This is a genomic window from Kocuria sp. CPCC 205231 (assembly GCF_040980965.1).
Lineage (GTDB): Bacteria > Actinomycetota > Actinomycetes > Actinomycetales > Micrococcaceae > Kocuria > Kocuria rosea.
In genome coordinates this window covers 173,015-285,930 of the sequence record NZ_JAVKPP010000004.1, presented here as the reverse complement: position 1 = coordinate 285,930, position 112,916 = coordinate 173,015, and the positions used below count along the sequence as shown (strand labels likewise).

Below are 112,916 nucleotides of genomic sequence, written 5' to 3'. Positions count from 1 at the left end.
CGGTCCGGCCAGGAGATCCCGCAGGAGACGGTCAGCGCTGTCGACGAGCAGATGCGCGACATCGCGGAGGTCCCCGCCATCGAGGTCATCACGACCGCGGCCGTGCACCTCATGAGCGCCGCCGCCGTGAAGTGCGGTCTCGCCGCCGGCGAGGACGCGGAGGAGCTCAAGGACCTCGACGAGGCGCGCAAGCTCATCACCGCGCTGGCCGGCTTCGTCACCGCCGCCGCCCCGGAGATCGGCTCGCAGCACGCCGCTCCGCTGCGCGACGGCCTGCGCACCCTGCAGCTCGCGTTCCGGGAGGCCTCGCGCTACCCGGACGCCCCCGGCCAGGGGCCCGGCGAGCGGTTCACGGGTCCCGTCAACTGAGGACCGTCACCACGCGTGCCGCGGGCTGATCCGGGTTCCCCGGGTCAGCCCGCCGTCGTGAGACGCAGCTGCATCGAGTCCACGTCCTCCGCGAGGGCCGGCTCGACGCTCAGCCGGGCCTGGAAGCGGGCGACGACGTCGTCCAGCTGCGCCCGGTCGAGCCCGGCGCGCAGGGACAGCACCACGGCCAGCTCGGGGCCCGCCCCACCGCCCCGGACGACCGCCCCGTCCGCGGCGCGCACGGCCACCCCGTCGCCGGGGGTCGTCCCCACGCCGAGCACCCCGGGCAGGTCCTCGGCGCAGCGCCGCACGGCCGCCTCGACCGCCGGGCTGCGATAGGAGGGCGTCCAGGTCCTGCCCTGGGCCAGCGCCCAGAGGGCCGGGCGGCGCACGACGAACGGGAGCTCCGTGCCCGGGTCGAGCACGAGCAGCTGGGTGCCGTCCTTGACCGCGGCCACGGCCGCCCGGCGGACGTCCGTGGCCACCGGCCGCGCCCGGTCGTGCCAGTGCGCGAGCGCCGCGGTGGACGTGAAGACCGGCAGCACCTGCCGGCCGTCCGCCGCCCGCAGGGACACGAGGGCCATGTCGGCCTCCTTGTCGGCCACCAGACCGGCCTCGGTCACGGTCGAGGCCGAGACCTCGGCCACGACGGGCACGAACACCCGGGTCCCGGCCAGCGCGGCGACCACCGCGGACTCGTCCCCCCTCCCCGCGCGCAGGTCCTCGAGGGCCTGCAGCACGGCCGGGGCGGCGGCGCCGTCGTCGTCGGGGAAGCGGTGGGTGTGGCTGGTGCCCTCCCCCAGGTCGCGCCCGGCCCAGGCCTGGCCGCCGGTGTCCTCCGTGCCGCCCGCGCCCGCGAGCTGGGCGGCGATGTGCGCCGGCAGGGGCCGCTCGGTCACCGCGCTCCCGGCCGGCCCGCCACGTCGAGGGCCTCCTCGAGGGTGAAGCGGCCCGCGTAGAGGGCCTTGCCCACGATCGCGCCCTCGACGCCGGAGGGCACCAGGGTGCGCAGGGCGGCGAGGTCCTCGAGGGAGGAGATCCCCCCGGAGGCGACCACGGGCTTGTCGGTGCGGGTCGCGACCTCCTGCAGCAGCTCCAGGTTGGGGCCCTTGAGGGTGCCGTCCTTGGTGACGTCGGTGACCACGTAGCGGGCGCAGCCGTGCTCCTCGAGGCGGTCCAGGACCTCCCAGAGGTCCCCGCCCTCCTCGGTCCAGCCGCGGGCGGCGAGCACGGTGCCCCGCACGTCGAGGCCCACCGCAATGACGTCGCCGTGCTCGGCGATGACCTTCTGCGTCCACTCGGGGTTCTCGAGGGCCGCGGTGCCCAGGTTGATCCGCGCGGGGTCCAGGGACAGCGCCCGCTCCAGCGAGGCGTCGTCGCGGATGCCGCCGGACATCTCGACCTTCAGCTCCAGCTCGGCGGCCACGCGGCGGAGGACGTCGATGTTGTCGCCGCGGCCGAAGGCGGCGTCGAGGTCCACGAGATGGATCCACTCGGCGCCGGCCTCCTGCCACGCGAGGGCGGCCTCGAGCGGGTCGCCGTAGCCGGTCTCGGAGCCGGCCTCGCCCTGGACCAGGCGCACGGCCTGGCCGTCCGCGACGTCGACGGCGGGCAGCAGCTGGAGGCGGGGGGTCTCGCTCAGGGACATGGGTTCTCTTCTCTCGGTGCTCGGGTGCGGGTGTGCGGGCGTTCGGGGTGGGCCCGGGGCTCAGCGGCCCTGGAACCAGGCGTACCAGCCGTAGCCGACGAGGGCCGCCGCGACGGCGGCCAGGAGGACGACCGTCCACAGCGGCTTGCGCTGCTGGTGGAACGAGATGGCGCCGCCGGCGACGAACGCCCCGAGCACCATGACGACGACGGCCGCGCTCACGCGGCGCCGTCCTGGCTCTCCAGGGTCGGCCGGCCGGCCAGGGTGTCCCCGCCGAGGGGGTCGCCGGCCTTGAGGTGGTCGAGGCGTCCCGTGCGCGGCAGGGTGCCGAGCCAGTTGCGCAGCAGCTGGATGCCCGCCTCGGAGGACTTCTCGGGGTGGAACTGCGTGGCGCACAGGGCCCCGTTCTCCACAGCGGCGATGAAGCGCCCGCCGTGGTCGGACCAGGTGACCTGCGGCGGCCGCATCTTCTGGATGCTCTGCGGGAAGTCCCACTCCTGCACCCCGTAGGAGTGCACGAAGTAGAAGCGCTGGTCCTCGATGCCCCGGAACAGGACGCTGCCCTCGGGCGGGTCGACCGTGTTCCAGCCCATGTGCGGGACGACGTCGGCCTTCAGCCGTTCGACGACGCCGGGCCACTCGCCCATGCCCTCGGTCTCCTGGCCGTGCTCCACCCCGGAGTCGAAGAGGACCTGCAGGCCCACGCAGATGCCCAGCACGGGCCGTCCGCCGGCGAGGCGGCGGCCGATCAGGCGCAGCGCGTCCACGGAGCGCAGACCGTCCATGACGGCGGCGAACGCGCCGACGCCGGGGACCACGAGGCCGTCGGCGTCGAGCACCGCCTCGGGGTCGGCGCTGAGCACCACGTCCGCGCCGGCGGCCTCGAGGGCGCGCACGGCCGAGCGCACGTTGCCGGCGCCGTAGTCGAGGACCGTGACGGTGGGCCGGCCGGCGCCGTCGGTCGCGGTAGTGCCGTCGGTGCTCACAGGGCCCCCTTCGTGGACGGGATGCCGCGGACCCGGGGATCGGGCTCCACGGCCTGGCGCAGCGCGCGGGCCAGGGCCTTGAACTGGGCCTCGGCGATGTGGTGCGGGTCCCGGCCGGCCAGCAGCGTGACGTGCAGGCAGATCCCGGCGTGGTGGGCCAGGGACTCGAAGACGTGCTGGACCATGGAGCCGGTGAAGTGCCCGCCGATGAGGTGGTACTGCTGGCCCTCCGGCTCGCCGGTGTGCACCGCGTAGGGCCGGCCGGAGATGTCGACCACGGCGTTGGCCAGGGCCTCGTCCAGCGGGACGGTGGCCTCGCCGAACCGGCGGATCCCGGCCTTCTCGCCCAGCGCCTGGCGCAGGGCGTCCCCGAGGACGATCGCGGTGTCCTCGACGGTGTGGTGGACGTCGATGTGGGTGTCCCCGGTCGCCCGGATCCGCATGTCGATCAGGGAGTGCTTCGACAGCGCGGTGAGCATGTGGTCGTAGAAGGGCACCGAGGTGTCGATGTCGTTCTCGCCGGTGCCGTCGAGGTCGATCTCGACGGACACCGTGGACTCGCTCGTGCGCCGCTCCAGGGCGGCGCGGCGGGGCGCACGGGTGCCGGTGGTGGTCTGGTCGCTCATTCGGTGGGAACTCCTCGCGGGCGCGGCACGGCCGTCGGTGGGCCGCGGGTGGTCCGGGCCGGGACGCACGGCGGCGCCCCGGGCCCGGTGGTGGTGGTCTGCCTCCATGCTATCCGGGTCGGGAGGACCCGGCCCCGGGGCCCCTCAGCCGCCGGAGACGATCCGCTCCATGCTGGTCAGGAACGCGGTGGTCTCCTCCTCGGTGCCGGCGGTGACGCGCAGGTGGCCGGGGATCCCGACGTCCCGCACGAGCACCCCGTCCTCGAGCAGCTCCCCCCACACGGCCCGGGAGTCCTCCATGCCGCCGAAGAACACGAAGTTGGAGTCCGACTCGGCCGGCTCCAGCCCGATCCGCTTGAGCTCGTCGACGATCCGGTCGCGCTGGACCTTGATGTCCTCCACGTTGGCCAGCAGCGACTCCGAGTGGCGCAGGGCCGCCAGGGCCGTGGCCTGGGTGACGGCGGAGAGGTGGTACGGCAGCCGGACCAGGCGCACGGCGTCGGCGACCTCCGGCGCCGCCGCGAAGTAGCCGAGGCGGGCGCCGGCGAGCGCGAACGCCTTGCTCATGGTGCGGGAGACGATCAGCCGGGGCCGGCCCTCGAGCAGCGTGAGCGCGGTGGGGGTGCCGCCGTGGGAGAACTCCGCGTACGCCTCGTCGATCACCACGACGGTGCGGAACTCCTCCCCCGCCTCGTACACGGCGGTGACCACGTCCGAGCCCAGCGCGGTGCCGGTCGGGTTGTTGGGCGAGCAGAGGAAGACCACGTCGGGGCGGTGCCGGCGCACCTGCTCGGCCGCGGACTCCGCGGACAGGCCGAAGTCCGCCGCCCGCTCCCCGGCGACGAAGCCGGTGTGCGTGCCGGAGGCCAGCAGCGGGTACATCGAGTAGGTGGGGACGAAGCTGAGCAGGGTGCGGCCCGGGCCGCCGAAGGCCTGCAGGATCTGCTGCAGGATCTCGTTGGACCCGTTGGCCGCCCACAGGTTCCCGGGCCCGAGCCCGTGGCCGAGGTACGCGGCGAGCTCCTCGCGCAGGGCGGTGAACTCGCGGTCCGGGTACCGGTTGAGGGTCCAGGCCGCCTCGGTGACCTCCCGGACGATCGCCGCGTGCACGTCCGCCGGGACCGGATGGGTGTTCTCGTTGGTGTTGAGCGCCACGGCGACGTCGAGCTGCGGGGCGCCGTACGGCGTCTTGCCGCGCAGGTCGTCGCGGAGCGGGAGGGCGTTGAGTCGGTCCAGGTTCTGCGTCACCCGGACAGTTTAGTGCTCCGCCCGGGGCGTACAGATCGGGGTGTACAGAGCGGGGCGTACAGAGCGGGGCGTGCTGATCGGGCGGGCGGCTCAGGCGGCCGGGACCTCGAGGAGCTGGCCGGCCACGAGCACGGAGCTGTCCAGGTCGTTGAGCTCCACGATCTCGTCCATGACCTCCCGCGGGTCCCGGTCCGGATCGGCCGCCACGGCGAGCTCCCACAGGCTCTGCCCGGGGAACACGGTGGTCTGCTCGGTCCCGGAGCCCGGGACGGGTGCGCTCGTGGCCGTGGCCGTCGAGGGGACGAGGAAGATCACGGCGAGCACCACCAGGGCGGCGGAGCCGGCCAGGACGGGCAGCCCCAGGAACACCAGGCGGCCGCGGCGGGTCAGGGTCAGCGGGGTGCGGGACGCGGAGCGGGCGGGACGGGCCCGCCGGAGCGCACGGCCGAGCCCCCGGGCGGATCCTGCGGACTCGCGGCGGCGGGCGACGACGGCGGTGAGGGTGGCACTGGCACTCATGACATGAACTCCTTGACGTTCCCGCACGGAGCGGGCGATCTCGAACACCGGTCCGGTCGACGACCCTCGCGGGCCTCCATTCGATCGAACATACTTTCGAATACCGATGACCCATGTCTAGCACGTGTCTGCGAATGCTGTCGACAGCGGGTCGTACATATGTTTGAACACACACGGCGTGTCGCCTAGGCTGAGGACAGGTCCGGGCCCCCGGCCGGCGCGCGCTGCGGATCCCCTGCGCCTGCCGACCGGGACCCATCGAACCACCCGGGTCCGACATCGGAACCGGGACCGCGCAGACCGGCTGCGGCACCTGCAGCCGGACGGGAAAGGACGACGCTCCCATGGCCCAGCCCCCCACCCCCGAGGAGCCCCGCGCCCGGGGCGCCCGCCCCGGGGCACGCTCGCGCAGCCGCGGGCTCACCGTGCGCCAGCGCACCATCCTCGAGGCCATCCAGCGCTCCATCGCCGAGCACGGCTATCCGCCGTCCATGCGGGAGATCGGGGACCTCGTGGGCCTGGCCTCGCTCTCCAGCGTCACCCACCAGCTCGCCCAGCTCGAGAAGCTGGGCTATCTGCGCCGCGACCCCAAGCGCCCGCGGGCCATGGAGGTGCTCACTCCCCTGCAGCTGCGCGGGACCGCCGGGGCGGAGTCCGCCGAGCCGTCGCAGGAGGCCCCGGCGGCACCGGCGAGCCGGACCGCTCGTCCCGCCGCCCAGAACGCCGTGGCCGAGCTGTCCACCTCGGCGGACGTGACGATGGTCCCCCTGGTGGGCCACATCGCCGCCGGCGGGCCGATCACGGCCGAGCAGTCCGTGGAGGACGTCCTCGCGCTGCCCCGCCAGCTGGTCGGGCACGGCGAGCTGTTCATGCTGCGCGTCAAGGGCGACTCGATGATCGACGCCGCGATCTGCGACGGCGACTGGGTGGTGGTGCGCCGGCAGAGCGCCGCCGACAACGGTGACATCGTGGCCGCCCTGCTCGACGACGAGGCCACGGTCAAGACCTTCCGCCAGCGGGACGGCCACACCTGGCTGCTGCCGCAGAACACGCGCTACGAGCCGATCCTCGGCGACCACGCCACCGTGATGGGCAAGGTCGTCTCGGTGCTGCGCAGCCTCTGAGCCGCCGCACGCCCGGGACCCGGGCCCTCCGCCGCCGGTGGGGGGGCCCGTTGCCGTCCGGGCCGGCCGCCGTCCGGACACCTCCTGCTGTCCGCACCCCGTGCGGGCCCGGCGCGGTCCGGGGAGACCCCGGGCGTCCGCCGGACGTGCTCAGCCCACGGAGAGCCGCTGCAGGGCGCCGAGCACCACCTGGCGGTCCGTGGTGGTCCACAGCGGCGGCAGGGACCCGCGGAGGAAGCCGCCGTAGCGGGCGGTCGCGATCCGGGAGTCCAGGATCGCCACGACGCCCCGGTCCCCGCCCGCGCGGATGAGCCGCCCGGCCCCCTGGGCGAGCCGCACGGCCGCGTGCGTCGCGGACACGGACATGAACCCGTTGCCGCCGGCCCGTTCCGCGGCGCGGCTGCGGGCGCTCGCCAGCGGGTCGTCCGGGCGCGGGAAGGGGATCCGGTCGATCATCACGAGCCGGCACGAGGCCCCCGGGACGTCGACGCCCTGCCACAGGCTCATCGTGCCGAACAGGCTCGTGGCCGGGTCGTCGGTGAACTCCTGGACGAGTCCCGCGAGCGAGGACTCCCCCTGGCACAGGATCGGCAGGTCGGTGCGCCCGCGGAGCGCCTCGGCCGCCTCCTCCGCCGCCCGGCGGGAGGAGAAGAGCCCGAGGGCCCCGCCCCTGGAGGCCTCCAGCAGGGCCAGCATCTCGTCCAGCTGGGCCTCCGTGAGCCGGCGGCCGGGCTTCTCCAGGTGCTTGGCGAGGTAGAGGATGCCCTGCTTCGGGTAGTCGAACGGGCTGCCGACGTCCACGCCCTCCCAGCGCGGGGCGCCCTCGCCCCGCAGGCCGAGGGCGCCGGCGGCGGAGTCGAAGGACGAGCCGACGGACAGGGTGGCGGAGGTGAGGACCACGGTGCGCCCGTCGAAGAGCCCCTCCCGCAGGGTGCCGGCCACGCTGAGCGGGGCCACGTGCAGGGTCGCCGGGTCGGTGTCCTCCGCGGGCACGTAGCCGCGGCCCGGCTCCCAGCCGCCCTGGCGCGAGATCCACAGCACCTCGCGGTGCTCCTCGGCGGCGAGGATCCGCTCGGCCAGGTCGAGGACGTCGCTCACCCGGGAGCGGGCCATCTGCCGGCCGGCGTCCCCGTCCTTCTCCCCGGGACCGGCCTTGGACTCGGTCATCACGGTGCGGGCGGCGTCCCGGATCTGGGCCACGGCCGCCGCCTGGGCGTCCCCGAGGCCGCGGTGCAGCAGCTCGGCGGGAGCGCCCATCAGGGCGGCCTCGAGGTTGGCGGCCCCGGCGGTGAGCGAGTCGGGGCTCGCGGAGGTGTGCTTGCGCGCGGACGCGGCGGCCGAGCGGACCATCGCCGCGGAGAGCTGTCCGGTGACGGCGCCCGTCACCCGGTCCTGGAGCTCGTGGGCCTCGTCGATGACCACGACGTCGTGCTCGGGCAGCACCGTGATGCCCTCGAACGCGTTGATCGCGAGCAGGGCGTGGTTGGTGATGACGATGTCGGCCTCACCGGCCCGCTGCTTGGCGAGCTCCGCGAAGCAGTCCTCGACCAGGGGACAGCTGCGGCCCAGGCACTCCTTGGCCGTGACCGACACCTGGCGCCAGGCGCGGTCGCTGACCCCGGGGAGCACCTCGTCCCGGTCGCCGGTCCCGGTCTCGCGGGCCCACTCGCGCAGGCGCTGGACCTCCTGCCCCAGCCGCCCGGGGTTCTCGGCGGCCTCGGGCTGCGGCGGGCCGGGGTGCGGGGCGGCGTCGGGCAGCGCGAAGAGCGCGCCGGGCTCGTCGTCGGACGGGTAGCCGCCCTCGATCTTGTGCAGGCACGCGTAGTTGCTGCGGCCCTTGAGCAGGGCCACGTCCACGTCCCGCTCGAGCTCGCCCTCGAGGGCGGCCAGCAGGCGCGGCACGTCCCGGCCGACGATCTGCGACTGCAGCGCGAGCGTCGCGGTGGCCACGACCACCGGCTTGTCCGCGCGCTGGGCGTGCTCCACGAGCGGGGCCAGGTACGCGAGGGACTTGCCGGTGCCGGTCCCCGCCTGGACCAGCAGGTGCCGGCCCCGGTCCAGGGCCTCGGCCACCTTGGCGGTCATCAGCCGCTGCCCGTCCCGGATCTGCCCGCCCATCGCGGTCACGGCGGTGTCCAGCAGGGCCAGGGAGTCCTTGGCCCCGGGCAGGGTCTCCGGGCGCACGCCCGAGACGTCGTGCCCGGACTCGTCCACGAATGCGGCGGCCACGCGCTCAGGCGCTCTCGGCGCCGAAGCCGGGAGCGCGCTCGGGGGCGAACTCCGCGAGCTCGGCCGCGAGGTCCTCGCGGACCTTCACGAGCAGGTGGGTGCCCTCGGGCAGGTGCTCGGTGCGCAGGATCTCCGCGTCCCAGTCGTGCAGCCGGCTGACCACGTCCCCGCGCTGGTAGGGCACGAGCAGGTCCAGCACCGTCTCGGGCCGCGGGATGGACTCGCTGATCCGCTGCCGGAGCTCCTCGATGCCCTCCCCGGTGCGGGCCGAGACCACCACCACGTTGCGCTCGCGCTGCTTGATCCGCTCGACCACGAACGGGTCGGCGGCATCCACCTTGTTCAGGGCGATGATCTCGGGGATGTTCTGCGCGTCGATGTCCGTGAAGACCTGGCGCACCGCGCGAATCTGGCCCTCGGGGTCCGGGTGGGAGGCGTCCACCACGTGCAGGATGAGGTCGGAGTCGGCGACCTCCTCCAGGGTGGAGCGGAACGCCTCGACGAGCTGCGTGGGCAGCGACCGGACGAAGCCGACCGTGTCCGAGAGCGTGTAGCCGATGCCGTCCGGTGTCTGCGCGCGGCGGACCGTGGGGTCCAGGGTGGCGAACAGGGCGTTCTCCACGAGCACGCCCGCGTCCGTGAGCCGGTTCAGCAGCGAGGACTTGCCCGCGTTGGTGTAGCCGGCGATCGCCACCGAGGGCACGGAGTGGCGGCGGCGGTTGAGCCGCTTGGTCTCGCGCGCCGGCTTCATCGCGGCGATCTCGCGCCGCAGCTTGGCCATGCGGGTGCGGATGCGCCGGCGGTCCAGCTCGATCTTGGTCTCACCGGGGCCGCGGGAGCCGATGCCCTCACCGGCGGCGGCGCGACCGCCGGCCTGGCGGGACAGGGACTCGCCCCAGCCGCGCAGGCGCGGGAGCAGGTACTCGAGCTGGGCGAGCTCGACCTGGGCCTTGCCCTCCTTGGACTTGGCGTGCTGGGCGAAGATGTCGAGGATCAGACCCGTGCGGTCGATGACCTTGACCTTCACGACGTCCTCCAGCCCGCGCCGCTGGGAGGGGGCGAGCTCGGAGTCGACGACGACGGTGTCCGCGCCGGTCGCGGCGACGATGTCCCGCAGCTCCTTGGCCTTGCCCGAGCCCAGGTACGTGGCCGGGTCCGGCTTGAGCCGGCGCTGGACGATGCCGTCCAGCACCTCGGAGCCCGCGGTCTCGGCGAGCGCGGCCAGTTCGCGCAGGGAGTTCTCGGCCTCCGCGAGCGTGCCCTCCGTCCACAGCCCGGCCAGCACCACGCGCTCCAGGCGCAGCTGGCGGTACTCGAGCTCGGTGACGTCCTCGAGCTCGGTGGACAGGCCCGCGACGCGGCGCAGCGCGCGGCGCTCCTCGAGGTCCTGCTGGTCGCCGTCGTGGACGGTGTGCCCGTCCTCGGCGTCGGCCAGCTCCCGGGCCCGGCCGGAGAACCTGCCCGGCGCGGTGGAGTCGTCCTCGGGGGCGGTGTCCTGCCCGGCGGCCTGCTCCCGGGCCCGGGCCCGGGACAGCACGCGCTCGACGACGTCCTCCAGGTCCTGCCGGCTCAGGCCGTTCTCGGGCTCCGCGGCGTCGCGGGGCTCGGCAGGGGTTTCACGGGGGTGGGTCATGGTTCCTTTCGGACGGGATGCTGATCAGTACATTCTAGTGGCGGAGCCGGACATCCCGGCGTCGGAGCCGGGCGTCCCGGCGGGGTCCGCGCCGGTTCCCGGTGCGTGCGGGGCGGGCGCTGTCGGTAGCATGGGGCGCTATGGCACCGCCTCCCGACTCCCCCGATCCCGTGGCCGGCCCGGCGACCCCCAACCCGGGGACCGAGCACTACTTCTCCGAGGACCCCTCGGTCCCCGAGGTGCGGCGGTCCGTGGCCGTGCGGCTGCGGGGGCGGGAGGTCTCGCTGCAGACCTCCAACGGGGTGTTCAGTCCGCGGGGTCTCGACAAGGGAACGTCCGTGCTGCTGGAAAATGTTCCCGACCCCGCCGGGGCGGAGCTCCTGGACATCGGTTGCGGGTGGGGCCCGATCGCGCTGAGCCTGGCCGGGGCCGCCCCGGGGGCCCGGGTCACGGCCGTGGACGTCAACGAGCGCTCGCTCGGGCTCACCCGGGACAACGCGGCGGCCCTGGGCCTGACCGGCGTGGAGGCGCTGCTGCCGGAGCAGGTGCCCGCGGAGCGGCGCTTCGACACCATCTGGTCCAATCCGCCCATCCGGATCGGCAAGCAGCAGCTGCACGAGCTGCTCCTCCAGTGGCTGCCGCGGCTGGCCGAGGGCGGCACGGCGTGGCTGGTGGTGCAGAAGAACCTCGGGGCGGACTCGCTGCAGAAGTGGCTCGGCACCGCGCTGGGCGCCGCCTTCCGGGTCTCCCGGCACACGACCGACAAGGGGTTCCGGGTCCTGCTCGTCGAACGGCGGGACTGAGCGACCGGCACCGGGCCGCCCCCACAAACCTCGGGCCTCAGGCCTCAGGCCTCAGGCCTCAGGCCTCAGACGAAGGTGCCGTCGGCCACCAGCACGGCCGGTCCGGCCAGCACCACGTGCTCGGCGCCGTCGGGCGCCGGGACGAACGTCACGGAGACGATCCCGCCGGGCACCTGCACGAGCCACTGGTCGGGGGCCGTGGCGCCGCCCCAGAAGCGCGTCGCGGCCGCCGCGGCGCACGCGCCCGTCCCGCAGGACTGCGTCTCGCCCACGCCGCGCTCGTGCACGCGCATCCGCACCCGGCCCACGCCGTCGTCGTCGCCGTCGGCGGGGACCACGAACTCGACGTTGGTCCCGTCCACGGGCTCCGGGCGCACAACGGGAGCAGTGTGCAGCCCGAGCTGGTCGAGCTTCTCCCCCTCCGCGAGCGCCACGACGGTGTGCGGGTTGCCCATGCCGATCGACAGCGCGGGGCGGGGCACCTTCAGCCCCTCGGCGGTCACGACGGCGTCCGAGCCGCGGGACCGGGCCGCGTCCCCGTCGAGGAAGGTCCACGGCCCCATGTCCACGGCGTAGCCGGAGTCGGTGCGGGCCACGGTCTTCACCCCGGCGCGGGTGCCGATGCGCAACACGTCCCCCTCGGGGACCGCGGCGAGACCCCGCTGGAGCAGGTAGTGGACGAAGACCCGCACCCCGTTGCCGCACATCTCGGCGACGGAGCCGTCGTTGTTGCGGTAGTCCATGAACCACTCGGCGTCCGGCGCCGCCTCGAGGACGGCCCGCCCCTCGGGGATCGCCTCGGAGCGCACGGCGCGGATCAGCCCGTCCCCCCCGATGCCGCGGTGGCGGTCGCACACCAGGGTCACCAGCTCGGCGTCCAGGGCCAGCTCCGCGTGCGGGTCGGTCAGCAGCACGAAGTCGTTGCCCGTGCCGTGGCCCTTGGCGAAGTCGCGGCCCCGGAGCTCCCCCCAGGGGCCGGCGCCGGGGGCGGTGTCCGGGGCGGGGCGGGTGTCCTCGTGCTGGGCGGTGGGGCTCTGGGCGGAAGTCACCCGGCCATGATACGCGGACCCGGCCGCCGGTCCGCGGCCGGGTCCGCGGTTCAGCCCCCGGCCGCGACCCGTTCGACGACGTCCGCGGCGCGCTCCGCGAGGCCGGGCGCGGACGGGTCCAGCCAGTGCACCCGGGGGTCCGCACGGAACCAGGTCCGCTGGCGGCGGGCGAAGCGGCGGGTGGCCACCACGGTGGCCTCGACCGCCTCCGCCACGGTGGCGCGGCCGTCCACCACGTCCAGGAACTGGCCGTAGCCCAGGGCCCGGGAGGCCGTGCGCCCCTCGCGCAGCCCGCGGGCCGCCAGGGCGCGCACCTCGGTCTCCAGGCCGGCCTCGACCATGGCCCCGACCCGGCGGGCGAGCCGGTCGTGCAGCGCGGCACGCTCGAGGTCCAGGCCGATCTGCACCGTGGGCTCCACGTGCTCGCGGCGGGGCATGAAGGACGTGAACGGGCGGCCGGTGAGCTCCCACACCTCCAGGGCGCGCACCAGCCGCCGCTCGTCCTGCAGCCGGGCGGCGGACGCCGGATCCACCTGGCGCAGCCGCTCCCGCAGGGCGCCGGGGCCCCGCGCCGCGAGCTCGTCCTCGATCCGGGCCCGCACCGCGGGGTCGGTGCCGGGCAGCTCGAGCACGTCCAGGGCCGCGCGCACGTAGAGCCCCGAGCCGCCCACCAGGACGGGGACCCGGCCGCGGACGCGGATTTCTGCGAATCGGGTCCGGGCGGCGCGCTGGAAGTCCGCGACCGAGGCCTCCTCGGTGACGTCGAGGACGTCGAGGAGGTGGTGGGGCACCCCGCGCCGCTCCTCCGCGGTCGCCTTGGCGGTGCCGATGTCCATCCCGCGGTAGAACTGCATGGAGTCGGCGTTGACGACCTCCCCGCCCAGCCGCAGGGCGAGCTCGACGCCCAGGGCGGTCTTGCCGGTGCCCGTGGGCCCGACGACGGCGACGACCGGCAGCTCCGAGCGGGTCACCGGACGGGGAGGCCCGGCATGCCCAGGCTCACGGGCCCGGGGCCGGCGGCGCCCGGGGCGGCGGGGACCCCGCAGGACTCGGCCTGGCGGCGGTCCCAGGCGTCCCCGGCCCGCGAGCGCCGCAGCGCGTAGTCCTGCGGGGACCGGGGGTCGGCGACGAGGTGGTAGGCGGCCGCGCCGGTGACGACGACCGTCACGAAGTCGCCGGGCCGCGGGACCTCGGCGCCCTCCGGGACGGAGAAGTGGACGAGCCGCTGGTCCCGCGCGCGGCCCGAGAGCCGGTGGGTCTGCTCGGACTTCTTGCCGGCCTCCGCGGTGACGAGCAGCTCGACCTGCCGGCCGACCACCGCCCGGTTCTCCTCCGCGGCGATCCGGTCCTGCAGCGCCACCAGCCGCTCGAAGCGCTCCTGCACCACGGCCTTCGGCACCTGGTCCGCCATCTCCCCCGCGGGGGTGCCGGGCCGGACGGAGTACTGGAACGTGTACGCCGAGGAGAAGCGGGAGGCCGCCACGACGTCGAGGGTGGCCTGGAAGTCCTCCTCGGTCTCCCCCGGGAAGCCCACGATGATGTCCGTGGTGATCGCGGCCTCGGGGATGCGCTCGCGGACCGTGTCCAGGATCCCGAGGAACCGCTTCGAGCGGTAGGAGCGGCGCATCTCCTTGAGGATCCGGTCGGAGCCGGACTGCAGGGGCATGTGCAGCTGCGGCATGACGTTGGGGGTCTCCGCCATGGCGTCGATGACGTCGTCGGTGAACGCGGCCGGGTGCGGGCTGGTGAAGCGCACGCGCTCCAGTCCCTCGATCTGCCCGCACGCCCGCAGCAGCTTGGCGAACGCCCCGCGGTCCCCGAACTCCACGCCGTAGGAGTTCACGTTCTGCCCCAGGAGCGTGACCTCGACCGCCCCGTCGTCCACGAGGGCCTGCACCTCGGCGAGGACCTCCCCGGGCCGCCGGTCCTTCTCCTTGCCGCGCAGGGACGGGACGATGCAGAACGTGCAGGTGTTGTTGCAGCCCACGGAGATCGAGACCCACCCCGAGTAGGCGCTGTCCCGCTTGGTGGGCAGCGTCGAGGGGAACACCTCGAGGGCGTCGAGGATCTCCAGCTGCGCCTCGGCGTTGTGCCGCGAGCGCTCCAGCAGGGCGGGCAGGGAGCCGATGTTGTGGGTGCCGAAGACGACGTCCACCCACGGCGCCCGCTCGAGGATGGTGTCCTGGTCCTTCTGCGCGAGGCAGCCGCCGACGGCGATCTGCAGGTCCTTGTTGCGCTTCTTGGCGGGCACGAGCTGGCCGAGGTTGCCGTAGAGCTTGTTGTCGGCGTTCTCGCGCACGGCGCACGTGTTGAACACCACGAGGTCCGGCTCGCCGCCGGCGGCGGGGACGTAGCCGGCGGCCTCGAGCAGGCCCGTGATCCGCTCGGAGTCGTGGACGTTCATCTGGCACCCGAACGTGCGCACCTCGTAGGAGCGCGGGGCGGGCGCGCCGGAGGACGCGGTCGGGTCCGGGGAAAGGGCTGCGGGGGTCGACATCACCGGACAATTGTACGGGGCGGTCCCGGTCACGGGGTCTCCGGGTGTTCCTCGCCCATCTCGTCGTCCCGGACCGCGGCACCGGAGCGCGCCTCGAGCTCCTCCTTCACCACGGCGAAGGCCAGCCCGGGCGGGTAGCCCTTGCGCCCGAGCATCCCGACCAGCCGCCGCACGGCCTTGTCCCGCTCGGCGCGGTCGGTGAGCTCGGCCCCGGCGGGGAGCTTGCGGCGCACCAGCTCGGCGGCGTCCGCCCGCTCGTCCTCGTCGGTGCGCTGCTCGAGCGCCGACTCGGCGATCTCCCCCGTGACGCCGCGGGTGGCCAGCTCCCGCCGGATCGCGGACCGGGAGAGCTTGCGGGAGCCGGCCCGGGAGCGGACGTAGAGCTCCGCGAACTGGGCGTCGTCGACGAGGTCGACCTCCTCGAACCGGTCCAGCACCTCCCGGGCAACGTCCTCGGGGACGTTGCGGTCGGCGAGCTTGTCCTCGAGCTGCTTGCGGCTCTTCGCCGAGGCGGTGAGCTGGCGCAGGACGATCGCCCGGGCCACCTCCCGGGCGTCCGGCTCGGGGTCCTGGGCCGGGGACGACGACGCTGCCGGGCCCTCCGGCCCGCGGTGGCGGGCGGAGGACCGGCGGCGCCGGCGGTCGTACGGGCTCTCGGTCACGGACCCGCTCAGAAGGCCGGGCCGGCGACCTCGGTGGGCAGCCCGGTCACGGGCTGCTCCTCCGCGGTCTCCTCGGCGGTCTCCGGCTCCTCGACGACCCCGAGCTTCACCAGGATCCGGCGCTCGATCTCCTCGGCCAGCTCCGGGTTGTCCTTGAGGAACCGGCGCGAGTTCTCCTTGCCCTGCCCCAGCTGGTCGCCCTCGTAGGTGAACCACGCCCCGGACTTCTTGACGATGCCGTGCTCCACGCCCATGTCGATGAGCCCGCCCTCGGTGGAGATGCCCTCCCCGTAGAGGATGTCGAACTCGGCCTGCTTGAAGGGCGGCGCCATCTTGTTCTTGACGATCTTGGCGCGGGTCCGGTTGCCCACCGGGTTGGCCCCGTCCTTGAGGGTCTCGATGCGGCGCACGTCCACGCGGACCGAGGCGTAGAACTTCAGCGCCTTGCCACCGGTGGTGGTCTCGGGGCTGCCGAAGAACACCCCGATCTTCTCGCGCAGCTGGTTGATGAAGATCGCGGTGGTGTTCGAGTGGGAGAGCCGGCCGGTGATCTTGCGCAGCGCCTGGCTCATCAGGCGGGCCTGCAGGCCCACGTGGCTGTCGCCCATCTCGCCCTCGATCTCGGCCTTGGGCACCAGGGCCGCCACCGAGTCGATGACGATGATGTCGATGGATCCGGAGCCGACGAGCATGTCCATGATCTCCAGGGCCTGCTCACCGGTGTCCGGCTGCGAGACCAGCAGGCTGTCGGTGTCCACGCCGAGCTTCTCGGCGTAGGAGGGGTCGAGGGCGTGCTCGGCGTCGATGAAGGCGGCGATCCCGCCGGCCTTCTGGACGTTGGCGACCGCGTGCAGGGCCACGGTCGTCTTGCCGGAGGACTCCGGGCCGTAGATCTCCACGACGCGCCCGCGCGGGAACCCACCGATGCCCAGCGCGACGTCCATCGCGATGGACCCGGTGGGGATGGTCTCGATCTTGGTCGCCGGACGGTCGCCCAGGCGCATGACCGAGCCCTTGCCGTAGTTCTTGTCGATCTGCGCGAGAACGGTCTCGAGAGCCTTCTCGCGGTCGCTGCCGAACTGCTGGTCGGCGCTCTGCTTGTTGCTGCCCTTGGCTGCCATGGTCCACCTCGTGTTCGGGGGGTTCCGCCGGTGCGGCCGGAACCGTTGCTGCTGGTCTTTTCGTGTTCCACGGTATCGCCGTGGTCGGACACCGTAAGGCTTCGCGCGGGGTCTGGGGAGGAGCGGGAACCACCGCCCCGGGACGGACCGGGCTGTGCAGTCCGCGACCCGCTGCTTCGAATATACCTTCGAAGCGGTCGCGGGTCCACGGGCGCGCCGGGAGCCCGGCGGGTGTCAGTCCCGGGGCGGGCGGTCCACGCCCCACCAGCGGGACTCGGGGACGTCCTGGGCCCGGCAGAGGGCGAACCACACGGTCCGCGGGTCGACGCCGGCCTCGATGGCCTCGGCGGCCGTGCGGTGCTCGAGCTCCCCGAGCACCAGGTCCCGGGCCAGGACCCTGCTGTAGCCCGCGCCGAACTCGTCGGCCATGAGCTGCCAGAAGCTGCTCAGCCTCATCCGCGTCCTCCTTCGTCGTGCTGCCGGCCGGGGGTCGTGCCCGTCCATCCTGCCATCCGGGCGGCGGGGCCGGCACAGGCCGGAGGGCCCGGCGGTCCTGGGACCGACGAGCCCTCCGGGACGTCGTGGGCGGGCGGCGGGCCGCCCGGGCGGATCAGCGGGCGCCGGCCGCGGCGGCCTCGCCGCCGTTGACCCGGCCGAACTCCCGCGAGTACTGCTCGGTGAGGTCGCTGGGCACGGTGTCCGGGACCAGGAGGCCCTCGGCGTAGGCCAGCCGGTCCGCGACCTCGCGCAGCATCTGGGACATCGGGATGTCGAGCGCGGCACAGATCGACGCGAGCAGCTCGGAGGAGGCCTCCTTCTGGCCGCGCTCCACCTCGCTCAGGTAGCCGAGGGAGACGCGGGCGCTGTGCGAGACCTCTCGGAGGGTGCGTCCCTGGCGCTGGCGGACGCTGCGCAGGACCTCACCGATCTCCTGGCGGAGTACACCCATCTTCATGTCCTTCGTCTCGGTGCTGTCGTCCTCGTCGAGGCCCACGTCCTTCCAACGGACGACGCCATTGACGGACACGGGTTGCTTGGTCATGTGAATCGCTCGTCTCCTCGTGTGTGCGGCAGCTTCACCGCCTGCTGCGGGCGGTGTCTCGGCGCCGGCCGGTCGACATCTTGACTTCGATCGGCTCAACTCGAGCCTGCGATCATTGCTAACCCCGCTGACGGTTCCATTCTTCCCCGCAGGAGGCGGTTTTTCACTGTGAGTTGGCTGGGAGCACCAGGGCCGCCGTGAGCCGCTCGAGGGCGGCGCGCACGGCGGCCGCCCGGATCTCCGCCCGGCCCCCCGCCGCGGCCAGCTCGTGGACGGTGGACCCGCCCGGTCCCGCGACGCCCACGTAGACCGTGCCCACCGGCTTGCCGTCGTGCGGCTCGGGGCCGGCGGCGCCCGTGGTGGAGACGGCCCAGTCCGTGCCGAGGCGGCGGCGGGCGCCCTCCGCCATGGCGACCGCGACGTCGGGGTCGACGGAGCCCCGCTCGGCGAGCAGCCGGGCCGGCACGCCGAGGACCTCGGTCTTGACCCGGTTGGAGTAGGAGACGACCGCGCCCTCGAAGCAGGCCGAGGCCCCGGGGACGTCGACGACGGCGGCGGCCAGCGCTCCCCCGGTGAGGGACTCCGCGGTCGCGACCGTCAGCGCCCGGCGGACGGCCTCCTCGACGAGCGCCCGGGCGGCCGGCTGCGGCTCCGTCACGCCGCGTTCCGCCCGGCCAGCGCCCGGCGGCGCAGCTGGACCGCCTTGACCACGTAGTCCACGCCGGTCACGACCGTGACCACGAGGGCCGCCCCCATCGCGATCCAGCCCAGCCACGGCCACCACGCGCCCACCAGGGGCACCAGCGGGAGCAGCAGGAGCAGGAGCGCCACGGTCTGCAGGACGGTCTTGAGCTTGCCGCCCTTCGAGGCGGCCATGACGCCGTAGCGGATGACGACGAAGCGCAGGAGCGTGATCCCCCACTCGCGGACGAGGATCACCACGGTCACCCACCACCACAGCTCGCCGAGCATCGAGAGCACCACGAACGCGGCGCCGGTCAGCAGCTTGTCGGCGATGGGGTCGGCGATCTTGCCGAAGCTGGTGATCAGCCCGCGGGCCCGGGCGATGTCGCCGTCGAGCTTGTCCGTGTACATGGCGACCGCGAAGACCGCCAGGGCGGCCCACCGCATGCCCAGGGAGTCCTCCCCCTGGGTGCCTCCCACCCACAGGAACCACACGAAGAAGGGCACCAGCACGATGCGCAGGGCGGTCAGCGCGTTCGGCAGGTTGAGGTTGGACGCCGGGTCCGCGGGGCTCATCTGGTGCTCGCTTCCTGGTGGGTGGGACGGGGTCGGCTCAGCGGCCGGTCAGCTGCCAGGCGTCCTCGGACTCCTCGGGGTCCTCGGCGCCGTCGCCGTGGTCGGTCGCGGTCCGGGCCAGCGAGGCCTCGACCGGGTCCTCGCCGTAGTCGACCGACCCGCCGGCGCCGGCCTGCGGCGCGGGCGGCTCCTCGCCCCGGAGCACGGCGAGGGTCGCGGCGAGGTCGTCGGGCTTGACGAGCACGTCCCGCGCCTTGGACCCCTCGGAGGGCCCGACGACGCCGCGGGACTCCAGCAGGTCCATGAGCCGGCCGGCCTTGGCGAAGCCGACGCGCAGCTTGCGCTGGAGCATGGAGGTGGACCCGAACTGCGTGGTCACCACGAGCTCGGTGGCCTGCAGGAGGACGTCGAGGTCGTCCCCGATGTCCTCGTCGATGGTCTTCTTGGGGGCCTCCTGCACCACGTCCTGGCGGTAGTGCGCCTTCATCTGGCCCTTGACGTGGTCGACGACCTCGTGGATCTCCGACTCGGTGACCCACGCGCCCTGCACGCGCATCGGCTTGGAGGCGCCCATGGGCAGGAACAGGGCGTCGCCCTGGCCGATGAGCTTCTCGGCGCCCGGCTGGTCCAGGACCACGCGGGAGTCGGTGACCGAGGACGTCGCGAACGCCATCCGGGAGGGCACGTTGGCCTTGATCAGACCGGTGACCACGTCCACGGAGGGCCGCTGGGTGGCGAGCACCAGGTGGATGCCGGCGGCACGGGCGAGCTGGGTGATCCGCACGATCGCGTCCTCGACGTCGCGCGGGGCGACCATCATCAGGTCCGCGAGCTCGTCGACGATCACGAGGAGGTACGGGTACGGCCGGATCACGCGCTTCGAGCCGGGCTCGGGCTGGACCTTGCCGTTGCGCACGGCCTTGTTGAAGTCGTCGACGTGCTTGTACCCGTAGTGCGAGAGGTCGTCGTAGCGGGCGTCCATCTCCCGCACGACCCACTGCAGCGCCTCGGCGGCCTTCTTGGGGTTCGTGATGATGGGGGTGATCAGGTGGGGCACGCCCTCGTAGGCGGTCAGCTCGACCCGCTTCGGGTCGACCATGACCATCCGCACCTCGTCCGGGGTGGCGCGCATCAGGAGCGAGACGATCATCGAGTTCACGAAGCTCGACTTGCCCGCGCCGGTGGCGCCGGCGACGAGCAGGTGCGGCATCTTCGCGAGGTTGGCCACCACGTAGCCGCCCTCGACGTCCTTGCCCACGCCCATGACCATGGGGTGCTCCGTCTTGCGGGCGTTGTGCGAGCGCAGGACGTCGCCCAGGGACACGGTCTCGCGGTCGGTGTTCGGGATCTCGATGCCGATCGCGGACCGGCCGGGGATCGGCGAGAGGATGCGCACGTCCGCGGAGGCCACGGCGTAGGCGATGTTCTTGGACAGCGCCGTGACGCGCTCGACCTTGGTGCCGGAGCCCAGCTCGATCTCGTACCGGGTGACGGTGGGCCCGCGGGAGAAGCCGGTGACCACGGCGTCCACGTTGAACTGCTCCAGCACGCTCGTCAGGGAGGCGACCACGGCGTCGTTGGCCTCGGAGCGCTCCTTGGGCGGCGGTCCCTGCACGAGCGCGCCGGCCGCGGGCAGGGAGTAGGCGATGTCGCCCTCGAGCTTGAGCTGCTCCGCGCGGGCGGGGATGGGCGACTCGGGAGTGTGGGTGCGGGCGGTGACGGACGTGGAGCCGGTGGGCTCGGCGGCCACGTCCTCCAGCGCCGGGGAGCCGGAGCCCGCGGCGGTGTCCGCGGCCGGCTCGAGGCCCTGCTCCCGGCGCAGCCGGCGGGCGGCGAGCTGCTCCTGGGTGGGCCGCTTCTGCCCCGGCCGGGGGACGTCGCCCCCCTGCTCCGCGGCGGCGGTCGGCTCGGCGGATCCCGCCGCCCCCGCCGTTCCCGCCGTTCCCGCCGTTCCCGCCGCGGCGGCCCGCTGCCGGGCGGCGCGCGCGGAGTCGACGTCGAAGACGCGGGTGGGCGCCTGGCCGTCGGCGGCCTCCTCGGCGACGACGGCGCGCTCGAAGGCCTCGTCCCCGCGGTAGCCGTCGAGGGCGCGGCGCTCGGCCTCGGCCGCCTTGCGCTCGCGGCGCTTCTCGCGGCGGGTCTTGGCCGCCTCGGCGCGCGCGGCGTGCTCGTCGAGGTAGGAGCGGTCGTGCCGGGCGGCGGACACGTCGGTCGCGGAGACGGGCCCGTCCTGGCCCATGAGCCGCCAGTAGCCCTGCCGCAGTCGCGGCAGGATGAGGTTGACGGGCGTCGCGGTGACCACGAGCACGGACAGGAACAGGGCCGCGACGAAGATCGCGCCGGCGCCGACCGGGGTGATGAGGGCGCTCAGCGGGTCGGCGGCGAGGAATCCCACGTAGCCGCCGGCGCTCCGGAGCGCCTCTTGGCCCTGGCTCGGGGACGGCTGCCCCAGGAGCACGTGCGCGAGGCCGGAGCCGGCGACGACGGCGGCGCCCAGCCCGATCGCGATGCGGTTGTTGGCCGAGGTGTCCTCGGGGTGGCGGAAGCGGCGCAGGGCGAAGCCCACGAGGGGCAGCGGCAGCACCAGGGCCGTCCAGCCGAAGGTCCCCGCGAGGACCTCGTGCACCGCCACGGCGGGGACCGCCAGCCACGGCGCGGACGCGCCGGGCAGGTTCCACCACTCGACGGCCGCGGCGAGCAGGCCCAGCAGCAGCAGGAAGAGGGCGCCGCCGTCGCGCAGCGACTCCGCGGGCACGTCCGTGCGCAGGGTGCCCATGCGGCGCACGGCGCCGCCGACCACGTGGGCGAGGGCCGTCCAGACGCCTCCGACGGCGCGGGCGCACCAGGCCAGGGCGGCGCCCGTGCCGTGCAGCACCCGCGGGGAGCTCGCGGCGGGCGCCGCGGAGCCCCGTCCGGCGGTCGACGGACGGCGGGTGGAGGTGGACCGGCTGGATCCCGACGACCGCGCAGAAGACGTGCTGTTCTTGCCACGCGACGTCGAGGCGCCCTTGCGGGCGGGGGAAGTACGAGTCGCCATGCTCCCAGGGTAGACCACGGCCTCCCCCCGTCAGCGGTGCCGCACGGGGGGAGGGACCGGGGGCTCAGGCCTCGATGACGACCGGGACGATCATGGGCTTGCGGCGCAGCCGGCGGCTGACCCAGGAGCCGATGGTGCGGCGCACCACCTGCTGGAGCTGCTGGGTGGTGTGGTTCTTGCCCGAGTGGTTGATGGCGTCCTCGAGCGCGGCGGTGATCCTCGGCTTGATCTCGTCGAACACGCTGTCGTCCTCGGCCACGCCGCGGGCGTGCACGTCCGGGCCGGTGACGACCTTGCCGGTGTCCCGGTTGACCACGGTGATGACGGAGATGAAGCCCTCCTCGGCCAGCACGAGCCGGTCCTTGAGGTCGGCGTCGGTGATGGTGCCCACGGAGGAGCCGTCCACGTAGACGTAGCCGCACTCGACCTGGCCGGTGATCCGCGCCTCGCCGTCGGCCATGTCCACCACAGTGCCGCCCTCGGCCAGGAGCACGTGGTCGGTGGGCACGCCGGTCTCCTCGGCGAGCTTGCCGTTGGCGATGAGGTGGCGGACCTCGCCGTGCACCGGCATGACGTAGCCGGGCTCCACGATGTTGTAGCAGTACAGCAGCTCGCCCGCGGCGGCGTGCCCGGAGACGTGCACCCTGGCGGTGCCCTTGTGGACCACGGTGGCGCCCAGCCGCATGAGCCCGTTGATGATCCGGAAGACCGAGTTCTCGTTGCCGGGGATGAGGGAGGACGCGAGGATCACGGTGTCGCCCTCGGTGAGCTGGACCTTGTGGTCGCCGTTGGCCATCCGGGACAGCGCGGCCATCGGCTCCCCCTGCGACCCGGTGCACATGATGACCAGCTCCGAGTCCGCGTGCTCGTCGATCCGCTTCTGGTCGATCAGGGTGTTCGGCGGGACCTCCAGGTAGCCCAGCTTCTCGGCGATGGTCATGTTGCGCACCATGGACCGGCCCATGAACGCGACCTTGCGCCCGTGCTCGGCGGCTGCGTCCAGCACCTGCTGCACGCGGTGGACGTGCGAGGAGAAGGACGCCACGACCACGCGCTTCGGGGCGCGCCCGATCACGTCCGCGAGGACGGGGCCGATGTGCTTCTCCGTGGGGGTGAACCCGGGGACCTCGGCGTTGGTGGAGTCGGTGAGGAACAGGTCCACGCCCTCCTCCCCCAGCCGGGCGAAGTGGCGCAGGTCGGTGATCCGGCCGTCGAGCGGCAGCTGGTCCATCTTGAAGTCGCCCGTGTGCAGGACGGTGCCGGCCTTCGTGCGCAGGAACACCGCGAGGGCGTCCGGGATCGAGTGGTTGACGGCCACGAACTCGCACTCGAACTCGCCGAGCCGCTCGACCTGCCCCTCCCGCACCGCCATGGTGTAGGGCTTGATCCGGTGCTCCTGGAGCTTCGCCTCGATGAGCGCGAGCGTCAGCCGGGAGCCGATCACGGGGATGTCGGGGCGGCGCTTCAGCAGGTACGGGACGGCGCCGATGTGGTCCTCGTGGCCGTGGGTCAGCACCACGGCCACGACGTCGTCGAGCCGGTCGACGATGTGGTTGAGGTCCGGGAGGATGAGGTCCACGCCCGGCTGGGTCTCCTCGGGGAAGAGCACGCCGCAGTCGACCACGAGCAGCTGCCCGTTGATCTCGAACACCGTCATGTTCCGTCCGACCTCGCCCAGCCCGCCCAGCGGGACGACGCGCAGGACGTCCTTGCCGAGGGCGGGGGGAGCCGCCAGGTCGGTGTGCCACTGGGTCATGGGACCCCTTTCGTCAGTCGATGGTCTCGAGGAGGGTGTCGGCGACGACCGAGCCCCGCAGGTCCGCGCGGATCAGGGCGGCCTCGGCCTCCGTGGGCGGGACGTGCGGGAGCCGCACGGTGTTGTGCGGCAGCCGGCCCTGCCACATGAGGATCGTCTTCGCCGCGACGGCGCCGGGGGCGCGGGTCATCGTGGCGCGGACGACGGGCTCGAGCTCGACGTTGATCCGCCGGGCCGTGGCGAGGTCCTGGGCACGGACCGCGTCGACGAGCTCGCGGTACCGGGCGGTGGCCACGTGGGTGGTGACGCCGATGAGCCCGGCGGCGCCGATGGCCATCCAGGGCAGGGTCAGGCCGTCGTCGCCCGAGTAGTAGAGCAGGTCGGTCTCGGCCAGCACCCGGGTCGCGGCGACCAGGTCCGCCTTGGCGTCCTTGACGGCCACGATGTTGGGGTGCCCGGCCAGGGAGATGAGGGTCTCGGTTGCGATCGGGATGCCGGCGCGGCCGGGGATGTCGTAGAGCATGATCGGCAGGTCCACGGAGTCCGCGAGGCTGCGGAAGTGGGCCTCGACACCGGCCTGGGAGGGCTTGTTGTAGTACGGGGTGACGATGAGCAGCCCGTCCATGCCGAGCTTCTCGGCCGCGCGGGAGAGGTAGCGGGAGTGCTCGGTGTCGTTGGAGCCGGTGCCCGCTAGCAGCGGCACGCGGGAGCCGACGGCCTCCTTGACCGCGCGGAACACGGAGAGGTTCTCCTCGTCGGTCATGGTGGAGTACTCCCCCGTGGTGCCGCACACCACGAGGCCGTCGCAGCCGTCGTCGACGAGCTGGACGGCCATGGCCGCGGTGGCGTCCAGGTCCACGGACCCGTCCGCGGCGAAGACGGTGATCATCGCGGTGAGCAGCGTCCCGAACAGGGGCTCGGACCGGGTCGCGGGGAGGTCGGCGGAGGAGGGCGAGGCGTTGGCAGTCATGGGTGCCAGGTTACCGCCTCCGCGGCGGGGGCACCGGCGGGCGGGCGGCGGGGGCTCGCCACCACGGTCAGGCCCGGCCCTCGCCCGGGGGGTCGGCGGGCTCCACGTTGTGGGGGGTGCGCCCGCGGGAGAGGGCCACGGCGTCGCGCATCGCGGAGCGGGCGCGGGTCCGGTCCCCGGCGGCCGCGTAGGCCAGGGAGAGCCGGTACCAGTTGCGCCAGTCGCCCGGGTCCGCCTCGGTCTGCGCCCGGACGGCCCCGAAGCGCTCGTCGGCGGCCTCGCGCACGATGCGCCCGCCGGGGGTGCGCGGGAGGTCGTCGGGCGGCAGCCCGCCCTCCTCGTGCAGCGTCCGGCCGAGCTGCTCGGTCCGGACCCCGAACAGGATCTCGCGCACGAGCGCCCACACGCCCACGGCCGGGAGCACCAGCATGGCGACGCCGAAGGCCTTGGCGATCCAGCCGTCCGTGCCCAGCAGCAGCACCGCGCGGTGCAGGCTCAGGCCCAGGTAGACGACGAGCAGCGTCACCATGGCCGCGGCGAGCAGCTTCGCCTTGCTCGTGGACTCCAGGAGCGTGAAGACGCCCGCGAAGACGAGCACGGCGAGGATCCACAGCTTCGAGCCGCCGGGGACGGGCAGCAGCCACAGGGTCAGCAGGGCCGCCGCGAGCAGGCCCCAGATCCAGGCCCGGATGGAGTCCATCGGCGCTACAGCCCCAGGTCGAGGTAGCCCTCGAGCCCGTGCGTGAGCCCCTGGTGGGAGCCCACCTCCCGGACGCCGAGCACCACGCCGGTCATGAAGGAGATCCGGTCGAAGGAGTCGTGCCGGATGGTGAGCTGCTCGCCGACGCCGCCCAGCAGCGTCTCCTGGTGGGCGACGAGCCCGCGCAGGCGCACGGAGTGCACCCGGACGTCCTCCACGAGCGCGCCGCGGGCCCCGCCCGGGTCCTGCTCCGTGGCGTCCGGCGACGGCGCGACCCCCGCGGCCCGCCGTGCCTGCCCGACGAGGGCGGCGGTGCGGGCTGCGGTGCCCGAGGGGGCGTCCACCTTGTCCGGGTGGTGCAGCTCGACGATCTCGACGGACTCGAAGAACCGGGCGGCCTGCGCGGAGAAGCGCATGGCCAGCACCGCGCCCACCGAGAAGTTGGGGGCGACGAGCACTCCCACCCCGGGGTGCTCGGCCAGCAGCGCCTCGAGCCGGTCCAGCCGCTCGGCGTCCCAGCCGGTGGTGCCCACGACGCAGTGCATGCCGTGCTGCACCGCGAAGCGGACGTTGGCCTCCGTGGCGGAGGGGACCGTGAGGTCGACCACGACCTCCGCGCCGGCGGCGACCAGGGCCTGGAGGGAGTCCTCCCGGCCGAGCTCGGCGACGAGCTGGAGGCCCTCGGTGCGGCGCACCGCCTGCACGGCCTCGCTGCCCATCCGCCCGCGCGCGCCGAGCACGGCGACGCGCAGCTCGGCGGGGGCGGACGGCGGGGCGTCGGTGGTCACGGGGGCGGTGCGCTCGGTCATGGCTCCAACTCTAGGTCACGGGAGGGGCGGCGCCGCCGCCGGCTCCCGGCGGCGGCGTGCGGTCAGCGGCGGGTGGGCGCCACGATGGTGGTCACGACCGGGCCCTCGGCGAGCCACCCCGCGAGCTCCCGGACCTGCTCCGGGGTCACGGAGCGGACCCGGTCCAGGGACTCGTCGATGTCGAGGAACTCCCCGGACTTCAGCTCCGCGGAGCCCAGCCGGGACATCCGGGACCCGGTGTCCTCGAGGGCGAGCACGGTGCCCCCGCCCAGCTGGCCCACGACCTTGCGCAGCTCGTCCGCCCCGATGCCGTCCCGGGCGAGCGTCTCCAGCTCGCCGGCCATGAGCGCCAGGACCTCGTCGGTGCGCGCGGGCAGGCACCCGGCGTACATCCCGAAGTAGCCGGCGTCCGAGTAGGCGCCCGAGAAGGAGAACGTGCTGTAGGCCAGGCCGCGCTTCTCGCGGATCTCCTGGAACAGGCGGGAGGACATCCCGCCGCCCAGGGCCGCGTTGAGCACGGTCATCGCGAAGCGGCGGTCGTCCCCGGCCACGAGCCCGGGCCGGCCGACGACCACGTTGGTCTGCTCCACGGGCCGCTCCAGGAAGTGCTCGCCCCAGTCCGGCTCCAGGGGCGCGGGGGTGCGCTCGCGCCGCGGGAGGGGGGCCGCCGGGGCGGCCGGGTCCCAGCCCGCGCGCTCGAGGGCCTCGGCGACGAGGGCGACGACGACGTCGTGCTCGAGGCCGCCGGCGGCCGTGACCACGAGGCCCTCGGGCCGGTAGTGGCGGCGGTAGTGCTCGACCACCGCGTCACGGGGCACCGCGAGGATCTCCTCGGGGGTCCCGCCGATGGGCCGGCCGAGGGGGTGGGCCCCCAGCACCCGCTGGGTGAACTCCTCGAAGGCGACGTCCTCGGGGTCGTCCTTGTCCATCGCGAGCTCCTCGAGGATGACCCCCCGCTCCCGCTCGAGCTCGTCCGGGTCCAGGGCGGCCGACGTCACCATGTCGGTGATGACGTCGATCGACATCGGCAGGTCCTCGGCCAGGACCCGCGCGTAGTAGCACGTGTGCTCCTTGGCCGTGGCGGCGTTGGACTCCCCGCCCACCTCGTCGAACGCCTCCGCGATCTGCAGCGCCGAGCGTCGCTCGGTGCCCTTGAACAGCAGGTGCTCGAGGAAGTGCGTGGAGCCCAGGCGGCCGGGCTGCTCGTCGCGGGAGCCGACGCCGACCCAGAAGCCGACCGTCACGGCCCGCTGGGCGGGCATCCGCTCGGTGACCACCCGGGTGCCGCACGGCAGGACCGTGCGACGGACCACGTTGCCGCCGGCGCCCTCGTGGAGGGTGTGGCTGAACCCCGCGGCGGCCGTGGTCAGGGCCGCGGCCGCGGCGGAGGGGGAACTGCGGGGAACCGCCGAGAGGCGGGCGTCCGGGCCGGGGGTGCTCCCCGGGCCGCGGTCGCCCGCCTCCAGCGGCAGATCGACTGCCGTCATCCAGCTGTGCTGCTTTCTGTGCTCGTGCGGTGCTGTGCGCGGGACGGGCCCGGCTCAGGCCTCGGTGGCGTCGTCGTCCTCGGTGGGTACGTTGGGCTCCTCGGCGACCACGGGGGCCAGGGACAGCTTGCCGCGGTCGTCGACCTTCGTGATCTCCACCTGGACCTTCTGGCCCACGCCGAGGACGTCCTCGACGTCGGTGACGCGCTTGCCCTCGTTGAGCTTGCGCAGCTCCGAGATGTGCAGCAGGCCGTCCTTGCCCGGGGTGAGGGAGACGAAGGCGCCGAAGGTCGTGGTCTTGACCACGGTGCCCAGGTAGCGCTCGCCGACCTCCGGGACCTGCGGGTTGGCGATCGCGTTGATCGCCGCGCGGGCCGCCTCGGCCGAGGGGCCGTCGGTGGCGCCGATGTAGACGGTGCCGTCGTCCTCGATCGAGATGTCGGTGCCGGTGTCCTCCTGGATCTGGTTGATCATCTTGCCCTTGGGGCCGATGACCTCGCCGATCTTGGAGACGGGGACGGTCACGGAGATCACGCGCGGGGCGAACTCGCTCATCTCGTCCGGCTGGTCGATGGCCGCGTTCAGCACGCCGAGAATGTGCAGCCGGGCCTCGCGGGCCTGGGTCAGCGCGGCGTCCAGCACCGAGGAGGGGATTCCGTCGAGCTTGGTGTCGAGCTGGATCGCGGTCACGAACTCGGAGGTGCCCGCCACCTTGAAGTCCATGTCGCCCAGCGCGTCCTCGGCGCCCAGGATGTCGGTCAGCGCGGCGTAGCGGGTCTCCCCGTCCACCTCGTCCGAGACCAGGCCCATGGCGATGCCGGCCACCGGCGCGCGCAGGGGCACGCCGGCGTTGAGCAGCGACAGGGTGGAGGCGCAGACGGAGCCCATCGACGTGGAGCCGTTGGAGCCCAGCGCCTCGGAGACCTGGCGGATGGCGTAGGGGAACTCCTCGCGGGAGGGCAGCACCGGGGTGATGGCCCGCTCGGCCAGTGCCCCGTGGCCGATCTCGCGGCGCTTCGGGGAGCCCACGCGGCCGGTCTCGCCGGTGGAGTACGGCGGGAAGTTGTAGTGGTGCACGTAGCGCTTGTGCTTGACGGGGGACAGCGAGTCGATCTGCTGCTCCATCTTGAGCATGTTCAGCGTGGTCACGCCCATGATCTGGGTCTCGCCGCGCTCGAAGATCGCGGAGCCGTGCACGCGGGGCAGGACCTCGACCTCGGCGGTGAGCTGGCGGATGTCCGTCAGGCCGCGGCCGTCGATGCGGACCTGCTCGGTGAGGATGCGCTGGCGCACGGTCTGCTTGGTGAGCGCCTGGTAGGCGCCGTTGACCTCGTCCTTGCGGTCGGCGAAGGGCCCGTCCTCGCCGGCGAGCTCGGCCAGGGTCGCCTGGTGCAGCGCGTCGGTCGCGGTCTCGCGCTCCTGCTTGTCGGCGATCGAGTACACCTCGGCGAGCCGGGTGCCGACGGAGGCCGCGACGGCCTCCTTGACGTCGTCGCCGAAGCCGCCGAAGCGGGGCAGGTCCATGTCGGGCTTGCCGGCGCGGGCCTTGAGGTCGGCCTGGGCGTCGCACAGGGCCTTGATGGCGGGCTTGGCGGCCTCGAGGCCCTGGGCCACGAGCTCCTCGGTGGGGGCCACGGCGCCGTTGTTCTTGATCAGGTTCCAGGAGTTGTCGGTGGCCTCGGCCTCGACCATCATGATCGCGACGTCCTCGGAGCCGTCCTTGCCGGTCACGACGCGGCCGGCCACGGCCATGTCGAACACGGCGTTCTCGAGCTGCGAGTGCTTCGGGAAGGCCACCCACTGGTGCTGGCCGTTCTCGCCGGCCATGAGCGCCACGCGCACGCCGCCCACGGGACCCTGGAAGGGCATCCCGGACAGGGTCGTGGCCATGGACGCGGCGTTGATCGCGACGGTGTTGTAGATCTCGTCCGGGTTCATGGACAGGATCGTGACGACGACCTGCACCTCGTTGCGGATGCCCTTGCCGAAGGCGGGGCGCAGCGGGCGGTCGATGAGCCGGCAGGTGAGGATCGCGTCCGTGGAGGGGCGGCCCTCGCGGCGGAAGAACGAGCCCGGGATGCGCCCGGCCGCGTACATCCGCTCCTCGACGTCGACCGTCAGTGGGAAGAAGTCGAAGCCCTGGCGGGGGGACTTGCCCACCGTGGTGGCGGCGAGCATGGTGGTGTCCTCGTCGATGGAGACGAGGGTGGAGCCGGCGGCCTGCTTGGCGAGGCGGCCGGTCTCGAAGCGCACGACGCGCTTTCCGTAGGAGCCGTTGTCGATGACGGCTTCGGCGTACTGGATCTCGGGACCCTCCAAGGGTCACCTCCGTTTCGTGTCGGCGGGACCGTCCGCGCGTCACCCGGTCTTCGATCGAGATCCACGGAAGGTCCGGGGCCGCGGGGGCCGTCCGGTGTCCGGAGATCACTACCGAGGACCGCGAATGATCGGCGCGGTGGCCCCGTCTGGTGTTCGATGGTGCTGTCTCTGGTGGTGCGGGGGTCCGCCCGGCTGCTGTGCCGTGCGGGCCCGGTGCTCGGCGGCGTCCTCCCGTTGCCGGGCGGACGCCGCCGGGTGCCGACTAGCGGCGCAGGCCGAGCCGCTCGATGAGCGTGCGGTAGCGCGTGATGTCGGTGTCGCGCAGGTAGGTCAGCATGCGGCGACGGCGACCGACCAGGGCCATCAGGCCGCGGCGGGTGTGGTGGTCGTGCTTGTGCTGCTTCAGGTGCTCCGTCAGATCGGCGATCCGGCGGGTCAGGACCGCGATCTGCACCTCGGGCGAACCGGTGTCGCCCTCGTGGGTGGCGAAGTCCTTGATGATCTCCTGCTTGATGGCGGCGTCGAGTGCCACGTGTAACTCCGTTCGAGTCAGTACCGTGCGGCCCGGACGACGGGCTCGTCGCCGGGTCCCGGGACTCCCCCGGGGGTCCGACAACCACGGACTGCAGTCGGACCGCCGTCCAGTCTAGCGGACCCGGGCGCGCCGCCCCACCCCCGGGCGGCGCGGCGCGCTGCGCTGGGCCTCCCCCGGCCGGTGGGCCAAGATGGGAGGGACACGACGGCGGGGTCCCGGCGCACGGCCCGTCCGGGCCGGCCAGGACCGGGCCGGCAGCACGTGGACGAGCAGGACGAGACGAGCAGGAGCAGCGCGTGAGCAAGGACGAGAAGGACGGGCGGGGCCCGGCGGTCGCCGACCGCACGCACACGATGCGGGACGGCCGGCGCATTCCCGCGATCGGGCTGGGCACCTACCCGATGGACGACGCCGGGGCCGAGGCCGACGTCGCCGAGGCCCTCATGCTGGGCTACCGGATGGTCGACACCGCGGTGAACTACGGCAACGAGACGGGCGTGGGGCGCGCGATCGCGGCGGCCGGCGTGCCGCGCGACGAGCTGTTCCTCACCACCAAGCTGCCGGGCCGGGACCACGGCACGGACTCCGTGCGCCGCTCGCTCGAGGGCTCCCTGCGGCGGCTGGGCACCGACCACGTGGACCTGTACCTCATCCACTGGCCGAACCCGTCGGTCGGCCGGTACGTCGAGACGTGGCGGACGATGCTGGAGCTGCGGCAGGAGGGGCTCGTCCGCTCGGTGGGGGTGTCCAACTTCACGCCCGCCCACATCCGGCGCCTGGTCGAGGAGACCGGCGAGACGCCGGCCGTCAACCAGGTGGAGCTGCACCCGCAGTACCAGCAGGAGCGGCTGCGGGAGTTCCACGCGGAGCACCGCATCATCACCCAGGCCTGGTCCCCGCTGGGCCGCAAGACCGATCTGCTCCAGCACGAGTGGATCGCGCGGATCGCCCGGCGCACCGGCCGCACCCCGGCCCAGGTCGTCCTCCGCTGGCACCTGCAGTCGCACACCGTGCCGATCCCGAAGAGCTCCGACCCCCGGCGCATGGCCGAGAACCTCGACGTCTTCGACTGGGAGCTGGACGAGGAGCAGATGCACCGGATGCAGATGCTGCACACGGGGATCAGCGGGTCGGGGTTCGACCCGAACGAGCACGAGGAGATGTAGGGGCCCGGCCGGCCGCCGGGGCTCAGGCCTCGGCGGCCAGGATGCCGCGGGTGCGCTCGACGTCGTCGTCCATCTGGGCCACGAGCTTGTCGACGCCCTCGTAGGCGACCATCCCGCGCAGCCGGGCGACGAACTCCACGACCACCTCCTGGCCGTAGAGGTCGAAGTCCTCGACCCGCTCCTCGGGGCGGTCGATGACGTGCGCCTCGACCTGCCGGGGCACGTTCTCGAACGTCGGGTTGGACCCCACGGAGATCGCGGTGGGCCAGCGGGTGCCGTGGGCGTCGAGCAGCCACCCGGCGTACACCCCGTCCGCGGGGACGAACCCGGCCGCGTCCGGGGACAGGTTGGCCGTGGGATAGCCGAGCTCCCGCCCGCGGGCGGCCCCGTGCACCACCTCCCCGCGCATCCGGTGGTGGCGCCCGAGCAGCCGGGCGGCCGCGCGCACGTCCCCCGCCTGCAGGCAGGCGCGGATCCACGTGGAGGAGCAGCGCCGCTCCCCCGCCGCGGTCACGGCCGGGGCGTGCTCCGGGTGCTGCTCGTGCAGGGGGTCGAGCAGGTCGTCGACCACGCGGACCTCGAACCCGTGGCGCTGCCCCAGCTCCCGGAGCGTGTCGATGTTGCCGGTGTTGTCCTTGCCCAGGCGGGTGTCCTCGCCCACCACGAGGCAGCGCGCGCCGAGCGGGCCCACCAGGGTGCCCAGCACGAACTGCTCGGTGGACTGGGCCGCGAACTCCAGGCTGTACTCCAGCACGAGGGCGGCGTCCGCGCCGGTGCGCTCGAGGGCGTCCAGCTTGTCCTCGGTGCCCATGATCAGTCCCGGGTGGCTGCCGGGGCGGTGCACCTGCGCGGGGTGCGGGTCGAACGTCACGACCACCGAGGCCCAGCCCAGCTCGCGGGCGGAGTCGACGAGCTGGGACAGCACCCGCTGGTGGCCCCGGTGGACACCGTCGAAATTGCCGATGGTGACGACCGACGGGCCGAAGCCCGGGGGGACGTCAGAGAGATCTCGCCAGCGGAACACGCTTCTCCTCGCAGGAACGGAACAGGCAGGTCAGGGTCGGGGCGGCACGGGCCGGTGCGGGCCGCCGGGCTCCTCCGCGGGGGCGGCGGCCGGGGACGGCGGGCCGTCCCACGGGGCCTGCGGGGAGCGGGGGTCCTCCGCGCCGAGGGTCAGGATCCAGGCGTCCACCGAGGCGCCGCGCTGCTCCATGAACCCGTCGATCCGCACCGGGGAGCGGAAGCCGAGCCTCCAGGCGAGCTTGCGGCTGGCCCAGTTGGGGACCTTCGCCATCCAGTAAGCATAGGTGAGGCCCAGGCGCCCGAAGGCGTGCTCGAGCAGCAGCCGGCAGGCGGCCTCGGCGGCGCCGGTGCCGCGGGCGTGGGGGCCGAAGTTGAGCCCGATGTCCGCCGTGGTCCCGCGCAGGGCGTTGAGCCCCACGGTCCCGTGCAGCCGGTCGGTCCGGGCGTCGGCGACCGCCCAGTTGTACTCGCGGCCGGCGCGCCAGGCGGCGGGGACGAACTCCTCGACGTACCAGCGCGCATCAGCCTCCGTGTAGCCCAGGGGCACGGTGGTGAACTCCGCGGCCGCGGGGTCCGCGCAGTTGCGGGCCAGCTGCGGGACGTCGCGCTCCTCGAGCCGGCGCAGCACCACGGTGCCGTCGGTGAGGACGGGGACGTCGTAGTCCTCGGCGCCGTCGGGGCGTACGGGCATCGGCGGGGGTCCTTTCGGGAGGCGTGCGGCACGGGGCGCTCCGGCCCGCGACCGAGCCTACCCGGTGCGTGCCGGTGCGCCGCGCGGGACGGACGGGCGCTCAGGCGGGTGCCCGCCCGCCCCGGGGCCGGGACCGGCGGAGCCAGGCGAGGCCGACCACCGGCAGCACGAGCGGGACGTAGCCGTAGTCCTGCCCGAAGTGGGACCACACGCTCGGCTCGGGGAACAGTTCCGGGACGAGCACCGAGAGCAGGCCCACGCCGAGCACGCCCAGCAGCTCCACGGCCACGGCGGCCGTGGCCAGCCGGTGCCAGCGGGGGCCGGGCCGGGCGAGGGCCACGGTGGCCACCACGTAGACGGCCGCGGCGAACGCGGAGAGCAGGTACGGCAGCGGCGCGGCCTGGAAGTCCGTCGCGATCTGGTAGAGCGAGCGGACACCGGCGGAGAGGGAGAAGACCGCGTAGACCACGACGACCAGCCGGCCGAAGCCCGAGGACTTGCGGTCGCCGCGCGCCGGGGCGGCGCGGGGCCCGAAGCGCCGCTGCAGCCGGGTGGGGCCGTCCTGCGGGCGGTCGTGCGTCATCGGGGCCTCTCCTGCGGGGTCGTGATGGGCCGGGAACCGGTCCGGGGTCCGGGGCTCACTGGTAGTACCAGATGTAGTTCATGCGGTAGACCATGATGGCCACCACGGGCCCCGCGGCCGCGAGCACCCAGTTGGACCAGCTCGAGCGCTCCACGAGGGACCACACGAAGGTTCCGGCCGGGATGAGCAGGGCGGTCAGCAGGTAGCCCCAGTACTCGAGGGCCGATCCGGTGGGCCCGGGCCCCCGCACGTGCATGACGACCGTGCCCACGGCGTAGACGAGCAGGAACGCCTCGAGCAGCAGCACGGAGCCCTGGGTCCAGTCGTCGGGCCGCCGCCCGCGTGCGGCCTGCACGGCGCACACCAGGAAGGAGAGGGCGCCCAGCAGGGCCGCGGCCCAGAACCAGCCGTCGTAGCCCCACAGCATCAGCGCTCCTCCCGGGTGGTCCCGGGCGGCCCGGGGAACCGCTCCCCGGGCAGGAAGACGAGCACGGGCTTGGCGGTGCGCTCGCCGCGGTGGCCGCGGTCGGACAGCAGGGCCACGAGACGCCCGTCGGGGGCGAAGCCGGCGGTGACGGCGTCGTGATCCGGCGGGGTCCCGCCGTGGTCCCCGCCGCCGTCGGCGGCGCTGGGACCGATCCGGCGGCCGTGGGCGACGTCCTGGGCCTCGGCGGCGGTCAGCCGGCGGACGGGGAACAGTCCGGCGGCGGCCTCCTCCAGGCTCGTCACGGGCAGCGGGCGGCCGGCGGCCACCTCCGCGGCGAGCTCCTCCAGGGTGGACGCGTCCTCGAGGGTCCACGCGCCCACCCGGGTGCGGCGCAGCGCGGTCAGGTGACCGCCCACCCCCAGGTCGGCGCCGAGGTCCCGGGCCAGCGCCCGGACGTAGGTGCCCGAGCTGCAGGTCACGGTGACGTCGACGTCGAGGACCTCCCGTCCGGCGTCGTCGGCGGTGCGCACGAGCCGGTGCACGGCGAACTCGGAGACGGTGACGGGGCGCGCGGCGAGCTCCACGTCCTGCCCGGCGCGGACCTGGGCGTAGGCGCGGCGGCCCTCGACCTTGATCGCGCTGACCTTCGCGGGGACCTGCTGGATGTCCCCGGTGAGCCGGGCGACGCCGGCCGCCACCGCGTCCTCGTCCACCGCCGCCACGGCCCCGGGGGCGGCGACGTCGACGACCTCCCCCTCGGCGTCGTCGGTCACGGTGGTCAGGCCGAGCCGGATCGTCGCGGCGTACGTCTTGTCCCGGCCCACCACCCAGGTCAGGAGGCGGGTGGCCCGGTCGACGCCGAGCACCAGCACGCCCGTGGCCATGGGGTCCAGGGTGCCGGCGTGGCCCACCTTGCGGGTGCCCGCGAGGCGGCGGGCGCGGGCGACGACGTCGTGGCTGGTCCAGCCGGCGGGCTTGTCCACGACCACGAGCCCGGACGGCGTCGGCAGGGACGGGTCCGGACTCGGGACGTCAGGCTTCGTGCGGGTCACTTCCCCGGTGCCCCCGCCTGCTCAGCGGTCCCGGGAGGACTCGTCGTCCTCCTCGGCCGGCTTCCGGTAGGGGTCCTCGCCGGCGGCCCAGCTGGCCCCGGCGGCCTGGGCGGCAACCTCGGCGTCCTTCTCCTTGGCCGCGCGCAGCACCTCCTCGAGGTGGGAGGCGTTGACCGGGATCTCGTCCGGGACGAAGGTCAGGGTGGGCGTCAGGCGGGCCGTGATGTTCCGTCCCACCTCGCTGCGCAGGACGCCCTTGGCGGACTCGAGGGCCGCCCGGGTGTTCTGCTGCTCCTCCGCGGTGCCGAACACCGTGTAGTACAGGGTGGCGTGCTGGAGGTCGTTGGTGACGCGGGCGTCCGTGATGGTCACGAAGCCCAGCCGGGGGTCCTTGACCCGGCGCTCGAGCGCCTGGGCCACGACGACCTTGATCCGGTCGGCGAGTCGGGCGGCGCGTGCTGCGTCAGCCATGGTGGATGCTCCTCGGGTCGGGGCGGTGCGGTGCTCGGCGCGGTGCTGGCGACGAGGCGGGGAACGGTGCTGGAACGGGGGCGGCGGCACGGGCGGGCGCTGGGCCCGCCCGTGCCGCCGCGGGTGTCCCGCGCGCGGGGCGCGGGACTCGGGACGGGTCAGGCGCGCGGCTTCTCGCGCATCTCCCACGTCTCGATGAGGTCGCCCTCGTGGATGTCGTTGAAGGAGCCGAGCCCGATACCGCACTCGTAGCCCTCGCGGACCTCGGTCGCGTCGTCCTTGAACCGGCGCAGCGAGTCGATGGTGAGGTTGTCCGCCACGACGCTGCCGTCCCGGACGAGCCGGGCCTTGGAGTTGCGTCGGATGGTGCCCTTGGTGATGTAGGCACCGGCGATGTTGCCCCACTTGGAGGAGCGGTACACCTCGCGGATCTCGGCGGTGCCGAGCTCCACCTCCTCGTACTCCGGCTTGAGCATGCCCTTGAGCGCGCTCTCGACCTCGTCGATGGCGTTGTAGATCACCGAGTAGAACTTCATCTCGACGCCCTCGCGGTCGGCCAGCTCCGTCACGCGCTCGGCGGGACGGACGTTGAAGCCGATGATGATCGCGTTGTCCACGGTCGCCAGGTTGACGTCGTTCTGGGTGATCGCGCCGACGCCGCGGTGGATGACCCGCAGCTGGACCTCCTCGCCCACGTCGATCTTGAGCAGCGAGTCCTCGAGCGCCTCCACGGCACCGGACACGTCGCCCTTGATGATGAGGTTGAGCGTGTCGATCTTGCCGGCGGCCACGGCCTCGTCGAAGGACTCGAGCGTGATCCGCTTGCGGCGCTTGGCGAGCAGGGCGTTGCGGTCCGCCGCCTGGCGCTTCTCGGCGATCTGGCGTGCGGTGCGCTCCTCCGGGGTGGAGAGGAACGTGTCGCCCGCCCGGGGCACCGAGTCGAGGCCCAGCACCTGCACGGGACGCGAGGGACCCGCCTCCTCGACGGACTGCCCGTTCTCGTCGAACATGGCGCGCACCCGGCCGTACGCGGCACCGGCGACGATCGCGTCGCCGACGTGCAGCGTGCCGGACTGGACGAGCACGGTCGAGACCGCACCGCGGCCCTTGTCCAGGTTCGCCTCGATGGCCACGCCGCGGGCGTCCTTGTTCGGGTTCGCCGAGAGCTCGAGCGCGCCGTCCGCGGTCAGCACGATCGCGTCCAGCAGGTCGTCGATGTTGAGGTTCTGGCGCGCGGAGACGTCGACGAACATGGTGTCGCCGCCGTACTCCTCGGGGACCAGGCCGTACTCGGTGAGCTGGCCGCGGATCTTCTCCGGGTTCGCGTCGGGCTTGTCGATCTTGTTCACCGCGACCACGATCGGCACGCCGGCGGCCTGGGCGTGGTTGAGCGCCTCGACCGTCTGCGGCATGACGCCGTCGTCCGCGGCGACCACGAGCACGGCGATGTCCGTCACCTGGGCACCACGGGCACGCATGGCGGTGAACGCCTCGTGGCCCGGGGTGTCGATGAACGTGATCTGCCGCTCCTGGCCGTCGACCTCGGTGTCGATCTGGTAGGCGCCGATGTGCTGGGTGATGCCACCGGCCTCCCCCTCGATCACCTTCGTGTTGCGGATCGCGTCGAGCAGGCGGGTCTTGCCGTGGTCGACGTGGCCCATGACGGTGACGACCGGCGGGCGCGCCTCCAGGACGTCCTCGCCCTCGGCCGCGGCCTCGGCCTCCAGGTCGATGTCGAAGGACTCGAAGAGCTCGCGCTCCTCGTCCTCCGGGGAGACGACCTGGATCCGGTACCCGAGCTCCGCGCCCAGCAGCTGGAAGGTCTCCTCGTCGAGGGACTGCGTCTGCGTGGCCATCTCGCCGAGGTGGATGAGCACCGTGACGAGGGAGGCCGGGTTCGCGTTGATCTTCTCGGCGAAGTCCGTGAGGGACGCGCCGCGCCGCAGGCGGACGACCGTGGTGCCGTCGCCGTGGGGCACGGAGACGCCGCCGACGGACGGGGCCTTCATCTGCTCGAGCTCCTGGCGCTTCGCCCGCTTCGACTTGCGCTGCTTGCCGCGGGCACCGCCGCGCCCGAAGGCGCCCTGGGTGCCGCCGCGGCCGCCGCGGCCGGGGCCGCCGCCGGGACGGGAGAACCCGCCCCCGCCGCCGCCGGGACCGCCGCGGCGGGGACCTGCGCCGCCGCCGGCCGGCCGGGAGCCGATCGGGGCCACGCCGGTGGTGTGCCCGGGCATCATGTTCGGGCTGGGGCGTGCGCCGCCGGGGCGGGGACCGCCCTGGGGCCGCGGGCCGCCCTGGCCCTGCGGACGGGGACCGCCCTGACCCTGGCCCTGCGGGCGGGGACCGCCCTGGCCCTGGCCCTGGGGACGCGGTCCGCCCTGGCGCTCGGGACGGCCCGAGCGCATGCCCTGCTGGGCGGCGAACGGGTTGTTGCCCGGACGCGGACCCGCCGGGCGGGGAGCACCGGGGCGCGGCGCGGCCGAGCCCGGACGGGGCGCGGTGCCACCGGGACGCGGCGCGGCCGAGCCCGGACGGGGCGCTCCGCTGCGGCCCATGCCCTGCTGGCTGGCGAACGGGTTGTTGCCCGGGCGCGGGCCCGGGGCGGGGGTCCTGGCGCCCGGGGCCGCCGGGCGCTGCGGCGCGGACCGCTCCGGGGTCGAGGACGGCTCGGCGGAGCGCTGCTCGGGCGCCTTCTCGGCCGGCCGCTGCTCGGCGGCCTTCTCGGGCGCGCGCTCCGGCGCCTTCTCGGCGGGCTTGGCGGCCGCCGGGCCCGGGGCGGGCGCGGAGGTGCCGGGCCGGGACGAGGCGCCGGGCTTGGACGCGGGCTTGCCGGCGGGCGCCGGGGCCGCCGGGGCGGACTTCTCCGCCCGGCCGGCGAGGGCGGAGCGCAGCTTCTTGGCGACGGGCGGCTCGACGGTCGAGGACGCGCCTCGGACGAACTCACCCAGGGTCTGAAGCGTGGAAATCGCTTCCTTGGACGTTATTCCGAGCTCTTTCGCGAGCTCGTGAACGCGGGGCTTGGCCACTTCTCTCCTGTCTCGGTCCGCACCGAAACAGGCACGAACCACTTATTTTCCGTTGAGGCTCCCGGAGCATCGGCCGTCGAGGACGGCGCGGGGTCGCGGGAGGCCGTTGGCAGAGCACAACGAAGCACTCATCGCTGGGCACTCATCGGTTTTCCATCGGTTCTCTGACTCGCTTTCCAGTTCTTCACCCGCGAACGGACGTGGTCACCGGTCCGGTCGGACCGCGCGGGCTGCCGTCCGGGGACGGCTGTGGTCGGCACTCGTGCGTCCGGTCGCCGGGGCTGCCCCCGTGGACAGCAGAGCGTCCAGTGCGGGGGCGACCGCCTCCGTGTCCACGACCGCCCGGAACGCGCGCCGGAAGGCGCGCCGGCGCAAGGCCGAGTCCAGGCACTCGTGGGAGGGGTGGAGCCAGGCTCCGCGACCGCCGAGGCGGCCGTCCCGGTCGACCACGGCCCGGAGGCCGCTGTCGGTCGGTTCGGTCACCACACGTACGAGCTGGTCAGGGTGTTCGGTGGTCCGGCATCCGATGCACGTGCGACGGGAGTCTGCACTCACTCGCTCGGTACTCCTCGTCTCGCGCCGGGACGTCGGGGACGTCCCGTGCGGGCCGGGAGCGGGCGCCGGACAGGGACCACCAACGATCTGACCGCTGTCCAGTCTATCCCGGGGACCGCCCTGGGCCGAAACCGGGGGCGCGCGGGATCCCGGGACCGCCCCGGGGCGGGGGCGCCGGTCCCGCCGCGGCGCGGCTCAGCGGCGCTCGGCGGCCTTCGACTCGGGCACGATGTCGATCTTCCAGCCCGTGAGCTTGGCGGCCAGGCGGGCGTTCTGGCCCTCCTTGCCGATGGCCAGGGACAGCTGGGTGTCGGGGACCACGGCGCGGGACGAGCGGGCCCGCTCGTCGAGCACGCTCACCCGGGACACCTTGGCCGGGGACAGGGCGTTGGCGATGCAGCGGGCGGGATCGTCCGACCAGTCGACGATGTCGATCTTCTCGTCGTGCAGCTCGTTCATCACGGCGCGCACGCGGGAGCCCATCTCCCCGATGCAGGCGCCCTTGGCGTTGATCCCGGACTGGGTGGCGCGCACGGCGATCTTGGTGCGGTGGCCGGCCTCGCGGGCGATCGCCATGATCTCCACGGAGCCGTCGGCGATCTCCGGCACCTCCATCTCGAACAGACGGCGCACCAGGTCCGGGTGGGACCGGGACAGCGTGATGGACGGGCCCTTCATGCCGCGCTTGACCTCCACGACGAAGGCGCGGATGCGCGCGCCGTGCGGGTACTTCTCGCCGGGGGCCTGCTCGTGCGGGGGCAGCACGCCCTCCACGGTGCCGAGGTCGACCTGGACCATGTGGGGGTTGTGCCCCTGCTGGATCTGCCCGGAGACGATCTCTCCCTCCCGGCCCTTGAAGTGGCCCAGGACGGCGTCGTCCTCGACGTCGCGCAGCCGCTGGAGGATGACCTGGCGGGCCGTGGAGGCGGCGATCCGCCCGAAGCCGGCCGGGGTGTCGTCGAACTCCCCGACCGCCTCGCCGTCCTCGTCCAGCTCGGGCGCCCAGATGGTGACGTGGCCGGTCCGGCGCTCGATCTCGGCGCGCGCTCCCGGCAGCGCGCCGGCGGTCTTGTGGTACGCCAGCAGGAGGGCCTGCTCGATGGTGGGGATGAGCAGGTCCACGGGGATGTCGCGCTCACGCTCCAGCAGTCGGAGGGTGCTCATATCGATGTCCATGTCCGGCCTTCCTCACCTGACGGCCCCGGGGACGGCGCAGCGCACCGTCGGGGATGACGGGGCGCCGCCACGGGTCGTGCTCGCGCACTCGTCGTCGCACTCGGTTGTCGTCGCACTGCGGACCGCGGCGCCGGTGGGCGCCGCGGCGTCAACGGCACATCTTACACTCGTGCCGAGTGTGGCCGGGTCCGTCAGTCCGTGAACTCGACCTCCACCCTGGCCCGGCGCACGGCTTCGAAGGCCCAGCGCTCCGGGTCGAGCAGTCGGGCCGGCATCCCCTTCTTCACCTGGTGGCTGCGCTGCAGGACCACGCCGTCCTGGCCGACCTCGAGCAGGCGGGCCGTGAACTTCTCGCCCTCCACCGGGGTGACCCGCACCAGCCGGCCGATCGAGCGGCGCCAGTGCCGCGGGGCCGCGAGCTCCCTCGTGGCCCCCGGGGAGGACACCTCCAGCTCGTAGGCCGAGCCCGGCACGGGGTCCGTGCGGTCGAGGAGCTCGGACACGGCCCGGGAGACCGCGGCGATCCGGTCGATGTCCACGCTGTCGGTGCTGTCCTCCGGCAGGTCCACGAGCACCTGCAGCACGAGCCCGGTGCCGGCGGGCTTCAGGGCGACGTGCTCCAGGACGAGCCCCGACTCCTCGACCGCGGGGCCGATCAGCTCGGCCAGCCGCTGGTCGTCGGGTCCGGGGGTGCTCTGCTCGCTCACGGGGTCTCCTCGTGCTGTCGGGACGTCGGGGTCGGTCCTGGAGATCCTATGATGAACGCGGCCCTCCGCCGTCCCCCGCCGCGTCCCCCAGGAGCCCCCGGTGACCGATCCCCGCACGCCCGTCCCCCGGGTGCTCCCGCTGGTGCTGGGGGTCCTGCTCGCCACCGGGGCGGCCGGGGCGTGGTGGCTGGACTCCGCCCGGCCGGTGCCCCCGGACGAGGTCGCGCGCGCCGAGGCGTGGCGGGGAACCGAGGCGCTGCTCGCGGCGCCCGCCCCGGCGCCCGCCGCCGCGTGGGCGGACGTGCGCGCCGACCTGGCCCGGCAGCTCGAGGCCCTCGGTCCCGCGCCCGACGACCGCACGAGCGCCGCCGCCCGGGCCGGGCGCCCCTCCCCCGCCGGCGGCACCGGCGGCGTCAGCACCGGCGATGCCGGGGACGCCGCGGAACCGGGCGCCACGGCGTCCGCCGTGCTGCGGACGACGGCGACGGCCCTCGCCGGGGACGCCCTGGCCGCCGAGGACCCCGCACTGGCGCGGGTGCTCGCCGCGGCGGCGGTCTCGCGGGCCACGGCGGCCCGGCAGCTCGCGGCCCCGCAGGGCCCGGCGCCGCAGGTCCCGGCTCCGGCCGGCGCCGACCTGTGCGACGCCGCCGGGGATCCGGCCCCCGGCCGGACGACCGCTCCCGGGGCCGTCCTGTGGTCGGCGCTGGACCGCGCCGGCTACGCCTTCGAGGCGCTGGCCGCCCGCACCGGGACGGCCCCGGACGCCGCCGCCCCTGACGTTGCCGCCCCGGCCGGTGCCGTCCCCGCCGAGCTGGCGGCCCGGGCGCGGGCGGACGTCGAGGAGCTCCTGGGGTCCCCGTCCGCCCGGCGGGTGCTCGCGGCGGACCCGGGGCTGCCGGCGGGCGCCTACGTCCTGCCCGAGGACGTGCGGGAGCACCCCGGCCGGGTCGCGGACACGGCGGCGCGGGACGTGCAGGATGCCGCCGCGCACGTGCTGGCCCGCGGGGACGCCGGCGACCGGTGCTGGGCGCTCGTGGCGCTCGAGCGCGCGACCGGGCTGCGCGCCGCGCTCACGGGGGAGGTCGACGCCCTGCCCGGCGTGGTCCGGGACGGCCCGCCGCGGTGACCTCCCGCCCGGTGGGGCGGCTCAGGCTCCCCGCAGCACGTCGACGCCCAGCTTGAGGATGAGCAGCGAGACCACGGTGAGGAACACCACCCGGATGAAGCGGCTGCCGCGGGCCACCGCGGTGCGCGCCCCGAGGTAGCCGCCCAGCATGTTGGACAGCCCCAGGACGAGACCCAGGCCCCACAGCACCGACCCGTGGCCGAAGAAGAACACGAGCGCGCCCACGTTGGTCGCGAGATTGACGATCTTCGCCTTGGCGCTGGCGGCCAGGAAGCTGTAGCCCAGCAGCGTGATCATGGCGATGACCAGGAACGAGCCGGTGCCCGGGCCCATCACGCCGTCATAGAAGCCGATGACGGTGCCGATCACCATCGCGGTGCCGTAGTGCCGCGCCCCGCTGTGGCGCAGCTCGGTGAGCTGCCCCACGGTGGGCCGGGCCACGGTGAACAGGAGCACGGCCACCAGCGCGGCGAGGATGATCGGGCGGAACACCGCCTCGGGCAGGGACGCGGCCAGCGCCGCCCCGCCGAAGCTGCCGAGAAGCGCGACGCCGGCCATGGGCAGGGCGGTGCGCAGGTCGGGGGACGTGCGCCGGTAGAAGGTCAGCGCGCTCGTCGCGGTGCCGAACACGGAGCCCATCTTGTTGGTGGCCAGGGCCTGGACGGGGCTGATCCCCGGGACCATCAGCACCACGGGCAGCTGCAGCAGGCCGCCGCCGCCGACCACGGCGTCGACGAAGCCCGCGGCGAGTCCGGCCGCCACCAGCAGGGCGACGACGCCGGGGTCCATCTGCTCCAGGCCCGAGGCCCCGAGCCAGGCGCCGAGCCCCTGCACGGGATCAGCCGCGCACGGCGGCGGCGACCACGGCGGCGACGCCGTCCCGGGGCACGTCCTCGCTGCTGCCGCTCGCGCGGTCCTTGAGCTCGAGGACGCCGTCCTTGAGGCCGCGGCCGACCACCAGCACGGTGGGCACGCCGAGCAGCTCGGCGTCGCCGAACTTCACGCCTGGGGAGACCTTGGGCCGGTCGTCGAAGAGGACCTCGAGCCCCTCCGCCTCGAGCTCGGCCACGACCTTCTCGGCCTCCTCCAGCACCTCGGGGCCCTTGCCGGTGGCGACCACGTGGACGTCCGCAGGGGCGACCTGGCGCGGCCAGAGCAGCCCCTTGTCGTCGTGGTAGGCCTCGGCGAGGGCGGCCACCGCCCGGGTGACCCCGATCCCGTAGGAGCCCATGGTCACGGTGACGAGCTTGCCGTTGCGGTCGAGCACCTTCAGCCCCAGCGCCTCCGCGTACTTGCGGCCCAGCTGGAAGATGTGCCCCATCTCGATGCCGCGGGCCGCCTCGAGCGGACCGGAGCCGTCCGGCGCGGGATCGCCGGCCCGCACCTCGGCGCACTCCAGGACGCCGTCCCAGGCGAAGTCGCGCCCGGCCGTGAGGTCGTAGACGTGCTGGCCGGCCACGTTCGCCCCGGTCACCCACCGGGTGCCGCGGACCACGCGCGGGTCCACGAAGAAGGGGATGCCGGTCGAGGACTTCTCGCCGAGCACGGCCTGGTCCGGGGACAGCCCCGGCCCGATGTAGCCCTTGACCAGCAGCGGGCAGGCGCGCAGGTCCTCGTCGCCGGCCTGCTCCACCAGCACCTCGCCGGAGACGTCCAGGGCGGCGCCGATGCCGGCCTCGATGCGCTTGAGGTCCACGGCGCGGTCGCCGGGCAGGCCGACCGCCACGAGCCGCCTGGCGCCGTCGGGCAGGACGACGGCGAGCACCACGTTCTTGAGGGTGTCGCCGGCGGTCCAGGGCCCCTCGGCGCGCGGGTGCAGCTCGTTCGAGCGCTGCACGAGCGTGTCGATCGTGGGGCTGTCCGGGGTCTCGAGCACCCGTGCCTCGGGGGACCCGGCGGGATCGGTCTCCGCGGGCACCACGGTGGTCACCGCCTCGACGTTGGCCGCGTAGCCGCCGGGCGAGCGCACGAACGTGTCCTCGCCGATGACCGTGGGGTGCAGGAACTCCTCGGAGCGGGAGCCGCCCATGGCCCCGGACTGGGCCGAGACGGCGACCACGGGCAGGCCGAGGCGCTCGAAGATCCGGACGTAGGCCTCGCGGTGCCTGGCGTAGGACTCGTCGAGACCGGCGTCGTCGACGTCGAAGGAGTAGGAGTCCTTCATGACGAACTCGCGCCCGCGCAGGAGACCGGCGCGGGGGCGGGCCTCGTCCCGGTACTTCGCCTGGATCTGGTAGAGGGTGACGGGGAGGTCCTTGTAGGAGGAGTACAGGTCCTTGACGAGCAGCGTGAACATCTCCTCGTGCGTGGGCGCGAGCAGGTAGTCGGCGTCCTTGCGGTCCTTCAGGCGGAAGAGGTTCTCCCCGTACTCCGTCCAGCGGTTCGTGACCTCGTAGGGCTCGCGCGGCAGCAGCGCCGGGAAGTGCACCTCCTGGGCGCCGATCGCATCCATCTCCTCGCGCACCACCTGCTCGACCTTCCCGAGCACCCGCAGGCCCATCGGCAGCCAGGTGTAGATGCCCGGGGCGGCCCGGCGGATGTAGCCGGCGCGGACGAGCAGCTTGTGGCTGTCCACCTCGGCGTCGACCGGGTCTTCGCGGAGGGTTCGCAGGAACAGGGAGGAGAGTCGCAGCGCCACGAGGGCTCCGTTTCTCCCGGGGAGCGCGGCGTGGTGCGGCCGGGCCCGGGCGTCGAGAGGGTGGGCGGCGCCGACGGCGCCGCTGATTCCGGTCAAATCTACACCCCCCGCCCGGGCCGGCCGCACCGGGATCGGCGGCCCCGGGCGCTCAGAGCAGGACGGTGGCGAAGGTCCCGACCCGCTCGAAGCCGACCCGCCGGTAGGTGGCGAGGGCCCGGACGTTGTAGTCGTTGACGTAGAGGCTGACCACCGGGGTGCGCCGGCGGGCGAGGCGCACGGCCGCCGCCATGCAGGGCGCTGCCAGCCCCCGGCCGCGGTGCGCCGGGTCCACCCACACGCCCTGCACCTGCGCCACGCCGCGGGCCACCGAGCCGAGGTCGGCCTTGAACACCACGCGGCCCCCCTCGTCGGTCAGCACGAGGCAGCGCCCCGCCCCGACGAGCGCGGAGACCCGGTCCCGGTACCCGCGGTCGCCGCCCGTGTACGGGGAGTACCCGACCTCCTCCTCGAACATGGCGGCGCTCGCCGGGAGCACGGCGGGCAGGTCCTCGGGGCGTGCCACGCGCACGCCGGGGTGCGGGGCGGGCGCGGGGTCCCGGTCGATGGCCAGCAGGGGCTGGACGGGGCGCAGGTCGAAGGGCCGGGGCCACGAGCGCTCCACCCGGGACCACAGCCCGAGGACCAGCTCGGCGGGCCCGAACAGCGAGGCGTGCCGGGACCCGCCCCGCCGCAGGTGCCCTCCGACGAGGTCCAGGCCCGGGCCGTCCAGGGACACGGGCACCACGTTCGTGCCCACCCAGCACGCGCCGGTCAGCTCACCGTCCGGCCCGGCGGTGCCGACCACGGGCGGGATCCGCGAGCCTTTGCTCCCGCGGTACGACTCGACGTGGGCGGCCACGAAGGCGTGGGCGACGGGGTCCGCCTCGAGCAGCCGGTCCAGCTGGGCCGGATCGACCTCCCCCGCCGGCACCAGCCGCGGCGCCGTCCTCCGCTGCGTCCTCACCCGCCCGTCACCGGCCCGTCAGCTGACGCTCACGACGGGGCTGCCCGCCGTGGTCTCCCCGTTCTCGTCCGTCTCCATCTCGGCGGCGATGCGGTTGGCCTCCTCGATCAGCGTCTCCACGATGAGGTCCTCGGGGACGGTCTTCACGACCTCGCCCTTGACGAAGATCTGGCCCTTGCCGTTGCCGGAGGCCACGCCGAGGTCGGCCTCGCGGGCCTCGCCGGGGCCGTTGACGACGCAGCCCATCACGGCCACCCGCAGCGGGACGGTGAGCCCCTCGAGGCCCGCCGTCACCTCGTCCGCGAGCGTGTAGACGTCGACCTGCGCGCGGCCGCAGGAGGGGCAGGAGACGATCTCGAGCTTGCGCGGGCGCAGGCCCAGGGACTGCAGGATCTGGTTGCCGACCTTGACCTCCTCGACCGGCGGCGCCGAGAGGGAGACCCGGATGGTGTCCCCGATGCCCTGGGACAGCAGGGCGCCGAAGGCCGTGGCGGACTTGATGGTGCCCTGGAAGGCGGGGCCCGCCTCGGTCACGCCGAGGTGCAGGGGCCAGTCGCCGCGCTCGGCGAGCAGCTGGTAGGCCCGGACCATGGTGACGGGGTCGTTGTGCTTGACGGAGATCTTGAAGTCGTGGAAGTCGTGCTCCTCGAACAGGGACGCCTCCCACACGGCGGACTCGACGAGCGCCTCGGGCGTGGCCTTGCCGTACCTGTCCATGATCCGCTGGTCGAGGGAGCCGGCGTTCACGCCGATCCGGATGGACACCCCGGCGGCCTTGGCCTCGCGGGCGATCTGGCCGACCTGGTCGTCGAACTTGCGGATGTTGCCCGGGTTGACGCGCACGGCCGCGCACCCGGCCTCGATGGCCGCGTAGACGTACTTCGGCTGGAAGTGGATGTCGGCGATCACCGGGATCGGGGACTTCATGGCGATGATCGGCAGGGCGTCGGCGTCGTCCTGGGACGGGCACGCCACCCGGACGATGTCGCACCCGGTGGCGTTGAGCTCGGCGATCTGCTGCAGGGTGGCGTTGATGTCCGTGGTGGGGGTGGTCGTCATGGACTGCACGCTCACCGGCGAGTCGGAGCCGACGCCCACGGACCCGACCCGGATCTGCCGGGTCTTCCGGCGCGGGGAGAGGACGGGCTGGGGCGCGGCGGGCATGCCGAGGCTGACCGGGGTCAAGGAGTTCCTCCGAGGAATCGAGGGCAGGAGCTGGAGCGGTGGCGCCGGGACCCGCTGGCCGGGCCCGTCACCGGTTCCCATTGTGCCCCATGCTCCGGGGCGGCCCCCGGTGCCGGGGGTGCGATTCCTCCCACGCCGAACGCCCGCCGGCCCCGGGGGCGCGCCGGCCGGCCCGGGCTCAGAACAGCCGGACCGGTTTGACGATGTCCGCGTAGATCAGCAGCACGGACATCCCGATCATCAGCACGGCCACCGCGTAGGTCACCGGCAGCAGCCGGGCGGGGTCGAACGGGCCGGGGTCGCGGCGGCCGAGCAGCCGGGCGCTCCCCCGGCGCAGCGCCTCCCACAGCGCCCCGGCGACGTGCCCGCCGTCGAGCGGCAGCAGCGGCAGCAGGTTGAAGACGAACAGGGCCAGGTTGACGGAGCCGACCAGGCCCACGAGAGAGGCGGCCTTGTCCCGCAGCGCGATCTCCTCGTGCGCGGCGATCTCCCCCGAGATCCGGCCGACCCCCACCACGGAGATCGGCCCGTCCGGGTCCCGGGGCGCGTCGGAGAACGCCGCCTCCCCCACCTCGTAGATCCGCTGCGGCAGGTGCAGGACCACCCCGGCGATCTGCTGCAGCCCGTCCAGCACCGCCCCGGGCACCGCGGTCAGCGGCTGCCGGACGGGCTCGCTGGTGGGGCTGATGCCGATGAACCCGACCTCCTCGTAGCGGGGGGCGCCGTCCTCGCCGGTCACGGCGGCGCCGGAGTCGTCCAGCACGGGCCGCGAGGAGAGGATGGGGGTCAGCGCCGCGGACACGGTCCGGCCGTCCCGCTCGACCACCACCGGGATCCGTTCGCCGGCCCGGTCCCGGATCCGGGCGGTGAGCTCGTCCCAGGAGCCGACCGGGGCGCCGTCGACGGCCGTGACGACGTCCCCGGGGCGCAGCCCGGCGGCGTTCGCGGGGGCCTGGGGGTCCTCCGGCCGGCACTCGGTCTGCCCGGCGGCCTGGCGCTCCGCGGCCACCACGCACTCGGACACCCACGCGACCGTCGTGGTGGGCGTCGCCGTCCCGAAGCCGGAGAGCAGGACGGCCAGGCACAGGGTCCCGAGCAGGAGGTTCATCACGGGGCCGCCGAGCATGATCACGATCCGCTTCCACACGGGCAGCCGGTAGAACACGCGGTCCTCGTCCCCGGGGAGGAGCTGGTCCGCGGCGCCGCCGCGGGCCTCGGCCGCCATCTGCTGGAACACGCCGGTGCTCGAGGCGCGGGCCGTCGAGCCCGCGCGCGCCGGCGGGTACATCCCCACCATGGAGATGTAGCCGCCCAGCGGGACCGCCTTGAGCCCGTACTCCGTCTCGCCGCGCCGGCGGGAGAGCACGGTGCGCCCGAAGCCGACCATGTACTGCGTGACGCGCACGCCGAAGAGCTTGGCCGGCACGAGGTGGCCGATCTCGTGGAGGGCGATGGAGACCGCGATGGCGGCGGCGGCCAGCAGCACGCCCACGAGGAACAGCACGACACCCATCCGTCGGACCTCCCGGGATCGTCGAGGGACCCCGGCGGGCGCCGGGGACGTCGGGGCCGTGCGCTCGGCACGGCGAGGACCAGTCTGCACCACGATCCTGGACGTCGGGCACCGGGCGCACCAGGGCACGACGACGGCCGGTGCCCTCCCGGGAGGGAGGCGCACCGGCCGTCGGTGGGCTGCGGGGCGGGGCGCCTCAGCGGCGCAGGATCCGGCGGGCCAGCCGGTTGCCCACCACCTGCACGAGCTGGACCAGGACCACGATGACGGCGACCGCCGCCCACGTGACCTCGTCGTTGAACCGCTGGTAGCCCAGGCGCAGGGCGAAGTCGCCCAGGCCGCCGGCGCCGATGGCCCCGGCCATCGCCGACATGTCCGTGATGCCGATGACCAGGAACGTGTAGCCGAGCACCAGGGGGCCCAGCGCCTCGGGCAGGATCACCGTGGTGATGATCCGGCCGCGGGAGACGCCCATGGAGCGGGCCGCCTCCACGACCCCGGGGTCCACGCTCATGAGGTTCTGCTCGACGATGCGCGCCACCGCGAACATGGCCCCGATGGTCATCGCGAAGATCGCGGCGTTGGGCCCCAGCCGGGTCCCGACGACCCCCTGGGTCACCGGTCCCAGCGCGGCCAGCAGGATGATGAACGGGATCGGCCGGACGAAGTTCACCACGAGGTTGAGGCCCTCGTGCACCGCCCGGTTCTCCAGGATGTTGCCCCGGCGGGTGACGTAGAGGCCGACGCCCACGAGCAGACCGAGCAGGCCGGCGAGCAGCAGCGTGACCGCCACCATGTAGAGGGTCTCCCCGAGCGCGGACAGCAGCTCAGGTCCCAGGACGGACCAGTCGTTCACGCGGCCACCTCTCTCAGGGTCGTGATGCGGGACATCTCGTCGACCACGGCCTGCACGGCCGCGTCCGCACCGGTCAGCTCGAAGGTCAGGGACCCGAACGACTGCTCCTGGAGCACGCTGATCCCGCCGTAGGCGATGGTGAAGCGGACCCCGCGGGCGGCGCCGTCCGAGAGCACCCCGCCGATGTCCACGCCGTCGCCGACGTCCACGATCACCAGGCGCCCCCGGTGGGCGCGGCGCAGCCGCTCGACCTCACGGGCGTCGGGCACCGAGTGCAGGACGGAGGAGACGAAGCGGCGGGCGGTCTCGGTGCGGGGCCGGGCGAAGATGTCCACGGTGGAGCCGTGCTCCACGACCTTCCCGTCCTGCATCACGGCCACGCGGTCGGCGATCGCGCGGACCACGTCCATCTCGTGGGTGATGATCACGATCGTGATCCCGAGCTCCCGGTTGACCCGCTGCAGCACCTGCAGCACCTCCTGCGTGGTCTCCGGGTCGAGGGCGCTCGTCGACTCGTCGGCCAGGAGCAGCTTCGGGCTGGTCGCCAGCGCGCGGGCGATGCCCACGCGCTGCTTCTGCCCCCCGGAGAGCTGCTCCGGGTAGTTGCCGGCGCGGGCGGCGAGGCCCACGAACTCGAGCAGCTCGGCCACCCGCGCCCGGCGCTTCTCCTTCGGCCAGCCGGCCCGCTTGAGCGGGTACTCGACATTGCCGGCGACGGTGCGGGAGGTGAAGAGGTTGAACTGCTGGAAGATCATCCCGATCTCCTGCCGCACGGGCGCCAGCTCGGTCTCGCGCCGGCCGGCCACCTCGAAGCCCTCCACGGTCAGGGAGCCCGAGGACACGGGCTCGAGCCCGTTGATCAGGCGCACGAGGGTGGACTTGCCCGCCCCGGAGTAGCCGATCACGCCGAAGATCTCGCCGCGGCGGACGTCGAGGGTGACGTCGTCGACCGCGAGCACCTCGCGCGCCGCCCGCCCCGAGCCGGTGCGGAAGGTCTTGGAGACGTTGCGGAAGGAGACGAGCACCTCGTCCGGGCGCCCGGGTGCGGGCGGCCCGGCGGGGACCGCCGCGCTCACTGCTCCTGGTCCTTCAGCTCCTGCTGGTAGCGCGCGGTCAGCTCCTGGAGCTCCTCCGGCTCCAGCTGCAGCGGCACGGCGGTGTCCTTGGTCTCCTCCATCTCGGCGTCGAGCACGGCCTGCTCGTGGTAGAGGTCCGCGACCTGCCGGAGGGTCTCGTCGTCGGCGAGCTCCTCCGTGGTGGTGAAGAGGTTGACGTAGGCGCGGGAGCCCTCGGACTCGGGGTCGTCCTGGGCGAGCGCGGACTGCGGGTCGATGTCGGCCCGCGAGAGGAAGTCGTTGTTGATGACCGAGCCGGCCACCGAGTCGAGCGAGAGCACCGTCTGCTCCGCGGAGACCGGGGTGACGCGCACCGTGGAGGCCTCGGTGTCGACGTCGAGCTCGGTGGGGATGAGGGTGTCGCTGGTCAGCTCCACGAGACCTGCGGCCTCGAGCACGAGCAGGGCCCGGGAGAGGTTCACGGCGTCGTTGGGCACCGCGATCTCGTCGCCCTCCTGGAACTGCTCCACGGAGTCGTACTGGTTGGAGTACAGGCCCAGCGGGTAGATCGAGGTCGAGCCGATCGGGGTGATGGAGCCGCCGGCCGCGTTGTTGTAGTCGGCGAGGAACGGGACGTGCTGGAACCAGGTCATCTCCACGTCACCGGACTCGGTGGCGGGGTTCGGCTGGTTGTAGTCGGAGAAGTCGACGTACTCGACGGTGATGCCCTGCTCCTCGGCCACCCGCTGGAGGGCGTCGTGGGTCGGGTCGGTGCCCACCACGCCGATGGTGACCTTGTCGTCGGCGAGCACGCCCTCGCCGGAGGACTCCCCGGCGGAGCCGCCGCAGGCGGTGAGGGCGAGGGTCGTGGCCAGGGCGAGGAAGGGGAGGCGCTGCGATCGCATGTGGTGCCTTTCCGTGGGTCCGGGGTGTCGGAGGTCTCCACCGGGGCCAACGGGTCCGGCGGCCACGGTCGAGGGCGCGCCGGAGGGCGCGTGCGCGGTCGGACCGTACTTGCCGCCGGCCGTCGTCGGCCGGTGCCGGATGGTTCACCTGGGGCACCCCACTACGGGAGAGGGTTGCCGCCCAGCAAGCCAGGGCTGCACGCTGGGACTCGTCATCCGCCTGACAGACTAGCACGTGCGGCGGGGCCGGGCCCGGCCCGGTCAGCGGGCGAGGACCTCGCGGGCCCGCCGGCGGGCCCAGCGCTCGGCCGCCAGCACGGCCTCGAGCTCCAGCGGGCCGTCGTCGTCGTGCTCGCCCAGCACCGCCTCGACGGTGTCCACGATGGCGGGGAACCGGATCCGGCCGTCGTGGAAGGCGTGCACCGCCTCCTCGTTGGCCGCGTTGAACACGGCGGGGAAGGTCCCGCCCCGCTCCCCCGCCGCCTTGAGGAGCTCGACGGCGGGGAACGCCACCGGGTCGAGGGGCTCGAAGGTCCACTCCGTGGCGCGCGTCCAGTCGCACGGCAGGGCGGCCCCGGGCACCCGGTGCGGCCAGGCCAGGCCGAGGGCGATGGGAAGGCGCATGTCCGGGGGCGAGGCCTGGGCGAGGGTGGAGCCGTCCACGAACTGGACCATGGAGTGCACGACCGACTGGGGGTGGACCACCACGTCGATGCGCTCGAGGGGGACGTCGAAGAGCAGGTGGGCCTCGAGCACCTCGAGGGCCTTGTTCACCATGGTCGCCGAGTTGGTCGTCACCATCAGGCCCATGTCCCACGTCGGGTGGCGCAGCGCGTCCCGGGGCGTGACCGTCTCGAGCTCCGCCCGGGACCGGCCGCGGAAGGGCCCGCCGGAGGCCGTCAGCACGAGCCGGTCCACCTCCGCGGCGGTGCCGCCGCGCAGCGCCTGCGCCAGCGCGGAGTGCTCGGAGTCCACGGGGATCAGGGCGTCCGGGTCCCCGGTGGCCGCGGCGGCGGCCTTGACCAGGGCGCCGCCGGCGATCAGGGACTCCTTGTTCGCCAGGGCGAGCCGGTGCCCGGCCCGCAGCGCCGCCAGCGTGGGGGCGAGCCCGATGGAGCCGGTGATCCCGTTGAGCACGAGGTCGGCGTCGGGGTGGGCGGCGGCCGCGGACGCGGCGTCGGGCCCGTGCACGACGTCCGGGCGGTATCCCCCGGCCCCGGCGGACGCGGCCCCGTCCGCGATGAGGCCGGCCAGCCGGGCGGCGTCCTGGGCGGTGCCGCTGGTCGCCACGAGCACGGCGCGGGTCTCGAGGGCCTGCTCGGCGAGGAGCTCGAGGTGCCGTGGTCCGGCGGCGAGGGCGATCACGGTGAACGGGTCCGCGCCCTCGAGCTCGCGGGCGGCCCGCACGACGTCGAGCGCCTGGGTGCCGATCGAGCCCGTCGAGCCGAGGACGCTGATCCGGCGGGGGCCGGCGGCGGCCAGGGCGCGCAGCTCGGGTGTCGGGCGGGTGCGGGGCGAGGTGGCGGGGGGCGTCATGGCCCCAGTATCCCCCAGCGCCACTCCTCGGTGCGGTGCCCGCAGGGGGTGCCTGCGGACGGCCCGGAACGGGCCGAGGCCCCGTCCACCGGGAGCGGTGGACGGGGCCTCGGCGACCGACGGGGGTGGGGTCAGCGCGTGGCGCGACCCTTGCGGCCGGAGACCGCGCCCCAGATGAAGAGCACGATGAGGGCTCCCACGACGGCGGTGATGATGGTGCCGATGTCGAACGCGGACTCCAGGTCCCCGATGCCGATCAGCGAGCCGAGGAAGCCTCCGAGGAGGGCCCCCACGATGCCGAGGACGATCGTGACGATGATGCCGCCACCCTGGCTGCCCGGCATGATGAGCTTGGCGAGGGCGCCGGCGATGAGGCCGAGGATGATCCAGCTGATGATTCCCATGATGGCTCCTTATCCGTCCCGGGAGGGACTTTTATTGTACGCAACCGGCGAGTATCCCTGGAATACCCTGAGGTTGCTTCTGCGCCTCACCCTAGCCGACGGTCAGCCGCCTGTCTGTTCCCGTTAGCCAATCGACGCGTTCCTCCCGGACGCGGACCGGCCCGCCGGAAGCCGGGGCTTCGGGCGGGCCGGTGGATCCTCCCAGGTGGGAGCGGGGAATCCGTCAGTGGGCGACGGGCTTCTCGGCGCCGATGCCTGTGAGGGAGCGCACCTCCATCTCGGACTGCTTGATCGGGTCCTCGAGACGGCGCTCCGTCATGGAACCGATGAAGCCGAGCAGGAAGGAGGCCGGGATCGAGACGATGCCCGGGTTCTGCAGCGGGAACCACGCGAAGTCGGCCGTCGGGATCATCGACGTCTCGGTGCCGGACATGACCGGGGAGAAGACGATGAGGCCCACCGAGATGATCAGGCCGCCGTACATGGACCAGACCGCCCCCCGGGTGGTGAAGCGCCGCCAGTACAGGGAGTACAGGATGGTCGGCAGGTTCGCCGAGGCCGCGACCGCGAAGGCGAGCGCCACGAGGAACGCGACGTTCTGGCCCTGGGCGCCGATGCCGCCCGCGATGGAGACGAGACCGATGACCACCACCGTGGTCTTCGCCACCTTCAGCTCCTTGCGGGGATCGGAGTTCCCCTTCTTGATCACGCTGGTGTAGATGTCGTGGGCGAACGAGGCCGAGGCCGTGATGGCCAGGCCGGCGACGACCGCGAGGATCGTGGCGAAGGCCACCGCCGCGATGATGCCCATCAGCAGGGACCCGCCGAGCTCGAACGCCAGCAGCGGGGCCGCGGAGTTCACGCCGCCGGGTGCCGCCTGGATCCGCTCGGCGCCGATGAGGGCCGCCGCGCCGAAGCCCAGGATGAGGGTGAAGAGGTAGAACAGGCCGATCAGCGAGATGGCCCAGACCACGGAGGTGCGCGCCTCCTTGGCCGTGGGCACCGTGTAGAAGCGCATGAGCACGTGGGGCAGGCCCGCCGCGCCGAAGACGAGGGCCAGGCCCAGGGAGATGAAGTCCAGCTTGCTGGTCTCGCTCACGCCGTACTTCAGGCCCGGCTCGAGGATGGCCGGGTTGCCGGAGACGGCGACCGCGTCACCGAGCAGGGAGGAGAAGTTGAAGCCGTAGAGCGCCAGGATCCAGACGGTCATGACCGCCACGCCGGAGACCAGGAGCACCGCCTTGATGATCTGCACGTAGGTGGTGCCCTTCATCCCGCCCACGAGGACGTAGACGATCATGAGCACGCCCACGACCACGATGACCAGCGACTGCCCGACCCGCGAGCTGATGCCCAGCAGCAGCGACACCAAGGCGCCCGCCCCGGCCATCTGGGCCAGCAGGTAGAACGCGGACACGGCGAGGGTGGAGATGGACGCCGCGACGCGCACGGGGCGCTGGCGCAGGCGGAAGGACAGGACGTCCGCCATCGTGAACTTGCCGGTGTTGCGCAGCAGCTCGGCGATCAGCAGGAGCGCCACGAGCCAGGCCACGAGGAAGCCGATGGAGTAGAGGAACCCGTCGTAGCCCTGGAGGGCGATCGCGCCCACGATGCCCAGGAAGGACGCCGCCGAGAGGTAGTCGCCCGCGATGGCCAGGCCGTTCTGGGTGCCGCTGAAGCCACGGCCGCCGGCGTAGTAGTCGGCCGCCGTGGACGTGGACTTCGAGGCGCGGAGGACGATGACCATCGTGACGACGACGAACGCGCCGAAGATGGAGATGTTGATCCAGGGCGTGCCGACCGTCTCCGTGGTGGCGGCCGTCATGGGCGCGAGCGCGGTGTGCAGCTGGTGCATCGGTCAGTTCTCCTGTCCGTGGACGCCGCCGGTGGTGCCGAGGCTGGGCTCGAGACGCTCCCGGATGGCCGTGGCCTTCGGGTCCAGCTTGCGGTTGGCGAAGGACACGTAGGCCCCTGTGATGGCAAAGGTCGTGACGAACTGGAGCAGTCCCAGGACGACGCCGAGGTTGACGTTGCCGATGACCTGGATGGCGAACAGCTGCGGCGCGTACATGGCGAGCACCACGTACAGCAGGTACCAGACCAGGAAGGCGACGGCGAGCGGGAAGACGAAGCCGCGATGGGTCTTCCGCAGCTCCTGGAACTCTGGCGACCGCTGGGCCGCGGGGAAATCGATGTCGGCGACGAGGTCGTCGGCGTCGATGGGTGGCTGGGTGGACATGGGCTACCTCCTCATGTGATGTGGCCCACACTAGGCCGTTGTATGCACAGGAGCAAGGCGTGACACCCAAAAGTTGCTTTTCAGGGGTCGGGATGAACACGGAACGGCGTTTCTGGACGAGGACCGGTCCAGCATGTATACACAGAGGCTTCGGAGAGCCTGTTTCAGCGAGAGGCCAGGAGCAGCTGGACGGCGCGGTCCAGGAAGGCGTCCACCTGCTGCTCCTCGTAGCTGCGCTCCCCCTGCGCGGGCGGGAACACGGCCCGGCGCAGCTCGGCCGGCGCGAGGTCCGCGGCGCCCTCCAGCCGGGCGCCCAGGCGCTCGCAGAGGACGTCCACGTGGGCCGCGGAGTAGCCCTGGGCCCGCGGCCGGGAGGGGCGCCGGAAGCGCTGCGTGCGCGGCCGGTCGAGACGGTTCCGGAGCAGCCGGGTCAGGGCGTCGACGTGCTCCTGCCAGGCCTCGGGGCCCCGGTCGCGCAGGCACTGCTCGCGCTCGGCCGCGGCCAGCGCGTCCTCGGCCGCGTCCAGCAGCCCGTCGACGGCCTCCGGCCGGTAACCGCCCCGCGCGTCGGCGAAGACGGCGGCGCGCACCTGAGTGCTCAGCACGGCCCCGGACCGGTGCGCCGGTCCGGGACCGGGCGGCGCGTCCTGCAGGGCCGCGTGCACGCCGGCCAGGAGCTCGTCCACCTGGACGACGTCGTAGCCGCGCTCGGCCTCGGTGCACCGCGGGATGCGGGCGGTGGCCGGCCGGGCTCCGGGGCGGTCGGGAGGCATGGGCTGCGGGTCCTGGACGCCGGGCTCAGGCGCTCGCGGCGAAGAGCTCGAAGAGCAGGTACCCGGCGGGGACGGCGAAGAGGATGGAGTCGATCCGGTCCATCACGCCCCCGTGGCCGGGCAGGAGGGTGCCCATGTCCTTGATCCCCAGCTCGCGCTTGACCATGGACTCGGAGAAGTCGCCGAGGGTGGCTGCGAGCACGAGCACCGCGGCGAGCACGGCGCCCTCCCACCAGGCGTGGTCGAGCAGCAGCACGGCGCACAGGACGCCGATCAGCACCGAGCCGCCCAGCGACCCGGCGAAGCCCTCCCAGGACTTCTTGGGGCTGATCCGCGGCGCCATGGGGTGGCGGCCCCAGACCACGCCCACGGCGTAGCCGCACGTGTCCGAGCCGACGGCCAGCAGGATGACCGTGAGCACCTTCAGGGGGCCCGCCTCGGTGTGGTAGAGCAGCAGGGCGATGCTCAGCAGGAAGCCCACCCAGACCAGGGCGAACACGGAGCCCATGATGGACAGGATCATGCCGTCCCGGCCCCCCAGGGCCCGCCAGACGATCACGAGCGTCAGCCCCACGATCACGGCCATCATCAGCGCCTCGCCGCCACCGGCGAACGCGGCGACCGGCATCAGCACGCCCGCGGTCACCGCCGGGACGCGCGGGATGACGATGCCGCGGTAGCGCAGGGACCGGCCGACCTCCCAGACGCCGATCCCCGCCGCCGTCCCGGCGAAGAGCGCCAGGACGAGGGGCTGGACGAACAGCCCGACGAGCAGGGTCCCGATGAGCACCACGGCGACGCCCACGGCGGCCGGCAGGTTCCGGCCGGCGCGGGAGGGGGCGGTGTGCCGGCGCCCCGGCGTGCCGGGGGTCGTCGCGGCGCCGGCCCGGACGGGCGCCGGCCGGGCACGCGGGGAGAAGGCCCCCCCGGCGGTTCCCGGGGAAGCCTTCGTCTCCTGGTGCGGTCGCGGCTGGTCCGGCATCAGACCTGCAGCAGCTCCGCTTCCTTGTTCTTGAGCATCTCATCGATCTGGTCGATGTGCTTCTTGGTCGCGGCGTCGAGGTCCTTCTCGGCGCGCTTGCCCTCGTCCTCGCCGATGTCGCCGTCCTTGACGGCCTTCTCGATCTGGTCCTTGGCGTGCCGGCGGATGTTGCGCACGGAGACGCGCGCCTCCTCGGCCTTGTGCCCGACGACCTTGACGTACTCCTTGCGCCGCTCCTGCGTCAGCTCCGGCATGACCACGCGGATGACGTTGCCGTCATTGGCGGGGTTCGCCCCGATGTCCGAGTTGCGCAGCGCCTTCTCGATGTCGTTGAGGGCGGAGCGGTCGTACGGCGTGATGAGCAGCGTGCGGGCCTCGGGGTTCTGGAAGGAGGCGAGCTGCTGGAGCGGGGTGGGAGTGCCGTAGTACTCGACCAGCAGGCTCGAGAAGAGGGAGGGGTTGGCCCGGCCGGTGCGAATCGCGGCGAAGTCCTCCTTGGCGCCCTCCACGGCTTTGCCCATCTTGGTCTTCGCTTCGGACATGGTCTCTGAGATCACGTAGGGGCTCCTTCGTCGTGTCGCACGGAGTCCTCCGCGCGGGGTCGGTTCGGCCGGTCGCCGCGCGGGAACCACGCCGCCCGGCCGTGCTCGCCCCAGTCTAACCGGGGGCCGCCCGGCGCCGGCTCACGCGGTGACGAGGGTGCCGATCTGCTCCCCGAGGATGGCGCGGGTGACGTTGCCCTCGCCCTCCATGCCGAACACGCGCATCGTCACGTCGTTGTCGCGGCACAGGCTGAAGGCCGTCTGGTCCATGACGCGGATGTCGCGGGCGAGGGCCTCGCCGTAGGTGAGGGTGGACAGCCGCTGGGCGTCCGGGTTCGTGCGGGGGTCCGCCGTGTAGACGCCGTCCACCCCGTTCTTCGCCATGAGGACCTCGTCCGCGTGGACCTCCAGGGCCCGCTGGGCCGCGACGGTGTCGGTGGAGAAGTAGGGCAGCCCGGCGCCGGCGCCGAAGATCACGACCCGGTCCTTCTCCATGTGCCGGATGGCCCGGCGCGGGATGTAGACCTCGGCCACCTGCTCCATCTTGATCGCGGACTGCACCCGGGTGTCGACCCCGCACTGCTCGAGGAAGTCCTGCAGGGCCAGGCAGTTCATGACGGTGCCCAGCATCCCCATGTAGTCCGCACGGGAGCGGTCCATGCCGGCCTGGGAGAGCTCCGCGCCGCGGAAGAAGTTGCCGCCGCCCACCACGATGGCGGTCTCGACCTGGCCCACGGTGGCCGCGATCTGCTCGGCGATGTCGCGGACCACGCGCGTGTCCACCCCGATGGAGCCGCCGCCGAAGACCTCGCCCGAGAGCTTCAGCAGCACCCGGCGGCGGGCGGGGGCGACCCGGGGGTCCCTGCTCAGGCGCAGGGCCTCGTCCTTGATCTCGGAGGCAGAAGTGGTGGGCATGGTTCCTCCCGGCGACGACGGAGCTGCGTGGACCGGCTCGGCCCCGCGAGGGTGCAGCTGGCGCGGGGGGCGGGCCTCCCTCAGCATACAGAACGCGTCCGCCCCCGGGCGCCGGCCCCCGGGGCCTCGAGGGCGTCGTCGCAAGCGGGACCGGGAACGACGACGGAGGCGTCCCTGCCGTGCAGGAACGCCTCCGTCGCGGGCGGGCGCCGGGCGCCCGGGAGAGGACCGGTCAGGCGCCGACGCGGAAGCGGGCGAAGGCCGTGGCGGTCGCACCGGCCTCCTCGAGCACCTTGCCGACGGTCTTCTTGGAGTCCTTGGCGAAGTCCTGGTCCAGCAGGACGACGTCCTTGAAGTAGCCCTTGAGGCGGCCGTTGATGATGTTCGGCAGGATCTTCTCCGGCTTGCCCTCGGCGCGGGCCGTCTCCTCGGCGACGCGCTTCTCCGACTCGACGGTCTCGGCGGGCACGTCCTCCTGGGAGAGGAACGTCGGGGACATCGCGGCGATGTGCACGGCGACGTCGTGGGCGACCTGCCCGGCGTCGGCACCGGCCACGGCCAGCAGCACGCCGACCTGCGCCGGGAGGTCCTTGGAGGTCTTGTGCAGGTAGACGGCCACGTTGTCGCCCTCGACGCGGGCGATGCGCCGGACGACGACCTTCTCGCCGAGCAGGGCACCGGTCTCGGTGACGAGCTCGGAGACGGCCTTGCCGTCGACCTGGGCGTCCATGAGGGACTCGAGCGTGGTGGCGTCGGCGGCCACGGCGGCGTCGAGCACCTTGTTGCCGAACTCGACGAACGGGGCGGACTTCGCCACGAAGTCGGTCTCGGAGTTGACCTCGACCATGTACCCGACGGTGCCCTCGACGCGCGCGGCGACGAGGCCCTCGGCCGTGGCCCGGCCCTCGCGCTTGGTGACGCCCTTGAGGCCCTTGACGCGGATGATCTCCTGCGCCTTCTGGAGGTCGCCGTCGGCCTCGTCGAGCGCCTTCTTGACGTCCAGCATGCCGGCGCCGGTGCGCTCACGCAGGGCCTTGATCTCGGTGGCGGTGTAGTTCGCCATGGAAACTCCTCACTCGGTCGGTGGTGCCGGCCGGGGCGGGCACGGGCCCGCCCCGGCCGGCCTCGGGCGGGGACGGTGCCCCGCCGGGGGAAACGGACGGTGGACGGAGACTACTCGGCGGCGGTCTCGGTCTCGGCCGGGGCCTCGGCGGGAGCCTCGGTCTCGGCCGGGGCCTCGGTCGCGGCGGCGGTCTCGGCCTCGGCCGGGGCAGCGGTCTCGGCCGGGGCCTCGGTCGCGGCGGTCTGCTCGGCGGCGTGCTGCTCGAGCAGCTCGCGCTCCCACTCGGCCATCGGCTCGGCGGCCTGGTCGGCGCCGCCGGACTTCTTGTTGTGGCGCTCCATGAGCCCCTCGGCCACGGCGTCGGCGATCACGCGGGTCAGGAGGTTGACGGAGCGGATGGCGTCGTCGTTGCCCGGGATCGGGAAGGCGACCTCGTCGGGGTCGCAGTTGGTGTCGAGGATCGCGACGACCGGGATGCCCAGCTTCTGGGCCTCGTCCACCGCGAGGTGCTCCTTCTTGGTGTCCACGATCCAGATCAGGGAGGGGGCCTTGGTCAGGTTGCGGATGCCGCCGAGGGTGCGCTCCAGCTTCTCCTTCTCACGGCGCAGGAGGAGGAGCTCCTTCTTCGTGTACTGCGAGCCGGCGACGTCGTCGAAGTCGATCTCCTCGAGCTCCTTCATGCGCTCGATGCGCTTGGAGACCGTGGCGAAGTTCGTGAGCATGCCGCCGAGCCAGCGGTGGTTCACGTAGGGCATGCCCACGCGGGTGGCCTGCTCGGCGATGGCCTCCTGGGCCTGCTTCTTGGTGCCGACGAAGAGGATGGTGCCGCCGTGGGCCACGGTGGTCTTGACGGCCTCGTAGGCGCGGTCGATGAAGGACAGCGACTGCTGGAGGTCGATGATGTAGATGCCGTTGCGCTCGGTGAAGATGAAGCGCTTCATCTTCGGGTTCCACCGGCGGGTCTGGTGGCCGAAGTGCACGCCGCTGTCGAGGAGCTGGCGCATGGTAACGACGGACATGTCGTCTCCTGGTCTCTCGTGCGGGAGGGCGTGCGACGACGCCCGGCCCGCGGGTTCGGTTCTCGGCTGCGTCCGGCGGACGAGCCCCTGGTGCAGCGGTGGGCGGACCCTGCGGGTCCGTCTCCCGGCCGCCGTGCCGCACCCCGCCGGGACGGGGAACGCGGACCGGGGCGGCCGGACCGGGACGGGAGGTCCCGGCGGCGCTGCGCGCGAAGTCAGCTGCTCGCCACCGCGCCGTCGGCTCCGGCGTCGGGGCCGGGTCCGGGTGGGCGCGAGGGCGCGCCACGAGGGGCGCCTCAGAGCACACTGCGGGATCGAGTGTACTACAAGGGCCTCGTCCGCCCTGCACCCGGCCGGGGGCTGCCGGAGGGGCCCCGGGACCGTCCACAGCACGCTGCCGGGCGGCCCTCCGCCCGGCTCCGGTGGCGGACAGTCGGGACATGCCCACCGGACCCTCCCCGCTCCTCCGTCTCCTGCACCGGCCCCGTGCCCGGACCGGGTCGGCCGGCGTGGTGGGACTCGCAATCGTGCTCGTGCTGGGGGTGCTGCTCCCCTCCCCCGGTTCGGCGGCCCAGGGGTGGGCGTGGCCCCTGTCGCCGCGGCCGGCCGTGGTGGGCGAGTGGGTCCCGCCCGCCCAGCGGTGGGCGCGGGGCCACCGGGGCGTGGACCTGGACGCGGGCCCGGGCGCCGCCGTGCGCGCCCCGGCCGCGGGAACGGTGGCCTTCGTGGGGTTCGTGGTGGACCGCCCGGTGCTCACGCTCGACCACGGCGGGGGTCTGCGCTCGAGCTTCGAGCCCGTCGAGTCGTCCCTGGTCCCCGGGGACCGGGTGCACCGCGGCCAGGTCGTGGGCGTGCTGCGCGGCCGGGACCACTGCGGCCCGGGGACCTGTCTGCACTGGGGCGTGCGCCGGGACGGCGACTACGTCAACCCGCTGCAGTTCGTCGGCGCGCTCGAGCCGTCGGTGCTGCTCCCCGTGCCCGAGCGGCTGCGCGCGGCCGCTCAGCCCTCGTCGTCCTGAGCGTCGTCGACGCCCTCCTCGACCTCCTGCTGGACCTGGTCGGCGCCCTCCTCGACCTGACCGGCGCCCTCCTCGACCTCCTGCTGGACCTGGTCGGCACCCTCCTCGACCTCCTGCTGGACCTGGTCAGCGCCCTCCTCTACGTCCTCGGTGGAAGTGTCGCAGCCGGTCAGTGCGGCGAGCGCCAGGGCGGCGACGGAGAGGAGGCTCCACGGCGTGCGTCGGCTCATCTCGGCGTCCTCTCGGTGGGTGGTGCGCGGATCGGACCACCAGTGCACCACATCCGCAGGGGACGCGCACCCGGTGGACGGGACGTGCGGACGGAAGCACCCCTCCCACCGGGGGACGCGCGGTGGAAGGGGTGTCGGGTAGGGCCGGTGGGGCTTGAACCCACGACCGAAGGATTATGAGTCCTCTGCTCTGACCAGCTGAGCTACGGCCCCGCGCCGGGACGGGCCCGGCGGCGCAGCACCACGTTACCGCACGAGGGAGGCCAGCCTGGTCCGGATCCGTCGTGGCCCCGCGGCGCGGGCGCGCGCCGGCTCCTGGTGCTCGCGCGCTCCCGGAGCAGGAGTGCGCACGGACTCCGGGTGCTCGCCGCGGTAGAGCCGCAGGAACGTCTCCAGGGTCCGCGGGAAGCTGTGCTGCGCGACCTTGCGGCGGCTCTCCCGGCCCATCCGGGCGCGCTCCTCGCGCGGGGCGCCCAGGACGAGGGCGAGCTTGCGCGCCAGGTCCTGGGCGTCGCCGGGGGCGAAGAGCCAGCCGTTGACGCCGTCCTCGGCCAGGTGCGGCAGGGCCCGCGCGTCGGCCAGGACCACGGGCCGGGACGCCGCCATCGCCTCCAGGGTGACCAGCGACTGGAGCTCGGCCGTGCCCGGCTGGCAGAACACGTCGGCCCGCAGGTAGGCCGCGCGCAGGCCCTCGTCCGGGACGTAGCCCAGGAAACGGACCCGGTGGGCGACCCCCAGGGCACGCGCCAGCTTCTCGAGCGCGGGCCGCTGCTCGCCGTCGCCCACGATCTCCAGGTGGGCGTCGAGCTCGGCGGGCAGCACGGAGATCGCCTCGATGAGCACGTCCACGTTCTTCTCCACCGCGAGCCGGCCGGTGAACAGGACGGTCGGGTGCGCGGCCGGCTGCCGCCGCTCGCCGTCGTGGGCCTCGTAGTCGGCGATCCGGATCCCGTTGGACACGGCGAGCACCGTGTCGGGGAAGCCGTTGCGGCGCATGGCCTCCACCGCGAGCGGGGTCGGTGCGGTCACCACGTCGCAGGCGCCGAACACCCGCACCATGTCCCGCCAAGACACCGCGCGGTAGCGGTTCAGAACCCATGCCGGGAACGGCAGGAACGGCTCCAGGTTCTCGGGGACGAAGTGGTTGGTGGCCACGGTGCGGATGCCCCGCCGCCGGGCCTCCCGCACCAGCATCCGGCCGAGGATGTAGTGGCACTGGACGTGCACGACGTCGGGGCGCACCTCGTCCAGCACGCGGCGGATCTCCCCGGCCACCTGCCACGGGAAGCACAGGCGGAAGTACGGGTGGGTGAAGGCCCGGTGGGAGCGGAGCCGGTGCTCGACCACGCCGTCGTCCTCGGCCCGGTACGACGGCCCGGGGTCCGGCCGTGCGCACAGGACGTGCACCCGGTGGCCCTGCTCGTGCAGGCCCCGGGCCAGACGGTGCCCGAACTGCGCGGCCCCGTTGACGTCCGGGGGGTAGGTCTCGGCGCCCAGGAGGACGATCAGGGGGCGTGCGGCGGAGGCGGTGTGGGCGCTCAAGCGTGTCTTCCCGGTCGGTCGTGTGCGGGGCGGTCGGATGCCGTGGGGCGGTCGGATGCTGCGGGGCGTGCGGCGGAGCCCGAGGGGGGCTGCGCCCGGTCCTGCCGTGCGCGTTCGGCCCGGCGCTCGAGCACCTCCGGGTGGTGCTGTGAGAGCACGGCGACCCCGACTATAGCAACGCCGCCTGCCGCGGCCATGAGCATCCCGACCGGGACGGAGAAGCCCGGCACCGCCTCGCCCAGCACCAGCAGCCCCAGGAGCACGCCCACCATGGGGTCGATCACGGTCAGCCCCGCGATCACGAGGTCCGGCGGACCCGACGCGAAGGCCGTCTGCACGAACCACCCGCCCAGCACGGCGGCGACGACGGCGGTGCCCGCGGCCAACCAGTTGACGTCGTCCAGGGGCGTGCCGGCGCTGCCCTGGATGCGGATCAGGGTCAGCCGCACGAGCACCGCCACGAATCCGTAGAGGATGCCGGCGCCCACCACGTAGAACGTCCCGCCCAGGCTGCGGCCGAACATCGCCGCGGAGACCCCCAGGACGCAGATCAGCACCACGAGCATGACCACCACGGTGTGCTCGGCCCACCGCGAGATGCCCCGGGCGGGGTCGGTCGCCGCCACGGCGCACGTCACGAAGACCACCCCGCCCGCGGTGCACAGTCCGATCGCCGTCCAGGTGCGCCGGTTGATCCGCAGCCGGCGGTGCCGTGCGTGCAGCAATGTGGTGATCACCAGGGCCACCACGCCGATCGGCTGGACCACCGTCACGGTGGCGAGCCCCAGGGCGGTGACGTTGAGGCCGGTGCCGAGGCCCAGCAGGGTGAGACCCAGCAGCCAGCGGGGACGGCGCAGCAGGACCGCGATGCTGCGCAGGCGCAGCCGTCCCTGCGCGACGTCCGCCACGGCACTGCCCTGCTGCTGCGTCCCGACGGCCAGGCACACGGCCGAGAGCAGCGCCAGGGCGACCGCCAACCACTGGCTCATGGCATCCACCGATCTGTCGTCACGCCCGGGAGTCTATCGAGCCGGCCCGCCCGTCCGGCCCGGGGCGCGTGGACACCCGGTGAACGCACGGGGAAGGCCCGGAAGCCTGTGGCTTCCGGGCCCTCGACCGGTGCGCTCGTCCACGGGGAACCCATGGACGGCGACGTCACCGGAACAGCTTGCGGAGGAAGACGACGAACGCGCTCCCCGCAACGGCCAGCACCGTGAGCGGCTGCCACCGCTCGCCGAGGCCGGACCCGGCGGACGAGCCGGAGGTCGAGCGGGACTTCGCGCCGCCCTGGGCGAGGAGGCCCTTCACATCCTTCGGGGTGGTCTTCACGGTGCGGCTGGTGCGGTCCACGAAGCCCTTGGTGGTGGACTGGATGGTCTCCGCACGGCCCTGCACGTCGTCGCGCAGCGTCTTGAGGTGCTCGCGGCGCAGCTTGAGCCGGTGCCGCAGCTGCTCCTCGGTGGGCGCCGGGGGCTTCTGCTGGGCCGGGTCCTGCGCGGCCTCCCGCTTCTCCTGCTCCTTGCGCTCGCGGGCAAGCTGCTCCTCGCGCTGGACACGGCTCTCGGTGTAGGCGGAGCCCTCCTTGACCACGCCGAGGTCGTACTTGACCCCGAAGAGCGCCTTGCGCGGCACGAGCGGAAGGGCCTTCTTGATGGTGGACACCCCGATGAGCGCCGCGACGGCCAGGATGATCAGGAACAGCACGGCGAGCAGCAGGGCGGCCAGCCAGGCCGGCATGATCTGCGACAGACCCGCGATCGCCGCGCCGACCAGGGCGATCGTGGCGAGCAGCAGGAACACGAGGCCGACGACGACGAAGGCCGCGCCCTTGCCCAGCGTCTTCGCCTTCTCCGTGAGCTCGAGCTTGGCGAGCTGCGCCTCGTCCTTGAGCTGCTTGGGCAGCAGCCTGGCGAAGACCTTGACGACATCGAGGATCGACGCCGATCCGGGATCGGAGTGCTCCGACCCCGCTCCCGACGCTCCGCCCGTGCTGGGGCCTACCGAATGACTCATGCCCGCCTCCGTTGATGATGAGAAAAGTACGTGGACTGAGCACCAAGCTACCATCGGGGACGCCGCCGGCGGGCGCGCACGGGCCGGTCGTCCGCCGGAGCGGCGCACACGGAAGGTGCCCGTCCGGTCGCCGGACGGGCACCTTCCGTGTGCGAGTGACTAGTGCCGCTTCTTGTCGTCCTTCTTCTCCTTGTTGTCGACGAAGTGCACCTTGACGTACTCCTTCTTGCCCTTCTTGCCCTTCTCGTCGGAGCAGACGAGGACCTTCCACTTCGCGTCGTGCTTGTCGACGGACCATGCCTGGCGCCGCAGGTCCTTGAGCGCCCGCTCGCTCTTCAGACCGCACTTGTTGGCGGCCCGCTTGGCGGCCTTGTCATAGGACAGGTCCTTGGTCTCGACGCTCTTCTTGGCCCCGTTCTTCTTGTAGGTCTCGATGTGCACGACGACCTTGCCGTCCGTGGTGTCCCTGTCGCCCCACCCCCCGGCGAGCGCCGGCGTCATGGACCCACCCGTCACGAGCAATCCCGCCAGTGTGGCGGCGGCCAGCCTGCTGCGCAGATTTTTCACTTTGTCCCCCTCGTCGGAAAAGATGAGGTGAGCCTAAGTCCGGCCTGACTAGGGGTTCAATAGCAAATCTTGACAAAGACAAATCATTACGTTCACAAACCGGCTCTGTCACGAGCGCGACCCGTCGGTAGCATCCAGGACCCCCGCCCGGGCCTAGTGGCGCCCCGCCCCGGAGGATCCCAGGAACCGTCGCCGCGCACTCTTCGTCACGGCGCCGAGCGCCCGCTCCAGCGGCCCCTGCCCCATGGTCCGCTGCCACGTCACGGCGAACAGGACCGCCGACACGAGCTGGACGGCGAGCCACAGGTGGGGCCGGTCCTCGTGGACCTCGAACGACAGGACGACCAGGTGCGCGGTGTACAGGGTCAGGGTCATCGAGCCCATCGCCGACAGCGGCAGCAGCCAGGCGCCGACCACGCGGGAGATCAGCAGGAAGGCGCCCAGGACGGCCATGCCCGTGCCGAGGCTGACCGCGATGGCCAGGGGGGTGTTGGTGTGCGGCGCGTCGACGGCGAGCGACCACCAGGTGTCGGTGGGCAGCCAGTCCTCGCCCCAGATCAGGATCTCGTCCAGTTGCCTCGCGTCCCCCGACGAGGAGGCCAGCAGCCGTTCGTAGCCGCCGAGGCCGTGGAGCAGGACGTACGAGGCCGCCTGCGCGCAGACCGACAGACCCAGGCCGACCGCCAGGAGGCGCAGCTGGGTCGCCCTCCTCCGCAGATCGAGCCGGCCGAGCCCCATGCCGGTCAGCAGGTAGGTCAGGTAGGCGAGCGCCGGATAGGTGCCGGTCAGCAGCAGCTGGGCCGCCGTCGCCCCCGGCTCCGTCAGCAGCTCCCCGAACGCGGGGTTGTCGGCGACGGGCTCGGGCAGTACGTCGCGCAGCGACTGCATGAGCACCGGAGCCACGAGCAGGAAGACCGCCGCCGAGCCGAACAGCGGCTTCGGGCCCGCGCGCAGGAAGGGCACGGCCAGGAGGAAGAACACGCCGTAGTAGATGAGGATGTTGTCCGCCGGCAGGTCGTCGGCCAGCAGGGATCCGATGGCCAGTCCCAGCACCGCGATCAGCACCGCCCGCACCACGAGCGCCACACGGTCCGCGCCCAGCTCCCGGCCACCGTGCGGGCGGGGTCCACCGGTGGACAGGGCGAGTCCCACGCCCGCCAGCAGCGCGAACAGCGCCGCCGAGTCCCCGGAGAAGAGGATCTGCGACCAGGTCGGCTCGCCGGTCTCGTCGTCGGAGGACGGCAGGACGTGGACGGACATGAGACCGATGAGCGCCAGACCGCGGGCCGCGTCGACGCCGGTCAGACGTCTCGACGGCTTCCCCGCGGCGCTCCGGCCCCGGTTCGCGGCGGGCACGGCTGTCCTGGCCGACCGACGCATGATTCCTCCCGAAATGTCGGGCCCCGTCCGGAAGCCGCACGGAGGATCCCGTCCGGTGCGTCCAGGATCTCGACTCGCCCGGGACCGCCCTGGACCCAGGGTGCGCCACGGACTTCCGTCCTGGCTAGGAAGAACATAAGGATTCCATAAGACATGCGTGCGGCTCGGAGCGGGACCGACAGCCCGTTTCCCGCCGCTTCCGCCCTGTCGGGCAAAGAGCGGGCATTACTTTCGCGATCGGATGCGAGTCAATGGAAGGGAGCTTGATCCGAGCTCCCGCCGGAAGGACGACCACCATGACCGCCATCCCCCGGGCCCATCCCGCCGAGTCCCTCGTCCGGGCCGGCGTCGTCGGCGCGCTCGCCGCCCGCGGCGTCACCGTCACCTCCGTCGAGATGCTGTTCGACGGCCAGGAGTGGGCCGTGACCGTGTCCCACCACCCGCCCGACATGTCGGAGAGCGACGTGCGGGTAGCGGTCTGGACCGCTGTCCTCAACTACACGGCCGTCTTCGACGTGCCGGCCCCCGCGGAGGGGGTCCGGATCAGCGTCACCGGCTGACGCGCGACGCGCCGGGGCGTCACGGCCATGAGGTTGGCCGCGTCGTGGGTGCGACACCGTCGAGGTGCCCCTGAACGCCACGGACGAGCAGGTCCGGGCCGCAGCCCGCGAGCTCGCCGCCGAGTACGCGCACTGGAGGCAGTGGGTAGCACTCCTAGGCGGTCACCGACCGGCCGGGAGTGATACCGGCGGCGAATGCGCTGGAGAAACCATAGGGCTGTCTCAGCATCACCACAGGGCCAGTCCGTACAAATGGATCATGACCCGGGGCTACCGTATCCGGGTCAGACCCCGAGGAGACCCCCGTGGAGCACGAGCCCCCTGTCGAGCACGACGCGGACGCAGAGGTCGCCGCCGCCCTGGAATCCCGCCATCCGGGACTGCAGTTCCGCCGTGACGAGGACGGGGCGCTGCACCGCTTCAGTGACATCCCGCTCACGGCCACCGGCGTGCTGTCCGGTCGCCCCTTCGTCTTCACCTACCGGGGCGACCTCGCCCGCTTCCGTGTGTGGCCCACCGGCACCCAGACCCCGAGCGTCCATGACCACCGGCCCTCCGGGTTCCCGAAGCTGGAGTCCTCCCGCGGCAAGATCGTCGGCGACCCGCTGTCCAGCTCCCTGACGGCCGACCAGCTCATCGAGGTGCTCGGCGAGATGATCAAGATGGCTCTCACCCATCTGAAGCCGGGCCCCGACTCCCTCCTCCCGGTCACGATCACCATGCCGGGTAGGCTGCTGGAGCCCGAGCAGGTCACCGCGCTGCTGGCGCCGTTCACCGGCCGGGACCTGCCGCCGCAGGAGGCGTTGCTGGACTGCGCAGATCTGAGCAGCTTCTCCCTGGAGGCCCTGGGCCTGCTGGCGGAGCGCACTGCCGACCTGTTCAACATCATCACCCTGGTCGGGGCCAGTACCGAGCTCGCCGAAGCGTTCACCGACGATGCGCAAGCAGAGGCGATACGCCACATGAAGCACGCCCTGATGGCTCGGCGCCGGGCCGAGCGCGAAAGGCGCGAGGGGCGCGGCTGAGACGGGCTGTCAGCACACATGGTCTCCTGACCCGCGCGCGGCCGCCCGACACCAGAGGACTCCCTGATGATCCTCACTCGCCCCCAAGGAGGCGGCCACCGCCCTGGAGGACCGATTCCTTCGCCCTGCTCCTGAAGCACCGGGGCGATCAGTTCCCACAGGCGGTCATCGACCATCCACGACTGCGTCCTCGTCGTCGTGCAGGCACTGTGAACCACTCACACACGAGTGAGCAACGACGGACCGGGTCCTGAGACCAGGTCCCGGTGTCCCCAGGATGCAGCCGTCGTCGGGGACGACGGAGGCCCCCACCGGCGTTTCCACCGGTGGGGGCCTCCTGTGCTGCTCCCCCGACTGGACTCGAACCAGTAACCCTTCGATTAACAGTCGAATGCTCTGCCAATTGAGCTACGGGGGACCGTGCACGCGGACGTGCAACGAGCCATCACTTTACCGTTCCCGCCGGGCTTCGACAAATCCGGTTCCGCCCGGTGGCGTCAGTCCTGACGGAGGCCGCGCCGCTGCATCTCCAGCTCCAGCAGCTCCCGCTGGAGCTCCTGGTAGCGCTCGCGCTGCCCGGTGGGATCCGTGCGCTGGAGCTCCGCCAGCCGGTCCGACTTCCGCCGGTTGATCTGCAGCTCGAAGAGGCGGTTGAGGATGTCCGCGGTGTAGCGCTCCAGCTGCTGCTGCGTGGTGGCCGGCAGCGGGGTCACGGCGAGCTCGGCGAGGTAGCCGTGCAGCGGCTCCGGGAGGTGTCCGCGCACCCCGTCCACCCAGGCCTGCCCGCTCGGCACGGCGGACCCGTCGCCGAGGAGCTCGGCGCGCGCGGCGAGCACGGCGTCGTGCACGGCCCCGTGCACGGGGTAGCGGAAGGCGCTGAGCCCGAACTCCTCCCAGTGCCGCGCGAGCATCAGGTCCGGGCACTGGATGACGGTCTCGAGGGCCTCGCGCTCCATCCGGGCCACGGGCTCGCGCGGGTCGGGCAGCTCGACCGGGGCCGGCCCGGACGCCTCCGGCTCCGCCGGCCGGTGCGGCGCGGGGGCTTCCTCCCGCTGGGCGCGGCCGGCGGCGTCGACGGCCCGCTGGACCTCCGCCGGCTCGAGCCCGAGCCAGCCCGCGAGCTGCCGCGCGTAGGCGGGGCGCAGGGAGCGGTCGCGGATCCGCGCCACGATGGGCGCGCAGGCGCGCATCGCCCGGATGCGGCCCTCGATGGTGTCCAGGTCGAAGTTCTTCAGCGTCGCCCGGATCGCGAACTCGAACAGGGGGCGGCGGTTCTCCACGAGCTCGGCCACGGCGGCGTCCCCGCGGGCGAGCCGGAGGTCGCACGGGTCCATGCCGTGGGGCTCGACCGCCACGTAGGTCTGCGCCACGAACTTCTGGTCCTCCTCGAACGCGCGCAGGGCGGCCTTCTGCCCGGCGGCGTCGCCGTCGAAGGTGAAGACCACCTCTCCCCCGCCGCCGTCGTCGGAGAGGAACCGCCGGACGATCTTGATGTGCTCGGCCCCGAAGGCGGTGCCGCACGTGGCCACCGCAGTGGTCACGCCCGCGAGGTGGCAGGCCATGACGTCGGTGTACCCCTCGACGACGACGAGGCGCCGCTGCCTGGCGATCTCCCGCTTCGCGAGGTCGATGCCGTAGAGCACCTGGGACTTCTTGTACAGGGCGGTCTCGGGGGTGTTGAGGTACTTCGGGCCCGGGTCGTCGTCGTGGAGCTTCCGGGCGCCGAAGCCGATGACCTCGCCGGCGACCGCGCGGATGGGCCAGACGAGCCGGCCGCGGAACCGGTCGTAGAGCCCGCGGTTGCCCTCGGAGAACATCCCGGTGAGCTTGAGCTCCTGGTCCGTGAAGCCGCGCTCCCGCAGGTGCTTGAGGAGGTGGTCCCAGCCGCGGGGCGCGTAGCCCACGCCGTAGCGCCGGGCGGCCTCGCCGTCGAAGCCCCGCTCGCCCAGGAACTGCTGGGCGGGGGCGGCCTGGCGGGTGTAGAGGTTGCGCTGGAAGAACTCCGCGGCGACCTTGTGCGCGTCCAGCAGGCGCTGGCGGCGGCCGACCTCCTCCTTGTTCGGCCCGGAGCCCTGCTCGTAGTGCAGCTCGTAGCCCACCCGGGCCGCGAGCTTCTCCACGGTCTCGGAGAAGGTGGTGTGGTCCATCGTCATGAGGAACGAGATGACGTCCCCGGACTCGTCGCAGCCGAAGCAGTGGTAGGTGCCCATCTGCGGGCGCACGTGGAAGGACGGGGTGCGCTCGTCGTGGAACGGGCAGAGCCCCTTCCAGGAGCCGATGCCGGCGCTCTTGAGGGTGACGTAGCCGTCGACGATCTCCTTGATGTCGGTGCGCGCCCGCACCTCGTCGATGTCCTCGCGTCTGATCAGTCCTGCCACACCGCCAGTCTAGGCGCGCGGCCGGACGGCGGAGGGCCGCCCCGGGCCGCGCGGTGGATCACCGTGCGGCCCGGGGCGACCCGTGGAGCGGGATCCGTCGGCGGCTCAGCGGGAGCGTTCCCGCAGGTCCTGCCGAGTCCGGGTACCGGTCAGGGCGAGGCCGCCCAGGGCGCCCACCGCGGCGAAGGCGAAGAAGCCCCACGGGTAGGCCAGGCCCGCCGTCAGCAGGGTGCCCCCGATGATCGGGCCCGAGATCGCCCCGAGCCGGCCGACCCCGGCGGACATGCCCAGCGCCGTGGCGCGCACGCGCGGCGGGTGATTGGCGGCGGTGAACGCGTAGACGAGCACCTGGGAGGAGAACACGAAGCAGCCGGTGACGAAGACCATGGCGTAGATCCCGAGCAGCGGCAGCTTGATCGCCAGGGCCGCGAGCAGCGCGGCCGAGCCGAGGAACCAGATGATGCCCGCTGCGCGCGGGGTGATCCGGTCGGCCACCCGGCCGGCGACCGCCAGCCCCGCGATGGCGCCCACGTTGAGGATCAGCAGGAAGCCGAGGGAGTTGCCGAGGTCGTAGTCGGCCGCCCGCATGATCTGCGGCAGCCAGGTGTTGAGCCCGTAGACGAGCAGCAGGCCCATGAAGGAGGCGACCCAGATGGCGATCGAGTTCCGGCGCCAGCCGGTGGAGAGCAGCATGGTGGCGCCGGCCTTCTCGGCCTGCTCCTCGGCGGTGTGGTGCTCGAGGTGCACGCCGTAGTGCTCGGCCACGGCGCGGGCCTCGGCCATCCGCCCCTTGGACGCGAGGAACGAGGGGGACTCGGGGAGGAACACGAGCATGAGAGGCACGAGGACGAGCGCCGGCAGGGAGCCCAGGACGAACATCTCCTGCCAGCCGAACTGGACGACGACGACGATGGCGAGCGCCGCGGTGAGCACCGCGCCCACGTGGTAGCCGGTCATCACCAGGGTCGTGGCGTTGGCGCCCCGGCCGAGGCGGGCGAACTCGGTGACCATCGCGATGGCGGTGGGCAGGCAGCCGCCGAGGCCCAGGCCGGCGAGGAAGCGCAGCAGGCCGAAGACGAACACGCTCGGGGAGAACGCCGCGGCGAAGGTCAGCAGGGAGAACATGACCACGGCGCCGATGAGCATCTTGCGGCGGCCGAGCCGGTCGGTGAGGTAGCCCATGGTCAGCGCGCCGATCATCATGCCCACGAGGCCGACGGTGGCCACGGCGGTGCCCTGCGCGGTGGTCATCCCGAGCTCGTTGTTCTCGAGCATGGACGGCAGCACCGCGCCCAGGACCACGGCGTCGAAGCCGTCCAGCAGCACCGCGATCCAGCACAGCGGCGCCACCCACGCCCGGGAGCGGAGGACGGGCCGGGCGCCCGGGGAGGAGGGGGACGCGGCCTGCGGGGCGGGTCCGGTGGAGTTTTCCATGACGATCAGACCTTTGTGAGGAGGAGCACAAACGCGCCGAGTCTAGGGAGCGGCGCCGCGTGCGACCCAGCGCACAGTCATTGAACGGGATCGGCCGCCGCTCCGGTGGGACGGCTCACCAGAGCGGCTTGTCCCCCACCCGCCAGTGGGTGCCGCGGATCCGGTCGTGCAGGGACACGGCGGACAGGTCGGTGAGGGACGCGATCTGGTCCACCACGAGGCGCAGGCGGGCGGCCTCCGTGCCCGGCCCGTCGCCGAGGTCGTGCCAGTCGGCGGTGAAGGCGGGCGAGAGGAAACGGCCGTCGGAGTCCATCAGCGCCCCCACCAGGATCGAGAGCACCTCCTGCTGGTTGTCGTAGATCGGCTGGGCGTCGCGCACCGTGATGACGTAGGTCGTGGCGATGCCCTTGAGCACGCCGATCTCCTCCGTGGTCCCCTCCGGCACCACGAGCTGGGCGTCGTAGCGGGTCAGCGGGTCCTCGCCGTAGATGTCCCGGGTGGCGCCGACCGCGGACATCGCGAAGCGGCCGATGAGCTGGCTCGTCATGTTCTTCAGCCGGGCGAGGTCCTTGCGGGACCCGTCCATCTCCCGGACCCACAGGGACGAGTCCTCGAGGCGGGTCAGGGCGGCGTCGAGGGACTCCGGCGCGGCCTCGGGCAGGTACCAGCGCCGGGTGAGCTCGAGCACCCGGTCCCGCTGGGTGGTGTCGGCGAGCCAGCCCAGCTGCACGAGCCCGGAGGCGATCGCGTCCTCGACGTCGTGCACGGAGTAGGAGATGTCGTCCGAGAGATCCATGACCTGGGCCTCGAGGCACTTGGTGCGCGCCGGGGCGCCGTCGCGCAACCACGCGAACACCGGCAGGTCGTCCGTGTAGACCCCGAACTTCGGGGACCTGGTCCCGTCCGGGCGCAGCGGCGCCTCGTGGGCCTCCCAGGGGTACTTGCACACGGCGTCCAGCACGGCGCGGGTGAGGTTCAGGCCGGCGGGCCGCCCGTCGTCGTCGAGCACCTTGGGCTCGAGCCGGGTCAGCAGGCGCAGGGTCTGCGCGTTGCCCTCGAAGCCGCCGATGTGCTGGGTCAGCCGGTGCAGGGCCGCTTCCCCGTTGTGCCCGAACGGCGGGTGCCCGAGGTCGTGGGAGAGGCAGGCGGCGTCGACGACGTCGGGGTCGCAGCCGAGCATCCGGCCCAGCTCCCGGCCGATCTGGGCGACCTCGAGGGAGTGGGTCAGGCGGTTGCGCACGAAGTCGTCGGTGTCCGGGGAGACGACCTGGGTCTTGGCCGCCAGCCGCCGCAGCCCCGAGGAGTGCAGGATCCGGGCGCGGTCCCGCTCGAAGTCGGAGCGGTACTTGTTGTGGTGGTCCTCCGCCACCCAGCGCGCGACGTCGCGGGCCTCGTAGCCCGGGGCGGGCGCGCCGGTGCGGTCGATCTCGATGGACGTGTGGGGCATGCCCGGTCCTTTCCGTGTGGTGGGGACGGCTCAGCCGCCGGAGACGTCGAGCTCCGCCGCGACCAGCCCCAGCCGCTCGGCGTCCCCCAGCTCGCGGGAGCCCAGCCAGCCGTCCGGCAGGTGCGGCTTCTTCGGGGAGCCGGCGCGGCCGCGCGGGCCCTCGACCGCCTCGCCCGGGTAGCCGAGGGACAGGTCGAGCTCGTCCAGCAGCTCGCGCAGGGTCGCGAGATCCGGCACCTGGGCCATCCTGGCGCGCAGCTCACCGCCCACCGGGTAGCCCTTGAAGTACCACGCGACGTGCTTGCGGATGTCGCGCAGCCCCTTGGCCTCGTCGCCGAACATCTCCACGAGCAGCTCGGCGTGGCGGTAGATCGTGCGGGCGACCTGGTCCACCCCGGGGCGGAAGCGGTCGGGGCGGCCCTCGAAGGCGGCCTGCAGGTCCCCGAAGAGCCAGGGCCGGCCCTGGCAGCCGCGGCCGACGACCACGCCGTCCACGCCGGTCTGCTCGACCATGCGCACGGCGTCCTCGGCGCTCCAGATGTCCCCGTTGCCGAGCACGGGCACGTCCGGCAGGGCCTCGCGCAGCTGCGCGATGGCGTCCCAGTCCGCGGTCCCCGAGTAGTGCTGCTCGAGGGTGCGCCCGTGCAGGGCCACGGCCGCGACGCCGCTGTCGCGGGCGATCCGGCCGGCTTCGAGGAAGGTGAGGTGGCCGTCGTCGATGCCCTTGCGCATCTTGACCGTCACGGGGACGTTCCCGCGGGAGGCCTCCTGGACGGCGGTGCGCACGATCGCGGTGAACAGGTCGGTCTTCCAGGGCAGGGCGGAGCCGCCGCCGCGCTTGGTGACCTTGGGGACGGGGCAGCCGAAGTTCAGGTCGATGTGGTCGGCCCGGTCCTCCTCGACGACCATCCGCACGGCCTGCCCGACGTGGACGGCGTCCACGCCGTAGATCTGGATGGAGCGGGGCGTCTCGTCCGGGTCGTGGTCGATGATCCGCATCGACTCGGGCCGGCGTTCCACGAGGGCGCGGGCCGTGACCATCTCGGTGACGTACAGGCCGCCGCCGTACTCGCGGCACAGCCGGCGGAACGCCTTGTTGGTGACTCCGGCCATCGGCGCCAGCACCACGGGGACGTCGATCGTGAGCGCGCCCAGGTGCAGGGGCGGCAGGTCGAGCCGGGCGGGGTGGTTCTCGGTACGGGTGTCCATCACCGGGGAATTCTCTCACGGACGGCAGCGGCGCAGAGCCCCGGGGTGCTCCCCGGGGCCCTGCGCCGGCCGGCGCGGGTCAGATCCAGCGCGGGTTCGCCACGTCGGCGCCGGCCTCGAGGCGGGCCCCGCCGCGCCCGGAGGCCCACTGCGCGACCGCGGCCAGGTCCCCGCGCACCAGGATCCCCGCGTCCTGGCCGGCGCCGGCCCCGAGCTCACCGAGCTCCGGGGCGTCGGAGACCTGGATCCGCAGCCCGGGGTCCTTGTCCTGTCCCGCCCAGTTGCCGGTCACGTCCTTCAGCAGCCGGGTCAGGACCTCGGCCGGGACGTCCGAGAAGCGGGCCCCGTTGTCGAGGTCGACCGCGTGGATCCAGACCTCGCGGTTGCGCATCCAGACGGTCTCCGTGGCCGGCACGGTCCTGCCCTGGGCGGTCCGCACCTCGTGGCCCCACGCCGCCTCCGGGGTGTCCCGCCACTCGACGTTCAGGGACACCGAGGCGTGGTCGTTCAGGTGGCGCAGCGCCCGGGACGGCAGGGTCGCCCCGTAGGCGATCTCCTGGTTGCGGGCCTGAGGGGAGGAGTACATCGGGGTCTCCACCCCGGTGTTGGCCCACTGCACGAGCCGGGTCAGGGCGCGGGCGTTGTAGCCGACGTGGGCGATGACGTGCCGGCGGGACCAGCCGGGCAGCAGCGAGGGTCCGTCGAGCTCGTCGTCCGTGAGCTCGTTGACCTTGCGGGACCAGAACGCCGTGCCGCGGCGCACCAGCAGCAGCTGGGCCTTGAGGTCCTCGTCGGTGGTGAGGTCCTGACGGGCGACCATGGCTGACTCCTCTCGTGCCCGCGCTCAGGCGGGGTCGACGATCTTGTTGGTGAGCACGCCCAGACCGTCGATCTCGACCTCCACCACGTCGCCGGACTTCAGGAAGACCTGCGGGTTGCGGGCCCGGCCCACCCCGCCGGGGGTGCCGGTGAGGATGATGTCCCCGGGGTTCAGCGGCAGCATCGTGGAGAAGTAGGCCACGAGGTGCTCCGGGGTGAACAGTAGGTCCCCGATCGAGTGCTCCTGCATGGTCTCGCCGTTGACCCGGGTGTGCAGGACGGCCTGCTTCGGGTCGAACTCGTCGGCGGTGACCATGACGGGGCCCACCGGGGTGGACTTCGCCCAGATCTTGCCCTGCAGCCACTCCTTGGTGCGGAACTGCCACTCGCGCATGGAGATGTCGTTGGCGGCGGCGTACCCGGCGATGTACTGACCGGCGTCGGCCTCGTCCACCTTGTACGCGCGCTTGCCGACGACGACGACGAGCTCGCCCTCCCAGTCCAGCTGGGGGTCCTCGGCGACGGCCTCGATGTCGTCGTTCGGGCCGGTGAGGGTCTCGGTGAACTTGGCGAAGATCGTGGGGTAGGACGGCAGGTCGCGGCCCATCTCCTGGATGTGGCTCTTGTAGTTGAGCCCCACGCACAGGACCTTGCCGGGGTCGGCGACGATCGTCTCGAGCTCGGCGCCGGCGGCCGGGTGCGTCGGCCCGGAGGCGTCGGCGGCGATCTGCTGCCAGTTCTCCTCCGCGAGCAGGGCGCCGAGGTCGGGGCAGCCCTCGATCTCGGTGAACACCTCGCCGTCGAGGCGGGCGGCCGTGGTGGTCCCGTTGGTGCGCAGGGTTGCAAGCTTCATCGGTCCGTGTCTCCTGGGTCGGGATGTGGGGGTCGGTGTGCGGCGGCGCCCGGCGGGGCGCCACGGACGTGGTCCGGCGCGCGGGGCGGTCCGCTCCGCGCGCCGGAGGTGCGGTGCTACTTCTCCTCGCCCTCCACGAAGGTGCGGTTGAAGTTCAGCTTCTCGACGATCGGCTGGTCGCCGAACTTGAACAGGTCGAACCCGGTCTCTGCCTGGATCTGCCAGGCTGTCCAGGACGGGACGACCACCAGGTCGCCCTTCTCCACGACCCGGACCTCGCCGTCGAGCACGAACTGGCCGCGGCCCTCGAAGACCTGGTAGACGCTGGAGCCGACCTCCCGCGTCGTGCGGGTCTCGGTGCCGGGGCGGAAGCGGTGGAACTCGGCCCGGATGGTGGGCATGACGTCCCCGCCGGTGGTGGGGTTCACGAAGCGCACGGCGGCGTGCCCCTGCTCCACGGTGGCGGGGTAGCCCTCGTCCTCGATCGCCAGCTGCTCGGTGAGCGCCCGGTCGGTGTGCTCCCACCGGTAGGCCCCGATCGGGGAGGACACGGTGTTGCCCAGACCCGACAGGGGCCGCAGGCCCGGGTGGCACCACAGCCGCTCGCCGCGGGAGAACTCCGGGGTGGACTCGTCGGTCACCCGGTCGATGCCGAACTCGAAGAACGCGGTGTCGGTGTAGTGCACGAACGGGATGTCGAGGCCGTCGATCCACGCCATGGGCGCATCGAGCTCGTTGTGGTGGCCGTGGAAGTTCCAGCCCGGGGTGAGCAGGAAGTCCCCGCGGGACATCCGCACCGGGTCGCCGTTGACCACGGTCCACACGCCCTCGCCCTCGACCACGAAGCGGAAGGCGTTCTGGGAGTGCCGGTGCTCGGGCGCCACCTCGTGGCCGCCGAGGTACTGGATGGCGCACCACAGGGTGGGGGTGGCGTACGGGCGCCCGCCCAGACCAGGGTTGGCCAGCGCGATGGCCCTGCGCTCCCCGCCGCGGCCCACGGGCACCAGGTCCCCGGCCCGCTCGGCCAGCGGCAGCAGGTTCTTCCACTCCCACACGAACGGGACGGCCGCCGAGGCCGGGGCCTCCGGCATGAGGTTGCCGATCTCCGTCCACAGCGGGACCATGTGGCCCGACTCGAAGTCCTGGTAGAGGGCGTCGAGCTGGGCCTGCTCCTGAGGCGTGGGGGCCGGGACCGTCATCTGGTTGTCGTGACTCATGGTGAGCTCCTCGGTGCTCGCGGGTCGCGGGGCGGACCACCCTGCGCTGTGATGTGAGTTACTGGCCACGCTAGGGCAGGCACCGGCGGGACCGGCAATGAATTCTGCTGGATGGAAACTTCCTCCGGTGCTCCACGGCCGCTTCACCGGGGCCGGCCGGACTCGATCTCCGCGGCGATCTCGCCCTCGATCTCCCGGCACACCTCCCGCAGCGCCCGGATCACCGCCCGGTCCTCGATCACGCCGGCCCGCTGCACGGGCACGGACACCGACAGGGCGGCCAGGGGGCGCCCCTCGGGATCGCGCACGGCGCAGGCCACGGCGGAGACGCCGCGCTCGGCCTCCTCGCGGTTGAAGGCCAGTCCCACGGAGCGGATCATCGCCAGGGACCGGACGAAGGAGCCGAAGGCGGCCTCGTCCAGGTACTCCCCCACGGTCCGGGCCGAGCCCGTGCGGAACAGCCGCGCGAGGTCCTCCTCGGAGAGGTAGGACAGGAGGAGCTTGCCCGCGGAGGTGGCGGCCGCCGGGAGGACGGCGCCGCGCCGGTCGCCGACCTTGAGCAGCCCCGCCCCCTCCACGGAGCTGAGGAAGCGGACCGTGGTGCCGACCCTGACCATGAGGTTCGTGGTCTCGTGGGTCCGTTCGCTGAGCAGCTCCAGGTAGGGCTGCACGAGAGCGCGCAGCCGGCTGTGCGAGCCGGACTCGGGGACCGAGACGCCGAGCCCCGGCCCCGCGAGGTAGCGGCGGGAGTCGTCCTGGACGGCGAAGCCGCGGTAGACGAGCATCGACAGGAGGCGGTGCGCGGTGGAGGGGGCGACGCCCAGCTCCTGCGCCACGTCCTTGAGCCGCACCCCGCCGGAGTCGCGCAGCATCTGGAGCAGGCGCAGGACGTTGTCCACGGACTGCAGGGAGTAGGCCGGCTTCCGCTCCAGGTCCTGGTTCTGCACGGGCCCAGTCTAGGCGCCCGCCGCACCCCGATGGAGATCCACGGCACACCGTTTGTTCCATCCAGCAGAATAAGTTTCGGGGCGTGCCGGTCACGGGCACATCCTGGTGTGACGCGCCGCACGCCGGTGGCGCCCCTCACCTGTGAAACGGAGTCCCGATGTCCGCAACGGCTCTTGCCGCCGCCGCCCCGCCCGCCCCGGTGGGCCGGCGCGCCCGATGGATCGCCGTGCTGGTCTGCTGGCTGCTCATCGTCTTCGACGGCTACGACCTCATCGTCTTCGGCACGGTCAAGCCCTCCCTCATGGAGGAGTGGGGGATATCCCAGGCGACCGCCGGCACGGTGGGCTCCTCGGCGTTCCTCGGCATGATGATCGGGGCGGTCTTCGCCGGGCGGCTCTCCGACGGGCTGGGCCGGAAGAAGACGGTCGTCTGGTGCACGGTGGTGTTCTCCCTGGCGACCGTGGCGTGCGCCGTGGCCCCCGACGAGTGGGTCTTCGCGCTGCTGCGCCTCGTGGCGGGGCTCGGCCTGGGCGGTCTCGTGCCCTCGGCCAACGCCCTCGCCGCGGACTTCATCCCGCCCCGGTGGCGCTCGGCCATGGCCACGCTCATGATGTCCGGCGTGCCGATCGGCGGCTCGCTCGCCGCCCTGACCGGCATCCCCGTGATCCCGGCGGACTGGCTCGGCTGGGAGGGCTGGCGGTGGATGTTCGTCTTCCCCGTCCTGGCCCTCGTCGTGCTCGTGCCCGTGGCCCTGAAGGTGATCCCCGCCGACCCCGGCCCGGAGCAGCGGGCCGCCGCGGCCGCCGCGCAGGTGCACGGGCCCGGCTTCGGGTCCCTGCTCCGCCCGCCCCACCTGACCATGAGCATCCTGTTCGCCGCCGCCACCCTCGCGACCCTCTTCGCCTGGTACGGGCTGGGCACCGAGCTGCCGAACCTCATGCGGCTGCAGGGCGCGCAGATCGGCGGGGCCCTGACGTTCGCGCTCGTCCTCAATCTCGGCGCGGTGCTGGGCTCCGTGCTCACGGCCTGGGCCGGGGACCGGTTCGGTCCGGTGCTCACCGGCGCCGTCGCCTCGGGCGCCGCCGCGGCCGGGCTGCTCGTGATCATGGTCGTCGGCGACGAGCCGGTCTGGCTGATCTACCTGATGCTCGTGCTCGCCGGTGTCGGCACGCACGGCACGCAGTCCCTGATCATCGGCGCCATCACCCTGTACTACCCGGACAGCCTCCGCGGCACCGCGCTCGGCTGGGCCCTGGGCGTGGGGCGCATCGGCGCCGTCCTCGCCCCGCAGACGGCGGGGCTCGTGCTCGGCGCCTACGCCGACCCCGCCGACGGCGTCCACCCCGTGTTCCTGCTCTTCGCGGGTGCGGCGGCCGTCGCCACGGTCCTGCAGTTCGCCCTCCTGCCCGTCATCACCAAGGCCCGCCAGGCGCCCCGGGTCGTACGGACCCAGCCGGTTGCCTGACAACGTCCCGCACAGCTCGAAAGGAATCACCACCATGGCACAGCACACCAAGGTCCTCGTCATCGGAGGCGGCATCGGCGGCTTCGGCAACGCCCTCGCCCTGCGCCGGCTCGGCGCGGAGGTCGAGCTCGTGGAGCAGGCCCCCGAGTTCGGGGAGGTCGGCGCCGGCCTGCAGATGTCCCCCAACGCCACCCGCCTGCTGCGCGAGTGGGGGGTGCTCGACCGGGCCGTCGAGACCGGCGTGGCCCCCCGGTACATCGTCTTCCGCGACGCCCTCACGGGCGAGGAGCTGCTCCGGGAGGACGTCACCGGCGAGTACTACGAGCGCTACGGCGCCCCCTACATCGTGGCCCACCGCTCGGACCTGCACCGCCTGCTCATGGAGGAGTGCGCCGAGCTCGGCGTGACCCTGCACAACAACGTCCGGGTCGCGAAGACCGAGAACGTGGAGGTCGACGGGCGCGCCGTGGCCCGGGCGACCGCCGACGACGGCCGGGTCTTCGAGGCGGACGCGATCGTCGCCGCGGACGGGATCAGGTCCGTGGTCCGCGCGCAGCTCTCCGACGACCAGCCCGTCGGCTCCGAGTACGTGGCCTACCGCGGCGCGCTGCCGATCTCGCAGATCACCCACGCCGGGGACATGGAGGCCGTGGTCGTGTGGATGGGCCCCGAGTGCCACCTCGTGCAGTACCCGCTGCGCCAGGGGGAGCTGTTCAACACCGTGGCCGTCTACCGCTCGCCGTCCTTCGCCGCCGGTCAGCTCGTCTACGAGGGCGACGCCGAGCTGCGCGAGGCCTACCGGGACTGCGTGCCGGAGGTCCGGGCGGCGCTCGACAACCTCAGCCACGTGCAGCGCTGGCCCATGTTCGACCGTGTCCCGATCGAGAACTGGGTGGACGGCAACATCGCCCTGGCCGGCGACGCCGCGCACCCGATGCTGCAGTACCTCGCCCAGGGCGCCTGCCAGGCACTCGAGGACGCCGCCGCCCTCGAGGCCATCGCCGCGCGGTCCGTGTTCGCGGACCCGGAGCACCACGACGCCTCCCGGTGGAACGCCGTGTTCCGGGAGTACAACGCCGTCCGCCAGCCGCGCACCGCGCGGATCCAGACGACGGCGCGGGTGTGGGGCGAGTCCTGGCACCTCACCGGCCCGGTCGAGCGGACCGTGCGCAACATGCTGTGGAAGTCCGCGGACCGGCACGGCATCTGGGACTACACCGACTGGCTCTACGGGGAGCAGGACTACACCGGCGCCGAGGCCGGCGACCGGGCCGAGGTCCGGCGCGTCGACGCGAGCACGGCCGGCTGAGCCCGTCCCGCGCCGGCCGGACCCGGCGCCGGCACGCGGGAGGCCCCGGCACCTCGAGGTGCCGGGGCCTCCCGCGTGCCGGTGCTCGGCCCGTGCGCTCAGTCCCCGGGCTCCGCGAGGACGACGGAGGTCTCCACGACCGTGGCGGCGCCGGCCGCCAGGAGGTTGTCGACGACGGCGGTCAGCGGCTCCATCGACCCGTCCACCTGGAACTGCACGGGGTGGTGGTGGGCCAGCAGCGCGAGCAGCTGCTCGAGCGCGGGACCTGCCGCGGCGTCCCCCGGCGTCCAGCCGAGCACGACGTGGGCGGGCTCGTCCGGCGCGTCCTCACGGGCGGGGGCGCCGGGGGCGGCGTCGAGCTCGACGGGCCGGTAGCTCACGGCGAACGCGGAGATCCTGCCCCGCTCCCCCGGGCCCACGCCGTTGCGCAGCACGAGCGCCCCGAAGGCGTGTGCGGCGTCGGAGAGGAACAGCTGGTTGACCCGTCCCACGGACAGGTCCGCCGGCTCGTCCCAGGCGTGCACGGCCCGGTAGAACGCCCACAGCGCCCGGGTCAGCTCGACCGAGCCGGTGGCCAGGTCCTCGACGGCCTGCGCCGGTGTCCCGTCGGGGTGCTCCCGCAGCGGCTGGAGGGGCAGGGCCCCGGCCGCCACCCGGACCACGCGCGAGTCCTGGACGGGGTCCAGGCCGGCGGCCCGGGCGAAGCGCTCGCCGGCCGAGCCGGGCGCCGCCTTCGTGCGCAGGGCCTGCACGCCCGAGGGCGAGCCCGCCGCCTCGGTGCGCAGCCGCTCCAGCAGGGCGCGCCCGAGCCCTTCGCCGCGGCGGTCGGGGGCGACCTCCACGTAGGCCCACAGCCTCGAGGGGTGCAGCGCCGACTCGTAGACCGTGCCGGCGGCGACCGGCACGCCGGAGTCCTCCGCCACGACCGTGCGGGACCACGGGGCGTCGTCGTCGGGGCGCAGCGTCGCCCGGAAGGCGGCGGCCTGGGGCGTCTCCGGGGCGGGCCACACCTCGAGCAGCCGCAGGTCGTCCCCGTCCCGCCAGGGCCGCAGCCCGGGGCCGGTCAGCGCGCCGCTCATCAGCGGACGAGCTTCCCGGCGAGGTAGGACTTCACCTGGTCGAGGGCCACGCGCTCCTGGGTCATCGCGTCCCGCTCGCGGATGGTCACGGCCTGGTCCTCGAGGGTGTCGAAGTCCACCGTGATGCAGAACGGGGTGCCGATCTCGTCCTGGCGGCGGTAGCGGCGCCCGATCGCCCCCGAGTCGTCGAAGTCGATGTTCCAGTTCCGGCGCAGCTCGGCGGCCAGGTCCTTGGCCTTCGGCGAGAGGTCCTCGTTGCGGGACAGCGGCAGCACCGCGGCCTTGACCGGGGCCAGGCGCGGGTCCAGCTTGAGGACCGTGCGCTTGTCCACCCCGCCCTTCGAGTTGGGCGCCTCGTCCTCGGTGTACGCGTCCACGAGGAAGGCCATCATCGACCGGGTCAGGCCGAAGGACGGCTCGATCACGTACGGGACGTAGCGCTCGTTGGTCTGCTGGTCGAAGTAGCTGAGGTCCGTGTTGGAGTGCTCGTTGTGCACGCCCAGGTCGTAGTCGGTCCGGTTGGCCACGCCCATGAGCTCGCCCCACGGATTGCCCTGGAAGCCGAACCGGTACTCGATGTCGATGGTGCCGGCGGAGTAGTGCGCCCGGTCGTCCTCGGGGACGTCGTAGCGGCGCATGTGGTCCGGGTCGATGCCCAGGTCCGTGAACCAGTTCCAGCACGCCTCGACCCACTCGTCGAAGAAGTGCCCGGCCTCGGACGGGTGGGTGAAGTACTCGATCTCCATCTGCTCGAACTCGCGCGTGCGGAAGATGAAGTTGCCGGGGGTGATCTCGTTGCGGAACGCCTTGCCGATCTGCCCGATGCCGAACGGCGGCTTCTTCCGGGCGGCGGTGACCACGTTGTTGAAGTTCACGAAGATGCCCTGGGCGGTCTCGGGCCGCAGGTAGTGCAGGCCCTCCTGGTTGTCGACCGGGCCGAGGAACGTCTTGAGCAGCCCGGAGAACTGCTGCGGATCGGTCCACTGGCCCTTGGTCCCGCAGTTGGGGCAGGGGATCTCGGCCATGCCGTTCTCGGGGGCGCGGCCCTTCTTCTCCTCGAAGGCCTCGACCAGGTGGTCCTGGCGGGCGCGCTTGTGGCAGGAGGTGCACTCCACGAGCGGGTCCGTGAAGGTCGCCACGTGACCCGAGGCCTCCCACACGGCCTTCGGGAGGATGATCGAGGAGTCGAGGCCCACCATGTCCTCGCGCCCGCGCACGAAGGTCTGCCACCACTCGTGCTTGATGTTCTCCTTGAGCTCCGCGCCGAGGGGCCCGTAGTCCCAGGCGGAGCGGGAACCGCCGTAGATCTCACCCGCCTGGAACACGAAACCGCGGCGCTTGGCCAGCGAGATGACGTTGTCCAGCGTGGACTTGGGGGCCATGTGGGATTCCTCCAGGGTCTCGCCCGACCGCCGGCTGCGGACGCGCGTGGTGGGTGGTGTGGCCCGGCGGTGCGCCGGGCGGGGACCGGCCGTCGTCGGCCGTCACGAACGAGGACGCCGCGGGCGACGTCCTCGTCCCAGGGTAGCCAATTCCCGCCGTGCCCGCCGACCGGACGGGACCTGGGACAATGGGGGCATGACGACTCCCCAGCAGCCCGGCGGCCCCGACGAACTGCCCATCCGCGACGACATGATCCGGCTGGGCCAGGCGCTCAAGCTGGCGAACCTCGCCGAGGACGGGGCGCACGCCCGGGGCCTGGTGGAGGACGGTCAGGTCTCGGTCAACGGCGAGGTCGAGACGCGGCGCGGCCGGCAGCTGCACCCGGGGGACGTCGTCTCCGCCGGGGGCGCCTCGGTGCGGATCACCGCGGGCGGCTGACCGGGCGGTCCGGGTCCCCCAGCACCACCTGGGTGAGGTACTCGCGCACGTGCCCCACCTCCTGCGGGCTGATCCCGTGGCCGACCCCGGTGTAGTGCACCTTCATGACGTCGGCGTGCTCCAGCGCCCACTCGGCGGTGGAGTCGACGAGCTCCTGCGGGATGACCGGGTCCTGCGGGTCACGGCCCCAGAACATCCGCAGCGGCCGCTCCCGCAGCTGCTCGTCGGCGAACAGGGGGTGCTCGCCGGGGACCACGAAGCCGGAGAGCCCCACCACGGCGGCGATCTCGCCCGGCATGTGCCGGGCGAGGGACGTGGCCATGGCCATGCCCTGCGAGAACCCCAGCAGCGTGGTGCTGGGGTGGTCCGCGGCCAGCTCCCGCAGCCACGCCGCGACGGGCTCCACGGCCTCGGCCACCCGGTCGAGGGAGAAGCTGAGGTCCGCGGCGAGCGGGAACCACTGGTAGCCGAACCCGGCGGGCTGGGGAGCGCGCACGGACGCCACGCTGAACTCGCCTGGCAGGGCCGGGACGAGACCCATGAGGTCCTGCTCGTGCGAGCCGTAGCCGTGCAGGAGCACGAGCAGCGGGGTGCCGGGGCGGGCGTCGGCGTCCCTGCTCCACACGGCGAAGGGGGTGGCGGTCCCGGTCGGGACGGTGGCGTCGGTCATGGCACCAGTGTGCCACCCGGTCCCGGGGCCCGCGGCGCGGGCGCGTGGACGCCCGCCGGGCCCGGTGGTAGACCGGGAGGCATGACCGAGACGACGCCGGGGCCCCCGGACACCGCACCTCCCGTCCACCCGTGGCGCCGCATGGTGGCGATCGGCGACTCGTTCACGGAGGGCATCGGGGACCCGGACCCCGGCTCCCCCGGCGGGCACCGCGGCTGGGCGGACCGGGTCGCCGAGGAGCTGAACCGCCTCGCCCCCGGCCTGTCCTACGCCAATCTCGCGATCCGCGGCCGGCTCTTCCGCCAGATCGTCGACGAGCAGGTGGCACCGGCCCTGGAGCTGACCCCGGACCTCGTGACGGTCTGCGCGGGCGGCAACGACATGCTGCGCCCCGGCGGGGACCCGGACGCGATCGCCGAGGAGATGGACGACGTCGTGGGCCGGCTCGCGGCGGACGGGGCGACGGTCGTGCTGGTCGGCGGCCCGGACATCGGCGCCACGCCCGTGCTGCGCGGGATCCGGGGCCGGATCGCGGTCTACAACGAGAACGTGCGCGTGGTCGCGTCCCGGCACGACGCCGTGCTGGTGGACCTGTGGGGGCTGCGGGAGCTCGCGGACCCGGCGATGTGGGACCCCGACCGGCTGCACTTCTCGCCCCTGGGCCACCACCGGATCGCGGTCGAGGCCCTGGACACCCTGGGCCTCGCGCACGGCCTCGTGCCCGAGGTGGTGCCCGACCGCCCGCCCTCGTCCTGGCGGCAGGCCCGCGGCGAGGACCTCGTCTGGGCCCACCGCTATCTGCGCCCGTGGGTGGCCCGCCGGATCCGGCGCACCAGCTCCGGGGCGCAGGTCCGGCCGAAGCGGCCGCACTTCGGCACCCCCACCGTGCCCGGGGGCGGCGTCGCGCCCGGCGAGGGACCCGGGGCGGGCCCCGGCGACGACCGGGGTGCCGCGGACGGCTGAGCGAGCGGGAACGGCTGAGGACCCCCGTCCCGGCTCAGCGCTCGGGCAGCACGGTCTCCACGAGCAGCTTGCCGAGCTGGGGAGCCTCGATGAGGAAGCCGTCGTGGCCCGAGGGCGAGGTCAGGGTGTGCCGCCGGACGTCCCCGGGCAGCGCGGCGGCCAGGACGTCGGACTCGCGGGGCAGGTAGAGCCGGTCGGAGTCCACCGCCGCCACGAGCCACTCGCACGAGGTCACGGACAGCGCCTCCTCGAGCGTGCCGCGGCCCCGGGCGACGTCGTGGGACATGAGCGTCTCGTTGACGGCGAGGTAGCTGTTGGCGTCGAAGCGGCCCGCCAGCTTGGACGCCTGGTGGTCGAGGTAGCTCTCCACCTGGTAGCGCCCCCGCCCGCCGGCGTGCGTGTCGATGACCTGCTCCTCGGCCTGCGGCGAGCGCCCGAACCGGTGGTGCAGCTCGTCGGCCGAGCGGTAGGTGATGTGGGCGATCCGCCGGGCCAGGCCCAGGCCCGTGACGGGCGGCGGGCCGTCGTAGTAGTCCCCGCCGCGGAAGTGCGGGTCCTGGCGGATCGCGAGGTTCTGCGCCTGGCCCCACGCGAGCTGCTCGGCGCTGGACTGGGCGCACGCGGCGACCACCGCGCACGCCCGGACGCGGTCCGGGTGGGTCACGGCCCACTCCAGGGCGCGGGCCCCGCCCATGGAGCCGCCGATGACCAGGCGCCAGGCGTCGATGCCGAGGACGTCGGCCAGCGCCGCCTCGGCGTGCACGGAGTCCCGGACGGTGATGAGCGGGAAGCGGGAGCCCCAGGGGCGGCCCTCGGGGTCCACGCTCGGCGGCGCGGGGGTCGCCGGGCCCGTGGACCCGTAGCAGCCGCCCACGATGTTGGTGCAGACCACGAACCACCGGTCCGTGTCGATGGCGGCGCCGGGGCCGATCAGGCCCTCCCACCAGCCGCCGCTCTCGGCGGCGCGCCGCTCGGCCTCGGGGGCGCCGGGGCGGGCCCGGCCGGCCGCCACGTGGGTGTCCCCGGTGAGGGCGTGCTCGACGAGCACCGCGTTGGAGGCGTCCGGGGCGAGCGTCCCCCACGTCTCGTAGGCGATCCGGACGTCGGGCAGCCGGAAGCCCGACTCGAGCTCGAGCTCGCCGATCCCGGCGACCCGCGGCACGCCGTCCTCGCGGACGGCGGTCCCGGCGCCGGAGCCCCTCACGACCGTCACGGTCACTCCTGTCCTCCCTGCGCGGCCGCGGCCGCGGCGAAGCCCTGCTCCAGGTCCGCCAGGATGTCGTCGATGTGCTCCAGGCCCACGGACAGGCGCACGAAGCCGGGCTCCACGCCGGCGGCCAGCTGCTCCTCGGGCAGGAGCTGGCTGTGCGTGGTGGACGCGGGGTGGATCACGAGGGAGCGCACGTCGCCGATGTTGGCGACGTTCGAGTGCAGGGTCAGGGCGTCCACGAAGGCGGCCCCGGCCTCCCGGCCGCCGTCGAGGACGAAGCCCAGGATCGACCCGGCGCCCCGGGGCGCGTACTTCTGCGCCCGCTCGTGCCACGGGGAGGACTCCAGCCCGGCCCAGGACACCGAGCGCACGTCCTCGCGGGCCTCGAGCCAGCGGGCCACCGTCCCGGCGTTGGCCACGTGCCGCTCCATCCGCAGGGACAGCGTCTCGATGCCCTGCTCGATGAGGAACGCGTTGAACGGGGAGATCGCCGAGCCGAGGTCGCGCAGCAGCTGCACCCTGGCCTTGAGGATGTAGGACAGGTTGACGCCGAAGGGCCCCTCCGCGCCCAGGGCCTCGGCGTAGACGAGGCCGCCGTAGGACTCGTCCGGCTGGTTGAAGCCGGGGAAGCGGTCCGGGTAGCGGCCGTAGTCGAAGGCCCCGGAGTCCACGATCACGCCGCCGATGGCCGTGCCGTGCCCGCCGAGGAACTTGGTGGCCGAGTGCACCACGACGTCCGCGCCCCAGCGCAGGGGCTGGACGAGGTAGGGGGTCGCCACGGTGTTGTCCACGATGAGCGGGACCTCGTGGTCGTGGGCGATCCCGGAGACCGTCTCGATGTCGAGGACGTCGTTGCGCGGGTTCGGGATCGTCTCGGCGAAGAAGGCCTTCGTGTTCGGCCGGACCGCCTGCCGCCACGCCTCGGGGTCGTCGGGGTCGGAGACGAAGGTGGTCTCGATGCCGAGCTTGGGCAGTGTGAACTTGAAGAGGTTGTAGGTCCCGCCGTACAGGCTGGGGCTGGCCACGAGGTGGTCTCCCGCGCCGGCGACGTTGAGCACGGCGAACGTCGTCGCCGACTGCCCCGCGCTGAGCATGAGGGCGCCCACGCCGCCTTCCAGGGCGGCGATCCGGTTCTCCACGACCTCCGTGGTCGGGTTGCCGATCCGCGTGTAGATCGGGCCGAGCTCGGCGAGCGCGAAGCGGTCGGCGGCGGCCTGGGCGTCGGGGAAGACGAAGGACGTGGTCTGGTGGATCGGCAGGGCGCGCGAGCCGGTGACCGGGTCGGGGCTCTGCCCCGCGTGGATCTGCCGGGTCTCGAAGGCCCAGCCCCCGGGGTTCTCGGGGGTGGGGCGCTCGGCCGCGTCGGTGCGGGCGGCGGAGGCGTCGGTGCTGGAGGCGGGGAGATCGGACATGCCGTGGGACTCCTTGTGGATCTCAGGGGTCCCGTCCCGGCCGAGGCGGTGCGGCCGGGAACGGCCGGGCGCCGGGGACCCGCGCTTGCTCGCTCGCCGGACGCGAGGAGCCTGGTCTTCACCCAGGGCACCCCACCGCGGTGGAGGGTTGCCGGCCAGCTAGCTGGGGCTTGGACGCTGGCGCTCATGACCTGGACAGCATTCTCCGGATCAGGCCCGCACGGCGTCAAGCCGGGGTCGGGCGTGACGCCCCGGCCGGGGTGCCGCCCGCACGGTGCCCGGCGCGTCGCGGACCGATTTGGAGACGAAACTCACAGGGTGCCACGATGTGCCCATGAGAGTCGACCACGTGTCCTACGCCTGCCGCCCGGAGGGCCTGGAGACCACCACCGAGCGCATCGCCGACCAGCTCGGGATCGAACCGGTCAAGGGCGGGGTGCACCCCCGTTTCGGCACCCGCAACATGATCCTGCCGCTCACGAACCACCAGTACGTGGAGGTCGTCGAGGTCCTCCAGCACCCGGCGGCGGAGAAGGCCCCCTTCGGGCAGGCCGTGCGGGCCCGGTCCGCCGCCGGCGGCGGCTGGCTGGGCTGGGTCGTGGAGGTCGAGGACCTCGCCCCCTTCGAGCAGCGCCTGGGGCGCCGCTCCGTGCCCGGCCACCGGGTCTTCCCGGACGGCCGGTGCCTCGAGTGGCACCAGATCGGCGTCAAGGGCCTGATCGCCGATCCGCAGCTGCCGTTCATGATCCACTTCGACTCCGCCCCGGAGATGCACCCGTCCCAGGCGCGGATCACGGACGTCGGGCTCGCGGGGATGACCATCGCCGGTGCCCCGGAACGGGTCGCCGAGTGGCTGGGCGCCCCCGTCGAGACCGCGCTCGAGGACCTCGAGGTCGACTGGCGCTATCCGGACGGCACCCCCGGGGTGCTCTCCGTCTCGTTCAGCACCCCGGACGGCGCCGTCACCATCTGAGGCCGGCCTGGTCCGCGACCGGGCCCGCAGTGCCCGGCGGCTGGGCCGCGCCCCGCGGGGCGGGTCTCAGCCCAGGAGCCGGGCTGCCCCGAGGAAGCCGACGGCGTCCAGCAGGAAGTGCGCGACGACGAGGGGCATCACCCGGCCGGTGCGCCGGTAGAGCTCCGCGAAGACGAGGCCCATCACCACGTTGCCGAGGAAGGGCCCGATCCCCTGGTAGAGGTGGTAGCTGCCGCGGAACAGGGCCGTGACCACCAGCACCACGGGCCAGCTCCACCCGATGCGGGTCAGCCGGTCGGTCAGGAACGCGACCACCACGACCTCCTCGACCAGGGCGTGGCGCACGGCCGAGAGCAGCAGCACGGGCACCGTCCACCAGTGCGCGGCGAGCCCGGACGTGGTCACCTCCGCGGTGACGCCCAGGGCCCGGCCGGCGCCGTAGAGCGCCAGCGTGCCCAGGCCCATGAGCAGGAAGAGCACGGTGCCGAGGCCCAGGTCCGGGAGGGGCATCCGGGCGTCGAGGCCGATCCGCCGGCGGACCGTGCCCAGCGCCCCGGCGGAGCCGGCGAGCAGGTAGAGCGCGAGCAGCACCGGCACCAGGTCCAGGGCGATCCCGGTGAGCTGGCGCAGCAGGTCGATGAGGGGCTGCGGGCTCAGCGGCGGGTTCATCGTGGCCTGCGCCTCGGACAGCGGTCCGCGCGCCAGGTGCTCGGCGAGGGACAGCGCGGCCCAGAGGGCCGAGGCGCCCAGGGACACCCCGAGCACGAGGAGCACCTGCAGCCACAGGTCGGCGCGGGTGGAGCCGAAGGCGGGCGGTCGCGGGGCGAGGTGGGCGGGGGTGCTCATGCGGCCATTCTGGCACCGGCCCGCCGGCCGCCCTGCGCAGCCCGCGCCGGGCCCCCCGGGCCCGCCCGGACCGCCCCCTCCCCAGCCGGGGCGTCTTCCCTAGGATGGGGACCATGACTGTCCTTCCCCCGCAGATCCGCCAGCAGCCCGTCGAGCGCGCCTTCCACGGCCACGTGTTCTCCGACCCGTACGAGTGGATGCGGGACAAGGACTCCCCCGAGGTGCTGGCCCACCTCACCGCGGAGAACGAGTACGCGGAGGCCGCCACCGCCCACCTCACGGGTCTGCGGGAGACGATCTTCGGGGAGATCAAGGACCGCACCCAGGAGACCGACCTGTCCGTGCCCAGCCGGCGCGGCGCCTGGTGGTACTTCGCCCGCACCGTGGAGGGCGGCGCGCACCAGGTGTTCTGCCGGGTCCCGGCCGTGACCACCGGTGACGTGCTCGCGGACTGGACCCCGCCCGTCGTCGAGCCCGGCACCCCCATGGCCGGGGAGCAGGTGCTCCTCGACGCCAACGCGGAGGCCGCGAAGCACGAGTTCTACTCCCTGGGCAGCTTCGACGTCTCCGAGGACGGGGAGCTGCTGGCCTGGGCCGAGGACGTCACCGGCGACGAGCGCTTCACCCTGCGGGTCCGGGACCTCACCACGGGGGCGCTGCTCGCCGACGAGATCCCCGGGACGTTCTACGGGTCCTTCCTCACCCCGGACGCGCACGCCGTGTACTACACGGTGGTGGACGAGTCCTGGCGCCCCCACCAGCTGCGCCGGCACGAGCTGGGCACCCCGGTGGCCGAGGACGTCGTCGTCCACGAGGAGACCGACCCCGGCCTGTGGCTCGGGGCGGGCCTGTCCGCGGACCGGCGCTGGATCGTGGTGGAGGCCATGTGCTCCGAGTTCTCGGAGCAGCTCATCCAGCCGGTCGCGGACCCGGCGGCGCCGCTGCGGGTGGTGCTGCCCCGCACCGACCGGGTGCTCTACGAGGCGGAGCCCCTGCTGCTGGACGGGCGGGAGCAGATCCTGCTGACCCACGACCACGAGGCCCCGAACTCCCAGATCTCCCTCATGGACCCGGCCGACCTCGGCCGTCCGGTCGCGGAGGTGGCCCTGCGCGACGTCGTGCCGGCCTCGGACACCGTCCGCGTCAACGGCTGCGCCGTGACGGCCACGCACCTGGTGGTCTCCGTCCGGGCGGACACCACGCTGCGGGTCCGGCTGCTCCCGCTCGCCGGGCTGGGCACTGACGCCCAGGCCGCCCCCGTGGAACCGGCCTTCGCCGAGGAGCTCTACACCGCGAGCGTCTCCGCCGCGGAGCACGACGCCCCCGTGGTGCGCCTGTCCTACACGTCCTTCACGACGCCCCCGCGCGTCTACGACCTCTTCGTGGCGGGCGCCACCGGGGACGACGGCGCACTGCCCGCCGAGCCGCTGCTGCGGCGCGAGGCCACGGTGCTCGGCGGCTACGACCCCGCCGACTACGCGGTGGAGCGGGACTGGGCCACCGCGGCCGACGGGACCCGCATCCCCGTCTCCCTGGTCCGCCGCGCCGACCTCGACCCCTCCGTGCCGGCACCGGTGCTGCAGTACGCCTACGGCTCCTACGAGCACAGCACCGACCCCGCGTTCTCGGTCTCCCGGCTGTCCCTGCTGGACCGCGGCGTGGTCTGGGCCGTGGCCCACGTGCGCGGCGGCGGGGAGCTGGGACGGACTTGGTACGAGCACGGCAAGAAGCTGCACAAGACGAACACGTTCACCGACTACGTGGCGGTCACCGACCACCTCGCCGCCCGGCCGGACGTCGACGAGCGGCGGATCCTGGTGATGGGGGGCTCCGCCGGCGGCCTGCTGGTGGGCGCGGTGCTCAACCTCGCCCCGGAGCGGTACTGCGGCGCGCTGGCGGCGGTGCCGTTCGTGGACCCGCTGACCTCCATCCTCGACCCGTCCCTGCCGCTCACGGCCCTGGAGTGGGAGGAGTGGGGCAACCCCATCGAGGACGCGCACGTCTACGGGTACATGCGCGACTACTCCCCCTACGAGAACGTCCGGCCGCTGCCCTACCCCCCGGTCCTCGCGGTCACGAGCCTCAACGACACCCGGGTGCTCTACGTGGAGCCCGCCAAGTGGGTCGCCGCGCTGCGGGAGGCCTCGACCTCCGGCGAGCCGGTGCTGCTGCGCTGCGAGATGGCCGGGGGCCACGGCGGCGCCTCGGGGCGGTACTCGCAGTGGAAGGACACGGCCTGGGAGTACGCCTGGGTGCTGGACCGGATGGGCCTCGCCGGCGCCTGACCCGGGCCGGCGGGTCCCGAGCACGGCCTGCCCCCGCCGGGGATCCGCCGCCGCGCGGCACGGCGGTCGACGGCACGGCGTCCGCCGCGCCGGCCCCCGGGGGCTCAGCGCCGGAAGCGGCCCGGGTCCAGGGCGGCGGCCGTCTCCCGGGAGCACCACGGACCCACGGCCCCGTCGAGCAGCAGGTCCGCGGCGGCGCGGGCCATGGCCGTGCTCGTCTGGAACCCGTAGCCGCCCTGGCCGGCCAGCCACAGGAGCCCCGGGACGTCAGCGTCGGCGCCGCACACGGGCACGCCGTCCGGGGACTCGGTGCGCAGCCCGGTCCAGGCCCGCTCGATCCCCGTGGCGCCGAGGGAGGTCACGGTGTTGAGCCGCCCCAGGAGGTCCTCGACGTCCTCGAGCACCGGCTGGGCGTCGCAGGGCTCGCTCGGCACGGCCTCGGACGGGGAGACGAGCGCGCCGTCCCCGGCCCGCCGGTAGTACCAGCCGGAGTCCGCGGCGACGACCATGGGGTGGTCCGGGGCCAGCGGCTTCGCGAGCCGCACGAGGGCCGCGGTGCGCCGCAGCGGGCGCAGCCCCAGCGGGGCCGCGCCGAACAGGCCCGCCACCTCGTCCGCCCAGGCGCCTGCGCCGACGACCACCTGCCGGGCGCGCAGCCGGTGCGGACCGGCCACGACCCGCCAGCCGGCGCCGTCGGGCTCGGCCGCGGTCACCGGGGCGCCGGTGAGCAGCCGGGCGCCCGCCGCCCCGGCCCGGTCGCGGTGCCAGGCCACGAGCGCGGCGGCGTCGGTGCGCACGGAGGTGCTGTCGAGGCGCCCGGCCTCGACCGCGTCCGCCGGGGAGCAGGCCAGCTCGGGGCACAGCTCCACGAGCTCCGCCCGGGACAGCGGTTGCGTCCCCGGGGCGGCCTCGGCGCGCAGCCGGGCCTCGGTCCCGACGAGGACCATGCGGCTGGGCCAGGCCAGGGGCCGCGGCGGGGCCGGGTGCGGGTCGAGCAGCCGGGCCACGGTCGCCCCGGTCAGCTCCCGGACGGGGGCCGGGCCGTAGCTGGGGATCAGCTGCTCGGCCGAGCGCCCGGAGGTGTGGTGGGCCAGGACGGGCTCGGTCTCCGCGAGCACGATCCCGGCGCCGCTCCCCCGCCGCTCGGCCAGTTCCGAGGCCAGGGACAGTCCGGCGATGCCGCCGCCGATGATGAGCACGTCGCACGCAGGGTCCATGCGCCCATGCTCGCACGCCGCGCAGCGACGGGTCGCGTCCGGACCCCGCCGCGCGGCGAGGGGTCGCGTCCTGCCGGAATCCTTTGCGGATTCCCACAGGAGGCGACCCCTCGGTGTTCCGCGCACGCGGTCCTGCGCGGGCGCGGGAGCGGCGGTCAGCCCTGCACGCCGAGCTTCTCCAGGATCAGCTCGCGCACCCGGCCCGCGTCGGCCTGGCCGCGGGTGGCCTTCATGACGGGGCCGATGAGGGCGCCGACGGCCTGGACCTTGCCGGCCTGCACCTTCGCCACGACGTCGGGCATCTGCGCCATGGCGTCGTCGATCGCCGCGGTCAGCACGGAGTCGTCGGAGACCACGGCCAGGCCGCGCCGCTCCACGACCTCCGCGGGCGAGCCCTCGCCCTCCAGGACGTGGGCGAGGACCTTCTTGGCGAGCTTGTCGTTGATCTTCCCGGCGTCGATGAGCCCGTTGAGCTCGACGACGTGCTGCGGGGTGACGCCGAGCTCGGCGATCTCCACCTCCCGCTGGTTGGCCAGGCGGGCGATCTCGCCCATCCACCACTTGCGGGCCGCGGCCGGGGCGGCGCCGGCGGACACGGTCTGCTCGATCTCGTCGAGGACCCCCGCGTTGACGACGTCCCGGAACTCCTCGTCGGAGAAGCCCCAGTCGGTCTTGAGCCGCTTCCGGCGCTCGGCCGGGGGCTCGGGCAGCTCGGCCCGCAGCCGCTCGATCCACTCGTGGTCGGTGACGACCGGCACGAGGTCGGGCTCCGGGAAGTAGCGGTAGTCGTCGGCGTCCGACTTGGGGCGCCCGCTCGTGGTGGAGCGGGTGTCCTCGTGCCAGTGCCGGGTCTCCTGCACGATCGTGCCGCCGGAGTCGAGGACCGCCGCGTGGCGCTGGATCTCGAAGCGCACGGCACGCTCCACGGCGCGCAGCGAGTTCACGTTCTTCGTCTCGGAGCGGGTGCCGAACGTGGCGCTGCCCTTGGGCATGAGGGACACGTTGGCGTCGCAGCGGACGTTGCCGCGCTCCATCTTCGCGTCCGAGATCCCGAGGTTCTTCACGATCTCCCGGATCAGGGCCACGTACACGCGGGCCAGCTCGGGCGCGCGGGTGCCGGCGCCCACGATGGGCTTCGTCACGATCTCGATGAGCGGGACGCCGGCGCGGTTGTAGTCGACCAGGGAGAAGTCCGCGCCCTGGATGCGCCCGGCGGCGCCGCCCATGTGCGTGAGCTTCCCGGCGTCCTCCTCCATGTGAGCGCGCTCGATCTCGACCGTGAACACGGTCCCGTCCTCCAGCTCCACGTCGACGGAGCCGTTCTCGGCGATCGGCTCGTCGTACTGGGAGGTCTGGAAGTTCTTGGGGGTGTCCGGGTAGAAGTAGTTCTTCCGGGCGAAGTGGGAGACCGGGCGGATCTCGCAGCCCAGGGCGAGCCCGAGCTTGATCGCGGACTCCACGGCCACCCGGTTCACCACGGGGAGCACCCCGGGCAGGCCGAGCGAGACGGGGGTGACGTTGGTGTTCGGCTCGTCCCCGAAGACGTTGGGGGCGGCGTCGAACATCTTGGTCCGGGTGTTGAGCTCCACGTGGACCTCGAAGCCCAGCACGGGGTCGTACTTCTCCATGGCCTCGTCGAAGGACAGGACCTCTTCGGTGCTCCGGTTCATCAGCGGGCTCCTCCCCGGACGAGTGCGGACAGATCGGACGCGGCGGGGCCGCCGGCCAGGTCCCGGACCAGGGCGGCGGTGTCCGGCAGCCGCTGCCAGAGCGGTCCGCCCCAGCGCTGCTCGAGCAGGGCCTCCAGGCCGGCGCCGGCGCGGTAGAGCCGGGCGTCCTGGCGTGCGGGGGCCATGAACTGGATGCCCACGGGCAGCCCGTCCTCGGGGGCGAGGCCGCCGGGGACGGAGATCGCGGGGACCCCGGCCAGGTTGGTGGGGATGGTGGCGATGTCGTTGAGGTACATCTGCATGGGGTCGGCGGACTCGTCCACGGCGCCCCGCTCGAACGCGGTGGTCGGGGACGTCGGGGAGACCAGCACGTCCACCTGCTCGAACGCGGCCGCGAAGTCGCGCTGCACGAGGGTGCGGACCTTCTGCGCCGAGCCGTAGTAGGCGTCGTAGTAGCCCGCGGACAGCGCGTAGGTGCCCAGGATGATGCGGCGCTTGACCTCGGCCCCGAAGCCGGCGGCGCGCGTGGAGCCCATCACGCGCTCGATGGTCAGGGGCCCGTCCTCGGGCAGCACGCGGTGGCCGAAGCGCACGCCGTCGTACTTGGCGAGGTTCGAGGAGACCTCGGAGGACATGATGAGGTAGTAGGCCCCCAGAGCGTACTTGAAGTTCGGGGTGGAGACCTCCACGACCTCGGCGCCCGCGGAGCGCAGCAGCTCCACGGCCTCCTCGAAGCGCTGCTGGACGCCGGGCTGGAAGCCCTCGCCCGTGAGCTCCTTGACCACGCCCACGCGCAGGCCCGCCAGTCCGCCCTCGGCGGCGCCGGCCCGGGCCTGGGCGGCGAGGTCGCCGAGCGGGTCGGGCAGGGACGTGGAGTCCTGCGGGTCGTGCCCGCCGATCACCTCGTGCAGCAGCGCGGCGTCGAGCACCGTGCGCGCCACGGGGCCCACCTGGTCCAGCGAGGAGGCCATGGCGATCACGCCGTAGCGCGAGACCCCGCCGTAGGTCGGCTTGACGCCCACCGAACCGGTCAGGGCCGCGGGCTGGCGGATGGACCCGCCGGTGTCCGTGCCCAGGGCCAGCGGCGCCTGGAACGCGGTCACGGCGGCGGCGGACCCGCCGCCGGACCCGCCGGGGATGCGGGACAGGTCCCACGGGTTGGCGGTGTCGCCGAAGGCGGAGTGCTCGTTGGAGGAGCCCATCGCGAACTCGTCGAGGTTCGTCTTGCCCAGCAGCGGCATCCGGGCGGCGCGCAGCCGCCGGGTCACGGTGGCGTCGTAGGGGCTCATCCAGCCCTCGAGCATGCGGGACGCCGCGGTGGTGGGCTGCCCCTTGGCGACGATGAGGTCCTTGACCGCGATCGGCACGCCGGCGAGCTCGGGCAGCTCCTCACCGCGGGCGCGGGCGGCGTCCACCTCGGCGGCCACGGACAGGGCTTCCTCGGTGTTGACGTGCAGGAAGGCGTTGAGCCCGGTCCTGCCGCGGCTGCGGTCGGCGGGGTCGACGGGATCGCCGTCGGTCTCCCGGATGCGGTCCAGGTGGGCCTGGACGGCGTCGACGGAGGTGATCTCGCCGGCGGCGAGCCGGCGGGCGAGCTCGGCGGCGGAGAGACCGACGGGTCCCTGGGGCGTTCCGGTGCTGCTCATGCGGCTACTCCTCGTCCAGGATCGCGGGCACCTTGAACTTGCCCTCGGCGGCGTCCGGTGCGTTGAGCAGCGACTCCTCGGCGGTGAGGGTCTCGCCCACGACGTCCTCGCGGAAGACGTTCTGCAGCGGGATGGGGTGGCTCGTGGCCGGGACGTCCGGGCCGGCGGCCTCGCTGACGGACGCGACGGAGTCGACGACGAGGTCGAGCTCCTTCGCCATGGACCGCAGCTCCTCCTCGGTCATCTCGATGTGCGCGAGCTTCGCCAGGTGGGCGACCTGCTCGCGGGTGATCGCAGACATGCGCACTCCTGCTCGTGATCGGGGGTGGTTTCCGGTCCAGTCTAGCCGCGCGGCACTCCCCTCCTTCCCGGCCGGAGGGGGCCCCGCAGGGGCATACCCTGGAGGGACGCACCGACCACCGCACAGGAGCACCCGGACATGGCCAAGAGCACCCCCGCCCGCACGAAGAAGGACCGAGGCGCCAAGAGCGGGCGCCCCGGCGCCCGCTCCGGGAAGGCCGCGCGCGCGACCTCCGCGACGGACGCCGCCAACGCGTGGCGCCAGCGGGTCAGCAAGGACGCCGCCGCGACGATCGACACGGTCATGGCCCACGTCCAGGCCGTGGCCGAGCAGCAGCTGGGGCAGCACGGGGCGTTTCCCCCCTTCCTCGTCACCGCGCGCAAGGACGGCGAGTACGAGCTCGACAGCCTGCCGGCCGAGGACGCGGAGGAGCTGAGCCCCGAGGCCGCCCTGGACGCCCTGCGGGCGCGGGCGGTGGAGCTGCGGGACGACCTCCTCTGCGCCGCGGTCGCCTTCCCCGTGACCCTGCCGGACCGCTCCGGGCAGACGGCCGTGGCCGTGGAGACCCAGCACCGGGAGGGCGAGTCCCTGACGGTGATCCAGCCGTACCGGGTCAAGGGCGCGGAGCGCTCCGTGAGCTTCGGCGACGCCGGGGCCGAGCCAACCGAGCCGTGGCTGTGGAGCCGGCCCGAGCGCACGCCGTGAGCTGAGCGCACGGTCGGCGCCGTGCCGGTGCCCGCCGAGCATGCGAGAGGGCCCCTCCGATCGGAGGGGCCCTCTCGCATGCTCTCGCGCGGCGCGGCCGCGCGGTGCCTGTCCGGTGGGGATCAGGCGGGGATGTTCAGCACCTGGCCGGGGAAGATCAGGTTCGGGTCGGCGATGGTGCCCTCGTTCGCGGCGTACAGGTCCTCCCAGTTCTCGATGCCGAGCTTGTCGGCGATGGAACCGAGGGTGTCGCCGGCGACCACGGTGTAGGTCTCGGCGGAGACCGAGGCCGGGGCCACGGCGGCGGCGGGGGCCACGTACTCGACGACCGGGGCCTGGACGGCGGCCGGGGCCTCGACGGGAGCGGCCACGGGGCCGGGCTCGGGGGCGGGGGCCGGAGCCTCGATCGGGGCCGGGGCCTCGACGGACTGCGGGGTCACGGACGCGGAGCCCATCGGGTTGGCGGAGGGAGCGGCGGAGCCGGACAGGCCCAGCTTCGCGGAGCAGGCGGGCCACGCGCCCCAGCCCTGGCCGTCGAGAACGTTCTCGGCCACGGCGATCTGCTGCTCACGGGAGGCGTCCTGCGGGGCGCCCTGGCCACCGAAGGCGGCCCAGGTGGAGGGGGTGAACTGCAGGCCGCCGGAGAAGCCGTTGCCGGTGGAGGTGCCCCAGTTGCCACCGGACTCGCACTCGGCGAGGGCGTCCCAGGTGGAGGCCGGAGCGGCGTTGGCCGGGAGGGCCATGGCGCCCACGGCGGTCCCGCCGAGGATCAGAGCGGCGGCACCGCGACGGACGTTGCGACGAACAGCGAAAGCGTTGGTCATGATGCTCCCTGGGCCACCTGCGCTCGTTTCCGTCCCCGGATGTCTTCGCGCCGTCGTCTACCCGTCAAGGTGTTGGTGGGTAAGTGCTTACAGGTGTCTGCCCTTCAGACGACGTGCGGTGTTACGGCAGCACCCAGCATGGTGTGGTGGCGCGCCGGGAGTCGGACTCCAGGCACACCGGATCCCCGGAGGAATCCTCGGGGAAGCTGATTATCACGATAGCGTAACGATTTTCGTTGCGCTACCCCTTTCGGCCCGTCGTGAGGTATCACACGTTCGCGGTCTGCAGGGGTGCCGGCCCGTGAAGGACGCCGGCGCAGGAGTTCGCACTCCGGGAAGCGGAGGGCATGCCCTCGGGAAGAACGCTTCGAAGGTCACGCTATGGCAACGTTTTGGTCTCGGTCAAGTGACGAGAGCCATCTCACACGTTCAGCGGGCCGGGCCCCGGCCCGCACTCAGCCCGGAATGCCGCGCTCGCGTGCGGTGATCCAGGCCGCGAGGCGGTCGGCGGCCGGCACTTCGCCCGCCGCCGGGGAGGGCAGCTCCGGCCGGGTCACGAGGGCGCCGGCCTCCTCGGCGATGAGCGCGCCGGCGGCCCAGTCGTGCTCGTGCAGACCCTGCTCGCCGTACCCGTCGAGCGCGCCGTCCGCGACCAGGCACAGGTCCAGGGCCGCCGAGCCCAGGCGCCGCATGTCCGTGTACTGCCGCATGGTGGCGGCGAAGGCGGGGAACTGGCGCTCGCGCCGGTCGGCGTCGAAGGAGAATCCGGTGCCGTAGAGCCGGCCCGGCCGGTCCGGCACGGGACCCTCGAGCCGGCGGGACGCGCCGTCCTCCTCCACCCACGCGCCGGCCCCGCGCACGGCGAAGTAGGTGCGGCGCAGGGCGGGGGCGTTGACGGCGCCCACGAGCCAGTTGCCCTGGGCGTCGGCGGCGGCCACGGACGTGCAGTAGTAGACGATGCCGCGGATGAAGTTGGTGGTGCCGTCGAGCGGGTCCACCGACCAGCGGATCCCGGAGGGGTGCTCCGGGCGGTGCGTGCCCGACTCCTCGCCGGTGACGGTGTCGTGCGGACGGCGGTCCAGGATGGTGCGCAGCACGGCCTGCTCGGCGGCGACGTCGAAGCGGGTGACCCAGTCCCCCTCCCCCGACTTGCCGGTGACGCCCAGCCGGCCGGCGTCGCGGCCCCGCAGTACCTCCGCCCCGGACTCGGCGGCCGCCAGGGCCAGCTCCAGCAGCTCCTCCAGGTGGGCGCCGGTCGGGCCGAGGCCCTCCAGCGCGTCGTCGTGGCGTCCCATGCTCAGGCCCCGTCCTCGTCGTCCGTACCGTTCTCCGTGCCGTTCTCCGTGCCGGCCGGGGCGTCCTCGGAGGTGCTCCCGGCCGCGCCGGCGAGCGCGTCCGGCCCCTCGGCGAGGAGCCGTTCGAACCCGGCCTCGTCGAGCACGGTCACCCCCAGCTGCTCGGCCTTGTCCAGCTTGGTGCCGGCGTTCTCGCCCGCCACCAGGAAGTGCGTCTTCTTCGACACGGAGCCGGAGGCCTTGCCGCCGCGCACCAGCACCGCCTCCTTCGCGGAGTCGCGGCTGAAGCGCTCGAGGGTGCCGGTGATCACCACGGTGGTGCCCTCGAGGGTCCGCGGCACGGACTCGTCCACCTCGTCCTCCATGCGCACGCCCGCGGCCGCCCAGCGCTCCACGATCTCCCGGCGCCACGGCTCGGCGAACCACTCGGTGAGGGCCGCGGCGATCACGGGCCCCACGCCGTCGGCCTGGGCCAGGGTCTCCTCGTCGGCGTCGCGGATGGCCGGCAGCGAGCCGAAGGCCGTGGCCAGGGAGCGGGCCGCGGTCGGGCCGACGTGCCGGACGGACAGGGCCACGAGCACGCGCCACAGCGGCTGCGCCTTGGCCTTCTCGAGCTCCTCGAACAGCTTGCGGGTGGTGGCGGTGGGCTCGGAGGGCTTCTTGGCCGTGCCCTTCGTCCAGAAGTAGGGCACGAGCTCGGTGTCGCCCGTGGGCGTGCCGCGCGACTTCTTCTCCCGTCGGATCCGCACCTGGCGCAGGTCCTCGGGGGTGAGGTCGAACAGGTGTGCCTCGCTGGTCAGCGGCGGGGTCTCCGGCTCGTCGGGCCGGGTCAGGGCGAGGGCGGCCTCGTAGCCGAGGGCCTCGATGTCGAACGCGCCGCGGCCGGCGGCGTGGAAGACCCGCTCCCGCAGCTGGGACGGGCAGCTGCGGGCGTTGGGGCAGCGGATGTCGACGTCGCCCTCCTTGGCCGGGCGCAGCTCCGTGCCGCAGGACGGGCAGTGGGTGGGCATCACGAACTCGCGCTCCGTGCCGTCCCGCAGCGCCACCACGGGCCCCACGATCTCGGGGATCACGTCGCCCGCCTTGCGCAGCACCACGGTGTCCCCGATGAGCACGCCCTTGGCCTTCACCACGTCCTGGTTGTGCAGGGTGGCCATCTCCACGGTGGACCCGGCGACCCGCACCGGCTCCATGAGCCCGAACGGGGTGACCCGCCCGGTGCGGCCCACGTTGACCAGGATGTCCTTGAGCCGGGTGTGCACCTCCTCGGGCGGGTACTTGTAGGCCACGGACCAGCGGGGCACCCGGGAGGTGTGCCCGAGCCGGAACTGGGTGCGGCGGTCGTCGACCTTGACCACGATGCCGTCGATCTCGTGGATGAGGTCGTGGCGGCGGCGGCCGTACTCCTCGATGAACGCGAGGACGTCCTCCGTGGAGGGCAGCACGCGGTAGTACGGGCTGACGGGCAGGCCCCACCGCTCGAGCAGCTCGTAGACCTGGGACTGGGTGTCGGCGTGCAGGCCCGTGGCGGCCCCCACCCCGTGCACGTACATGGACAGCCGGCGCCGGGCCGTGACCGCCGGGTCCTTCTGCCGCAGCGAGCCCGCCGCGGCGTTGCGGGGGTTGGCGAAGGGCGCCCGGCCCTCGGCCACGATCGCCTCGTTGAGGGCGCGGAAGTCGCGGGAGGAGATGAACACCTCGCCGCGGATCTCGACCTCCTCGGGCACGTCCTCCCCCGTGAGCACGGTGGGGATGGTCGCGATGGTGCGCACGTTGTGCGTGACGTCCTCGCCCGTGGTGCCGTCCCCCCGGGTCGCGGCCCGCACGAGCTCGCCGTTGCGGTAGAGCAGGTTCACGGCCAGCCCGTCGATCTTCAGCTCGGTGAGCCACGCGGACTCCGGGGCGTCCGGCAGCGCCTCGATGGAGGCGGAGGCCTTCGCCAGCCAGGCCGTGAGCTCGTCGATCGAGAAGACGTCCTCGAGGGAGTACATCCGCGCGAGGTGCGTCACGGGCGTGAACGCCGCGGAGACCTCGCCGCCGACCTCCTGGGTGGGCGAGTCGTTGGCCACCAGCTCGGGGTGCAGCGCCTCGACCTCCTCGAGCCGCCGGTAGAGCTCGTCGTACTCCGCGTCCGAGATGGTGGGCGCGTCCTCGACGTAGTAGGCGGTCCGTGCCGCGCGCACCCGGTCCACGAGCTCCGCGTACTGCTCCTTGAGGTCCTCGCTGGGCGGGGCGGGGTTGAGGTCCTGGCCGGTGGCGTCGACGGGTCGTGCGTCTGTCCTCTGCTGTGGGCTCACCCGACCATTGTGGCCCACGCGCCGGACGCCACCGTCGACCGGGCCCGCGGCGGCGGGTCAGCCGTCCAGCCGCGCCACCGTCCCCGTGAAGTGCGGGCGCCTGCGCCGCGGGTCCCACCCGGCGAAGCGCGAGCCCCGCCAGCCGGGCCCCCGGCCGTCGTCGGTGATCGCGACCGCGACCGTGCCCGGGAGCAGGACCGGGGCCGCGAACTCCACCGTCCAGCGGAAGGGCGTCCCGGGCGGCACCCCCACCTCGGCGAGGGCGCGCGAGGCGGAGTACATGCCGTGGGCGATGGCGCCCTTCATGCCGAGCGCCCGGGCGCTCGGGCCGGAGAGGTGGATGGGGTTCCAGTCCCCGCTCACCGCGGCGTAGTCCCGCCCCGTGCCGGCCGCCAGGCGCCAGTGCCCGGTCGGCGCCGGCGGCACGAACTCCGCGCGCGGGGTGTCGTCGGCCGTCCCGGGCACGCGCACGCCCCGGGCGAGGTAGGTGGAGCGGCCCGTCCAGACGGTCTCGCCGTCCCGGCGCGCGAGGCGGGCGACGACGTCCACCTGCGCGCCGGAGCGGTGCGGGCGCAGCCGCTCGGCGGTGGCGGTGACCGTGAGGTGCTCCCCCACCGCCGCGGCCCGGAGGTGCTCGACCTCGTTGGCCAGGTGCACCATGCCGAGGACCGGCAGCGGGAAGTCCGGGCGGGTGAGCACGCTCATGGCCACGGGGAACGCCAGGGCGTGCAGGTGCCCGGAGAAGGCCTCGGTGCCGCCGGGGCCCTCGCGCAGCGGCGCCCCGACCGCGCGGCAGAACGCCTCGTGCCCGGCGGGGTCGACGACCACGTCCTCGACGACGTGCGCCACCGCCGGCAGCTCGAGCGGGGCGTCGCCGGTGCCGCGGCGCGCCCCGGCCGGCCGGCCGGGCAGCCGGCCGGACAGCCGGCCCGGCACCCGGTCGGCGAGGGCGCGCGGCAGCAGGTCCCCGGCCGCCCCCGCCGCCGCACGGGCGTAGAGCCCGCCCAGCGAGGGGACGCCGGGCAGGACCACGGTCTCGTGCCGGTCGGCGGCCATGCTCACGCCCCCACCAGGTTCTGGCCGCACACGCGCAGCGTCTGCCCGTTGACGCCGCCGGCGGCGTCCGAGGCGAGGAACAGCACGGCCTGGGCCACGTCCTCCGGCAGCCCGCCCTGCTGCAGGGAGTTCAGCCGGCGCGCGACCTGGCGGCGGGCCGCCGGGATCCGGGCGGTCATCTCCGTCTCGATGAACCCGGGGGCCACGGCGTTGATGCTGCCGCCGCGCCGGGCCAGCAGGGGCGCGGTGGCGGCGACCATCCCGATCACCCCGGCCTTCGAGGCGGCGTAGTTGGTCTGGCCGCGGTTGCCCGCCACACCGCTCGTGGAGGCCAGGCAGACGATCCGCGGCGCCTCGCCGAGGCCCTCCCCCGCCAGGAGCTGGTCATTCATCCGCAGCTGCGACTCGAGGTTCACGGCCAGCACCGAGGCCCAGCGGGACTCGTCCATGTTGGCCAGCAGCTTGTCCCGGGTGATCCCGGCGTTGTGCACCACCACGTCCAGGTGCCCGAAGCGCTCCCGGGCGAGCCCGAGGATCCGCTCGCCCGCGTGCTCGTCCGTGACGTCGAGCTGGAGGGCCACGGCGTGGATCTCGTTGGCGAGGGCGGCCAGGGGCTCGCCCGCGGCGGGGACGTCCACGACGACGACGCGCGCGCCGGCGCCGGTGAGCGTGCGGGCGATCTGTGCGCCGATGCCGCGGGCGGCGCCGGTGACAGCGGCGACCCTGCCCCGCAGGGGGGCCTCCCAGTCCGCGGGCAGGGCCCCGGCGTCGTCCCCGACCGTCACGAACTGCCCGGAGACGAAGGCGCTGCGCCCGGAGAGCAGGAACCGCAGGGCGCCCAGCACGCTGGGGGCCTCGGGGGCGACGCCCTCGGCGAGCAGGACGCCGTTGGCGGTGGCCCCGCCGCGCATCTCCTGGGCGGTGGAGCGCAGCAGGCCGACGACGGCCTGGCGGGCCGCGGCGACGGCCGGGTCGAGCGGCTCCGCCGCCGCGGGCGTGGCCGAGGCCGCGCCCGTGCCGATGCCCGGGGCGGGCCGGGACACGGTGACCACCCGGCCGCCGGGGGCGAGCGAGCGCAGCGCCCCGCCCAGGCCGAGCGCGGGCTCGGCCAGCTCGGCGGGCCGGGCGAGCTCGGTCAGGGCCAGCACGACCGCGCCGAAGCGGTGGACGTCGTCGGGGTGGCGGCGCACGTCGAGGTCCCAGCCGAGCAGGGCCGCGGCAATCCGGTCGGCCTCCTCCCCCCGCCCCAGCACGAGGACGGGTCCGGGCACGAGCGGGTCCCCGGCGCGGTGGCGGCGCAGCCGGGCGGGGGCGGGCAGCCCGAGCTGCCGGGCGAGCCGGCCGCCGGGGCCGGAGCTGACGAGGTCGAGATAGGTGTCTGCCATGGGGGCGGGGTCCTTGCTGTGGGGGTCGGCGGGGTGTCGGGGGCGCGGGCTCAGCGGGCCTCGAGGACCGCGGTGACGCCCAGGCCGCCGGCGGCGCACACCGAGATGAGCCCGCGGGCGGGGCGGCCGGTCTCGTCGGCGCGCTCGCGCAGGAGCTTGGCGAGGGTGCCGACGATGCGCCCGCCGGTCGCGGCGAACGGGTGCCCGGCCGCGAGCGAGGAGCCCGTGACGTTGAGCCGGCTGCGGTCCACGGTGCCGAAGGCGCCGTCCAGGCCCAGCCGCTCGCGGCCGAACTGCTCGTCCTCCCACGCGGCGAGGGTCGCGAGCACGGTTGCGGCGAACGCCTCGTGGATCTCGACGAAGTCGAAGTCCTCGAGCGCCAGGCCCTGGCGGGCCAGCAGGCGGGGCACGGCGTAGGCGCCGGCCATCAGCAGGCCCTCGTCGCCGTGCACGAAGTCGACGGCGGCCGCCTCGACGTCCACGACGTCGGCGAGCACGGGCAGGGAGCGCTCCGCGGCCCAGTCCTCGGAGGCGAGCAGCACGGTGGAGGCGCCGTCGGTGAGGGGCGTGGAGTTGCCCGCCGTCATGGTGGCCCCGGCGTCGAGGGACTTCCCGAAGACCGGCTTGAGCCCGGCGAGCTTCTCGACCGTGCTGTCCGGGCGGAGGTTGTTGTCCCGGGACAGGCCGCGGAAGGAGGTGACGAGGTCGTCGAAGAACCCGCGCTCGTAGGCGGCCGCCAGGTTGCGGTGGCTCGCGGCGGCGAGCTCGTCCTGGGCCTCGCGGGAGATCCCCCAGCGGGCGGTGGTGAGGGCCTGGTGCTCTCCCATGGACAGCCCCGTGCGCGGCTCCCCCGTGCCGGGGGCCACCGGTTTGAGGTCGGCCGGGCGCAGGCCCGCGAGGGCCTTGAGCTTCTGCGGGGTGCTCTTGGCCCAGTTGAGCTCGAGCAGGCTCCGGCGCAGCCGCTCGCTCACCACGACGGGCGCGTCCGAGGCGGAGTCGACGCCGCCGGCGACGGCCGAGTCGATCTGGCCGAGCCGGATCTTGTTGACCAGCGTGGAGACGGCCTCCATGCCGGTGGCGCAGGCCTGCTGCACGTCGAAGGCCGGGGTGCGGGGGTCCAGGACCGAGCCGAGCACGGACTCGCGCGTGAGGTTGAAGTCCTTGGGGTGCTTGAGCACGGCGCCGGCGGCGACCTCGCCGATCCGCTCCCCGGCGAGGCCGTAGCGGGCGGCCAGGCCGTCCAGGGCGGCGGTGAGCATGTCCTGGTTGCCGGCGTTGGCGTAGGCGCCGTGCGCCCGGGCGAAGGGGATGCGGTTGGCGCCGACCACGACCGCACGGCGGGCCACGCCGGTGCGTCCGGCGCCGCTGGGGGTCGTGTGCTCGGCGGTGGGCTCGACGGTCTGCTCGGGGGTGGACTCGCTCACAGGTAACTCCTCGGTGGTGTTGTGATGATGATCACGTCACGAAAGACAATACCTGATACTCTGGGTATCGTGAAACAGGTCGACGCCACTGACTCCGCCGCCCCGGGCGGCACGCCCGCCACGGACGGACGCTCCTCCCGCTGGGCCCGGCACCGCGCGCAGCGCCGGATCGAGCTCATCCGCACGGCGCGCAGCGCCGTGGACGAGCTCGGCGCGCAGGCGTCCATGGAGGAGATCGCCACCGCGTGCCAGACCTCCAAGTCCGTCTACTACCGGTACTTCGGGGACAAGGCGGGACTGCAGCGGGCGGTCGGCGAGTACACGGTGACGCGGATGCGCGACCGGCTCGAGGAGGCGGCCCGCGCGGCCGGCTCCTTCGAGGACTCGGTCGAGGCGATGGTCGCGGAGTACCTGCTCAGCATCGAGCGCTCGGCGTCGGTGTACCGCTTCGTCGTGGCCCTCTCCCCCGACCCCGGGCGCTCGCGGCACGACCGGCACCGGGCCGAGCGGGCCCGCGGCGAGCGCTCCGGCAAGGAGGACGCCCCGGCCGGGGACGGCGGCGAGCGCTGGCTGATCCAGGAGTTCGCCGAGTCCGTCAGCGGGCTGCTCGCGGAGGCCCACGTGCACCACACCCCCGCCGAGCGCCGGCTCGAGGAGCCGGTGCTCAGCTACTGGGCCGCGTCCACGATCGGCATGGTCCGCGGCGCCGGCGAGGCCTGGATGAACACCCCCGAGGGCACGCGGCGACCGTCCCGCGAGCGGATGACGGAGCTGATCGTGGGCTGGGCCGTCGACGGCCTGCGCCCGCCCGGCGCACCCGTGCCGGAGCCCCCCTCGACCTGACCACCGCCCGGGCCGGCACGGACCCCGGCCGGCCCCACCACCCCGTGACCGCACCGGCCACCGCCGGTCACCCACGACAGGAGCGAACATGACCACCACCATCGACCGACCGACCACCGCCGCAGCCGGCTCCGCCGCCGGGCCCGCCACCGCGGACGGCGCCGGGCTCCCGGGGCCCGCCGTGGACGTCGCCGCCCTCGGCGAGGTGCTGCTCGGGCGCTGGGCCGAGGTCCGGCGCGAGACCCGCCGGATGCTGCTCGACGAGCGGCTGCACCAGCAGCCGGGCCTCACCCACCACGAGCACCGCGAGCGGGTCCTGGGCCAGCTGCACCTGCTGGTGGAGCACGGGGCGATGAGCCGCGGGCTGCCGGAGGAGTACGGCGGGCACAACGACCCGGGCGGCAACGTCTCGGGCTTCGAGGAGCTGCTGCTCGGGGACCCCTCGATGCAGATCAAGGCCGGGGTGCAGTGGGGCCTGTTCGGCTCCGCGGTGCTCAACCTCGGCACCGAGGAGCACCACCGGCGCTGGCTCGCGGACATCCGGGACCTGAAGATCCCGGGCGTGTTCGCGATGACCGAGATCGGCCACGGCTCCGACGTCGCCTCGATCGGCACCACCGCCACGTACGACCCCGCCACGGAGGAGTTCGAGATCCACACCCCCTTCACGGCGGCGTGGAAGGACTACCTCGGCAACGCCGCCGTGCACGGGCGCGCCGCCGTGGTCTTCGCCCAGCTGGTGACGCTCGGCGTGAACCACGGCGTGCACGCGTTCTGGGTGGACCTGCGGGACACGGACGGGAACTTCCTGCCCGGCGTGGGCGGCGAGGACGACGGCCACAAGGGCGGGCTCAACGGGATCGACAACGGGCGGCTGCACTTCACCCGGGTGCGGGTCCCGCGCACGCACCTGCTGGACAAGTACGGGGCCGTGGCTCCGGACGGCACCTACAGCTCGCCCATCGCGAGCCCGGGCCGCCGGTTCTTCACGATGATCGGCACCCTGGTGCAGGGCCGGGTCTCCCTCGACGGCGCGGCCGTCCTGGCGAACAAGGCCGCGCTGAGCATCGCGATCCGCTACGGCAGCGAGCGCCGGCAGTTCAACGCGTCCTCCGACGTCCAGGAGGAGGTGCTGCTGGACTACCAGCAGCACCAGCGGCGGCTGCTGCCGCGGCTGGCGGAGACCTACGCCATGCACTTCGCCCACCAGGAGCTGCTGCACAAGTACGACGACGTCTTCTCCGGCCGCGAGGACACCGACGAGAACCGGCAGGACCTCGAGACGCTCGCCGCGGCCCTGAAGGCGCTGTCCACCTGGAGCGCCCTCGACACCGTCCAGGAGTGCCGCGAGGCCTGCGGCGGGGCGGGGTTCCTGACCAAGAACCGGCTCACCTCCCTGCGCCACGACCTGGACGTCTACGCGACGTTCGAGGGCGACAACACGGTGCTGCTGCAGCTCGTGGCCAAGCGGCTGCTCTCCGACTGGGCGGACGAGTTCAAGCACGTCGACGTGGGCGTGATGGCCCGCTACGTGGCCGGCCGGGCCACCGAGGCCACCTACCACCGGTCGGGGCTGCGCAAGCTCGGCCAGGCCTTCCGGGACACCGGGGACGTGCGCCGCTCGGTCAACGCCCTGCGCGAGGAGTCGGCGCAGCGCGCGCTGCTCACGGACCGGGTGCAGACCATGGTGGCCGAGATCGCGGAGAACCTGCGGCCCAGCGCCAAGCTCCCCCGCGCGGAGGCCGCGGCGCTGTTCAACGAGAACCAGCACAAGATCATCGCCGCGGCGCGCGCCCACGCGGAGCTGCTGCAGTGGGAGGCCTTCACCCGCGGCCTGGAGCAGGTCGCGGACCCGGGCACCCGCACCGTGCTCACCTGGCTGCGCGACGTCTTCGGGCTGCGGCTCATCGAGAAGAACCTCGCGTGGTACCTCTCCTACGGCCGGCTGTCCATGCGGCGCGGGCGCAGCCTCGACGAGTACATCGACCGGCTGCTCGCCCGCCTGCGCCCGCACGCCCTCGACCTCGTGGCCACGTTCGAGCTCGAGCCGGAGCACCTGCGGGCCGAGATCGCCACGGGGATCGAGGCCCGGCGCCAGGAGGAGGCGGCCGAGCACTACCGGCGGCTGCGCGCCTCGGGCAGCGCCCCGGTCAAGGAGCGCGTCCCCCGCCGGGAGACCGCCACCCCCGCCGCCGGGGCACCGGGCGAGAAGGCCCCGGAGGAGGCGAAGCGGGAGCGCCGCGCCGAGAAGCAGGCCGAACGGCGCACGGAGCGCCGGGCGGAGCGCAAGCACGAGCGCCGGCTCGAGCTGAAGCCGCTGAAGAAGGCGGCGCAGCGGGCCGCGGCGTCCGCGCAGCGGGCGGCCGAGCCGGGCCGCAGGTCCGCGGAGGGCCGGGAGCCGGCGGAGGGCCGTGAGCCCGCCTCCGGCACCGCGCCGGCCGAGGGCGCTGCCGTGACCCAGGACGCCTGACCGGTCGGGCCCGCCGTCGCACGCCGTCACCGCAGGCGGTCCCGGCGGTGACGACGCCGCCCCGGAGGCCCCGGGGCGGCGTCGTCGTCCGGTCCCGCGGCGCGAGCGAGGACCGGGGAGGGCTGCGCCGTCGGCGGCCGGGCCCCCGGCGGCTCAGCGGGGGACGGCGCCGGCGAGGAGGCCGTCGATCTGGCCCATGGCCTCCCGCATGCCCTCCTCCATGCCCATCGCGGACATCTGCTCCAGCTGGTCCGCGCTCTCGAAGGTCGAGACCGTGGTCATCCGCGTCCCGCCGTCGACGGCCTCGAACGTCACGACGCCGTGGGTGGCCCCCAGCGCGGGGTCGGGCTCGCCGTCCTCGCTCGCGAAGCCGTCGTCGAACTCCAGCCGGTGCGGGGCGTCCACGGCGGTGACCGTCCACCAGCCCCGGGCCTTCTCCCCGTCGGGGCCGGTCATGTAGTAGCGGCACCGCCCTCCCTCGGCGAGCTCGTGCTCCTCGAAGGTGGCGGGCCACTCGGGAGGGCCCCACCAGCGCTCGAGCTGGCGCGGGTCGGCCCAGACCTCCCAGACCCGCTCGACGTCCGCGGCGAACTCCGCGACGAACGTCAGGGTCAGTGCCTCGGTGTCCTTGTGCACGTCGATGACCGGCATGTCATGCTCCCTTCCTCCTGGGCCCCGGGTCCCCCGGGGGCGTCTCCTCGGCGAGGAGGTCCTCGATGGCGCGGGCCCGCCCGCGCCAGATCTGCTCGTAGTCCGCCAGCAGCGCCGCCGCCCGGCGCAGCGTGGCCACCCCGGCGTGCACCACCTGCTCCCGGCCGCGCCGCTCCTTGGTGACCAGCGAGGCCCGCTCGAGCACCGCCACGTGCTTCTGCACGGCGGCGAAGCTCATCCGGTAGTGCGCGGCCAGCGCGGAGACCGACTGCTCCTGCCGCAGCACCCGCACCACGATGTCCCGTCGCGTCGAGTCCGCGAGGGCCCGGAAGATGCGGTCGACCTCGTCGTCCGTCAGCTCATTTCGTACAACCATTTGGTTGTATGTTAGGGCGCCCGGTGCTCCGGCGCAAGGGGTCCGGGCCCCGGGACCCGGGTGTGACCTCCGGGGCCGCGCAGCGCTCAGTAGAGACCCGCCGCGCCGGTCAGGTGGCGGTGCAGACCGTGGGCCACGATCGTGTTGCCCAGCGCGTTCAGGTGCCGGCGGTCCGCGGCGACCACCGAGCGCGGGGGCAGCCCCAGGCCCAGCCACCGGCGGTCCGCGGGCGAGGCCCCGATCCGGTGGGCCCGCAGCGGCGCCAGGGACCAGAGACCGGGATCGCGCAGATCGGCCATGGTGTCGTAGAACCGGTCGCCGTACTCGGCCCGGAGGGCCGCGTTCACCGCGCGCACCTCCTCCCACCCCGCGGTGCCGGGACGGTCGGCCGCGGTGTGCCAGTGGCCCATCACCACGGACGTGCCCGGCTCGACCCCCCACGCGGCACGGGTGTCGGAGAGCACCTGCTCCGGGTCCTCGATGTTGTTCTTGCCCGTCCACAGCAGGTGGACGTGGCCCCGGTGCTCCTCCTCCAGCGCCGTGCGCCAGCGGGCCTCCGACGCGGGCGCCACCTCGAGCTCGGCCCCCGGGACCGCCCGGCGCAGCACCACGTCCCCCTCGTCCCGCCCCACGGCCTGGATCGTGCACGGCAGACCGGAGACGGTGCCCGGGATCGCGAGGTGGACGCTGGGCACCCGGCCGTCCACCGTGGGCACGACCAGCGACCCGTGGGCCGGGATCCGCCCCACCCCGTAGCCGGAGCCCAGCCGGGGCAGGTAGGGGTGGGCGCTGCTGCGCATCGCCAGGGTCTGCCACGACCGGTCGCCGCTGACCGCGCGCGAGGTCCCGGGCACCTCCAGCAGCTGCGAGAGCAGGTCGTCGATGCGCACCGCGGGGAAGCCCCGCGGGCGGTCCCGGTGGAGGGCGCTGGCCGCCGAGGAGGAGCCCCACAGCACGAACGGCCGCCGGCCGGCGGAGGGCTCCGTCAGGGCGCCCCCGAAGGCGCCGGAGGCGGCGAGCAC

General features: G+C 73.7%; 104 protein-coding genes, 2 tRNA genes and 2 riboswitches (2 of these 108 running past the window's edge). Of the genes, 17 read left to right on the top strand and 89 right to left on the bottom strand.

What is annotated here, in order from left to right; all coding sequences use genetic code 11:
* Positions 1–369, top strand: partial view of a DUF1844 domain-containing protein gene (locus tag RF640_RS05950; protein WP_144836326.1) — the 3' portion only. Its footprint begins 42 nt before the window's first position; 369 of the gene's 411 nt are visible here — the last part of the coding sequence; its start codon lies off the left edge, out of view; its stop codon occupies positions 367–369.
* Positions 370–413: 44 nt separating this feature from the next.
* Here RF640_RS05950 and RF640_RS05945 read toward each other — a convergent pair whose 3' ends face one another.
* The 7 genes from RF640_RS05945 to RF640_RS05915 form a co-directional block, all read right to left on the bottom strand.
* On the bottom strand, positions 414–1,268 hold the full coding sequence (locus RF640_RS05945; protein ID WP_368827087.1) for an SseB family protein: 855 nt from the start codon (positions 1,266–1,268) through the stop codon (positions 414–416).
* Entirely contained in the window at positions 1,265–2,017 is a 753-nt protein-coding gene (gene priA / locus RF640_RS05940) for a bifunctional 1-(5-phosphoribosyl)-5-((5-phosphoribosylamino)methylideneamino)imidazole-4-carboxamide isomerase/phosphoribosylanthranilate isomerase PriA (protein ID WP_017832896.1), read from the bottom strand. Before priA ends, RF640_RS05945 begins: the two co-directional genes overlap by 4 nt.
* Before the next feature lie 60 nt (positions 2,018–2,077).
* Complete coding sequence (locus tag RF640_RS05935) at positions 2,078–2,239, bottom strand: hypothetical protein (RefSeq protein WP_017832897.1); 162 nt, start codon at positions 2,237–2,239, stop codon at positions 2,078–2,080.
* A complete protein-coding gene (gene hisH, locus RF640_RS05930) occupies positions 2,236–3,003 on the bottom strand; it encodes an imidazole glycerol phosphate synthase subunit HisH (RefSeq protein ID WP_109243423.1) in 768 nt (255 codons plus the stop codon). The genes RF640_RS05935 and hisH overlap by 4 nt, the downstream gene beginning before the upstream one ends.
* On the bottom strand, positions 3,000–3,629 hold the full coding sequence (hisB, locus tag RF640_RS05925; RefSeq protein ID WP_017832899.1) for an imidazoleglycerol-phosphate dehydratase HisB: 630 nt from the start codon (positions 3,627–3,629) through the stop codon (positions 3,000–3,002). Before hisB ends, hisH begins: the two co-directional genes overlap by 4 nt.
* 144 nt (positions 3,630–3,773) lie before the next feature.
* Positions 3,774–4,877, bottom strand: a complete 1,104-nt coding sequence (locus RF640_RS05920) for a histidinol-phosphate transaminase (protein WP_368827083.1) — start codon at positions 4,875–4,877, stop codon at positions 3,774–3,776.
* Positions 4,878–4,967: 90 nt separating this feature from the next.
* The gene (locus RF640_RS05915) at positions 4,968–5,396 is read right to left on the bottom strand and encodes a hypothetical protein (protein WP_095651565.1); all 429 of its coding nucleotides are present in this window, start codon (positions 5,394–5,396) and stop codon (positions 4,968–4,970) included.
* A gap of 344 nt (positions 5,397–5,740) precedes the next feature.
* Here RF640_RS05915 and lexA point away from each other — a divergent pair, with 344 nt between their 5' ends.
* Positions 5,741–6,520 carry a transcriptional repressor LexA gene (lexA, locus tag RF640_RS05910; protein WP_035929659.1) on the top strand — a complete coding sequence of 260 codons (780 nt, stop codon included), beginning with the start codon at positions 5,741–5,743 and terminating at the stop codon, positions 6,518–6,520.
* Between the two features lie 150 nt (positions 6,521–6,670).
* Here lexA and RF640_RS05905 read toward each other — a convergent pair whose 3' ends face one another.
* Both RF640_RS05905 and hflX read right to left on the bottom strand, forming a co-directional pair.
* Positions 6,671–8,749, bottom strand: coding sequence for an ATP-dependent DNA helicase (locus RF640_RS05905; protein ID WP_368827080.1), 2,079 nt, complete (start codon positions 8,747–8,749; stop codon positions 6,671–6,673).
* 4 nt (positions 8,750–8,753) lie between these two features.
* A complete protein-coding gene (gene hflX, locus RF640_RS05900; RefSeq protein WP_017832904.1) occupies positions 8,754–10,382 on the bottom strand; it encodes a GTPase HflX in 1,629 nt (542 codons plus the stop codon).
* Positions 10,383–10,522: 140 nt separating this feature from the next.
* On the opposite strand from hflX, the gene RF640_RS05895 reads away from it, so the two are divergent.
* A complete protein-coding gene (locus tag RF640_RS05895) occupies positions 10,523–11,185 on the top strand; it encodes a class I SAM-dependent methyltransferase (RefSeq protein WP_017832905.1) in 663 nt (220 codons plus the stop codon).
* A 65-nt stretch (positions 11,186–11,250) separates the two neighbouring features.
* Here RF640_RS05895 and dapF read toward each other — a convergent pair whose 3' ends face one another.
* The 17 genes from dapF to rpsO form a co-directional block, all read right to left on the bottom strand.
* Positions 11,251–12,234: a diaminopimelate epimerase gene (gene dapF / locus RF640_RS05890; RefSeq protein ID WP_368827077.1), complete on the bottom strand. Its 984-nt coding sequence runs from the start codon at positions 12,232–12,234 to the stop codon at positions 11,251–11,253.
* Between the two features lie 50 nt (positions 12,235–12,284).
* Complete coding sequence (gene miaA, locus RF640_RS05885) at positions 12,285–13,205, bottom strand: tRNA (adenosine(37)-N6)-dimethylallyltransferase MiaA (RefSeq protein ID WP_017832907.1); 921 nt, start codon at positions 13,203–13,205, stop codon at positions 12,285–12,287.
* Positions 13,202–14,731: a tRNA (N6-isopentenyl adenosine(37)-C2)-methylthiotransferase MiaB gene (miaB, locus tag RF640_RS05880; RefSeq protein ID WP_115162546.1), complete on the bottom strand. Its 1,530-nt coding sequence runs from the start codon at positions 14,729–14,731 to the stop codon at positions 13,202–13,204. The genes miaA and miaB overlap by 4 nt, the downstream gene beginning before the upstream one ends.
* 29 nt (positions 14,732–14,760) lie before the next feature.
* The gene (locus tag RF640_RS05875) at positions 14,761–15,393 is read right to left on the bottom strand and encodes a regulatory protein RecX (RefSeq protein ID WP_035929674.1); all 633 of its coding nucleotides are present in this window, start codon (positions 15,391–15,393) and stop codon (positions 14,761–14,763) included.
* Positions 15,394–15,401: 8 nt separating this feature from the next.
* Positions 15,402–16,514 (bottom strand): recombinase RecA, encoded by a 1,113-nt coding sequence (gene recA / locus RF640_RS05870; protein WP_017832910.1) that lies wholly within the window; start codon positions 16,512–16,514, stop codon positions 15,402–15,404.
* A 234-nt stretch (positions 16,515–16,748) separates the two neighbouring features.
* A complete protein-coding gene (locus tag RF640_RS05865) occupies positions 16,749–16,970 on the bottom strand; it encodes a DUF3046 domain-containing protein (protein WP_017832911.1) in 222 nt (73 codons plus the stop codon).
* A 154-nt stretch (positions 16,971–17,124) separates the two neighbouring features.
* The gene (locus tag RF640_RS05860; RefSeq protein WP_017832912.1) at positions 17,125–17,556 is read right to left on the bottom strand and encodes a helix-turn-helix domain-containing protein; all 432 of its coding nucleotides are present in this window, start codon (positions 17,554–17,556) and stop codon (positions 17,125–17,127) included.
* Between the two features lie 163 nt (positions 17,557–17,719).
* Positions 17,720–18,214: a CinA family protein gene (locus RF640_RS05855; RefSeq protein WP_368827074.1), complete on the bottom strand. Its 495-nt coding sequence runs from the start codon at positions 18,212–18,214 to the stop codon at positions 17,720–17,722.
* Positions 18,211–18,816 (bottom strand): CDP-diacylglycerol--glycerol-3-phosphate 3-phosphatidyltransferase, encoded by a 606-nt coding sequence (gene pgsA, locus RF640_RS05850; protein ID WP_017832914.1) that lies wholly within the window; start codon positions 18,814–18,816, stop codon positions 18,211–18,213. Before pgsA ends, RF640_RS05855 begins: the two co-directional genes overlap by 4 nt.
* A 37-nt stretch (positions 18,817–18,853) precedes the next feature.
* On the bottom strand, positions 18,854–21,853 hold the full coding sequence (locus RF640_RS05845) for a DNA translocase FtsK (RefSeq protein ID WP_095651568.1): 3,000 nt from the start codon (positions 21,851–21,853) through the stop codon (positions 18,854–18,856).
* Between the two features lie 64 nt (positions 21,854–21,917).
* The gene (locus tag RF640_RS05840; protein ID WP_017832917.1) at positions 21,918–23,609 is read right to left on the bottom strand and encodes a ribonuclease J; all 1,692 of its coding nucleotides are present in this window, start codon (positions 23,607–23,609) and stop codon (positions 21,918–21,920) included.
* A 13-nt stretch (positions 23,610–23,622) separates the two neighbouring features.
* Positions 23,623–24,579, bottom strand: a complete 957-nt coding sequence (gene dapA / locus RF640_RS05835) for a 4-hydroxy-tetrahydrodipicolinate synthase (RefSeq protein WP_368827072.1) — start codon at positions 24,577–24,579, stop codon at positions 23,623–23,625.
* 67 nt (positions 24,580–24,646) lie between these two features.
* Entirely contained in the window at positions 24,647–25,279 is a 633-nt protein-coding gene (locus RF640_RS05830; RefSeq protein ID WP_186374909.1) for a hypothetical protein, read from the bottom strand.
* Between the two features lie 5 nt (positions 25,280–25,284).
* On the bottom strand, positions 25,285–26,088 hold the full coding sequence (gene dapB, locus RF640_RS05825; protein ID WP_017832920.1) for a 4-hydroxy-tetrahydrodipicolinate reductase: 804 nt from the start codon (positions 26,086–26,088) through the stop codon (positions 25,285–25,287).
* Positions 26,089–26,150: 62 nt separating this feature from the next.
* Positions 26,151–27,575, bottom strand: a complete 1,425-nt coding sequence (locus RF640_RS05820) for a pitrilysin family protein (protein ID WP_017832921.1) — start codon at positions 27,573–27,575, stop codon at positions 26,151–26,153.
* Positions 27,576–27,629: 54 nt separating this feature from the next.
* Positions 27,630–29,894, bottom strand: coding sequence for a polyribonucleotide nucleotidyltransferase (locus tag RF640_RS05815; RefSeq protein WP_017832922.1), 2,265 nt, complete (start codon positions 29,892–29,894; stop codon positions 27,630–27,632).
* 262 nt (positions 29,895–30,156) lie between these two features.
* The gene (gene rpsO, locus RF640_RS05810; protein WP_017832923.1) at positions 30,157–30,426 is read right to left on the bottom strand and encodes a 30S ribosomal protein S15; all 270 of its coding nucleotides are present in this window, start codon (positions 30,424–30,426) and stop codon (positions 30,157–30,159) included.
* A 299-nt stretch (positions 30,427–30,725) separates the two neighbouring features.
* On the opposite strand from rpsO, the gene RF640_RS05805 reads away from it, so the two are divergent.
* Positions 30,726–31,595 carry an aldo/keto reductase gene (locus tag RF640_RS05805; protein ID WP_017832924.1) on the top strand — a complete coding sequence of 290 codons (870 nt, stop codon included), beginning with the start codon at positions 30,726–30,728 and terminating at the stop codon, positions 31,593–31,595.
* Between the two features lie 22 nt (positions 31,596–31,617).
* Here the strand turns inward: RF640_RS05805 and RF640_RS05800 are convergent, their stop codons facing one another.
* The 10 genes from RF640_RS05800 to rimP form a co-directional block, all read right to left on the bottom strand.
* Positions 31,618–32,619, bottom strand: a complete 1,002-nt coding sequence (locus RF640_RS05800; RefSeq protein ID WP_017832925.1) for a bifunctional riboflavin kinase/FAD synthetase — start codon at positions 32,617–32,619, stop codon at positions 31,618–31,620.
* A gap of 30 nt (positions 32,620–32,649) precedes the next feature.
* The gene (locus RF640_RS05795; RefSeq protein WP_035929697.1) at positions 32,650–33,309 is read right to left on the bottom strand and encodes a GNAT family N-acetyltransferase; all 660 of its coding nucleotides are present in this window, start codon (positions 33,307–33,309) and stop codon (positions 32,650–32,652) included.
* A 100-nt stretch (positions 33,310–33,409) separates the two neighbouring features.
* On the bottom strand, positions 33,410–33,892 hold the full coding sequence (locus RF640_RS05790) for a hypothetical protein (RefSeq protein WP_181372568.1): 483 nt from the start codon (positions 33,890–33,892) through the stop codon (positions 33,410–33,412).
* 55 nt (positions 33,893–33,947) lie between these two features.
* Positions 33,948–34,319, bottom strand: coding sequence for a hypothetical protein (locus RF640_RS05785; protein ID WP_109243412.1), 372 nt, complete (start codon positions 34,317–34,319; stop codon positions 33,948–33,950).
* Positions 34,319–35,371 (bottom strand): tRNA pseudouridine(55) synthase TruB, encoded by a 1,053-nt coding sequence (gene truB, locus RF640_RS05780; protein WP_052133096.1) that lies wholly within the window; start codon positions 35,369–35,371, stop codon positions 34,319–34,321. The genes RF640_RS05785 and truB overlap by 1 nt, the downstream gene beginning before the upstream one ends.
* A 21-nt stretch (positions 35,372–35,392) precedes the next feature.
* Positions 35,393–35,842 (bottom strand): 30S ribosome-binding factor RbfA, encoded by a 450-nt coding sequence (rbfA, locus tag RF640_RS05775; RefSeq protein ID WP_017832930.1) that lies wholly within the window; start codon positions 35,840–35,842, stop codon positions 35,393–35,395.
* 158 nt (positions 35,843–36,000) lie between these two features.
* Complete coding sequence (gene infB / locus RF640_RS05770) at positions 36,001–38,868, bottom strand: translation initiation factor IF-2 (protein WP_031282722.1); 2,868 nt, start codon at positions 38,866–38,868, stop codon at positions 36,001–36,003.
* Positions 38,869–39,072: 204 nt separating this feature from the next.
* The gene (locus tag RF640_RS05765; protein WP_081615740.1) at positions 39,073–39,423 is read right to left on the bottom strand and encodes a YlxR family protein; all 351 of its coding nucleotides are present in this window, start codon (positions 39,421–39,423) and stop codon (positions 39,073–39,075) included.
* Positions 39,424–39,618: 195 nt separating this feature from the next.
* On the bottom strand, positions 39,619–40,599 hold the full coding sequence (gene nusA / locus RF640_RS05760) for a transcription termination factor NusA (protein ID WP_017832933.1): 981 nt from the start codon (positions 40,597–40,599) through the stop codon (positions 39,619–39,621).
* Positions 40,600–40,790: 191 nt separating this feature from the next.
* The gene (gene rimP, locus RF640_RS05755) at positions 40,791–41,306 is read right to left on the bottom strand and encodes a ribosome maturation factor RimP (RefSeq protein ID WP_095651572.1); all 516 of its coding nucleotides are present in this window, start codon (positions 41,304–41,306) and stop codon (positions 40,791–40,793) included.
* Positions 41,307–41,406: 100 nt separating this feature from the next.
* Here rimP and RF640_RS05750 point away from each other — a divergent pair, with 100 nt between their 5' ends.
* Positions 41,407–42,432 (top strand): hypothetical protein, encoded by a 1,026-nt coding sequence (locus RF640_RS05750; RefSeq protein ID WP_284562433.1) that lies wholly within the window; start codon positions 41,407–41,409, stop codon positions 42,430–42,432.
* Between the two features lie 21 nt (positions 42,433–42,453).
* Here the strand turns inward: RF640_RS05750 and RF640_RS05745 are convergent, their stop codons facing one another.
* From RF640_RS05745 to rpsB, 18 genes are all read right to left on the bottom strand, one after another.
* Complete coding sequence (locus RF640_RS05745) at positions 42,454–43,221, bottom strand: TSUP family transporter (RefSeq protein WP_031282729.1); 768 nt, start codon at positions 43,219–43,221, stop codon at positions 42,454–42,456.
* 49 nt (positions 43,222–43,270) lie between these two features.
* Entirely contained in the window at positions 43,271–45,070 is a 1,800-nt protein-coding gene (locus tag RF640_RS05740) for a proline--tRNA ligase (RefSeq protein ID WP_336650011.1), read from the bottom strand.
* A gap of 148 nt (positions 45,071–45,218) precedes the next feature.
* Complete coding sequence (locus RF640_RS05735) at positions 45,219–46,073, bottom strand: GNAT family N-acetyltransferase (RefSeq protein ID WP_368827067.1); 855 nt, start codon at positions 46,071–46,073, stop codon at positions 45,219–45,221.
* Between the two features lie 18 nt (positions 46,074–46,091).
* Entirely contained in the window at positions 46,092–47,258 is a 1,167-nt protein-coding gene (gene ispG / locus RF640_RS05730; protein WP_017832938.1) for a flavodoxin-dependent (E)-4-hydroxy-3-methylbut-2-enyl-diphosphate synthase, read from the bottom strand.
* Positions 47,259–47,436: 178 nt separating this feature from the next.
* The gene (locus RF640_RS05725; protein ID WP_035929719.1) at positions 47,437–48,771 is read right to left on the bottom strand and encodes an RIP metalloprotease; all 1,335 of its coding nucleotides are present in this window, start codon (positions 48,769–48,771) and stop codon (positions 47,437–47,439) included.
* Between the two features lie 196 nt (positions 48,772–48,967).
* Positions 48,968–49,567: a methionine ABC transporter permease gene (locus RF640_RS05720; RefSeq protein WP_081615817.1), complete on the bottom strand. Its 600-nt coding sequence runs from the start codon at positions 49,565–49,567 to the stop codon at positions 48,968–48,970.
* Between the two features lie 56 nt (positions 49,568–49,623).
* Positions 49,624–50,703: a methionine ABC transporter ATP-binding protein gene (locus tag RF640_RS05715; RefSeq protein WP_017834140.1), complete on the bottom strand. Its 1,080-nt coding sequence runs from the start codon at positions 50,701–50,703 to the stop codon at positions 49,624–49,626.
* Entirely contained in the window at positions 50,700–51,587 is an 888-nt protein-coding gene (locus RF640_RS05710) for a MetQ/NlpA family ABC transporter substrate-binding protein (RefSeq protein WP_368827063.1), read from the bottom strand. Before RF640_RS05710 ends, RF640_RS05715 begins: the two co-directional genes overlap by 4 nt.
* A gap of 100 nt (positions 51,588–51,687) precedes the next feature.
* Positions 51,688–51,804, bottom strand: a riboswitch (SAM riboswitch).
* 44 nt (positions 51,805–51,848) lie between these two features.
* Positions 51,849–53,123, bottom strand: a complete 1,275-nt coding sequence (gene dxr / locus RF640_RS05705) for a 1-deoxy-D-xylulose-5-phosphate reductoisomerase (protein WP_368827061.1) — start codon at positions 53,121–53,123, stop codon at positions 51,849–51,851.
* A gap of 131 nt (positions 53,124–53,254) precedes the next feature.
* Positions 53,255–53,527, bottom strand: coding sequence for a GlsB/YeaQ/YmgE family stress response membrane protein (locus tag RF640_RS05700; protein WP_017834137.1), 273 nt, complete (start codon positions 53,525–53,527; stop codon positions 53,255–53,257).
* Positions 53,528–53,750: 223 nt separating this feature from the next.
* A complete protein-coding gene (locus RF640_RS05695) occupies positions 53,751–55,382 on the bottom strand; it encodes a cation acetate symporter (protein WP_109222385.1) in 1,632 nt (543 codons plus the stop codon).
* 3 nt (positions 55,383–55,385) lie between these two features.
* Positions 55,386–55,766, bottom strand: a complete 381-nt coding sequence (locus RF640_RS05690) for a DUF485 domain-containing protein (protein WP_017834135.1) — start codon at positions 55,764–55,766, stop codon at positions 55,386–55,388.
* A 164-nt stretch (positions 55,767–55,930) separates the two neighbouring features.
* Entirely contained in the window at positions 55,931–56,539 is a 609-nt protein-coding gene (locus RF640_RS05685) for a DivIVA domain-containing protein (protein ID WP_095651366.1), read from the bottom strand.
* Positions 56,540–56,564: 25 nt separating this feature from the next.
* Complete coding sequence (locus tag RF640_RS05680; protein ID WP_017834133.1) at positions 56,565–57,521, bottom strand: phosphatidate cytidylyltransferase; 957 nt, start codon at positions 57,519–57,521, stop codon at positions 56,565–56,567.
* Complete coding sequence (gene frr / locus RF640_RS05675; protein WP_017834132.1) at positions 57,521–58,078, bottom strand: ribosome recycling factor; 558 nt, start codon at positions 58,076–58,078, stop codon at positions 57,521–57,523. The genes RF640_RS05680 and frr overlap by 1 nt, the downstream gene beginning before the upstream one ends.
* Positions 58,079–58,204: 126 nt before the next feature.
* Positions 58,205–58,978 carry a UMP kinase gene (pyrH, locus tag RF640_RS05670; RefSeq protein WP_017834131.1) on the bottom strand — a complete coding sequence of 258 codons (774 nt, stop codon included), beginning with the start codon at positions 58,976–58,978 and terminating at the stop codon, positions 58,205–58,207.
* A gap of 232 nt (positions 58,979–59,210) precedes the next feature.
* The gene (gene tsf / locus RF640_RS05665; RefSeq protein WP_017834130.1) at positions 59,211–60,041 is read right to left on the bottom strand and encodes a translation elongation factor Ts; all 831 of its coding nucleotides are present in this window, start codon (positions 60,039–60,041) and stop codon (positions 59,211–59,213) included.
* A gap of 110 nt (positions 60,042–60,151) precedes the next feature.
* Positions 60,152–61,060 carry a 30S ribosomal protein S2 gene (rpsB, locus tag RF640_RS05660; RefSeq protein ID WP_017834129.1) on the bottom strand — a complete coding sequence of 303 codons (909 nt, stop codon included), beginning with the start codon at positions 61,058–61,060 and terminating at the stop codon, positions 60,152–60,154.
* 440 nt (positions 61,061–61,500) lie between these two features.
* On the opposite strand from rpsB, the gene RF640_RS05655 reads away from it, so the two are divergent.
* The gene (locus RF640_RS05655) at positions 61,501–62,079 is read left to right on the top strand and encodes a M23 family metallopeptidase (protein ID WP_368827056.1); all 579 of its coding nucleotides are present in this window, start codon (positions 61,501–61,503) and stop codon (positions 62,077–62,079) included.
* On the opposite strand, the gene RF640_RS05650 is transcribed toward RF640_RS05655, so the two are convergent.
* The 7 genes from RF640_RS05650 to RF640_RS05620 form a co-directional block, all read right to left on the bottom strand.
* On the bottom strand, positions 62,061–62,309 hold the full coding sequence (locus tag RF640_RS05650) for a hypothetical protein (RefSeq protein WP_017834127.1): 249 nt from the start codon (positions 62,307–62,309) through the stop codon (positions 62,061–62,063). The two genes, RF640_RS05655 and RF640_RS05650, sit on opposite strands and share 19 nt — an antisense overlap.
* Before the next feature lie 139 nt (positions 62,310–62,448).
* Positions 62,449–62,522 (bottom strand) — tRNA-Ile (locus RF640_RS05645).
* Positions 62,523–62,555: 33 nt separating this feature from the next.
* Positions 62,556–63,851 carry a glycosyltransferase gene (locus RF640_RS05640; RefSeq protein ID WP_368827053.1) on the bottom strand — a complete coding sequence of 432 codons (1,296 nt, stop codon included), beginning with the start codon at positions 63,849–63,851 and terminating at the stop codon, positions 62,556–62,558.
* Positions 63,848–64,840: a DMT family transporter gene (locus RF640_RS05635; RefSeq protein WP_368827051.1), complete on the bottom strand. Its 993-nt coding sequence runs from the start codon at positions 64,838–64,840 to the stop codon at positions 63,848–63,850. Before RF640_RS05635 ends, RF640_RS05640 begins: the two co-directional genes overlap by 4 nt.
* 166 nt (positions 64,841–65,006) lie before the next feature.
* Positions 65,007–65,864 (bottom strand): phage holin family protein, encoded by an 858-nt coding sequence (locus RF640_RS05630; RefSeq protein WP_017834120.1) that lies wholly within the window; start codon positions 65,862–65,864, stop codon positions 65,007–65,009.
* Positions 65,865–66,023: 159 nt separating this feature from the next.
* Positions 66,024–66,431: a hypothetical protein gene (locus tag RF640_RS05625; RefSeq protein ID WP_141246824.1), complete on the bottom strand. Its 408-nt coding sequence runs from the start codon at positions 66,429–66,431 to the stop codon at positions 66,024–66,026.
* Between the two features lie 153 nt (positions 66,432–66,584).
* On the bottom strand, positions 66,585–67,787 hold the full coding sequence (locus RF640_RS05620; protein ID WP_368827048.1) for a heparan-alpha-glucosaminide N-acetyltransferase domain-containing protein: 1,203 nt from the start codon (positions 67,785–67,787) through the stop codon (positions 66,585–66,587).
* Between the two features lie 320 nt (positions 67,788–68,107).
* Between RF640_RS05620 and RF640_RS05615 the strand changes: the two genes are divergently transcribed.
* Both RF640_RS05615 and RF640_RS05610 read left to right on the top strand, forming a co-directional pair.
* A complete protein-coding gene (locus RF640_RS05615) occupies positions 68,108–68,371 on the top strand; it encodes a hypothetical protein (RefSeq protein WP_115162527.1) in 264 nt (87 codons plus the stop codon).
* A gap of 305 nt (positions 68,372–68,676) precedes the next feature.
* Positions 68,677–69,396, top strand: a complete 720-nt coding sequence (locus RF640_RS05610; protein ID WP_095651362.1) for a hypothetical protein — start codon at positions 68,677–68,679, stop codon at positions 69,394–69,396.
* Between the two features lie 345 nt (positions 69,397–69,741).
* Here the strand turns inward: RF640_RS05610 and RF640_RS05605 are convergent.
* From RF640_RS05605 to RF640_RS05565, 9 genes are all read right to left on the bottom strand, one after another.
* Positions 69,742–69,814 (bottom strand) — tRNA-Asn (locus tag RF640_RS05605).
* A 79-nt stretch (positions 69,815–69,893) separates the two neighbouring features.
* Positions 69,894–71,774 carry a DNA primase gene (gene dnaG, locus RF640_RS05600; RefSeq protein ID WP_368827045.1) on the bottom strand — a complete coding sequence of 627 codons (1,881 nt, stop codon included), beginning with the start codon at positions 71,772–71,774 and terminating at the stop codon, positions 69,894–69,896.
* Positions 71,775–71,879: 105 nt separating this feature from the next.
* Positions 71,880–73,208: an MFS transporter gene (locus tag RF640_RS05595; protein ID WP_368827043.1), complete on the bottom strand. Its 1,329-nt coding sequence runs from the start codon at positions 73,206–73,208 to the stop codon at positions 71,880–71,882.
* A gap of 115 nt (positions 73,209–73,323) precedes the next feature.
* Complete coding sequence (locus tag RF640_RS05590) at positions 73,324–74,655, bottom strand: deoxyguanosinetriphosphate triphosphohydrolase (RefSeq protein WP_017834111.1); 1,332 nt, start codon at positions 74,653–74,655, stop codon at positions 73,324–73,326.
* Positions 74,656–74,685: 30 nt separating this feature from the next.
* Positions 74,686–75,864, bottom strand: coding sequence for a tRNA dihydrouridine synthase DusB (gene dusB, locus RF640_RS05585; RefSeq protein WP_017834110.1), 1,179 nt, complete (start codon positions 75,862–75,864; stop codon positions 74,686–74,688).
* A gap of 79 nt (positions 75,865–75,943) precedes the next feature.
* On the bottom strand, positions 75,944–76,684 hold the full coding sequence (locus RF640_RS05580) for a maleylpyruvate isomerase family mycothiol-dependent enzyme (protein WP_368827040.1): 741 nt from the start codon (positions 76,682–76,684) through the stop codon (positions 75,944–75,946).
* 24 nt (positions 76,685–76,708) lie between these two features.
* Positions 76,709–77,536, bottom strand: coding sequence for a fumarylacetoacetate hydrolase family protein (locus RF640_RS05575; RefSeq protein ID WP_095651359.1), 828 nt, complete (start codon positions 77,534–77,536; stop codon positions 76,709–76,711).
* Between the two features lie 116 nt (positions 77,537–77,652).
* Positions 77,653–78,753, bottom strand: a complete 1,101-nt coding sequence (locus RF640_RS05570) for a cupin domain-containing protein (RefSeq protein WP_035926377.1) — start codon at positions 78,751–78,753, stop codon at positions 77,653–77,655.
* A gap of 143 nt (positions 78,754–78,896) precedes the next feature.
* The gene (locus tag RF640_RS05565; RefSeq protein WP_031283171.1) at positions 78,897–79,700 is read right to left on the bottom strand and encodes an IclR family transcriptional regulator; all 804 of its coding nucleotides are present in this window, start codon (positions 79,698–79,700) and stop codon (positions 78,897–78,899) included.
* Between the two features lie 158 nt (positions 79,701–79,858).
* On the opposite strand from RF640_RS05565, the gene RF640_RS05560 reads away from it, so the two are divergent.
* On the top strand, positions 79,859–81,166 hold the full coding sequence (locus RF640_RS05560) for an MFS transporter (protein WP_368827037.1): 1,308 nt from the start codon (positions 79,859–79,861) through the stop codon (positions 81,164–81,166).
* Between the two features lie 34 nt (positions 81,167–81,200).
* On the top strand, positions 81,201–82,475 hold the full coding sequence (locus RF640_RS05555) for an FAD-dependent monooxygenase (RefSeq protein ID WP_035926382.1): 1,275 nt from the start codon (positions 81,201–81,203) through the stop codon (positions 82,473–82,475).
* Positions 82,476–82,573: 98 nt separating this feature from the next.
* Here the strand turns inward: RF640_RS05555 and RF640_RS05550 are convergent, their stop codons facing one another.
* Positions 82,574–83,554: a GNAT family N-acetyltransferase gene (locus RF640_RS05550; protein ID WP_368827035.1), complete on the bottom strand. Its 981-nt coding sequence runs from the start codon at positions 83,552–83,554 to the stop codon at positions 82,574–82,576.
* Positions 83,554–84,936 carry a glycine--tRNA ligase gene (locus tag RF640_RS05545; RefSeq protein ID WP_017833819.1) on the bottom strand — a complete coding sequence of 461 codons (1,383 nt, stop codon included), beginning with the start codon at positions 84,934–84,936 and terminating at the stop codon, positions 83,554–83,556. The genes RF640_RS05550 and RF640_RS05545 overlap by 1 nt, the downstream gene beginning before the upstream one ends.
* Positions 84,937–85,132: 196 nt before the next feature.
* On the opposite strand from RF640_RS05545, the gene RF640_RS05540 reads away from it, so the two are divergent.
* Positions 85,133–85,375 (top strand): RNA-binding S4 domain-containing protein, encoded by a 243-nt coding sequence (locus tag RF640_RS05540; protein ID WP_035926391.1) that lies wholly within the window; start codon positions 85,133–85,135, stop codon positions 85,373–85,375.
* Here the strand turns inward: RF640_RS05540 and RF640_RS05535 are convergent.
* Positions 85,359–86,045, bottom strand: a complete 687-nt coding sequence (locus RF640_RS05535) for an alpha/beta hydrolase (protein WP_109268694.1) — start codon at positions 86,043–86,045, stop codon at positions 85,359–85,361. The two genes, RF640_RS05540 and RF640_RS05535, sit on opposite strands and share 17 nt — an antisense overlap.
* 81 nt (positions 86,046–86,126) lie before the next feature.
* On the opposite strand from RF640_RS05535, the gene RF640_RS05530 reads away from it, so the two are divergent.
* Positions 86,127–87,008, top strand: coding sequence for an SGNH/GDSL hydrolase family protein (locus RF640_RS05530; protein ID WP_368827032.1), 882 nt, complete (start codon positions 86,127–86,129; stop codon positions 87,006–87,008).
* A gap of 34 nt (positions 87,009–87,042) precedes the next feature.
* On the opposite strand, the gene RF640_RS05525 is transcribed toward RF640_RS05530, so the two are convergent.
* Together RF640_RS05525 and RF640_RS05520 are read right to left on the bottom strand one after the other, a co-directional pair.
* Entirely contained in the window at positions 87,043–88,227 is a 1,185-nt protein-coding gene (locus RF640_RS05525) for a homoserine O-acetyltransferase (RefSeq protein WP_368827030.1), read from the bottom strand.
* Entirely contained in the window at positions 88,224–89,630 is a 1,407-nt protein-coding gene (locus RF640_RS05520) for a bifunctional o-acetylhomoserine/o-acetylserine sulfhydrylase (RefSeq protein WP_251356153.1), read from the bottom strand. Before RF640_RS05520 ends, RF640_RS05525 begins: the two co-directional genes overlap by 4 nt.
* A gap of 76 nt (positions 89,631–89,706) precedes the next feature.
* Positions 89,707–89,822: riboswitch (SAM riboswitch) on the bottom strand.
* 142 nt (positions 89,823–89,964) lie between these two features.
* On the opposite strand from RF640_RS05520, the gene RF640_RS05515 reads away from it, so the two are divergent.
* Entirely contained in the window at positions 89,965–90,603 is a 639-nt protein-coding gene (locus tag RF640_RS05515) for a VOC family protein (RefSeq protein ID WP_035926403.1), read from the top strand.
* A 66-nt stretch (positions 90,604–90,669) separates the two neighbouring features.
* Here the strand turns inward: RF640_RS05515 and RF640_RS05510 are convergent, their stop codons facing one another.
* Positions 90,670–91,449 (bottom strand): CPBP family intramembrane glutamic endopeptidase, encoded by a 780-nt coding sequence (locus RF640_RS05510; protein WP_095651353.1) that lies wholly within the window; start codon positions 91,447–91,449, stop codon positions 90,670–90,672.
* Between the two features lie 113 nt (positions 91,450–91,562).
* On the opposite strand from RF640_RS05510, the gene RF640_RS05505 reads away from it, so the two are divergent.
* Positions 91,563–93,734 (top strand): S9 family peptidase, encoded by a 2,172-nt coding sequence (locus RF640_RS05505; RefSeq protein WP_368827027.1) that lies wholly within the window; start codon positions 91,563–91,565, stop codon positions 93,732–93,734.
* A 104-nt stretch (positions 93,735–93,838) separates the two neighbouring features.
* Here RF640_RS05505 and RF640_RS05500 read toward each other — a convergent pair whose 3' ends face one another.
* The 4 genes from RF640_RS05500 to gatC all read right to left on the bottom strand — a co-directional run bounded on the left by RF640_RS05500 (position 93,839) and on the right by gatC (position 98,568).
* Positions 93,839–94,951 (bottom strand): NAD(P)/FAD-dependent oxidoreductase, encoded by a 1,113-nt coding sequence (locus tag RF640_RS05500; protein WP_368827025.1) that lies wholly within the window; start codon positions 94,949–94,951, stop codon positions 93,839–93,841.
* A gap of 155 nt (positions 94,952–95,106) precedes the next feature.
* Complete coding sequence (gatB, locus tag RF640_RS05495) at positions 95,107–96,621, bottom strand: Asp-tRNA(Asn)/Glu-tRNA(Gln) amidotransferase subunit GatB (RefSeq protein ID WP_017833829.1); 1,515 nt, start codon at positions 96,619–96,621, stop codon at positions 95,107–95,109.
* Positions 96,621–98,267, bottom strand: a complete 1,647-nt coding sequence (gene gatA / locus RF640_RS05490; RefSeq protein WP_368827022.1) for an Asp-tRNA(Asn)/Glu-tRNA(Gln) amidotransferase subunit GatA — start codon at positions 98,265–98,267, stop codon at positions 96,621–96,623. The genes gatB and gatA overlap by 1 nt, the downstream gene beginning before the upstream one ends.
* A 4-nt stretch (positions 98,268–98,271) precedes the next feature.
* Complete coding sequence (gene gatC / locus RF640_RS05485; protein WP_017833831.1) at positions 98,272–98,568, bottom strand: Asp-tRNA(Asn)/Glu-tRNA(Gln) amidotransferase subunit GatC; 297 nt, start codon at positions 98,566–98,568, stop codon at positions 98,272–98,274.
* A 138-nt stretch (positions 98,569–98,706) separates the two neighbouring features.
* On the opposite strand from gatC, the gene RF640_RS05480 reads away from it, so the two are divergent.
* Positions 98,707–99,273, top strand: a complete 567-nt coding sequence (locus tag RF640_RS05480) for a hypothetical protein (protein ID WP_368827020.1) — start codon at positions 98,707–98,709, stop codon at positions 99,271–99,273.
* A gap of 122 nt (positions 99,274–99,395) precedes the next feature.
* On the opposite strand, the gene RF640_RS05475 is transcribed toward RF640_RS05480, so the two are convergent.
* The 6 genes from RF640_RS05475 to RF640_RS05450 form a co-directional block, all read right to left on the bottom strand.
* Positions 99,396–100,016, bottom strand: coding sequence for a transglycosylase family protein (locus RF640_RS05475; protein ID WP_368827109.1), 621 nt, complete (start codon positions 100,014–100,016; stop codon positions 99,396–99,398).
* Positions 100,017–100,552: 536 nt separating this feature from the next.
* On the bottom strand, positions 100,553–101,392 hold the full coding sequence (locus RF640_RS05470; protein WP_290467430.1) for an inositol monophosphatase family protein: 840 nt from the start codon (positions 101,390–101,392) through the stop codon (positions 100,553–100,555).
* 2 nt (positions 101,393–101,394) lie between these two features.
* Positions 101,395–103,689 (bottom strand): NAD-dependent DNA ligase LigA, encoded by a 2,295-nt coding sequence (gene ligA, locus RF640_RS05465; protein ID WP_368827018.1) that lies wholly within the window; start codon positions 103,687–103,689, stop codon positions 101,395–101,397.
* Positions 103,690–103,746: 57 nt separating this feature from the next.
* Entirely contained in the window at positions 103,747–104,745 is a 999-nt protein-coding gene (locus RF640_RS05460) for a MaoC/PaaZ C-terminal domain-containing protein (RefSeq protein ID WP_368827107.1), read from the bottom strand.
* 2 nt (positions 104,746–104,747) lie between these two features.
* Complete coding sequence (locus tag RF640_RS05455; protein ID WP_017833837.1) at positions 104,748–106,130, bottom strand: 3-oxoacyl-ACP reductase; 1,383 nt, start codon at positions 106,128–106,130, stop codon at positions 104,748–104,750.
* Positions 106,131–106,180: 50 nt separating this feature from the next.
* Complete coding sequence (locus RF640_RS05450) at positions 106,181–107,476, bottom strand: acetyl-CoA C-acetyltransferase (RefSeq protein WP_368827105.1); 1,296 nt, start codon at positions 107,474–107,476, stop codon at positions 106,181–106,183.
* Between the two features lie 147 nt (positions 107,477–107,623).
* Here RF640_RS05450 and RF640_RS05445 point away from each other — a divergent pair, with 147 nt between their 5' ends.
* Both RF640_RS05445 and RF640_RS05440 read left to right on the top strand, forming a co-directional pair.
* Entirely contained in the window at positions 107,624–108,397 is a 774-nt protein-coding gene (locus RF640_RS05445; RefSeq protein ID WP_017833839.1) for a TetR/AcrR family transcriptional regulator, read from the top strand.
* Between the two features lie 88 nt (positions 108,398–108,485).
* Positions 108,486–110,867, top strand: a complete 2,382-nt coding sequence (locus tag RF640_RS05440; protein ID WP_368827015.1) for an acyl-CoA dehydrogenase — start codon at positions 108,486–108,488, stop codon at positions 110,865–110,867.
* Positions 110,868–111,020: 153 nt separating this feature from the next.
* Here the strand turns inward: RF640_RS05440 and RF640_RS05435 are convergent, their stop codons facing one another.
* From RF640_RS05435 to RF640_RS05425, 3 genes are all read right to left on the bottom strand, one after another.
* Entirely contained in the window at positions 111,021–111,518 is a 498-nt protein-coding gene (locus RF640_RS05435) for an SRPBCC domain-containing protein (protein WP_035926429.1), read from the bottom strand.
* A 1-nt stretch (position 111,519) separates the two neighbouring features.
* Positions 111,520–111,894 (bottom strand): metalloregulator ArsR/SmtB family transcription factor, encoded by a 375-nt coding sequence (locus RF640_RS05430; RefSeq protein WP_035926432.1) that lies wholly within the window; start codon positions 111,892–111,894, stop codon positions 111,520–111,522.
* Between the two features lie 86 nt (positions 111,895–111,980).
* Positions 111,981–112,916, bottom strand: partial view of a hypothetical protein gene (locus tag RF640_RS05425; protein ID WP_035926434.1) — the 3' portion only. It continues 39 nt past the right edge of the window; the window shows 936 of its 975 coding nt (coding positions 40–975); its start codon lies off the right edge, out of view — the gene reads right to left on this strand; it ends in the stop codon at positions 111,981–111,983.

Coding starts and splice junctions, on each gene's coding strand:
- RF640_RS05785 (WP_109243412.1), bottom strand. CDS start 34,319: ATGCTGTGGGGCTACGACGGCTGGTTCTGGGCCGCGGCCCTGCTGGGC.
- RF640_RS05680 (WP_017834133.1), bottom strand. CDS start 57,521: ATGCCGGACCAGCCGCGACCGCACCAGGAGACGAAGGCTTCCCCGGGA.
- RF640_RS05510 (WP_095651353.1), bottom strand. CDS start 91,449: ATGAGCACCCCCGCCCACCTCGCCCCGCGACCGCCCGCCTTCGGCTCC.
- RF640_RS05845 (WP_095651568.1), bottom strand. CDS start 21,853: ATGGCGACTCGTACTTCCCCCGCCCGCAAGGGCGCCTCGACGTCGCGT.
- RF640_RS05575 (WP_095651359.1), bottom strand. CDS start 77,536: ATGAAGCTTGCAACCCTGCGCACCAACGGGACCACCACGGCCGCCCGC.
- RF640_RS05820 (WP_017832921.1), bottom strand. CDS start 27,575: ATGACGGCAGTCGATCTGCCGCTGGAGGCGGGCGACCGCGGCCCGGGG.
- nusA (WP_017832933.1), bottom strand. CDS start 40,599: ATGGACATCGATATGAGCACCCTCCGACTGCTGGAGCGTGAGCGCGAC.
- RF640_RS05530 (WP_368827032.1), top strand. CDS start 86,127: ATGACCGAGACGACGCCGGGGCCCCCGGACACCGCACCTCCCGTCCAC.
- gatA (WP_368827022.1), bottom strand. CDS start 98,267: ATGAGCAGCACCGGAACGCCCCAGGGACCCGTCGGTCTCTCCGCCGCC.
- RF640_RS05690 (WP_017834135.1), bottom strand. CDS start 55,766: ATGTCCACCCAGCCACCCATCGACGCCGACGACCTCGTCGCCGACATC.
- hisB (WP_017832899.1), bottom strand. CDS start 3,629: ATGAGCGACCAGACCACCACCGGCACCCGTGCGCCCCGCCGCGCCGCC.
- dapB (WP_017832920.1), bottom strand. CDS start 26,088: ATGACCGAGCGCACCGCCCCCGTGACCACCGACGCCCCGCCGTCCGCC.
- dapA (WP_368827072.1), bottom strand. CDS start 24,579: ATGACTGCCAACGCCTCGCCCTCCTCCGCCGACCTCCCCGCGACCCGG.
- rbfA (WP_017832930.1), bottom strand. CDS start 35,842: ATGGCTGACGCAGCACGCGCCGCCCGACTCGCCGACCGGATCAAGGTC.
- RF640_RS05555 (WP_035926382.1), top strand. CDS start 81,201: ATGGCACAGCACACCAAGGTCCTCGTCATCGGAGGCGGCATCGGCGGC.
- RF640_RS05725 (WP_035929719.1), bottom strand. CDS start 48,771: ATGGGTGTCGTGCTGTTCCTCGTGGGCGTGCTGCTGGCCGCCGCCGCC.
- RF640_RS05895 (WP_017832905.1), top strand. CDS start 10,523: ATGGCACCGCCTCCCGACTCCCCCGATCCCGTGGCCGGCCCGGCGACC.
- RF640_RS05535 (WP_109268694.1), bottom strand. CDS start 86,045: ATGACCGACGCCACCGTCCCGACCGGGACCGCCACCCCCTTCGCCGTG.
- lexA (WP_035929659.1), top strand. CDS start 5,741: ATGGCCCAGCCCCCCACCCCCGAGGAGCCCCGCGCCCGGGGCGCCCGC.
- RF640_RS05615 (WP_115162527.1), top strand. CDS start 68,108: ATGACCGCCATCCCCCGGGCCCATCCCGCCGAGTCCCTCGTCCGGGCC.
- hflX (WP_017832904.1), bottom strand. CDS start 10,382: ATGACCCACCCCCGTGAAACCCCTGCCGAGCCCCGCGACGCCGCGGAG.
- RF640_RS05795 (WP_035929697.1), bottom strand. CDS start 33,309: ATGCCCGTACGCCCCGACGGCGCCGAGGACTACGACGTCCCCGTCCTC.
- RF640_RS05685 (WP_095651366.1), bottom strand. CDS start 56,539: ATGCCTCCCGACCGCCCCGGAGCCCGGCCGGCCACCGCCCGCATCCCG.
- rpsB (WP_017834129.1), bottom strand. CDS start 61,060: ATGTCCGTCGTTACCATGCGCCAGCTCCTCGACAGCGGCGTGCACTTC.
- RF640_RS05830 (WP_186374909.1), bottom strand. CDS start 25,279: ATGGACTCCATCCGGGCCTGGATCTGGGGCCTGCTCGCGGCGGCCCTG.
- RF640_RS05475 (WP_368827109.1), bottom strand. CDS start 100,016: ATGGCCCTCCCGGCCAACGCCGCTCCGGCCTCCACCTGGGACGCCCTC.
- RF640_RS05790 (WP_181372568.1), bottom strand. CDS start 33,892: ATGACGCACGACCGCCCGCAGGACGGCCCCACCCGGCTGCAGCGGCGC.
- RF640_RS05915 (WP_095651565.1), bottom strand. CDS start 5,396: ATGAGTGCCAGTGCCACCCTCACCGCCGTCGTCGCCCGCCGCCGCGAG.
- RF640_RS05435 (WP_035926429.1), bottom strand. CDS start 111,518: ATGCCGGTCATCGACGTGCACAAGGACACCGAGGCACTGACCCTGACG.
- RF640_RS05865 (WP_017832911.1), bottom strand. CDS start 16,970: ATGAGGCTGAGCAGCTTCTGGCAGCTCATGGCCGACGAGTTCGGCGCG.
- RF640_RS05440 (WP_368827015.1), top strand. CDS start 108,486: ATGACCACCACCATCGACCGACCGACCACCGCCGCAGCCGGCTCCGCC.
- RF640_RS05470 (WP_290467430.1), bottom strand. CDS start 101,392: ATGGGACGCCACGACGACGCGCTGGAGGGCCTCGGCCCGACCGGCGCC.
- RF640_RS05860 (WP_017832912.1), bottom strand. CDS start 17,556: ATGACCAAGCAACCCGTGTCCGTCAATGGCGTCGTCCGTTGGAAGGAC.
- RF640_RS05540 (WP_035926391.1), top strand. CDS start 85,133: ATGACGACTCCCCAGCAGCCCGGCGGCCCCGACGAACTGCCCATCCGC.
- RF640_RS05630 (WP_017834120.1), bottom strand. CDS start 65,864: ATGAGTCATTCGGTAGGCCCCAGCACGGGCGGAGCGTCGGGAGCGGGG.
- RF640_RS05430 (WP_035926432.1), bottom strand. CDS start 111,894: ATGGTTGTACGAAATGAGCTGACGGACGACGAGGTCGACCGCATCTTC.
- RF640_RS05500 (WP_368827025.1), bottom strand. CDS start 94,951: ATGGACCCTGCGTGCGACGTGCTCATCATCGGCGGCGGCATCGCCGGA.
- RF640_RS05635 (WP_368827051.1), bottom strand. CDS start 64,840: ATGAGCCAGTGGTTGGCGGTCGCCCTGGCGCTGCTCTCGGCCGTGTGC.
- recA (WP_017832910.1), bottom strand. CDS start 16,514: ATGGCAGCCAAGGGCAGCAACAAGCAGAGCGCCGACCAGCAGTTCGGC.
- RF640_RS05520 (WP_251356153.1), bottom strand. CDS start 89,630: ATGTCCGATCTCCCCGCCTCCAGCACCGACGCCTCCGCCGCCCGCACC.
- priA (WP_017832896.1), bottom strand. CDS start 2,017: ATGTCCCTGAGCGAGACCCCCCGCCTCCAGCTGCTGCCCGCCGTCGAC.
- pgsA (WP_017832914.1), bottom strand. CDS start 18,816: ATGAGCCCCGCGGACCCGGCGTCCAACCTCAACCTGCCGAACGCGCTG.
- RF640_RS05560 (WP_368827037.1), top strand. CDS start 79,859: ATGTCCGCAACGGCTCTTGCCGCCGCCGCCCCGCCCGCCCCGGTGGGC.
- RF640_RS05840 (WP_017832917.1), bottom strand. CDS start 23,609: ATGACCCAGTGGCACACCGACCTGGCGGCTCCCCCCGCCCTCGGCAAG.
- tsf (WP_017834130.1), bottom strand. CDS start 60,041: ATGGCGAACTACACCGCCACCGAGATCAAGGCCCTGCGTGAGCGCACC.
- RF640_RS05655 (WP_368827056.1), top strand. CDS start 61,501: ATGCCCACCGGACCCTCCCCGCTCCTCCGTCTCCTGCACCGGCCCCGT.
- miaB (WP_115162546.1), bottom strand. CDS start 14,731: ATGTCGACCCCCGCAGCCCTTTCCCCGGACCCGACCGCGTCCTCCGGC.
- pyrH (WP_017834131.1), bottom strand. CDS start 58,978: ATGCCCACCACTTCTGCCTCCGAGATCAAGGACGAGGCCCTGCGCCTG.
- RF640_RS05550 (WP_368827035.1), bottom strand. CDS start 83,554: ATGAGCGGCGCGCTGACCGGCCCCGGGCTGCGGCCCTGGCGGGACGGG.
- RF640_RS05695 (WP_109222385.1), bottom strand. CDS start 55,382: ATGCACCAGCTGCACACCGCGCTCGCGCCCATGACGGCCGCCACCACG.
- RF640_RS05710 (WP_368827063.1), bottom strand. CDS start 51,587: ATGCGATCGCAGCGCCTCCCCTTCCTCGCCCTGGCCACGACCCTCGCC.
- RF640_RS05505 (WP_368827027.1), top strand. CDS start 91,563: ATGACTGTCCTTCCCCCGCAGATCCGCCAGCAGCCCGTCGAGCGCGCC.
- gatC (WP_017833831.1), bottom strand. CDS start 98,568: ATGTCTGCGATCACCCGCGAGCAGGTCGCCCACCTGGCGAAGCTCGCG.
- RF640_RS05545 (WP_017833819.1), bottom strand. CDS start 84,936: ATGGCCCCCAAGTCCACGCTGGACAACGTCATCTCGCTGGCCAAGCGC.
- dusB (WP_017834110.1), bottom strand. CDS start 75,864: ATGGACACCCGTACCGAGAACCACCCCGCCCGGCTCGACCTGCCGCCC.
- RF640_RS05700 (WP_017834137.1), bottom strand. CDS start 53,527: ATGGGAATCATCAGCTGGATCATCCTCGGCCTCATCGCCGGCGCCCTC.
- RF640_RS05650 (WP_017834127.1), bottom strand. CDS start 62,309: ATGAGCCGACGCACGCCGTGGAGCCTCCTCTCCGTCGCCGCCCTGGCG.
- RF640_RS05515 (WP_035926403.1), top strand. CDS start 89,965: ATGAGAGTCGACCACGTGTCCTACGCCTGCCGCCCGGAGGGCCTGGAG.
- RF640_RS05595 (WP_368827043.1), bottom strand. CDS start 73,208: ATGGAAAACTCCACCGGACCCGCCCCGCAGGCCGCGTCCCCCTCCTCC.
- dxr (WP_368827061.1), bottom strand. CDS start 53,123: ATGACGCCCCCCGCCACCTCGCCCCGCACCCGCCCGACACCCGAGCTG.
- RF640_RS05590 (WP_017834111.1), bottom strand. CDS start 74,655: ATGCCCCACACGTCCATCGAGATCGACCGCACCGGCGCGCCCGCCCCG.
- RF640_RS05460 (WP_368827107.1), bottom strand. CDS start 104,745: ATGGCCGCCGACCGGCACGAGACCGTGGTCCTGCCCGGCGTCCCCTCG.
- gatB (WP_017833829.1), bottom strand. CDS start 96,621: ATGAACCGGAGCACCGAAGAGGTCCTGTCCTTCGACGAGGCCATGGAG.
- RF640_RS05720 (WP_081615817.1), bottom strand. CDS start 49,567: ATGGTGGCGGTCACGCTGCTGCTCGCCGGCCTGCTCGGTCTGCTCGTG.
- RF640_RS05455 (WP_017833837.1), bottom strand. CDS start 106,130: ATGGCAGACACCTATCTCGACCTCGTCAGCTCCGGCCCCGGCGGCCGG.
- RF640_RS05580 (WP_368827040.1), bottom strand. CDS start 76,684: ATGGTCGCCCGTCAGGACCTCACCACCGACGAGGACCTCAAGGCCCAG.
- RF640_RS05745 (WP_031282729.1), bottom strand. CDS start 43,221: ATGGACCCCGGCGTCGTCGCCCTGCTGGTGGCGGCCGGACTCGCCGCG.
- RF640_RS05570 (WP_035926377.1), bottom strand. CDS start 78,753: ATGAGTCACGACAACCAGATGACGGTCCCGGCCCCCACGCCTCAGGAG.
- RF640_RS05480 (WP_368827020.1), top strand. CDS start 98,707: ATGGCCAAGAGCACCCCCGCCCGCACGAAGAAGGACCGAGGCGCCAAG.